The sequence below is a fragment of the Nocardia sp. NPDC051321 genome, from assembly GCF_044455225.1.
Classification (GTDB): domain Bacteria; phylum Actinomycetota; class Actinomycetes; order Mycobacteriales; family Mycobacteriaceae; genus Nocardia.
This window is the reverse complement of the sequence record NZ_JBITEM010000013.1, coordinates 1-92,043: the sequence shown is the minus strand read 5'-3', so window position 1 is coordinate 92,043 and position 92,043 is coordinate 1. Positions and strand designations below refer to the sequence as shown.

The following is a 92,043-nucleotide window of genomic DNA, read 5'->3' as shown; positions in this document are numbered from 1 at the left end:
ACTAAACCAAAATCCTCTAAAACCACACCCCCCCCCCCCCCCCCCCCCCCCCCCCCCGCAAAAAAAAATGGGGGGCGGGCCCCCCCGGTGGCCCCCCCCGCCACCGTCTGTCTATGCGGCCGCGCTCAGAAGTTGATCATGTGCCCGGCGAGGCCGTGGAAGGCCTCCTGCAGGGCTTCGCTGAGCGTCGGGTGGGTGTGCACGTTGCGGGTGAGCTCGTTGATCGTGAGGTCCCACTTCTGGGCCAGGGTGAGCTCGGGCAGCAGCTCCGAGACGTCGGGGCCGATGAGGTGGCCGCCGAGCAGTTCGCCGTACTTGCTGTCGGCGACCAGCTTGACGAAACCGGTCGGATCGCCGAGGCCGTGCGCCTTGCCGTTGGCGGTGAACGGGAAGGTCGCGACCTTCACGTCGTAGCCCTCGTCGCGGGCCTGCTGCTCGGTCAGGCCGAAGCTGGCGACCTGCGGCTGGCAGAAGGTGGCGCGCGGCATCATCCGGTAGTCACCGAGAGTGACGGTGTCCGCGCCCGCGATGGTCTCGGCGGCGACCACACCCTGCGCCTCCGCGACATGGGCGAGCTGCAGCTTCGCGGTCACGTCACCGATGGCGTAGATGTGCGCCACGTTGGTGCGCATGTAGTCGTCGATCGCGATGGCACCGCGGTCGGTGAGCTGGACGCCGGCCGCCTCCAGGCCGTAGCCCTCGACGCGGGGCGCGAAGCCGACGGCCTGCAGCACCTTGTCGACGGTGACCGTCTCCACGTTGCCGGACTTGTTGTCCTTGATCGCGACGGTGACCTTGGCGCCGTCGTCATCGATGGACTGCACGGCGGCACCGGTGGTGATGGTGATGCCGAGCTTCTTGTACTGCTTGGTGATCTCCTTGGAGACGTCCGCGTCCTCGTTCGGCAGCGCACGGTCCAGGAACTCGACGATGCGCACGTCGACGCCGTAGTTCTTGAGGACGTAGCCGAACTCCATGCCGATCGCGCCCGCCCCGACGATCAGGATCGAACCGGGCAGGTCGCGGGTGAGGATCTGCTCCTCGTAGGTCACCACGTTGTCGCTGAGCTGAGTGCCCGGCAACAGCTTGGTGACGGTGCCCGCGGCGATGATCGCGTTGTCGAACGTGATCGTCTCGGTGCCGCCCTTGGACAGCTCGACCGAGAGGGTGTTCGCGTCGGTGAAGGTGCCTTTACCGTCGAACTCGTCGATCTTGTTCTTCTTCATCAGGAAGTGGACGCCCTTGACCCGGCCGTCCGCGACCTTGCGGCTGCGATCGAACGCGACACCGAAGTCGAAGTTCACCTCGCCCGAGATCCCGAAGGTCTTGGCTTCCTTGGTGAAGATGTGCGCCAGTTCAGCGTTACGCAGCAACGCCTTGGAAGGGATGCAGCCGACGTTCAGGCACACACCGCCCCAGTACTTTTGCTCGACGATCGCGGTACGGAGGCCTAACTGTGCCGCACGGATGGCGGCGACGTAACCGCCAGGACCGGCACCGAGAACGACAACGTCGTAATGGGGAGTCACGACACCGAGCCTAACTCTGTCGCTACGAGTTGGCCCACCGGTCCCCCACAACAATGAGCCGCAGGCCACACCGGGCTGCAAGTTCGGTGCTCGCGAGCGGGCCGGAGTGGCGAATCAGACAAATCGGCTCGCTACTGTTGCGTCGTGGTGACAGCTCGATCGGTGGTGGGGGGACGCCGCTCGGGACCGATCCGGTCCGGCTCAGCTGTCATACCCCGGCGCGATACTTGGCCGGTGGTGACAGCTGATGACGTACGTCGGATCGCGATGAGCCTGCCGCGAACAACCGAGGCGCTGGTCCGCGACCGGGTCAAGTATCGGATCGGCCGAATCGTGTATCTGGCGCTGTCTGCGGACGAAACACGCATGGGTTTCGCGTTCCCCAAGGCCGAGCGGGTGGCGCTGGTCGAGGCCGAGCCGGGCAAATTCATCATGCCGCGCCCGTCGGACGAGCGATACAACTGGGTACGAGTGCGGCTGGCCGCCATCGACGAGGCGGAGCTGACCGAACTCATCGTCGAAGCGTGGCGGATGTGCGTGCCCAAACGGGTGGCCGCAGAACACCTCGGCTAGTCGCGCCACACCTGCTGGGCGACCCGGGAAAAGTTCCCGCCGAACACCGCCGCGCGATCCGCTTCGCGGAAACCGCGCCGCGCCAGCACCTCATCGAGGCCGGGCACCCGGCTCGTACCCAGCAAATCCTCCGGCGGAACCCATTGCAGCGGGCCCCATTTGGTGTACGACTCGGGGAACAACTCCGGGTGGTCCGCGAGCATGCCGTTGAAGTCCTCGGCGTCGAACGAATAGTCCGAACCGATTCCGATGTGCTCGATGCCGACCAACTCGGCACCGTGTTCGACATGGTCGGCCATCGCCTCGACGCGTGCGGCAGCGTCATCGATTCCGTTGTGGCCAAGGAAGATACCTACCCCATTGAGGCCGATCACGCCGCCGGTCGCGGCACAGGCCTTCGCCTGCTCATCGGTGATATTGCGCGGGTGTTCCCGCAGCGCGGCGAAATTGGAGTGGCTGTAGATCATCGGCACCCGCGTGTGCGTGGCCAGATCGAGCCCGGTGCGGCGCGAACAGTGCGATCCGTCGACGAACATGCCGACCTCGTTGAGCTTGTGCACGAGATCCACGCCGAAGGCGGTGAGCCCGGTGTCGTCGGTATCGAGGCAGCCGCAACCGGCCTTGTTGGCGCTGTTGTAGGTCGGCAACATCGAGCGGACGCCCAGGTCGTAGAACAGCTCCACGTTGTCGAGGTCGCCGCCGAGCGGGCCGGAGTCCTCCAAATCGAAGGCCAGCGCGATGGTTTCCGGTGCACCGATGTCGGAGTGGCTGTGCACCAATCGGAATCGTCCGTCGGCGAGCGCGTCCGCGCGGTACTGCCGCGCCAGCTTCACCGAATCCTCCGTCGAATGCGGCGAATACCCGACGTTCACCGACAAATACGACCCGAGGGGGTATCGGGCGAGGTCCGCGATCCGTGCCGACGGCACCAACGGTAGACAGCAGTGCTGCTCCCAGAGAAAGGGCGGCAAGGAAACCTCCTGGTCGGATCGGCCTCGAACCCGCGATCCTACTGAGCGGGTCCGCAGCCAGACCGCAGCCGCGCGCGGTGTCGGGCCGATCGACCAAGGTCACCAAACCTTTTCGGGCACGGTACGCGCGGGTTCGGTCGCGGGCTATCGCGTCGGCTACGTCGACAGGGTGACAATGGACGGATCGGGTGCGCCGGTGCCGCTGCGTGGCGGCGCGTTCCTGAATGTCGTCATCCTCGCGCCCGCGCACGACACCGCGGGCAACACCACCTACCGGCCGGGCAACCGGAACGAGCTCGTCGACGTGGCCGGGTACCAGACCTTCCGCCAGGTGGCGTGGGCCGGATCGTTCGAGGGCCAGACCACCGTCGGGCTCGGCGTCCGCGCACGGCTGCCGATGCGGGTATTCACTCTCGGCGGGCCGGGCAGCGGGGCGCGCGTTGTGGTGGACGTAGCGCACTTCTGGTAACCCCCACGCTGCGATTTGCGCTGGTCGGCAACAATGAGGGGATGACCGGCGTTGAGCAGAATGTGACCGACCCTTACCTCTGGCTCGAAGAAGTGACCGATGAGCGGGCCCTCGACTGGGCCAGTGCGCACAACAGTGTGGTCGTCGAGCGATTCGCCTCCGCCGACCGGTTCAGCGAGCTCGAACAGCGCATTCTGGACATGCTCGACACCGACACCAAGATCGCCTACCCGAGTCGGCGCGGCAGCTGGCTGTACAACTTCTGGCGCGATGCCGAGCATCCGCGGGGCCTGTGGCGGCGCACCACGTTCGCCGAGTACGCGAAGGAATCGCCCGACTGGGACGTGCTGATCGACCTGGACGCGCTGGCCGCCGCCGAGGACGAGAACTGGGTGTGGGGCGGCGCGGGGGTGCTGCGGCCGGAACAGTCGCGCGCACTGATCAGCCTGTCGCGCGGCGGCGCGGACGCCAAGGTGGTGCGCGAATTCGACATGACGACAAGGGAATTCATCGCTCCTGCGGACGGCGGCTTCTTTTTGCCCGAGGCGAAGTCGGAGATGCGCTGGATCGACATCGATGCGGTGTACGTCGGCACCGACTTCGGACCCGGCTCGCTGACCGACTCCGGCTATCCGCGCATCGCCAAGCGCTGGCAGCGCGGCACCGAGTTGGCCGAAGCGGTCACCGTTTTCGAGGGCGAAGCCGGTGACGTCGCGGTCTCGGCGGGCTACGACCGGACCCCTGGCTACGAGCGGCATTACATCGGCCGCGCCACCGACTTCTTCAACGAAGACGTGTACCTGCTCGAAAACGACGGCACCCTACGGCATCTGGAGACACCCACCGATGCGAGCGAATCCTGGTACAAGGATTGGCTGCTCGTCCGGCTGAAGTCGCCGTGGGAGGTCGGCGGCAACGCCTACCCGTCCGGTGCGCTGCTGGCCATCGACTTCGACAAGTTCCTTTCCGGCGCAAGAGATTTCGAGGTGATCTTCACCCCGGACGCGCACACCTCGCTGCACGGTTACGGCTGGACCGAGAACCACCTGCTGCTCATCACCCTCGAGGACGTGCAGACCAAGCTCTACGTGCTGACACCGGGCGCGGGCGGCTGGCGCAGCGAGTCATTGTCCGACACCCCGCCGATGGCGACCACCAGCGTGATAAATCTCGACCCGCTCGAGGGCGGCGACGAATTCATGCTCACCACCAGCGGATTCACCACCCCGGCCACGCTGCTCGCCAGCTCGGTCGGCGGCGACACCGAGCAGCTCAAGCAGGAGCCCGGCTTCTTCGACGCCGACGGCATCGAGACCGAGCAGTTCTTCGCGACCTCGGACGACGGAACTCAGGTGCCGTACTTCGTGATTCGCCATCGCGACCGCAAGGGCACCCCGGGCCCGACGGTGATGTCCGGTTACGGCGGCTTCGAGGTCTCGCGTACGCCCGCCTACAGCGGTGCGTCCGGGATGGGCTGGCTGGAACGCGGCGGCACCTGGGTGATGACCAACATCCGCGGCGGCGGCGAGTACGGTCCGCAATGGCACACCTCGGTGCAGAAGGCCAACCGGCACAAGGTGTATGAGGACTTCGCCGCGATCGCGAAAGACCTTGTCGCACGGGGCATCACCACGGCCGATCAGCTCGGCGCGGTGGGTGGCAGCAACGGCGGCCTGCTGATGGGCGTGATGCTGACCCGCTACCCGGAGCTGTTCGGCGCGATCGTCTGCCAGGTGCCGCTGCTGGACATGAAGCGCTACCACCTGCTGCTCGCGGGCGCCTCCTGGATCGCCGAATACGGCGACCCGGACAAGCCCGAGGAGTGGGCATACCTCAGCAAGTACTCGCCGTATCAGAACGCCAAGGCCGACGTGGCCTACCCGCCGATCCTGCTCACCACCTCCACCCGCGACGACCGCGTGCACCCCGGCCACGCCCGCAAGATGGCCGCGCTGCTGGAGGAGCAGGGCCACAAATTCTGGTACCACGAGAACATCGAGGGCGGCCACGGCGGCGCGGCGGACAACAAGCAGTCCGCCTTTCAGGCGGGGCTGATCTACGAGTTCTTCACCCAGATGCTCATCGAGCGGCGCGGGTAACCGCCGGTTCCGGGGCCCTGGGCCTACGGTGTAGATACCATCTACGTCGTAGACCTGGGCCCGGGAGGAGAGCTGTCGTGGATTCCGAGAACCTCGTCGAGGTGACGCGCGCGCGGCGCGCCCGCACCCGGCGGGCGAATCCGGCGCCGTCGACGCGAACCACCTTGAACCGCGACTATATCGCGGCTGTCGCGCTGACCCTCATCGATCGGACGGGTGTCGACGGATTTTCGATGCGCAAACTCGGCACCGCGCTCGGCGCCGATCCGATGGCCGCCTACCGGCACTTCACCGATCAGCAGGAGCTGTTCGACGGCATCGCCGACGCGATGTTCGCCGAGCTGGACATGGAATCCCTACCGTGGCAGGAACCTTGGCGCGACCTGATGCGCGCCTACGCGCACCGGCTGCGGTCCACGCTGCGCAGGCACCCGAACGCGGTGCCGGTCTTCGCGACTCGTCCGGTGCGCAGTGAACTGGCCGTCGAAACCGGTAGCTGGATGGTGGAACATCTACAGGGGCACGGGTTTTCGGCGACGGTCGCGCTGCAGCTGACCCGCTGCCTGCGCGAGTACACGATCGGCCACATCCTCAGCCACGCCATTGCCGCGGTCGCCGCGCAGCGCGGCGACGAGCCGGAGCAGCCTACCGCCACCGACCATTTCGAGGTCGGGCTGGACGCCATGCTCGACGGGTTCAGCCGCCATCTCGACGTGGGGCGCCGGCACATCTAACGATCGCGCAGCCACTTCTCGATCTGATCGATGGTGGTGCTGTATTCGCGGATCCAGCCGTTGTGCCCCAACGGTTCCGGCTGATGCCAGGTCGTCACGTCGGCCTTGGGCAGCTTGCTCAACAGGTGTTCGGCCGAACCCGGCGGGGTGAGGTCGTCCCCGGTGATGGTGATGGACAGAACCGGCAGCTTCAGGCGGGCGATCCGTTCCTCGTAGTCGATGTCCGCACCGACCGGCTGGAACCGGCCGGTGCGGGCCAGCCGCGCCCAATCCGCGACCAGCACCTTGGACTGCCTGCCGAAGCCGCCCGCCGGGATCCGGTCGCCCGGCCAGAGGCCGGCCAGGCCCGCGGTCAGCGCGGCGGCCGCCGTGCCGACCAGCATGCCCGGGCTCGAAAGTCCCGGGTAGCCACGGTAATACGGCGTTCCGGAGGCGATCAGGATCAGCCCGCCGAGCCTGCCGCGAATCCGCGACGCGTACATGACCGCGAACTGACCGCCCATGCTGTGCCCGAGCAGGTACGGCGTGCTCGCCGGGAACCGATCGCGCACCACCTCGAAGATCGCCGGAAAGTCGACCGACACCAGCTCGTGGTAGCCGTAGGTGCTGGCGGCGCTCGGCTTCGGCCTGCTGTCGCCGTTGCCGCGCAGCTCGCCGATCGCCATGTCGAACCCGCGCGCCGCCAGCTTCCCTGCGAACCCCTCGTAATACCCGGCGGGCACCCCGAGACCAGGCACGATCACCAGCACCGGCCGCGGTGCGTCCGGCGTGACCGGATGCCGGTGCGCACCGCTGGCCGGGATCAGCCGCACCGGAACGGTGCTGCCATCCGGCATCTGGATCGGAACCGTCTCCATGCTGGGCACGCTACCGTGCCCGATCGGCGGCTACGCGCCGACCGCGCCCATGATCACCCTGCTCAGCACCCTGATCACGTCATCGAGCGGCGGGCGCGGATCCGCACCGCTCCACGAATCCACCACGTAATTCACCGCGCCGATGATCGCGAGCACCCGCATCTCGTAGTCACCGGTCGGGATCTCGCCGTGCATGGCCGCGTCCTCCGCGGCACCCGCCAGCAGCGAACCCCAGACCCGGCGCAGTTCCAGCCGGAACTTCTCCACCTTCGGTCCCGCACCGACCACCTCGACCAGTGCGACGCGCGCCTTGCGCGGATCCGAGCCGATGGACTCGACGTAGGCGCGAGTGGACGCGTCGATGATCTCGAGCGCGCTCGCGTCGGCCTTGCTTTCCAATGACTTGGCGACCGCGTCACGCGACTCGCGGTCGATCTGTTCGTAGAGCTCTAGTAGTAGGGACTCGCGTCCGGTGAACTCCTCGTAGAACTGCCGTGAGGAGAGTCCGGCGTCCTTACAGATGGCGCCGACCGAACTATTGGCGTAGCCGTCGCGCGCGAAGACCGTCAGGCCCGATTCCAGAAAACGCGCACGCCGCTGACGTTGCCGGTCCTCGACGGGTTGCCCGGCATACATTCGACCCGTATTCGCATCCTGTGACATTGGGCCAGACAATACAGAAGCCCAAGAAGCACTCGACATGGATCGGCGCCTTGGTATCAACCCGCAACTGACTGGCCGTTAGCCGAAAGTTGGCAGAGTTGTTGGGAACGCAACGTACGTTTGCTAAGCACTTTTCACACCGCGTCGACGGCAGGTTCATATGCTCGCCCGATAGCGCGTCATACCGTCGCCGATGAGGGTCGGCATCGGGCAAATCCATTGTCACTGACAGTTTGCCGACACGGACGTTATCGACGGACAGAGAAGGCGGTCCGTGATTTTGACGGGAATTCGTAGAATGAATTCTTACCGAACTGGTCTGCTGGTTATGCCTGATTCGTCCTGTCTCCCAGCGCACTTCGCGCCGTACCGGTAGTTCCGAATGGACTGACGAATAGACGACGAGAGTGACATCCCGCCTCGGCACCCACTACGCACGGCCGACCACCGACCTCGCCTTAGTGCCGTTATTAGGCTGAGCCGCATGCCGATTGCGGCGGGAGATCAAGGGCGCCTTCAGTCGCCGTGATGGGGCGAAAGAGGCCTTCGGTCGGCGAGAAGGAGGAAGGCGGCCACCCGGCAGCGGCAGGCAGTGCGTGGGAGGTGACCAGCACGACACGCGGGCGATGCGGCACCTGGTCTCGCTAAACCATTGGACGGCAACAAGTTCGGCGGATGAGCCAGACTATTTCTTTGGCGCGGAAGGGGTTTCGGGCCGAACGGAGTCGAACAGATCCGCGCAGCGGCCAAGTAGTTCCTGAAGGGTGCCCCGTTCGGCATCGGTGAATCCGGCCGCTACCGCGCGCTCGACCCGGACGGCGCGCGCGTCGGCGTCTTTCATGACGGCGGCGCCCGCTTCGGTGAGCCGGGTTTCCAGGATGTTCTTGTGCCACGCGTGGGGGGTGCGCTCGATGAGGCCGCGGTCCTGCAGGTTGGTCAGCACGGTGTTCATCGTCGGCGGCGTCACGCCGCACAGCCGGGCCAGCGCGGCGGCCGAGATGCCGGGGTTCTCACCGAGGAAGAGCAGGGCGGAGTACTGCGGGACGGTGACGCCCGCGGGCTTCAGCGCGGCATGCTTTGCCGTTTGCAGCGCCTGCTCGGCGCGCTTCACGTAAGAGCCGAGGCGCTCGGAGGAGTGCAGGGACGTCATGACCGCATGGTATCTGCCCGACCTTACGTAAGACTCTTGACTGATGTTAGAACTCTAATCTATGTTCGTATTCGTCCTTAGATGTGAGTACGTCTAAGCGATAGACCTGATGAGAGGCAAGACCATGTCCCACGCAACGCGCCGCCGCATGGCGACCTTCGCCATCGCGGTGGCCTGCACCGCCGTCGCGGCCTGTGGAAGCACCGAAACCGCGGCGCAGCCCGCGCCTGCCGCGCCGTCCACCCGAATCACCACCGCCTACGACCTGCCGGGCGACGGCGTCTACCCCGAGGGCATCGCCGCCGATCCGCGGACCGGCGACACCTACGTCGGCTCGTTCGCCACCGGAGCCGTCTACCGGGCCACGCCGGGGGCCAAGAAGGCCGAGATCTTCCTGCCTGCGGGTGCCGACGGTCGTAAGACCGCCAACGGACTGAAGGTCGATCAGGCGGGACGGCTCTGGGTGACCGACTCCACCGCCGGAGTTGCCGTGTACGACATCGCGACTCGCGCACTGATCGCCCGTTTCGACGTACCGGGCCCGGCGCCGCGCTTCGTCAATGACCTGGCCATCACCCCGGACGGCACCGCGTACCTGACCGATACCACGCGCAGCGTCGTCTATCGCGTCACCGCCGCGCAGGTGGCCGACGCCGCGGCCAACGGCGGACGTGCCGATATGACAACACAATTCGATCTGAGCACGGTCGTCGCGCCGCATGCCCCCGATGTCTTCACCCTGAACGGGATCGTGGCAGACGCGAGCGGGCGCTACCTACTGACCGTCGACATGAACGTCGGCGAGCTGTACCGCATCGCCCTCACCCCAGACGCCGCGGACCCGATCCGCAAGGTCGACCTGCACGGCGGCAACATGATCCACGGCGACGGATTAGAACTGCGCGACAATACCTTGTGGGTGGTGCAGAACACCGACAACACCATCGCCCGCTGGACCGTCACCGAGGACGGCGCCGCGGCGACCATGGACCACCGCATCACCGACGAATCCTTGGGCCTGCCAACCACATTGGTCCGCGTCAACGATCAAACCCTGGTCGTCGCTTCACAATTCGACAAGGGCGGACCCATGGGCCCCGGCACCCCGAAGCCCTTCACCATCCTGTCCGTCGACGGCAGCTGACCCGAACCACACTTGAATATAGGTTAGCCTTACCTGTATAGTTCGGATCGAAGCGCGGACGGGACTCCGCAGACGCCGAAAGCCGGTCCACCCGAGGGTGGACCGGCTTTCGGTTTCTAAAGGTATTGCCGGGTGGCTGGACTCAGAAGTCCATGCCGCCCATGCCACCGGTCGGGTCGCCGGCAGGTGCGGCGGACTTCTCCGGCTTGTCGGCGACGACGGCCTCGGTGGTGAGGAACAGAGCCGCGATGGACGCCGCGTTCTGCAGCGCGGAGCGGGTGACCTTCACCGGGTCGGCGACACCGGCGGCGAGCAGGTCCTCGTACACGCCGGAATCGGCGTTGAGGCCGTGGCCGGCCGGCAGGTTGGAGACCTTCTCGGCGACAACGCCCGGCTCGAGGCCTGCGTTGAAGGCGATCTGCTTCAGCGGCGCGGACAGCGCGACGCGCACGATGTTCGCGCCCGTCGCCTCGTCACCGGTGAGCTTCAGGTCGTCGAGCGCGGGCGCCGACTGCAGCAGCGCAACGCCACCACCGGCGACGATGCCCTCTTCGACGGCAGCCTTCGCGTTACGCACGGCATCTTCGATGCGGTGCTTGCGCTCCTTGAGCTCGACCTCGGTCGCGGCACCGGCCTTGATGACCGCAACACCGCCGGCCAGCTTGGCCAGACGCTCCTGCAGCTTCTCCCGGTCGTAGTCCGAGTCCGAGTTCTCGATCTCGGCACGGATCTGCTGCACGCGGCCCTTGATGGCCTCCGCGTCGCCCGCGCCCTCGACGATGGTGGTCTCGTCCTTGGTGATGACGACCTTGCGCGCCTGGCCGAGCAGCTCGACGCCGGCGGTCTCCAGGGAGAGGCCGACCTCTTCGCTGATGACCTCGCCACCGGTGAGGATGGCGATGTCGGCGAGCTGCGCCTTGCGGCGGTCACCGAAGCCCGGCGCCTTGACGGCAACGGACTTGAAGGTGCCACGGATCTTGTTGACCACCAGGGTCGACAGGGCTTCGCCCTCGACGTCCTCGGCGATGATCAGCAGCGGCTTGCCGGCCTGGATGACCTTCTCCAGCAGCGGCAGCAGGTCCTTGACGGTCGAAATCTTCGAGCCGACCAGCAGGATGTACGGATCCTCGAGGACCGCTTCCTGACGCTCCGGGTCGGTGACGAAGTAACCCGAGATGTAGCCCTTGTCGAAGCGCATGCCCTCGGTCAGCTCCAGCTGGAGCCCGAAGGTGTTGCTCTCCTCGACGGTGATGACGCCTTCCTTGCCGACCTTGTCCATGGCCTCGGCGATGAGCTCACCGATGGACGAGTCGCCTGCGGAGATACCAGCGGTAGCAGCGATCTGCTCCTTGGTGTCGATCTCCTTGGCGGTGTCGAGCAGCTTGGCGGTGACGGCCTCGACGGCCTTCTCGATGCCGCGCTTCAGGCCGAGGGGGTTCGCGCCGGCCGCGACGTTGCGCAGGCCCTCGCGCACGAGCGCCTGGGCGAGCACGGTGGCGGTGGTGGTGCCGTCGCCAGCGACGTCGTCCGTCTTCTTGGCGACTTCCTTGACCAGCTCGGCGCCGATCTTCTCGTACGGGTCCTCCAGCTCGATCTCCTTGGCGATGGAAACACCATCGTTGGTGATCGTGGGGGCGCCCCACTTCTTCTCCAGGACAACGTTGCGACCCTTCGGCCCCAGCGTCACCTTGACCGCATCAGCGAGGGCATTGAGGCCCCGCTCGAGACCGCGACGGGCCTCTTCGTCGTACGCAATTGTCTTGGCCATGGCGTTGTTGAGATCCTCCATGTGTATGGCTGACACACAGGACGATCACAGGTTGGATCGCCCCATTACGCTGGCCAGGTGCGGTGCCCGCGACGGACGACCGAGGGTGTCGATGGAACCCGGTCTCACCGTCCCGACCTGGCACTCATAGGTAGAGAGTGCCAAAGCCATTTTTAGCACTCGGTCGTGCCGAGTGCAAGGTGCTCTGCCCTATGGCGCCGTTCGCGGTCCCTGCGTGGTCACGCTTCGCTACCGCCTCCGGGCCTGGCGCTCACGGCGCGCCCTATCCCTACGCCCGATCGTCGACGCGCAACACCAACGCGACGAACGCGTCGGTCCGGCGTTCCTCCGGGGACCTCGGCTCGCCACCTTCCACGGTGACCAGCTCCGCGTCGTGCAACAACAACTCCGCTTCGACCCGCATGATCGCCCGAATAAATGGGGGCGCCACCTCGGGGGGAAGGTCACCGTTGACGACATAGCCGCCGTCCGGCTGTGACTCTGTGGACACATAAGAAAGCGCACGCAACAGATCGGCGCGTCGTTCCCCCGCGATTAGGTCGGAATCCGTTTCATCCGCCATTGCTATAGCTTAGCGGGCCAGCATCGAGGGTAGGTTCCGGAGGGGAAATCATGATCATCTCCGGCATCCTCGTCGAAGGGGGACGGCAGTGCACGAACTGCCCTTCGCATCGCTCTACCGGCACGACTTCGCACGGGTGGCGGTGGCCGTGCCCCGGGTGCGGGTCGCGGACCCGGCCTACAACGTCGAGCAGACGCTGCTGCTGGCCAGGCAGGCCGCGGCCGACGCGGTGGTGCTGACCGTCTTCCCTGAGCTAGGGCTTTCCTGCTATACCGCCGACGATCTGTTCCACCAGGACGCGCTGGACGAAGCGGTCGAGGCGGCACTGGCGCGCGTGGTCGCGGAGAGCGTCGACATCGATACGGTGCTGGTGGTCGGCACGCCGGTGCGGACCCAGGGACGGCTGTTCAACTGCGCCGTCGCGGTGTGCCGCGGCGTGGTGCTCGGCGCGGTGCCGAAGAGCTACCTGCCGAACTATCGGGAGTTCTACGAGAAGCGCCAGTTCGCGGCGGCTCGGGAGAACCTCGGCACACACGTCACGATCGCCGGGCAGCGGGTGCCGTTCGGCGCAGATCTGCTGTTCACCGCCAGCAATCTCGACGGGTTCGTGTTCCATCTGGAAATCTGTGAGGACGGGTGGGTTCCGTTGCCGCCCAGCGGTTATGCGGCGCTGGCCGGGGCAACGGTGCTGGTCAACCTGTCGGCGAGCAATATCGTCATCGGCAAGGCGGACTATCGCAGGGCGCTGTGCACGTCGCATTCGGCGCGCTATCTCGCCGCCTATCTGTATTCGGCTGCGGGACATGGGGAATCGACGACCGACCTGGCGTGGGACGGGCAGGCGCTGGTGTGCGAGAACGGTGACCTGCTCGCCGAGGGTGCGCGTTTCGCCGATCAGCCCCAGCTGGTCACCGCCGACCTAGATCTGCGCCGACTGGCCGCGGATCGGCTGCGCACCACCAGCTTTGCTGACAATGTGCACGACCACCGGGAGCGGCTCGCCGAACTGCGTCGCATCGAGGTGGAGTTGCCGATCCCGGCGGGCGCGGTTGAACTTCGGCGCGACATCGAGCGCTTCCCTTACGTGCCTGCCGATCCAGCGGTCCGCAACGACCGCTGCGCCGAAGTGCAGCACATTCAAGTGGAGGGACTGAGTACCCGGCTGCGCGCCACCGGAATGCAGCGGGTCGTCATCGGCGTTTCCGGCGGGCTCGACTCCACCCTGGCGCTGATCGTGGCCGCCCAGACGATGGACCGGCTCGGGCTGCCGCGCGCAAATGTCTTGGCCTACACCATGCCTGGCTTCGCGACCAGCACCCGAACCCGCACCGACGCGCACCGGCTGATGGACGCACTCGGTGTCACCACGCAAGAAATCGACATCCGCCCGTCGGCCACCCAGATGCTGCGCGACCTCGGCCATCCCGCCGCCGACGGCGTGCCGCAGTACGACATCACCTACGAGAACGTGCAGGCGGGCGAGCGCACCTCGCACCTGTTCCGGCTGGCGAACCAGCACGGCGCGCTCGTCATCGGCACCGGCGATCTCAGCGAACTCGCCCTCGGCTGGTGCACTTTCGGCGTCGGCGACCACATGGCGCACTACAGCGTGAACGCGTCGGTGCCCAAGACGCTGATCAAATATCTGATCGCCTGGTCGGTGGACACCGCCGAGTTCGGCCCGGCCGCAGGCGAGGTGCTCGGGTCGATCCTGCGGACGGAGATCTCCCCAGAATTGGTGCCCGACACCGACTCCGCCGCGCCGAGCCAGAGCTCCGAGGCCACCGTCGGCCCCTACGAACTGCAGGACTTCCACCTCTACTACCTGCTCCGCTTCGGCTACCGCCCCAGCCGCATCGCCTACCTAGCCAGCCACGCGTGGTCAGATCCGGCCCAAGGCCCATGGCCCGACCTGATCCCCGCCGACCAGCGCAACGCCTACGACCTGCCCACCATCAAACATTGGCTCGCGGAATTCCTGCGCCGCTTCATCCAAACCAGCCAATTCAAACGCTCAACCCTGCCCAACGCCCCCAAGGTCGGCTCCGGCGGCTCCCTGTCCCCCCGCGGCGACTGGCGCGCCCCAAGCGACGCCTACGCCACAGCCTGGCTGGACGAACTCGACCGCAACGTCCCGAACGAATAGCCGACCCCCAACAATTTGCGTCGGTCAAACCCGTTGCCCTGCAGGGTGATACAACAAGTCTGCACACGGCGCGGGAGCGCAGCGACCAAGCCCAATGGACATAGTGGGCTCGTGACCTAGCCGAGCGGAGCTCGGCGTAGTCACGAGCACGCGGCTTATGGTGGGTCAGTGAGTGAAGCACCCGGCTGGAATGCCATCGACGGCGCGCTGCGTCCGTTGTACGGCGATATCGAACCTTTCCATTGGGCCACCGATCACCGCTGGTCGCTCGGTGGACCCGATCCACTCGACGGCATCAGCGCGTACTCACGCACCGAACCGGTACCGCACTGGCACTACATCGGTTACGGCATGACCGAGCTGTACGAGAAGGAGTGGGACAACCCCGAGAAGTCCGGTTGGGGCTTCGAGTTCACCTTCCGGCTGGTGCGCGGGCCGGCCGACACCGAGCCGCCGGTATGGCCCGCGAACTTCCTGCAGAATCTCGCGCGCTATGTCTTCCAGTCCGGCAAGTGGTTCGAGCCGGGGCACACCATCAAGGCGAACGGCCCGATCGCCGCCGACCAGCCGAATTCGGGCATTCACGCGGTGGGCTTCACCGTCGACCCGGAGCTCGGCACCATCGAAACACCGCACGGCAGTGTGCGATTCCTGCAGATCGTCGGGCTGACGATGCCCGAGTACCGGGCCGCGCAGGGCGGCAAGACGCTCGCATTGCTCGAGGAACTGGCACCCCACCTACCGCTGTACGTCACCGATGTCGAGCGCGAGCCGCTGGTGCCCGAGCCGAAACCCCAAGCGCAATGGCCGCGTTGGGGTGGTGGGTTGCGCGGGCGCGCCTAGGTTTCATGCGGCGCGCAGCAGATCGAGCGGTTGCCGCTGCCCCTGCCGCGCCGCACCCCGCGAGCGGATCAGCCGCCGCCTGCGCACCCGCGCGGCGTTGACCGCACGAAATCCGTTGCGCGCTCGGCGGATCCGTCCGCGAACGGCAGGCCAACCGGCCGCGACCAGGATGGACACCGCGAGGACTACCGCACCGATCTTCATGGCGCCCCTCTCTTCGGCGCCCACCCGCGCCTCATGACTTTTCGGTGTAGAACGCGGACAGGAGTTCGACGATGTGGGCTTCGGTCTTCGTCTTGTCCATGCCGAGCCCGGTGAGCAGGCCCGCCCCGTTCTCCTGTTCGAGCAGAGCGAGCAGGATGTGTTCGGTGCCGACGTAGTTGTGGCCGAGGCGAAGTGCTTCACGGAAGGTGAGTTCGAGGGCCTTCTTGGCTTCCGGATCGAAGGGGATGAGCGGGGGAACCTCGCCTGCCCCGGCGGGCAGCGCGGCCGTCGCGGCCTCGCGCACCGCTTCCAGGGTGATGCCGCTGGTGAGGATCTCTTTCGCGCCGATGCCGTCGGGTTCGGCCAGGAGGCCGAGCACCAGGTGCGTGGTGCCGATCTCCGAGTTTCCGGCGGTACGAGCGGCTTCTTGCGCGGCAACGATGATGGTACGGGCCCGGTCGGTGAACCTGGCGAAGCCCGCGTTGGGATCCATCAGGGCGGCCTGGGCCACATCGCTGGGGCCCTTGGCCACGAAACGCTTCTGCGCGGCCTGCTTGGTGACGCCCATGCTGGCGCCGATGTCGGTCCACGACGCGCCGGTGCGGCGGGCCTGGTCGACGAAGTGACCGATCAGGTGATCGGCCAGTTCACCGAGATGATTGCCGGTGACCACAGCGTCGGACAGTTGGTCGAGCACATTGTCGGGGCGGGCTTTCTTGATACCGTCGATCAGGTCGTCGAGGCGGTAAGGAATCGTCATGCGTCAACGATAGGTTGACGATTGACGACCGTCAACCCCTAGTTGACGAAGGCGAGTCCAGTACCGGACGCCGATGCGGGATCAGCGCATCGGCACCGGAAAGCACCTCGGCGACAGCGGAATTCAGGGGCGAGCGGCCCACCCCGCGCCGCGCACGATCAGCTCCTTCACCCACGCCGCCGTTCGGCCGGTCAGCACGGCTCGCCCCGGCGAATCATCGGCGTGCAGGAATTGAATGAGGCCGTCCCGACGGCCGAGGCTCAGGCACTGCAGCGCGTACCGGAACCGCAACCGCCCCGGCTCTGCACCGCGCAACCTGGCGGCGACGGCATCGGCCGCGTACTTGCCGGTGGGCAGCGCGGTCGCGCAGGCCATCCGCAGTTCGCGGCCGCCGGGACCGGCGACCACCGCGCTGTCGCCCGCCGCGTAAACGTCCGGGTGCGAGATGGACCGCAGCGAGTCATCGGTCCGTACGCGACCCGCACTGTCGACCGAAAGGCCCGCTCGCGCAGCCAGATCCGGCACCGCGAAGCCAGCGGTCCACACGGTCGCCGCCGACTCGATCAGCGTGCCGTCGGCCAGCCGCACGCCGTCCTCGGTCACCTCGATCACCTTGGTATCCGAACGGATCTCGACACCGAGCCGCTCGAGCGCGTGGCGAATGTGTGCCTGTGCCCGCGGCGACAGCCACGCACCCGGCTCGTCGGGACTGAGTAGCAGCACGCGCGAATCAGGTTGCGATTCAGCCAGTTCCGCGGCGAGCTCGATGCCGGTGGCCCCGGCGCCGACCACGACGACGGGCCCTTGAACAGCCTCGAAGCGGTCCGCGTCCTCGGGCGTCGACACCGAGTAGGCATGCTCCGCCACCCCGGGGACGCCGTTCGAGTCGCCGATGCTGCCCAGTGCGTACACGAGGGTGTCGTAATCGAGCGCCGTTGCGGTGTCCAGCAATATCCGCTTGCCCTCGGTGTCGATATCCGTCGCACGGGCCCGCACGAAGTGGATCTTTTTGCTTTCCAGCGGTTCCCGCAGATCCCATGCCGAAATCCGTTGCCCGGCCGCCTGTTGGTGCAGCCGAACCCGTTCGACGAAGCGGACGCGCGCGTCCACCACGGTGACCTCAGCCCCGCGTGCCTTGCTGGCGAGGCGGCCCGCTGCCGCCAGACCCGCGTATCCGGCGCCGAGTACAACTATCCGATGCTGTCCGGTCATTATGTGGCTCCTTTTCGATCGGCCGACACCCTTCAGACCGAATAGCGCCACCGTCCATGACAACTACGCGCCGTGAAGCACATCACTATCCCGCCGAACTGGCGAAAAAGGCCAGCTTCTCCGGACTGACGACCAGCCGCAGCGTGGCGATCGCGCCATCGACCAACTCCACCGCGACCACGGCGACGGGCACATCGTTCGACCGGGCCACCGCGGCGGGCGCGCCGTTGACCTCCTCGATGAGGATCTCCATGCCGGGGACCTCCCACCGGAACAGGCCGGACAGGTACCGCGCGACCTTCGCCGCACCGACCACCGGGCGGCGGGCCGCGTTGACCTGACCGCCGCCGTCCGCGATCGAGACGACATCGGCGGTCAGCATCTGCTCCAGCGACTCGATGTCCCCGGTGCGCGCCGCCTTCAGGAAGCGCTTGATGAGCTCGCCCGCGTATTCGTTCGGAATGTCGAAGCGCGCCCGGCCTTCTCGCACCCGCACCCCCGCCCGCCGATAGACCTGCTGCGAGTTGGCCTCGCTGATGGTGAGCATGTCGGCGATCTCACGGTGGGCGTAACCGAACGCCTCGCGCAGCACGAACACCGCCCGCTCGACCGGCGACAGCCGTTCCAGCGCCGACAGCAGCGCGAACGACACCAGTTCGCGCTCTTCCACGGTCTCCAGCGGGCCGAGCTCACCGCGTTCGGTGGACACCGGCTCGGGCAGCCACGGCCCGACGTAGGTCTCCCGGCGCGCCCGCGCCGACACCAGCCAGGTGCGGCACAGATTCACCAGCACGGTGGTCAACCAGGCCTCGGCGGACCGGATCCTGCTGCGGTCGGCGGCATCCCAGCGCAGATAGGTCTCCTGCACGGCGTCCTCGGCCTCACCGGCCGAGCCGAGCATCCGGTAGGCGAGCGCGAACAGCCTTGGACGATGCGCCACGAATACGCCCAACCCGTCCGGCTCCACCGCTACCTTCTTCCGATCCCGCCCGCCGGATATGACCGTACCGCTCGCCCGCGCGGGCAACCGCAGATGTTCGGCCTTCACCGAATCCGCGATATCCCGCAACCGCTTCAGGCCGAATCTCGCGGCACCGAAGCCGCCGATACCCCACCCGCTGAAGCCGAAGCCACCCACTGCCGCCAGAGTGCCCATGCTGCAAGAGCATTCTCGCCCTGGCTTTTCAAGACCTTAAGAAATCCCAGTAGGAAACAGCTTCAGCGGGACAGGTCGTTGGTGTCCCGCTGCCTGCCGCCTGGCCTGCGCAAACGCAACCGGGCGGTGGAGCCGCGGATGGCGGGACGCCGGATCACCGGGCGCCGCTGCGCGCGCCGCTGGGCGCGACGCTCGGCGGGCTTGTGCGTCCAGGTTTCCGGGCGGGCGGCGACCCAGCGCTGCGAGTGCCAGGCGAACGGGATGTGCACCAGGTACAGCGCGACCAGGATCAGCAGCAGCACGGTCGGATAGGTGACCAGCAGCGCCGCGGCCAGCGCGACGAGCACGAGCAACCCCGCGGCCGCCTGCGGTGCCACCGACACCGACTTCATGGCCAGCGTCGGGACCGTGCTGACGGCCAGTGCCGCCGCGAGCACGGTCCACGCCGCCACCGCGTAGAAGCCGACCCACCAGCCGTCACCGAACAGCACGGACAGCGCGACGGGCACCATCGCGATGAGCGCCGCGGCCGGAGCGGGCACCCCGACGAAGTACTCGCGCGACCATTCCGGCCGGGTGTCATCGTCGAGCAGGGTGTTGAACCTGGCCAGCCGCAGCACGATGCTCACCGCGAACAGCAGGGCGATGATCCAGCCCGCGGTCTCGGAGTGCAGCAACGTCACGTAGAGCACGAGCGCGGGCGCGACGCCGAAGGAGATGGCGTCGGAGAGCGAGTCCAGCTCCGCGCCGATCTTGGAGGTGGCGTCCAGCATTCGGGCCAGCCGGCCGTCGAGGGTGTCGAGCACGGCCGCGGCGCCGACCATCGCGAGCGCGAGGTCTAGGCGGTTGTCCAGACCGAACTTCACCGCGGACAGTCCGGAGCACAGCGCCAGGATGGTCACCACGCTCGGCAGCAGCCGGATCGGGCGGCGCCGTTGCTTGGCCGGAGCAGCCGCCTCCATCATGAAGCGGTGGCTGAGGCCGACCCGAGCAACGCCAGGACGGTTTCGCCGCCGATGGTGCGCTGCCCCGGCTCGACGAGCAGCTCGGTGCCCGCCGGGAAGTAGGTGTCCACCCGGGAGCCGAAGCGGATCAGCCCGTAGGTATCACCGATCGTCAGCACGTCGCCGACCTTGGCGTCGCAGACGATGCGGCGGGCGAGCAGGCCCGCGATCTGCACCACGATCACCTGCTGCCCGGCCGGGGTGTCCAGCACCATGGTGTTGCGCTCGTTCACCGAGCTGGCCTCGGGCAGATCAGCCGAACGGAACTGGCCGGGCTGATGCAGCACCGTGCGCACGACGCCGGATACCGGCGTGCGCTGTACGTGCACGTCGAGCACGGAAAGGAAGATGCTCACCCGGGGCACCGGCTGGTCGCCGAGGCCCAATTCCGCGGGCGGCGCGGCGGTGTCGACGAGGGCGATCTCACCATCGGCAGGCGCGACAACGGCGCCGTGGCGGTTCGGCGCCACCCGGTTCGGGTGACGGAAGAACGTCGCGCACGCGGCGGCGGCCAGCAGGCCCGTCCGGCGCACCCACTTGCGCTTGCCGCCGAGGACAGCGACCGCGAGCGGGGCGGCGACGAACGGAAGCCCGGCGGGATGCAGCGGGGGAATCGCGTTGCGAACCAGATCGGCGACGTGGCCGACTCCGGTGCGGTCAGGCGTGCCGGGCGGCGTGGGACGGCGGGCCACAGGCTCCTCTTTCGTGCTAGATGCAGTCGGATCGCGCCGTCAACCAAAGGACCGGCGCAAGCGTTCACACCTTACGGGAAAGGAGCCTGTGGCACGGAGTCGTCAGCTTCGGACTCGACGACCCGTAACCAGACCGACCAGGAACAGCAGGATCACCGCACCGGCGATGCAGGTGAAGAAGCTGAACCACAGGCCGCCGCCCTCGACGTCGACGCCGAGCAGCTTCAGCAGGAAACCGCCGAGCAGGCCGCCGACGATGCCGACGACGATGTTCAGCAGAATGCCCTGCTGAGCGTCCGTCTTCATGATCTTGCTGGCAATCCACCCGGCAAGACCGCCGATGATGATCCACCCGATAATCCCGAGACCGAGCATGGTGTCCTCGCAATCCGCACCTACCGTCCGTCAAGCGGAAAGACGGCAGACACATAGTTGGGGCACGCTGGACTGAGCTTTCAGCATGCTAACCGGCGTATACCCGGGGTTTGTGAGAATACGCACGGCGAAACGCCGATCCTCGGGCTAATATGAGGGGGCCTCATGTCTACGGCTCCGTAGGTGGCGGCTGATGAGGGATCCATTTTCGAGGCTTCGGGGACAACCCGGCGGCGGTGCCGCAGGTACATAGGAGACGCACATGGCTGCTCGAATCGCCCAGACCACCGGGGCAGAGCACACGGCGATCCTCGGGCTCGGCGTATATCGCCCGGTTCGAGTCGTCACCAACGACGAGGTGGCGGGTCCGATCAACTCGAGCGACGAGTGGATCCAGACCAGGTCCGGCATCAAGTCCCGGCGCTTCGCCGGTGCGTCGGAGACCGTCCAGAGCATGAGCGTCGCCGCCGCACAGGGCGCGCTGGAATCATCGGGCATCGCGGTCGACCAGGTCGATTGCGTGATCGTCGCGACATCGACCCACCTGCTGCTCACCCCCGCCGCCGCACCGCGGATCGCGACCGAACTCGGCATGAACGGCTCGGCCGCCTTCGATGTCTCCGCAGGCTGCGCGGGCTTCTGCCACGCGCTCGCGCTGGCATCGGACCTGGTCCGCGGCGGAACCGCCGGGCACGTGCTGGTGATCGGCGTGGAGAAGCTCACCGACACCGTTAATCCGAAGGACCGTTCGACCGCCTTCCTGTTCGCCGACGGCGCGGGCGCGGTGATCGTCGGCCCGGCCGCCGAGCCGGGCATCGGGCCGACGGTGTGGGGCTCGGACGGCACCCAGCATCACGCGATCCGGCAGGACAAGGACTGGGTCGAATTCTTCCGCGAGATCGAGGAGAAGGGCACCGACGCGGTGCGCCCCTACCTGGCGATGGAGGGCACGGCGGTATTCCGTTGGGCCGCGCACTCGCTGGAGAAGGTATGCCGCGACGCCATCGACCGAGCGGGCCTGTCCACCGACGACCTGAACGCGATGATTCCGCACCAGGCCAACGGCCGGATCATCGAGATCATGGCGCGGGTGCTGAAGCTGCCGGAGAACTGCGCGCTGGCCAACGACATCGAAGAGACCGGCAATACGTCGGCCGCGTCGATCCCGCTGGCCATGGAGGCGATGCTGCGCAAGGGCCAGTCCAAGCCGGGTGACACCGCGCTGCTCATCGCGTTCGGCGCGGGGCTTTCGTATGCGGCGCAGGTGGTTACGTTGCCCAAGTTCGCGATCACGGGGTAATCAGTCTTCGCGCCCGCGCGAAATCAGCTACCCGCGTCCGCGCGAAATCAGCGACCCGCGTCCGCGCGAAATCAACCTAGCCCCCAGGTGACCTTCACGGTGAAGGTCACCGTTTGGGTGCCCGGTTCCAGCGGCACCGACTGCGGTGCCGCGTCCCGGGCGGACATCTTCGCACTGTTGTCGTCGCGGCTGTTCGCCTCGGAGATGGTGATGACCTTCGTCAGCTGCACGCCCGCGAGCACCGCGTACTGCTCGGCCCGAGCCTTGGCGTCGGCGAACGCGCGTGCCCGCGCGTCGGCGAGCAGCTGCGAATTGTCGTCGATCGCGAAAGACACCGAGCGCAGCCGGGTTTCGTTGCCGCCCGCCTTGATCGCGCTGTCCAGCACGCCGGACGCCTTGCTCAGATCGCGCACGACGACGCGAACCGAGTTGCTCGCGCGGTAACCGACGACCGTGTTGCCACCCTCGGTGCCGCCCGCGTATTGCGGCTGGATCGAGACGTCGGTGGTGCGCACGTCCTCCTTGGTGGCACCCGCGGTGACGATCGCGTCGGTCATCGCCCTGGCCCGGTCATTGGCGCGGGCGATGGCGGCCGAGACATTGTCTGCGGTCACTTCGACGCCGATATCGGCATTCAGGATGTCCGGAGCGCCGCGCACCTGACCGCTGCCGACCACGGTGACCTCACGCTCGGGTCCCGAATCGGCGGAGCCACAACCCGCCACCAGAGCGGCGGTCACCGTGAGTGCGGCAATTGCCGCGGACCAGCGCGTCATTCGCATACTCGGCAACTTACGCACCGGACCCCGGCCCGCCGAACGTGAACACGCCGAACTAGTTGTGCGTCTCGACCACGGCCTTGATCTTGTCGAGTGTTTCGTTCATGCCGCGAACCAGCGCCTCCTCGAATGGCACCTCACCACCGAGTGCGGCGTCGATCGACTTGCGGGAAAACCAGCTTGTGCCGTTGGGGACGTCGCGGCGCTCGATCAGCCGGGTGCCGGTCTCGGTCGGCTCCAAGGTGTAACTCCAGATCGACCGGTTTTCGTTGATCTTGAAGGCGAACGCCTGGTTCGGCTCGTATCGCACGATGCGCGCGGTGGTCGGCCAGTATTTCTTGCCGTCGGTATTCAGGTTGAGCACCCAGGTGCCTGGCTTGGGTCTGCCGAGCGGCAGCATCCGTACGCACTGCGGGCTGAACTCGGGCATCCGCTTGAGATTCGAGACCACCGCCCACACTCGGTCCGGCGGCGCGGCGATATCAATGGTGGCTTCGAGATTCTTCGGCAACGCTGCCTCCGGGATTCATGCGAACGAACCGAGAGGTGTCCGGCCGAGCGCGTTTGATGAGTTATGCGCATTTTAATCGGGAAGACAGTTGGGTCACATCCCGCATGTTGTCCGGCGATCTTCGTAATAGCCAGCGCACAATGCCGGATAGAAGAAGCAAAGACACTGCCTCCAGAAATCTTTCCGTCAAACGTGAGGTGACCGGCCGTGAACCTGCGCTCCCTCTTACATCGTCGGCACGCCGAACACGTGCCGCTACTGCCCGCCGACGAGTCCGACGGCGGCCCGCCCGCCCGCGGCCCGTCCCCCGAGAAGCTCGAGCGGCTGCTCACCCCCAACGAGCTCGACCTGATCCGGCACCACAAGCTGTGACGCGGTCCTGTCCGCCACGAGTGAAACACCGACGACACGGTTTGCACCGACGATTCATACTCGTGAGGTGACTTCACCCGCTGCCACGAAACCGGCCATCCTGAGCGTCGACGACGATCCCGGGGTTTCCCGAGCCGTCGTGCGCGACCTGCGGCGCCGCTATGGCGCCGAATACCGGATTCTGCGCGCGGAATCGGGCGCCCAGGCACTCGACGCGCTGCGCGAGATGAAATTGCGCGGCCAGCCGGTCGCCGTCTTGATCGCCGACTACCGGATGCCTGGCATGGACGGCATCGAATTCCTCGAGCAGGCAATGGACCTGCACCCGTTCGCCCGCCGCGTGCTGCTGACCGCCTACGCAGACACCAGCGCCGCGATCAACGCGATCAACGTGGTCGACCTGGACCACTACCTGCTCAAGCCGTGGGACCCGCCGGAGGAGAAGCTGTACCCGGTGCTGGACGGCCTGCTCGACGCCTGGCGCAGCAGTGAGCACCGGCCGGTCACCGAGACCAAGGTGGTCGGCAACCGCTGGTCACCGCGCTCCTCGGAGGTGCGCGAGTTCCTGGCCCGCAATCAACTGCCCTACCGCTGGTACCTGGCCGACGAGCCGGAGGGCGCGCGGCTGCTGGAGGCCGCGGGCGCCGATCCCGAGCGCTGCCCGGTGGTGATCACCGCGGCGGGCGACACCCTGGTGCAGCCGTCGGACAACGAACTCGCCCAGAACGTCGGGCTCACCGTCAACGCGACCGGCGACTTCTACGACCTGATCGTGGTCGGCGGTGGACCGGCTGGCCTCGGCGCTGCGGTGTACGGCGCCTCCGAGGGCCTGCGCACGGTGCTGGTCGAGCGCACCGCGACCGGCGGACAGGCCGGGCAGAGCTCGCGCATCGAGAACTACCTCGGCTTCCCGGACGGGGTGTCCGGCGGCCAGCTGGCCGACCGGGCACGGCGACAGGCCGCGAAGTTCGGCGCCGAGGTGATCACCACCCGCGAGGTGACCGCGCTGGAGGTGAACGGCTCCGCGCGCACGGTGCGCTTCGCCGACGGCGGCAAGCTCTGCGCGCACACGGTGATCATCGCGACCGGCGTCGACTATCGCAGGCATCCCGCCCGCGGCGTCGACGACTTCACCGGGCGCGGTGTGTATTACGGCTCGGCGATGACGGAAGCCGCCGAATGCGCTGACCGCGACGTCTATATCGTCGGCGGCGCGAATTCCGCGGGCCAGGCGGCGGTGTTCTTGTCCCGCAACGCGAAGACGGTGCATCTTGTGGTGCGGTCCGGCTCGCTGGACAACTCGATGTCGCACTACCTGGTCCAGCAGATCGCGCAGCTGCCGAATATCAAGGTGCACACCAATACCGAGGTGATCGCCGCCGACGGCGACGATCACCTGCAGCAGATCGTGTTGCGCGACAACGAGTCGGGTACCGAAGAAAAGGCAGAGGCCGAGCGTCTGTTCCTGTTCATCGGCGCCGCACCGCAAACCGACTGGCTCGACGGCATGGTCAAGCGCGATGAGGCCGGTTATGTGCTGGCCGGGCCGGATCTGATGGTCGACGGCGCACGACCGGCGGGCTGGGAATTGCCCAGGCCGCCCCATCATTTGGAAACAAACGTGCCCGGCGTTTTCGTGGCAGGCGACGTGCACGCCGATTCGGCAAAGCGCGTCGCGTCGGCGGTCGGTGAGGGTGCGATGGCGGTCATGCTCGTGCACCGGTACCTAGCCTGAATAGGAAGGCTGGCAAATGAATTCAACGGAAAACGCGGACCGCAGCAGCCGAATGGTCTGTGACCCAGCGGAATTGCGCACCCTGTTCCTGTTCGAGAAGCTCAACGACGAACAGCTGGACTGGCTGTGCCGGGACGGGCGGATCGAGACCATCGAGCCGGAGTTGGTCTTCCGCGAGGGCGAGCCTGCCACCTGCTTCTACGTGCTGATGGAGGGCGAGGTCGTGCTGACCAAGCTGTCCGGCGGCACCGAGATCGAGCTGGTCCGCACCCAGCATCACGGCGCCTACTCCGGCGCCTGGATGGCCTACATCGGTGACAAGGTCGACCAGACCTACAACGGATCGCTGAAGGTGACCGTGCCGTCGCGGTTCTTCGTGCTCGACGCCGCGATCTTCGCCCAGATGGTGCAGGAATGGTTCCCGATGGCGGTGCACCTGCTCGAGGGGGTGTTCTTCGGCAACCGCAACGCCAACGCGCGGGTCGGCCAGCGCGAGCGACTGCTCGCCCTCGGCTCCCTCTCGGCGGGCCTTACCCATGAGCTGAACAACCCGGCGGCCGCCGCGGTGCGAGCCACCTCCGGCCTGCGCGAACGGGTCGCGGGCATGCGGCACAAGCTGGCGATGATGGCGGACGGCAAGTTCGACACCGCCTCTCTCGGCGCGCTGGTGCGGCTGCAGGAGGAAGCCGCCGCTCAGGTGGCGAAGGCACCGGAGCTGACGCCGATGGAGGCCGCCGATCGCGAGGACGTGCTCGGCGATTGGCTGGAGGAACACGGCATGATCGACGGCTGGAACCTCGCGCCGAACTTCGTCCAGGCCGGGTTCGACGTCGACTGGCTGGAGCGGGTGTCCGCCACCCTCGAAGGCTGCACGGATCAGGTGTTCCAGGGCGCGATCCGCTGGTTGAACTACACCATCGAGACCGAGCTGATGATGAACGAGATCGCCGATTCGACCACGCGCATCTCGTCGCTTGTCAATGCGGCCAAACAGTATTCGCAGATGGACCGGGCGCCGTTCCAGGTGGTCGACATCCACGATCTGCTGGACAGCACGCTGGTGATGCTCAGCCGCAAGATCGGCGACGGGGTCGAGGTGGTCAAGGAGTACGACCGCTCACTACCGCAAGTGCCATGTTACGCAGCGGAATTGAACCAAGTGTGGACCAACTTGATCGACAACGCGGTCTACGCGATGGGCGGCCATGGCACCCTGTCCGTCCGCACCAGGCACGAAAACGATTGCGCCGTCATCGAAATCGGCGACACCGGTCCCGGCATTCCGGAGGACGTGCGCAGCCGCATCTTCGAGCCCTTCTTCACCACCAAGCCGATGGGCGAGGGCACCGGACTCGGCCTGGACATCTCGTTCCGGATCGTGGTGAACAAGCACGACGGCGACATCCAGGTCGACTCGGTGCCTGGCAACACCCGATTCACCGTGTGGCTGCCATTGAACCGCACCCCCGATGACCCGGCGGAGCAGAATCAGCCCGAACCGGAAACCACCTCAGGAGGTCAACGATGACGCAGGAGCTCGAGGGTATCGATACCGCGGTGCCGCCAAGCGGTGCGGGCTGTGTGGAATGCGATGCCGCCCAAGGCTGGTGGGTGCATTTGCGCCGCTGCGCGCAGTGCGGCCACATCGGCTGTTGCGATACCTCGCCCGCCCAGCACGCCACCCTGCACGCGAAGGACACCGGCCACCCGTTCATTCAGAGCTTCGAGCCGGGCGAGGATTGGTACTACAACTTCGCCACCGAGGAAATGTACGGCGACGGACCGGAACTCGCGCCGCCGACCAGCCACCCGGCCGACCAGGGTGCCCCTGGCCCGCGCGACAGGGTGCCCGCGGACTGGCAGGCACACATCCACTGAAACCCCGCGCACCCGGTACGCTGCACCCGATGTGCCGGGTGCGCCGGCTCTGCAATCAGACACAGATCCACCGGGGAAAGCACGGTATGAAGCGAACTTCCGCCATCGTCCTGGTCACCGGGACGGTGGCTTTGCTGCTGGCAGGCTGCGGCCAGTCCTCGAACGATGCCGCCGACGCGAACGGACTGCGCAAGGGCGGCTCGACCACGAGCGCCGTCGCGCCTGCCGCGAAGCCGTCGGCCCCGGCCGCGGCGTCGAGCCCCGGCACACCGGCCCCGCCGACCGCCGAGCAGCCGGGGACGCCCGCGTCCACCGATCCGGCGAAGACCACCTGCGGTGAGTTCAAGAAACTGGACTCCGAGGCGGAGAAGGCCGTGATCGAGCAGATCCTGGCGGCCAACCCGGACAGCAAGTTCGCGGGCAGCCCGAATGTCGCGCTCGGCACGGCCAAGCTGGTCTGCCTGTCCGGCAGCATGGCCGATACCACGGTCGCCCACGCCGCCGGGATCGTCGCTAAGAACAATTAGCCCCCGCCATCCCCGCGCCGGCGCGGCAGAATGGCACGGTGGCAGAACTAGCGCTCACCGCTCGACTCAATCCCTCCGCTGCCGACGCCCGCCGTGGTGTGGTGCGGCTGCACCCGGAGGCGCTGACCGCGCTCGGGTTGCGCGAGTGGGACGGCGTCGCGCTGGTCGGTGCGCGCCGCACCGCGGCGGTGGTCGGGGTGGCTCCGGCGGACACCCCGGCCGGGGTCGCGCTGCTCGACGACGTGACGCTGTCCAATGCGGGGCTGCGCGAGGACGCGACGGTGGTCGTCGCGCCGGTGACGGTGTACGGCGCCAAGCAGATCTCGGTGAGCGGCTCGGTGCACGCCACCCGCACCATCCCGGCGGCCACGTTGCGCCAGGCGCTGCTCGGCAAGGTGGTGACGGTCGGCGACACGGTCTCGCTGCTGCCCCGCGATCTCGGCCCGGATATCAGCTCAGCCGCTGCCTCCCAAGCACTTTCGCGCACCTTCGGCATCGCGTGGACCACCGAGCTGCTCACCGTCACCGCGACCGATCTGCGCGGGCCGGTCAGCGTGCAGCCGAATACCGCCGTCATCTGGGGTGCCGGGGTGGTCGCGGCGCGAGACGCCGCCGACCGGGCGCTGGCCGGCGCACCGATTCCCGAGGGCGAGGCCTCGCACGGCGCCACCGAGGCGGCCGCCTTCGACGGCGCGGCGGCCACGCGTGGCGCGCCGGACGGCCGGAGCGCGGCCGTCCGGAATACCGATCCGCTGGTCACCGTCAAGGATCTGGCGGGGGCGCACGGTCAGGCGACGAAGCTGGCGGAGTGGCTCAGCCTCGCCCTGGACGAGCCCGAACTGCTCAAAACCCTCGGCGCCACACCGCGTCTCGGCGTCCTGATCACCGGCCCGGCCGGCGTCGGCAAGGCCACCCTGGCCCGCGCGGTCACCGCCCCGCGCCGCATGGTCGAGCTGGACGGCCCGACGATCGGGGCCGCGGAGGGCGGCACCCGGCTGCGCGAGGTGGCCGAGGCGGTGGCCGACGTCTGTTCGGGGCAGGGCGGCATCCTGCTGATCACCGACATCGACGCGCTGCTGCCCGCGCAGGCCGAGCCGGTCGCCACGCTCATCCTCGATCAGCTGCGGGCCGCGGTCGCCGAGCCGTGCGTCGCCTTCCTGGCCACTACGGCACACCCCGCCGGGATCGATCCACGGCTGCGCGCGCCCGACCTGTGCGACCGCGAGCTCGCCCTCGCGCTGCCCACCGCCGCGGTGCGCAAGTCGTTGCTGGAGCAGTTGCTGCGTCGAGTGCCGACGGCTGAGCTCAAGCTGGACGATATTGCCTCGCGCACACCGGGATTCGTGGTATCCGACCTGGCCGCACTGTGCCGCGAAGCCGCGCTGCGGGCCGCGTCGCGAGCCAGCAAGGAGCACACCGATCCGCAACTGACCCAACCGGACCTGCTCGGCGCGCTGCAAGTGATTCGGCCGCTGTCGCGTTCGGGCATGGACGAGCTGGCCATCGGCAGCCTCACGCTGGACGAGGTCGGCGACATGGTGGAGACCAAGCAGGCGCTGACCGAAACGGTGTTATGGCCACTGCGCCACCCGGATTCGTTCGCCCGCCTCGGCATCGACCCGCCCCGCGGCGTGCTGCTCTACGGCCCGCCCGGCTGCGGCAAGACCTTCCTGGTACGCGCGCTGGCGAGCACCGGCCAGCTCAGCGTGCACACCGTCAAGGGCGCCGAGCTGATGGACAAGTGGGTCGGCTCCTCCGAACGCGCGGTGCGCGAATTGTTCCAGCGCGCACGCGATTCCGCGCCGTCGCTGATCTTCCTCGACGAGGTGGACGCGCTGGCACCTCGGCGCGGCCAGAGCGGCGATGCCGGCGTCGGCGACCGGGTGGTCGCCGCGCTGCTCACCGAGCTGGACGGGGTGGAACCGCTGCGCGACGTGGTGGTGCTCGGCGCGACCAACCGGCCGGAGCTGATCGACCCGGCGCTGCTGCGCCCAGGACGGTTGGAGCGGCTGGTCTTCGTGCCGCCGCCGGACGGCGCGGCCCGGCTGGAGATCCTGCGCACGGCGGGCCGCTCGGTGCCGCTGGCCCGCGACGTCGACCTCGCCGCGCTGGCCCGCAAGCTGGACGGCTACTCCGCGGCAGACTGCGCCGCGCTGCTGCGCGAGGCCGCGCTGACCGCGATGCGCCGCGACCTCGACGCCGCCGACGTCACCGCGGCCGACGTGGCTGCGGCGCGCGCGACGGTCCGGCCCTCGCTGGACGCGCTGCAGGTCGAGTCGTTGCGCCGGTACGCGGAGACGAGGGGCCAGCCGACCGGCAGCGAGGGCCGGTACCTCTGACGCCCGTCGACCGGATGGCGAACTAACGGTAAACCGCAGCTTTCTGACATTTCGCCCATTTCGACATGCGCCCGCTAAGTGATGGCAATCACAGATTCGCCGCTCGCGCGCAGGTATGTTCGGCACGTGCGGCGGATGGGTGATGCGTTCGACGCGGTCACGGCGTTCTTCGGCGCCGCGGTCGCGGGTGTGACGCTGTTCCTGCCGGTCACCTTCTCCTCGATCCGGGAAAGCACTCCGTATCAGATCATCAATCTGTGGGACAGCGTGCCGCGCGGCGCGGCCATCGGCGTGATCGTCGCGGTCGCGGTCGCGGTGCTGGTCGGCACCGCCTTCCGCCCGGCAACGGCATGGGCGGCCGCCCTGCTCGGCACCGTCGCGCAGCTGGTCAATCACGTTGCCGGACGCCATGTCTCGTCCGCCGACATGCTCACCACGCAGAACTACGTCGACGCGGTGTGCGCCGGGATCCTGCTCGGCGGGCTCGGTGTCGCCGCGCTGCGCAAGCCGCTGCTCGCCGGTGGCTTCGCGCTCGGCTGCGCCGGCTTCTTCGTGTTCGGTGACCTCGCCGATTTCCTCGACATCGATGACGACCCGTTCGACGTGCTGGAGACGCCGCCGAGCTGGCTGATCGGGCTGGCGATGGTGCTGCTCGCCCTGAGCACCCTGCGAAATCGGTCCAAAGCGGGCGAGCCCGAGCCCGCGCGACTGTCCATCGAGCTTCCGGTGGCGCCGATCCTCGCGGCCATGGTGCTCGCCCTGGTGATTCTCGCGGTCACCGAATGGCTGCAACGGCAGTACACCAACGCGCCCGCCCTCGACCACGCGGTCGATATCGGGCTCACCGCCGCCGCCACCGTGTTCGCCGCGACCGCGGCGGCCATGCTGCTGCCCGGCCGCGACGGGTACGGCGTCTATCTCGCGGTCAGCTTGACCGCGACCGCCGATGCCTTCGGCTATGCCACCCGGCCCGGCTGGAGCGTCTGGGTATTGCTCGCGCTGACCGCCGTCGGCCTGTTCATCGGCGCCCGGCGCCCCTCGGTGCCGTTGGCCGTCGCACTGCTTGCCTGCATCGCCGTCTTCGCGATCCGCACCCCCTCGGACGCGAACTGGATCCTCTTCGCCGCCGGTAGCGCGGTGCTCGCGCTCACCGCGGGCTACTGCTGCGCCACCGCCCGGCCGCGGTTCGCCCCGAGCGGCGTGCTCGCGCTCGCCGCCCTCTACCTGCCGACGGCCATTTCCGTGCTGCCGGACGACAACAAGAGCTGGCATCTGCCCGACAGCGCGGCGCACGACACGACGCCGGGCCGGGCCGCACTCGCGATCGTGCTCGGCAGCGCGGTCGGCCTCGCGGTGCTGCACCACTTCCGCCCGGCCGGCCGGGCGCAACCGGCCGCCGACGAGGCGTTAGCGGACATATAGCCCCATCGGCGCCATGTACCCGACGCCATACCCGGCGAGCACACGGAAATCCCCAGGCTCCACGTAGGATTGTCCCGCACCACCCCGCCGCCCCTACCCGACGGAGTGCAGTTTGCTCGCAATCCTGCTCGCCCTCGCCGCAGCCGCGCTCGTCGCACCGCTGTGGGTCAGGGCACTGGGACGCAACGCTTTTTACGTGCTTGCCCTGGTCCCGCTCGGCGGCCTGGTCTGGGTCGCCGCGAATTGGGGTAGCACACAGCGGGTTCGGCTCACGTGGGCACCGAGCATCGAGATGAACATCGATCTGCGGTTCGACTCGCTCGCCGCGATCATGTCGACACTTGTCCTCGGCATCGGCGCGCTGATCCTCTGCTATTGCGCCAGATACTTCGAGGACGACGAGCCGCGCCTCGGGGTCTTCGCGGCCGAGATGGTCGGCTTCGCCGGAGCCATGTTCGGCCTGGTGACCAGCGACAACATGCTGTTGCTCTTCGTTTTCTGGGAAGTGACGACGGTGCTGTCGTTCCTGCTCGTCGGCCACAATGCCGAGCAGGCGAACAGTCGGCGCGCGGCCATCCAGGCGCTGCTGGTCACCGCGGCGGGCGGACTGGCGATGCTGGTCGGGCTGATCATCCTCGGCGAGACCAACCACAGCTACCTGCTCTCCGATCTGCTGGCGCGCGCGCAACCGCCGCACGGGCTCGCGGTGAATGTCGCGGTGGTGTTGATCCTGATCGGCGCGCTCAGCAAGTCCGCGGTGGTGCCGCTGCACTTCTGGCTGCCCGGCGCGATGGCGGCACCGACGCCGGTGAGCGCGTATCTGCACGCCGCGGCCATGGTGAAGGCCGGCGTGTATCTGGTGGCGCGGCTGGCGCCGGTGTTCGCGGAGAACCCGGTCTGGCATCCGCTGGTGCTCACCCTCGGGGTGGCGTCGATGCTGCTGGCCGGGTTGCGGTCGCTCGAGGTAGTCGATCTGAAGCTGGTGCTCGCCTTCGGCACGGTGAGCCAGCTCGGCTTCCTGATCGTGCTGGTGGGCATCGGCACGCCGGACGCGGCGCTGGCCGGGGTGGCGATGATCGTGGCGCACGCGCTGTTCAAGGCGTGCCTGTTCATGGTCGTCGGGATCATCGATCACGGGGCGGGCACCCGCGATCTGCGCCGGCTGTCTGGGCTCGGCCGCCGGGCTCCGGTGCTGTGCGGCATCGCGATACTCGCCGCGTTGAGCATGGCCGGGATTCCGCCGCTGGTCGGGTTCGTCGGCAAGGAGAGTGCGCTCGGCGCCATCCTGGACGCGGATACCCTCGCCGGGCCCGCGCGGGCGGCGCTCGCGGTCGGCGTGGTGCTCGGGTCGATGCTGACCGTCGGCTACAGCATTCGCTTCGTCTGGGGCGCTTTCGCGGACAAGAATGGTGTCGCGCGGCCGACCGCACACGGCGCGCACCGGGTACGCAGAGTCTCCGACTACGCCACCGAAAGCACCGGGTCGACAACGGATTCCGGCGATGTACTGCACAGCCTCGACGATGGTGGCTGGCACCCGCCGAGTGCGTTGTTCCTGGCCGCGCCCGCGGTGCTCGCGGTGACCGGCGTGGCCGCGGGACTGGCGGCACCGGGCACGGATCGTCTCCTGAGCCCTTACGCGGAAACGTTTTCCGAGGATCTGCTTTCCTCGCTGTCGCTATGGCACGGCTTCACGGTCCCGTTGGCGCTGACGGTCGCGATCATCGCGGGCGGCGTCGCGCTGTTCCAGCTGCGCGATCGCCTCCGGGATCCCGCCCGGCCGCGACTCGGCAACGCGGACCGGGCCTACGACGCGGCCCTGCGCGGCATGGACCAGCTGTCGCTGCGGATGACCGGTGCGGTGCAGCGCGGGTCGCTGCCGCTGAGTCAGGCGACCATCCTCGGCACGCTGATCATCCTGCCGACCGTGCTGCTCGCCATCGGTACCCGCACCGGAGTCCAACTGCGCCTGTGGGATTCGCCGTTGCAGGCGGTGATCGGCGGCATCCTGATCGCGATGGCGCTCGGCGCGACGGTATTGCGTAACCGGTTGGCCAGCGTGCTCGTCGTCGGGGTCACCGGTTACGGCTGCGGCGTGATCTTCGCGCTGCACGGCGCGCCCGATCTGGCGCTGACCCAATTCCTGGTCGAGACACTGACCCTGGTGATTTTCGTGCTGGTGCTGCGCGCCTTCCCCGCGGAGATCGAGGCGGGCCGGGCCACCCCGTTCAAGGCGCGCAGGGCGGTGCTTGCCGCGCTGGTCGGCGCGGCCGTGACGGTGCTCGGCGCGTTCGCCGTCGCCGCCCGCACCGCCGAACCGATCTGGCACCGAATCCCCGACGCCGCTTACCAATTCGGCGGCGGCAAGAACGCGGTCAACGTGCTTCTGGTCGACGTGCGCGCCTGGGACACCCTCGGCGAGATCTCGGTGCTCGTGGTCGCCGCGACCGGCGTCGCCTCGCTGGTGTTCCGTCACCGCCGCTTCGGCAGCGCCCCACGCGCCGCCGATTCACCGAACTACGACCCGGATCTGGTGAGCTGGCTGCCGGCCGGAAGGCTGGTCGATCGCGCGGACCGCTCGATGGTCATGCAGATCACCACCCGTTTGGTGTTCCCGACCATCATGGTGCTGTCCGTATACTTCTTCTTCTCCGGCCACAACGCGCCGGGCGGCGGCTTCGCGGGCGGGCTCACCGCCGGACTCGCCTTGACGCTGCGCTATCTCGCCGGTGGCCGCTACGAACTCGGCGAGGCGTTGCCGGTCGACGCGGGCCATCTACTTGGTGCCGGGCTGACGCTGGCCGCCGGAACCGCTGTCAGCTCACTGTTTTTCGGCGCGCCCCCGCTGTCCTCGGCGATCTTCGAGGTGACGCTGCCGCTGCTCGGGCACGTCAAGCTGGTGACCGCGCTGATCTTCGATCTCGGTGTCTATCTGATCGTCGTCGGCCTGGTGCTCGACGTGTTGCGCAGCCTCGGCGCGCGGCTCGACAGCGAGCTCGCCGCCAGCGAAAAAACCTCGGCGACAGTAGGTTCCGGCAAATGACCGCCAACCTGACGCTGCTCATCGTCATCGGCGTGCTGGTCGCCTGCGGGGTGTATCTGATCCTGGAGCGCGCGGTGTCGAAGATGCTGCTCGGCATGATCCTGTTCGGCAACGCGGTCAACCTGCTGATCATCACCCTCGCGGGCCCGGACGGCCGGGCGCCGATCCAGGGCCAGACCGACACCACGCACCGGGATACGGCCGACCCGCTCGCGCAGGCGATGGTGCTCACCGCGATCGTGATCACCATGGGTCTCGCGGCGTTCGTGCTGGCGCTCGCCTACCGCTCCTTCACCATGACCACTACCGACGATGTCGAGAACGATCAGGCAGACGTCGATGTCGCCCGCAGGCGCGAGCGAGAGGACCCGGAAGATTGAACCTCTCCCCCGGCCTGCTGCCGATCCTCATGCCGCTGCCTGTGCTGGTGCCGCTGCTCGCGGCCGCGGGCACGCTGGTCTTCGGGCGCAGGCCGCGGACCCAGCGCACCATCATGCTCGGCGCGCTTACCGGCGTGGTCGTCATCTGCGGACTGCTGCTGTATCTGGCCGACCGCGACGGCACCACCGCGCTGCAGGTCGGTAACTGGGAGACCCCGATCGGCGTCACGCTGGTGGTCGACCGGCTGTCCGCGGCGATGTTGCTGGTCTCGTCGATCGTGCTGCTCGCCGTCGCGATCTACGGTTCGGGACAGAACATTCGCGACGGCGACGAGCGGCAGCCGACCTCGATCTACCGGCCCACCTATCTGGTGCTGACCGGCGGTGTTTCGGCCGCGTTCCTGGCCGGTGACCTGTTCAACCTGTTCGTCGGCTTCGAGATCCTGCTCGCCGCGTCGTTCGTGCTGTTGACCGTCGGCGGCACCGAGGAACGGATCCGCGCGGGTGTGTCGTATGTGATGGTCTCGATGCTGGCGTCGCTGATCTTCCTGACCGGCATCGGCATGACCTACGCGGCCACCGGCACATTGAACCTGGCGCAGCTGGCCGAGCGGATCGGTGCGGTGCCGGAGGGCACCCGCACGGCCATCTACGCGGTGCTGCTGGTGGCGTTCGGCATCAAGGCGGCGGTGTTCCCGCTGTCGAACTGGCTACCCGACTCCTACCCCACCGCGCCCGCGCCGGTGACCGCGGTGTTCGCCGGGCTGCTCACCAAAGTCGGTGTGTACGCGATCATCCGGACGCATTCGCTGCTGTTCCCCGGCCGTGAGTTCGACTCGATCCTGCTGGTCTGCGGGTTGCTCACCATGCTGGTCGGCATCTTCGGCGCGATCGCGCAGAGCGACATCCGGCGACTACTGTCGTTCACCCTGGTCAGCCACATCGGGTACATGATTTTCGGGGTCGGGCTGGCCAGTGCGGCCGGGCTGTCCGGCGCGGTTTTCTATGTGGCGCACCACATTCTGGTGCAGACCGCGCTGTTTCTGGTGGTCGGGCTGATCGAGCGGCAGGCGGGCTCGACCTCGCTGCGCAGGCTCGGCGGACTGGCCACGGCGAGTCCCTTGCTTGCCGTGCTGTTCTTGATTCCGGCACTGAATCTCGGTGGTATTCCGCCATTCTCGGGGTTCATCGGCAAGGTCGCGCTGCTGCAGGCGGGCGCCGAGGACGGCAGCGTGCTGGCCTGGACGCTGGTGACAGGCTCGGTGCTCACCAGCCTGCTCACGCTGTATGCCATCGCGCGGGTATGGAGCAAGGCCTTCTGGCGTCCTCGAGTAGAGGCACCCGAGGGGCACCTCACCGCCGCGAAAACGCCGTCGCTGATCGAGGATTCGACGGACGTGCTCTACGACGAGCGCACCCATCCCGGCCGGATGCCGCTGTTGATGGTCGGCTCGACGGCGGCGTTGGTCGCGGTCGGACTGAGCCTGACGGTGCTCGCGGGCCCGATCCTGCGCATCGCCGATCGGGCGGCCGCGGATCTGCGTGATCCTGGCGTGTATATCACTGCGGTACTTGGTGATTCGCCCCCTGCGCCGGGAGCCGGTCGATGAGCGCGCGAATCATGTGCCCACGCGCATCGCGCAGGCCGGAGCCGAGCGCCAGCGAGGTGCGAGGATGAGCGGGGTGAGTCGGGAGACCGTGGTGCGGGTCGGCGTGCTGAGCTGGCTCACCGTTGTCTGGATTGCGCTGTGGGGCGACCTCAGCATCGCCAATCTGCTGGCCGGGCTCGCGGTCGGTGCGCTGATCATGGTCGCGCTGCCGTTGCCGAGGGTGCCGGTGAACGGGCGGCTGCATCCGCTGTCGATGGTCGAATTGATCGTGGTGGCCTCGTATTACGCGATCGAATCCAGCCTGCAGGTGGCCTGGTTCGCGATCCGGCCCGCGCCGCCGCCGGTCTCCGGGGTGCTGCGCGTCTATTTGAGCACCAAGTCCGATCTGGTGCTTGTGCTGTGCACCGACCTGCTGAATCTGATCCCGGGCACCATGGTGCTGGAGATCGATCGGCGGCGCTGCGTCGTCTACGTGCACGTGCTCGATGTGAGCAGCGACGCGGCGGTGGACAAGTTCTACCGGACCACCCGGCGCCTGGAGAAGCTGCTCATCTCGTCGTTCGAGCGCCACTCCGAATGGCGGTCCACCCCGGCCAGACCCCCGGAGGTGACCCCATGACTGTTGTCGCCATTATCGCGGGCGTGCTGCTGACGGCCGCCGCCGTGATCACCAGCTATCGCATTCTGGCCGGGCCGAGCACCCTGGACCGGATCGTCGGCATCGACTCGCTGATGGCGATCGCCGCGTCCGGGTTGGCCGTCTGGGCGGCCTACAGCGAGGACACCACGATCATTCCGGCGATCATCGCGCTGGCCTTGGTCGGCTTTCTCGGCTCGGCCGCCGTCACCCGCTTCCGCGTGAAGGACGAACAGTGAACCCAATGTTGCAGGCACGACCGGCATTCCAGCGCGGAGGCGCCCGATGACCGGGTGGCAGTGGATCTCCGGCGCCCTCATCCTGTTCGGCGCGACCCTGGCGCTGACCGCGTCCATCGCGATCGTGCGCTTCCCCGACACCCTCACCCGCATGCACGCCGCCACCAAACCCCAAGTGATCGGCCTGATCCTGGTCCTGGCCGGCGCCGGCATCGAACTACTCGGCCACGGCAACGTCTGGGCCCTCGTCCTGGTCGGCCTCTTCACCCTGCTCACCGCCCCGGTAGTGGCCCACCTGATCAGCCGCACCGCCTACCGCGAACAAAGCCACCGCGACGGCCTACTCACCGTCAACGAACTCGGCGACACCATCGACTAGCGTGGCTCAACCGATTCTGCCGAAACACCAAGTTCGAGCTCTGTCGTAACGGATCATGCACTGGGAGTCCGATACTCAACGAGTGCGAATGGGGAACCAGCCGTGCGATTCATATCTATAGCTGATGCCTGCGCCGACCTCGTCGCGGTCCTCGACTCGGCGATCGAAGATCTCGAAGAAGTGGTCATCACACGGATAGGACACGAGCCAGCCGTCGTGATCTCACTTCGTGAATATGAGTCCTTGAAGGAAACGCTTTACCTACTCGGCAATCCGGCCAATGCGCAACACCTGGCGCGATCCATCGCGTCCCTTAGAAGGGGCAATAAGGCGTCTGTAACCTCACCGGTCCGGACGAAAAACTCCAGATCATGGTGATCGTTCAGCGCGCGGCGGTCTCGACCTCGCGCTGGGATGCCACTGTTTGGCGCTGGCCGGCGAACCAGGTGGCGTGGAAGGCTGCGGCCAGGGCCGCGAGTAGGGCGAGTATGACGGTGCCTGCGAGGACTGGGTATTCGGCCATCGGGACCGACAGGTAGCGGTAGGACAGCAGCAGGGTTGCCAGCACCGCCGTGCCGCCCGCGACGAGGCGGATGCGGAACCAGCCCCAGCCGCGTTCGGGATCGCGCAGTGCCGACTCGACGGTCAGGCACAGCACCGCGCCCGCGACGAGGTCGACGCCGTAGTGGTAGCCGAAGCCGAGGGTCGCGGTCACCGTCGCGAGCAGCCAGAACGCGCCGCCCCAGCGCACCAGGCTCGGCGCGGGGCCGCCGTCGGTGTCGCGGCGGGTGTGCAGGAAGACCGACAGCGCCCAGGCGGTGTGCATGGACGGCATGCAGTTGCGCGGGGTCGCCGAGTCGAATGCCATCGGCATCGGATTGCGGTCCAGCGGCGGCACCACGCTCGGCCAATAGTTGCCGAGCTGCAGGCCGTGCCCGTCGGCTCCGAACGCGAACATCGGCCCGACCACCGGGAAGATCACATAGACGATCGGACCGACCAGCCCGAGTACCAGAAACGTGCGCACCAGATAGTGGGTCGGCCAACGCCCACTCGACACCACCCGGCGCAGCTGCCACACCGCCACCACGATCGCCGCGACCGGCAACTCGATGTAGACCCAGTGCAGCACCCCGTAGACGACCGGGCCGAGCACGTCGAGCACCCGGCCCATCACCCAGGACGGATCGCCGAGCGCGTGATCGGCGAGCAGCACGTATTCGTCGAGCACCGTCGGCCTGCTCAGCACCGTGACGTGCAACCACACGTCGCCGACCTTGGTGGCGAGGATGAGCAACGCACCGAGCGCGGCGGCATGCAGCGCGTTGCGCCGTTCGATTCCGTCCCAGCGCAGCCAGGCGAACACCGCGAGCCCGGTGAGCACGATCACCGGACCGTTCCCGATCGCGAACGACTCACCGGCCAGCAGCCGAACGCCAAGCCACACGACGTCGATGGCAACGGCCGCGCCCAGCGCGACGATCCGGCGCCGGGTCGAAATACCAACCAGCGCAAGGACCAAACCCGCCCACGGCACCGACATCGACTTGGGGGTGCCGACGTAGTCCTGCCACAGGCTGCCGAGCGGGCCCTGGAACCCTTCGCGCATCGCCACGATTTGCAGCGCGATCAGCAGTACCGGCACCGCGGCGACGCCCGCAGCGACCCACACCCGGGTCGGCGGCACACGCAACCGAGGAGCGGCACTTCCTACTCTGGGTCCCGGGTCTTCGACAAGCACTCGACCATAGTAAACGGGGGGTGAACGCCATCCCACTGAGCGGCTGAACACTCGAGAACGACAGCCGACGGATGGGTGGACACTCGGCAACCTAGCCCACCGGTCGAATTACTGCTCGAGCTCCTTGACCAGCGCGTCTACCACCGCGACCAGATCACCCTGCGCCGCCGCGGCGACTTTTCGCTGCCGCTGGTATGACGCACCTCGCTCCGGAATCTCCGCGACGAACGCCAATTCGTCCGCGCAGCCGAGCCGTTTCGCGGTCGGCTCCAACCGGTTCAGCAGGTCGGTCACGTCGTCGGTGATCAGCCGCTCGTTGCTCTTGTCATCGACGATGATGATCGAGTCGAGCCCGTAGCGGGCGGCCCGCCACTTGTTCTCCTGAACGTGCCACGGCGGCAACGAGGGCAACGTCTCGCCCTCTTCCAGCCTGCGGTCCAGGTCGACGATCAGGCAGTGGATCAGCGCGGCCATGGCGGCCAGCTCGGCGCGGGTCGACACTCCGTCGCACACCCGCACCTCGATCGTCCCCCACTTCGGCGCGGGCCTGATGTCCCAGTGCATGCCGCCGAGCTGTTCGAACACCCCCGTCTTGAACTGGTCGTGCACGAAATGCTCGAAGCCCTGCCAGTTTTCGAATTGGAACGGCAGCCCGGCGGTGGGTAGCTGCTGGAACATCAACGTCCGGTTGCTGGCGTAACCGGTGTCCGCGCCCGCCCACATCGGCGAGGACGCGGACAGCGATAGTAGATGCGGGTACTGCATCAGCAGCGCGTTCAGGATCGGAAAGACCTTGTCCCGGTGCGAAACTCCGACGTGCACGTGCACGCCCCAGATCATCATCTGACGGCCCCACCACTGGGTGCGCTCGATCAGCTCGTCGTAATGCTCCGAGCGGGTGAGCTGCTGGGCCGACCACTGGGCGAACGGATGGGTGCCCGCGCAGAACAGGTCGACGCCGAGCGGGTCGGCGGCGCGCCGGACCGCGTCCATGGTGCCGCGCAGATCGTCGACCGCCTCGCCGACGGTCTCGTGCACACCGGTGACGAGCTCGACCGTATTGCGCAACAGCTCCTTGGTCACCTGTGGGGTGCCGTCGTGCGCGTGCAGATCGCCCAGCGAATCGAACACCGCCGCAGCGGTATTCGAGAGATCGCGGCTCACCTTGTCGACGAGTGCGATCTCCCACTCGATGCCGATGGTGGGCCGGGGCGATCCATGGAAGGGAACGTGTTCTCTGCCTGCCCCGGCCATATCGGCTCCTGCGCTACTGGATCACACCGCAGGCAACGCGGCCGCCCGCGTCGCCTGTCGCTAGCGTCGTATCATCCGGGCCGGCAACGCCGTCGGCTCGGAGGTACCGGTTCGGGATGTTGCCGAAATTGTCGGCGTCGGCGTGGATCATCAACGCCTTGTTCTTCAGGTCGTCGAGCGTCAGCGCGTCGGTGGTGGTGACCAGCTTGGCCGTGCCGTCCGAGCGGACCTCGAGCGAGGTGAGGTCGCCGCTGGCGGGGTGCGTGTTCGCGCTGCCGACCTGCAGATGGCCACCGGCCGAAAGGAAGTCGCCTGCCGGGCCGCCGGTCGGCGCGACTGAGTTGGCCTCGCACTTGCCGATCGAATGCACGTGCAGGCCGTGGAAGCCGGGGCGCAGACCGTGCGCCTCGACGGTGAACTGCAGGTGGTTACCGTCCTTGACGATGTTCGCGGTGGCGACCGAGGCGCCCGCGGCGTCCTTCAGGTCGACCTTCACGCCGGTGTTCGCCTCGGCGGTGCCGGTTTCCTTGCCGAATTCGCTCGCGGGCGGGGCGGCGGAACCGCTCCACACCGGCGGGGTCGTTCCCTTGACGTCACTCGACTCCTGGCTGTTCGAGCAGCCTGCGAGGCCGAGGACCGCGACCGCGAGCACCGGGGTCACAGTCCGCCAGGACGGGCGACGAGTTGTGGACGGGGCCATCGGGGAACTCCTTTATGAGTACCGAGTTTACGAAGTTTATGGGTAAAGCTGGGTGGACACGTTCGTTACCGGACAAGATGATGCCACGTCCGCCGTGTCGCGCCGTGACAGGCCCGTTCAGCGGCACGTCGCCAGTTGGCGTGGCCAGGTCACCAGTTGTCAGTTACCCGTCACGATCACGGTTACACCGGGTGCGGACTCACCCAATCCGCTCGACTTCGATTCCGCGGTGATGCCGAGCTGTTGCGCGATGGCCTGCCCCGCCTCCTTGTCACCCGGCGAATTGCCGTAGTACACGGTGGTTTTCGGGATATTCGCGCCGGGGTAGTTCCCCGTCTCGACGACGTTCCAGCCTTCCGCGGTGAGCTGGCTCGCGGTCTTTCCGGCCAGCCCGACGATCATGCTGTTGTTCAGCACGGTCACCGGAACCGCCTTCGCGGCGGCCGCGCCGGTGCTGGTCGCCGGGACGGTGGTCGACGGTGTTGTGGTCGCCGCGGCCGAGGTAGCGGCGGGCGTCGAGGACGGCGCGGCGTCGGAGGCCTTCGGGGCGGTGGTGCCCGCGGGCACCTGCGGTACCGGCTTCGCGGCGGTCGAGGTGGCCGATTCCGACGGACCGGAACCTGAGCTGTCGGCATCGGAGGTCGACAGCGACATCGCACCCAGGCCGCCGAACACGATGGCCAGCGCGATCAGCACCATCGCCAACGCTCGCAATGGCGGCCCACCGGAGGTGGGATTCGGGTAGCTCACCTAGTCGAGCCTAGCCCGGTCATACCTGGAAACCGAGCCGTCGCGCGGCCCTGGCTTTTTGCCTGCTCGACCGCAGCCTGCGCAGCCGCTTGACGAGCATGGGGTCGGCGGCGAGCGCCTCCTGCCGGTCGACGACGGCATTGAGCACCTGGTAGTACCGGGTGGGCGACATGCCGAACAGCTCTCGAATGGCTTCTTCCTTGGCCCCCGCGTACTTCCACCACTGGCGTTCGAAGGCCAGGATGTCGTGTTCGCGACGGCTCAGGCCGTCGCCGTCGCCGGTCGTTTCCGCTGCCGTGACATCGCCGCTCGCGGAAGGGTCGCCCTGGATCGCGGAAAGATTCCGTGCCGCTGCGCCGTCCATCTTGCTCCCTCGCCGAGTTACCACCAGACGAAAAATGGTGCTTGTACGTCGCGGATCATTCAACCACGAGACCGTGGGATCGCCGGGGCTACGGCGCGGCGTGTTCCCTACCTGCCGGTAGGCGTGTCGCGGGAAGGTTGCCGCCCCCGCACGGTCGGCGAGCAGGCGGCGCGGCAATAATTAGTGTCATGGCTATCCTCCCGATCGTGATCGTCGGCGACCCGGTTCTGCACAACCCGACCGAACGGGTCACCCACTCACCGGAGGAATTGGCCGAGCTCATCGCGGATATGTACGACACGCTCGACGCCGCACACGGTGTCGGCCTCGCCGCCAACCAGGTTGGCGTGCCGCTGCGGCTGTTCGTCTACGACTGCCCCGACGTCGCGCCGGACGGCACCGCGACCCGCCGCCGCGGCGCGGTGATCAACCCGGTGCTGGAGACCTCGGCGATCCCGGAGACCATGCCGGACCCGGACGACGACGAAGAGGGCTGCCTGTCGGTGCCCGGCGAGCAGTACCCGACCGGACGTGCCGAATGGGCCAAGGTGACCGGCACCGACGAGCACGGCGCGCCGGTGGAGATCGAGGGCAAGGACTTCTTCGCCCGCATGCTGCAGCACGAGGTCGGGCACCTGGACGGCTTCCTCTATGTCGACGTGCTGATCGGGCGCAATGCCCGCGCGGCGAAGAAGGCGATCAAGCGCAACGGTTGGGGCACACCGGGACTCAGCTGGATTCCCGGGACCGTCGCGGATCCGTTCGGCCATGACGACTGATCGAGACGCCGCCTTTCCGGATATCCCGCTCGGCCGTCGCGTGGTCCTGCGCTATCGATTGCCCGCCGGTTATCCACAACCACTCACCGATGTGATCGGGGAACTGGTCTCGCTGGATCCGCCGACCGTGCGCGGCGCCGACGGGCAGGTGGTTTCGGTGACGCCGGATCAGGTCGTCGCATTGAAAGCGGTGGGGCCGAGGCCGATTCGCACTCGCGAGATCAGGTCGCTGGAGGCCGCCGCAGCGGATGCCTGGCCCGGTATCGAGCACACCTGGATCGATGGCTGGCTGGTGCGCGCCGGGCACGGCTACACCGGTCGCGCGAATTCCGCTGTGCCGCTGGGTGGTTCAGACGGGCCCGCGGCGGTGACACCGGAGGCGATCCATCGCATCGGCGAGTGGTACACCGAGCACGGGTTGCCGCTGCTGCTCGCGTTGCCCGATCGACTGGCCGCCATCCCGCCGGGCTGGGACAGCTGGCGCGAGACCATCATGCTGGCCATCGACATCGAGAATTTCGTGCTCCCGCAGGGGCCTTCGATGGTGCGCGTGGCAAGCACTCCGGACGACGCCTGGCTGGAATTGAACCGATACGAAGGCGAAGCGCCTACGCCGCAGCGGCTTTCGGCGCGGGAGCCGGATGTCGAGGTGCTGACCGCCGTGCGCGACGGTGAGCTCGGGTTCGCCTCGCTCGGCGTGCCGACACCGATCGCGATCGGTCGCGGCGCGGTAACCACGGCGCCGGACGGGCGCCGGTGGGTCGGCCTCACCTGCGTGGCGGTGGGCGCGGAGCATCGCAGGAAAGGGCTCGGTTCGCTGGTGTGCGCCGAGCTGATCCGGTGGGGTCACGCGCGCGGTGCGACGCACGCGTACCTTCAGGTCGAGGCCGGAAACAGTGGCGGCCTCGCGCTGTATCGCGAGCTGGGTTTCGTCGAGCACCACATGTATCGGTACGCGTCCCCGACGAACCATCCGCACCGGTCCGCCGGCCTCCGGTAAAACGGAGTTATATCCCTACGAAGGAAGGCCGCTGTGCGCCTCGCCACCTGGAACGTCAATTCGATCCGCTCCCGGCTCGACCGGGTGGCGGAGTTTCTGGATCGCCAGGACATCGACGTACTAGCCATCCAAGAGACGAAGTGTCGCGACGACCAGTTCCCGTTCGAGCGTTTCGACGAACTCGGTTACGAGGTCGCCCATCTCGGCATCAACCAGTGGAACGGCGTCGCCATCGCCTCCCGGGTCGGCCTGACGGAGGTAGAACTCGCGTTCCCGAACCAGCCGGGCTTCGACAAGGAGGCCGGTGCGTCGCTGATCAGCGCGCCGGTCGTCGAGTCACGCGCTCTCGGCGCCACCTGCGGCGGCGTCCGGGTCTGGAGCCTGTACGTGCCCAACGGCCGCGCCCTGGCCGACCCGCACTACACCTACAAGCTGGAATGGCTTGCCGCCCTTCGCGACAACGGCGCCCGCTGGCTCGCCGAAGATCCCGAAGCCAAGATCGCGCTGGTGGGCGACTGGAACATCGCGCCAACCGACGACGACGTCTGGGCTCCCGAACTCTTCGTCCACAAAACCCACACATCACAGCCGGAACGAGACGCGTTCCAATCCTTCCTCGACACCGGCTTCGCCGACGTCATGCGCCCCTACGCCCCCGGCCCCGGCGTCTACACCTACTGGGACTACACCCAACTCCGCTTCCCCCGCAAAGAGGGCATGCGCATCGACTTCATCCTCGCCTCCCCCGCCCTGGCCCGCACCGCCACCGACGCCGTAGTCGACCGCGAAGAACGAAAAGGCAAGGGCGCCAGCGACCACGCCCCGGTAATCGCCGACTTCACCGTCTGACGGTCACAGCGGTTAGGCCGCCCACTGCGCGAGCGGCGCGGTATCGAGAGTGATACTGACCGGCTCGGGGAGCAGTACTTCGGCACCGAATGGCATTGTCACGATTCGCTGGTACCGACCTGCGCTGGGACCGCTGTAGACGGCGACCTCGTGGGCCGCTCGGTCTATCAGCAAGTAGACGGGAATGCCTGTTGCGGCGTAGGCTCGTGGCTTTTCTGTACGGTGCCGCCGGTTGGTATCTTCGCCGGGTGAAGCGACCTCGACGGCCATGAGTACCAGATCCGCGTCAGCCCATTTAGCTTGACCTACAAAGGCTTCGGCGTCCGCCAACGTGCCGTCCGGCCGTGCCCGCCCTGTTCGATCGCTGCCGACGAGAAGCCCCTGGGCGGACGACAACCACAACTCCGGCCGGTTCAGCAGGAACAGACGTGTCAGCCACGCGATCACGCAGCTGTGATTCCCATTCGGCGGAGGCTTGGCGCTCAAGGTCCCTCCAATGAACTCCAGGCGCAACCCGTCCCCGATTCGGTAGGCGGCCTGAGCAAGTTCCTCGAACTCCGCTGTGCTCATCAGCGGTCCCCGGACTTCGACCATTGCACAAAGATACTGAGATCGACCGACAACGGCCTGAGCCTTGGTGAGGCTCAGGCCGAAAGGGTCGCTACGGGTTCATTTCGTAGGTGCCCGACAGGGCTCTGGCCTGGGTGAAGACCTGTTCGAAGCGGGCGCGGTCGGCGACGGGGCGGCGGATCAGGTCGAGGGCGCGGGTCTGCTGGGCCTTGGTTGCGGCGGGTTTGGTGTGCAGGGTGAGGGCGTTCTTGGCGAACTCGCGGACGAAGTTGTCGAAGATCTGGTCGAGCACGGCCGGGCTGGTGCCCTCGATCTCGGCTTGTTCGAGGATCAGTTGTGCGTAGGGCAGGGCGGTAAAGAGCTCGCCCAAGGCGAACAAGAAGTCGACGTCGCGCTGCTGCGCCGCGGTCGGGGCCGCGGCGGCGAGCAAGGTTTGGAAGGCAAGGGCCTGTTCCAGGAACACCGCGACATTCGGTACGTGCGTGAACTTTTCGAAGACCCGGCGCCAGTCGCTGAAGCGGATGCGGCCGAGGCCGCTGCTCGGGCCCTGCCGGAAAAGGAATTCGTCGTCGGCGGTGTCGCGGCGCGTCGGCACCGGAGCGTATGCGGCACCGGCGAATTCGGCGCGCAGCTTCGGTACCGCGGCACCGGCGCGCGGCGCGAGCCTGCGACTCGACCAGCTCAGCGCACCGGACACCGCGCGCACCGCGCCCTTCGGCGCGGCACCCGCACCGGGCAGGAACTGCAGCGCGGCCAGGCCGGCGTCGGCGGGGTGGAACATGTAGTTGGCCATGAACTTCAGCGACAGCGCCATATTCACGTGCACGGTGCCTTCGAGCCTTGGCAGCCCGAACAGGCCGAGCATCGCCATCGGGAAGTACATGTCCTTCTCGAAACCGCGCGCGGCGATCACGTCGGCGAGGTCCTCGATGATCCGCTGCCCCTGCCGGGTGACGGTCATCTTCTCGATCGCGTTGAACAGCAGGTAGCGCCGGTCCTCAGGGGAAGCCGAGCGCATGTAGTCGATCGCCCGCTCGCTGTAGAGCTTCATCGCGATCAACCGGGCGTAGGAGTCGGTCATCAGCGCCTGCACCTGCGGGAACTCGGTCACCCTGTGCCCGAACAGGATTCGGTTCTCCGCGTGGGTAATGGCCTCGTAGTAGGCGTGCTCGCAGGCACCGACTGCACCGAAGCCGAGGTTGAACTTGCCGACGTTGACGGTGTTCATCGCCGCGTGGAAGGCCGCCTCGCCGCGGTGCAGGATGTCTTCCTCGGCAACGGGATACCCGTCGAGGTCGAAGGCGGCCACGTACATCTGACTGTCCACGACATTGCCACGCAGATGGTAGTTCTCGTGCTTGCTGTCCGCGACGAAGAACAGGTAACCCTCGTAATCCTCTTGCGTCGGTTTGCTTTCCAGCGCCTTGGAGCTGTCGATGATCGGCTTATCGGAGCGCCTGCCGAACACCGAGACCAGCGCGGCCTGGTTGCCGTTGCCGATGTAGTGCTTGCCGCCGGTGGCCCGGTATCCGCCGCCCGGCTGCGGCTCGACCATCATGTCGGTCGAGTAGACGTCGGCGCCGTGCTCCTTCTCCGACAGCCCGAACGCGAAGATCTCGCCGGAATCCAGCAGCGCGGCCGCCCGCTGCTTGGCCGCCGCGTTGTCGCTCTGCCAGATCGGGCCGAGGCCGAGGATGGTGACCTGCCAGACGTACCAGTACTGCATAGAGTAGAAGCCGAGGATCTTGCTCATCATCGCGATCCGCGCGGTGTCCCAGCGCTTGTTCGGCTCACCGTTGGCCTCGGCGGCCGGCGTGAGAAAGGTCGCGAAGACGCCTTCGCGCTTCACGAAATCGAGGAACTCGGCGTACCAGACCCGATCCCGATCCTCCTGCTTGAGCACCGCCTTGCCGCGTGCCTCGAACCAATCGACGGTCGCGCGCAGCAGCCGCCGGGTTTCCGCGTCGAACTCGGCAAACTCGCAGGTCTTCGGGTTGAACAGGGTTTCGGTCATCGCTGGCTCCTCGGCCGTGGCTTCGCGCTCGCGCCTGCTGGCAGGTCGCTCGACAAGGGCAGCCGGCAGCATCCAGCCGACTTCATGCAGAACTGTAGCATTAACCTTCATCGATGTAGGAAGTTGATCTACAGGCGTCGGACCAGCGCGAACTTGGCAATGTACGCTGCTATGTTGGTGCCCATGGGTAGCGAATCGGCCGTGCGGCCGCGGCAACGGGCGCCGCACCTCGGCCCGGAACGCCGCCGCCCGCAGGTGCTCGACACCGCGCTGGCCATCGCCGTCGAGCACGGCATCGCGGCGGTCACCATGGCCGCCATCGCCGAACGGATGAACGTGACCCGTCCGGTCGTCTACGCCTGCTTCGCCGACCGCGTGGAACTGATCGAGGCCCTCATCCAGCGCGAGGAGAGCTACCTGGTCGACGACCTGCTCGGGGTGATGCGGCGCCGCGACGTCGACGCGGGCGAGACCGTGTTCATCGAGGGCTTCCGCGCGCTGCTGGAAAAGGCGGCCGCCCGGCCCGACGCTTGGCGCCTGCTCTACGGCAATCCCGATCCGGCCGTTGCGGATTCGTTCGGGCGCGGCCGCTCGCTCGCCATCGAACGCTGCGGCACCCTGCTGCGGCCGACGCTGCGCGCCTGGGGCACCGAGGACGCCGAACGCAAGCTGCCGGTGCTGGTAGAGCTGTGGGTGTCGGCAGGCGAGGGCGCGGTGCGCACCCTGCTCGCGGACGAAGGCGACTGGACACCACAGGATCTCGGCGCCTTCGTCGGCGCGGCGGTCTACCGCGCCCTCCGCCACGCTTGAGCTGGCTCCCCCGCCTCTCCGGATATTCAGGCCAGACTCAGGTGGGACGACAGTCGCGTTGGCGGCTGGCGGGATGGAGCAGGGCTGGGTTGGCCCGTGCCCGGTGAGTTACCCATGTGCTTGCGAGATCAGGCGGTCGGCTTGTTGCTGGGCGCTGTGTTTGACAAATGGTCGGGTAGAAACTGAACAGCTAGGCGAAATGCCTCCTGGGTGGCCGATGTTCCGGCAGAATTCGCCCTGTCGGGGGTGGATTCCGCCACTGCGCCCGGCCAGCCATCACTACGATGGTGACCAGTTGAACCAGGCCACAAGCCAGGCAAGGAGGTGCGGTCATGGCGTTCTACCGACAGGTAGGAGCGGTGCCGCCGAAACGGCATACCCAACATCGGGACGAGCAGGGCCAGCTCTATTATGAGGAGCTGATGGGTGAGGAGGGCTTCTCCGGCGACTCGTCACTGCTGTACCACCGTGGGCTGCCGCCCGCGATCGTCGACTCGACGGTGTGGGAGCTGCCCGATCAGTCCACCACCCCGAATCATCCACTGCGGCACCGGCATTTGCGGTTGCACGAGTTGTTCCCCGGCGATGCCCCCGCCCGGACCGACGCGGTGACCGGTCGGCGCCTGCTGCTCGGCAACGCCGATGTGCGCATCTCCTATGTCGTCGCCAAGGGCGCGTCGCCGCTGTACCGCAACGCGATCGGCGACGAGCTGGTCTACCTGGAATCCGGTGCCGCCGTGCTCGAAACGGTCTTCGGCGCGGTGCAAGCACGCCAGGGCGATCAGGTGCTCATCCCGCGCGCGACCACCCACCGCTGGCTCCCGACCGGCCCGGAACCGTTGCGCGCGTACGTGATCGAGGCGAGCAGCCACATCACTCCACCGAAGCGGTACCTGTCGAAGTTCGGTCAGCTGCTCGAGCACGCACCGTACTGCGAGCGCGACCTGCACGGCCCGGCCGAGCCGCTCACCGCGACCGGCACCGACGTGGAGGTGCTGGTCAAGCACCGGCCTGGCGGCCAGGTCGTCGGCACCAAGCTGCGGTACGCGACCCACCCATTCGACGTGGTGGGCTGGGACGGCTGCCTGTACCCGGTCACCTTCAATATCAGCGACTTCGAACCGATCACCGGCCGCATCCACCAGCCGCCGCCCGCCCATCAAGCCTTCGAGGGGATCAACTTCGTGGTGTGCAATTTCGTACCGCGCAAGGTCGACTATCACCCGCTGTCCGTCCCGGTGCCGTACTACCACTCCAACGTGGACTCCGACGAGATCATGTTCTACTGCGGCGGAAACTACGAGGCGCGCAAGGGATCCGGGATCGCGCAGGGCTCGGTGTCGGTGCACCCCGGCGGCTACGCGCACGGCCCGCAGCCCGGCGCCTACGAGCGCAGCATCGGGCTCGACTACTTCGACGAACTCGCCGTCATGGTCGACACCTTCCGGCCGCTCGAGCTCGGCGAGGGCGCCCTCGCCTGCGAAGATCCGGCCTACGCGTGGACCTGGTCGGGCCGGGGGCCCGCGTGAAAACTCGTGTCGAGGTACCCAACGATTCACTGTTCGGCGCGGACAACCTGCCCTACGGCGTGTTCGCTCCCGACGGCCAGAACTACCGTGTCGGAACGCGTTTGGGCGATTCGGTGATCGATCTCGCTACCGCACTCGGCGATCCGGAATTCGCCGAGCCGAGCCTGGCCGCACTGATGGCGCAGGGCCCGCGGCACTGGCGCGAGGTGCGCGAACGCGTCCGCGAGCTGGTCGACAATGAAATCGACAGTGCCGCAGTACATGCGCTGACCGAGGTGCGTCTCGGCCTGCCGGTGCCGATCGGCGACTACGTCGACTTCTACGCCAGCATCGACCACGCGACCAACCTCGGCCGCCTGTTCCGGCCGGACAGCGAACCGCTGCTGCCGAATTGGCGGCACCTGCCGGTCGGCTACCACGGTCGAGCGGGCACCGTGGTGGTGTCCGGCACCGAGGTGATCCGGCCCAACGGTCAGCGCCGCACCGATTCGGGCACACCGGATTTCGGGCCGTCCCGGCGGTTGGACATCGAAGCCGAGCTCGGCTTCCTGGTCGGCGTCGGTTCCGAACTCGGCGATCCCGTCGAGACGGGCGAGTTCGCCGAACGCGTCTTCGGCGTGGTGCTGGTCAACGACTGGTCCGCACGCGACATTCAGGCCTGGGAGTACCAGCCACTCGGCCCGTTCCTCGGCAAGTCCTTCGCGACGTCGATCGCGCCCTGGGTCACGCCGCTGGCCGCGCTGGAACCCGCCAGGGTGCCGACACCGGAACAGTCCCCCGAGCCCCTGCCCTACCTGCAAGAAGAGGAGCCGTGGGGTCTCGACATCGACCTGACGGTTTCCTGGAACGGGGAAGCGGTGTCGCATCCACCCTTCTCCCGCATGTACTGGTCGCCCGCGCAGATGCTGGCCCACCTCACCGCGAACGGTGCCGTCACCCGCACCGGCGACCTGTACGCCTCCGGCACCATCTCCGGCCCGGAGCCGGATCAGCGTGGCTCGTTCATCGAACTCTCTTGGGGGGGAAGCGAACCCGTCTTGGTGAACGGCCAGCAGCGCACCTTCCTGGAGGACGGCGACGAGGTGGTCATCACCGCGTCCGCACCGGGCCCCGACGTCCGACGGATCGGCCTCGGCGAGGTCAGGGGTCGCATCCAGCCCGCACGCCAACGCTGATAGTGCGCCACTGAGCAAGGCCGCGCACCGGATCACACCGAACGAGTCGGGTCGACAACCATCGACCCGACTCGTTTCGCTGCTGAAATCTATTGCCCCGCAGCGGCTCCCCGGCCCGCGTGGACCACGGCGAGGAAACCCTTCAGGTCCTCGATGAGCATGTCCTTGCCGTCCGGAGTTCCGCCGTCGTCATGATGGTGCAGCCAGTCCGCGACGAGCTCGAACATGCCGCCGATAGTCGCCAGTGCCAAGGCGAGCCGCGCCCGCTGCACCCCGGCATCGCTCGCGGGCTCGCCGGACCACTCCCGATCCAGGAAGGCCGCCGACCAGCGCCGGTTGCTGCGGCGGATCCGCTCGACCGTCGGCGAAATACCGCCCGCCTCACCGAAAGTCACCTTCGCCAAGCGCGGATCGTCTGCGATGGCGTGCACGAACGCCTCTAGCACCGGCGCGGCGCGCTGCGGCCAGGCCAGCTCGGCGGCCGCGGCGGCACCCGTGATCACCCGTTGCTGGATCTGCGCGGTGAGCTGTTGGAGCAGCGCGATGTAGCACGCTTCCTTGCTGTCGAAATGGTCGTAGAACCCTTTGGTTCCGACATACGCGCGCTGGCAGATCTGCTCGATCGATGTTCCCGAATAGCTGTGCTCGGCAAACAGTTCGGTGGCCGCGTCGAGCAGTTGATTGCGCCGCTGTGCGCTGCGCTGTTCGGCGTCGAGTCCACGGATCCGGCGGCGAGCCGGACCCTCGGCAGGCCGCGCGGCGGATTTGCTGCGGGTCATCCCTCGACCATAGCTCGGACAACTTCAACAAGGCATCTTGTTAACAACAGGATGCCGTGCTGTAATCGCTGTCACGTTGATGAGGAAGGACACATACGTGTCAGTGATCACTGAGGATCCGCCCCACCGCGCCCGCCGCGCGGTGGCCGTGCTGGTGACGATGGCGTTTGCCATCGCCACCGTGCTGCTCACCGGCATAGTCACTCCCACGCCGGCAGCCGCGATGCCCTTGCCGCACGAAGATTCGTTCTACCAACCTCCCGAGGGATTCGAAGCTCAGGAGCCAGGCACTGTGCTGCGGTCACGCGAGGTACATCTTGCCGCTCTGACCGTGCTGCCGATCAATGTTCGCGCCTGGCAATTGCTCTATCGCACAACCGATCTCGATGAAAAGCCGACCGCAGCCGTCACCACCGTCGTGCTGCCGGCGGGCGCGGACCCGAACCGGTCCCGGCCGCTGGTTTCACTGCAGTTCTACTACGACAGCGCCAGCCTCGACTGCGCGCCGTCGTTCGTGCTTCAGCAAGGTTCCGGCTTAGCCGGACTCGAGGGCATCCACTCGCAGAGCGAGTTGATCGGGATCGCCGCACTGATCAGTCAAGGCTGGGCGATTTCCCTGCCCGACTACGAGGGCGTCAACGGACACCTCACGGTTCCGAAGGAACCCGGCTACCTGACCCTCGACGGCATTCGTGCGGCCGAGAGGTTCCAACCACTCGGCTTGGACGGCGCGAATACGCCGGTCGCGATGTGGGGATACTCGGGCGGCGGCATGGGTTCCGGCTGGGCAGCCGAGATGCAGCCGACCTACGCACCCGAGCTGAATGTGAAGGGGGTTGCGCTCGGTGCACCGACATCGGACGTGGTGTCGCTGCTGCATGTCAACGGATCTATGTTCTCCAGCCTGATCGGCATCGGGATTTCCTCGCTGCGCAAGGCGATCCCGAAGTTCAAGGAGGCCGCGGATCGGTATCTGACCCCGGAGGGTCAGGCGCTGATGGATCGGACCGAGCGAACATGCCTGCCGCGCAACGCCCTCACCCAGATGTTCGTGGACTACGGGCGACTGCTGACCATTCCGATTCCCGACTTCCTCCAGGTTCCCGAGATCAAGGAGGTCTTCGAGTCGACGGTGCTCGGCCGCAACATCCCCACCGCACCGATCTTCCTGTACCAAGGCGTCTTCGACGAGGCGGTGCCGGTGTGGACCAATGACCGGCTGGATCAGCAGTGGTGTGCGGGCGGCGCGTCCGTCATCTACAAGCGCGACCATCTCAGCGAGCATCTGAGCCTGCCGTCGCTCGGCATGGCCGACACGCTCAACTGGCTGAAGTCGCGGCTCGCCCCGAACGCCCCCGACCAGTTCGGCTGCCGCACCGACAACGTGGTGTCCATGCTGGCCGACTTCAACGCCCTGCTCACGCAGATCGAGATCAACCTGAACGCCACGTTCGGCGCACTGGGATTCCCGATCGGCCCACGCGAGCGCTGAGTTCCACGCCTGCCTGGCCCTCGACCGGAACCCTGGTCGAGGGCCAGGCTCATGTTTCTGTGGGCGGGCTCGTCCGATCATGGGGCGATCCCCAGGACATGCAGGTACTGTCGGGCCTGGAAAATTTCACACCGCCAACGGGGGCTCGCACCAGCGGGCTGAGAGGACGGCTAGGGCCGTCGACCGTATGAACCTGACCGGGTAATGCCGGCGTAGGGAGGAACAACCATGGCTACTGCTACGTCCAGCGACGGCTCCGAGATCATCGATACCGTCACCACCGGACCCATCGAAGGCAGTGTCAAGCACTACACCGAGGTAGACGGGCTGCGCATTCCGGTCCGTCGGGTCAATCTGACGAACGGCGAGCATTTCGACGTCTACGACACCTCCGGCCCGTACACCGACGACACAGCCCAGATCGACCTGGAGTCGGGCCTACCGAAATTGCGCGATACCTGGACCAAGCCCGAGGTCGACAGCCCGCCGACCCAGTTGGCCTGGGCCAGGCAGGGCATCATCACACCCGAGATGCGCTTCATCGCCGCCCGCGAGGGTGTGACACCCGAGCTGGTGCGCGACGAGGTCGCCCTCGGTCGCGCGGTGATTCCCGCCAACCACAAGCATCCGGAGCTCGAGCCGACCATTATCGGCAAGAAGTTCCTGGTGAAGATCAACGCGAACATCGGCAACTCGGCGGTCTCGTCCTCGATCGCCGAGGAGGTCGAGAAGATGGTGTGGGCCACCCGTTGGGGCGCCGACACCATCATGGACCTGTCCACCGGCAAGAACATCCACGAAACCCGCGAGTGGATCCTGCGCAACTCGCCCGTGCCGGTCGGCACCGTGCCGATCTACCAGGCGCTGGAGAAGGTGAACGGCGATCCGACCCTGCTCACCTGGGAGATCTACCGCGACACCGTGATCGAGCAGTGCGAGCAGGGTGTGGACTACATGACCGTGCACGCGGGCGTGCTGCTGCGCTATGTGCCGCTGACCGCCAAGCGGGTCACCGGCATCGTCTCGCGCGGCGGATCCATCATGGCCGCTTGGTGTTTGGCGCATCATCAGGAATCGTTCCTGTACACCCACTTCGCGGAGCTGTGCGAGATCCTGGCCAAGTACGACGTGACCTTTTCCCTTGGTGACGGCCTGCGGCCCGGCTCCATCGCCGACGCCAACGACGAGGCGCAGTTCGCCGAGTTGCGCACCCTCGGCGAGCTGACGAAGATCGCGAAATCCCATGGCGTGCAGGTGATGATCGAGGGACCGGGGCACGTGCCGATGCACAAGATCGTGGAGAACGTGCGGCTCGAGGAGGAGCTGTGCGAGGAGGCACCGTTCTACACCCTCGGCCCGCTCGCCACCGATATCGCGCCGGCGTATGACCACATCACCTCGGCCATCGGCGCCGCGATCATCGCGCAGGCGGGCACGGCCATGCTGTGCTACGTCACCCCGAAGGAACATCTCGGGCTGCCCAATCGGGACGACGTCAAGGTCGGTGTGATCACCTACAAGATCGCCGCGCACGCCGCCGACCTGGCCAAGGGACACCCGCACGCGCAGGACCGGGACAACGAATTGTCCAAGGCGCGTTTCGAATTCCGCTGGCGCGATCAGTTCGCGCTGTCGCTGGATCCGGACACGGCAAGGGCGTACCACGACGAAACGCTGCCCGCCGAGCCCGCCAAGACCGCGCACTTCTGCTCCATGTGCGGGCCGAAGTTCTGCTCGATGCGCATCTCCGCGGACGTCCGCGAGTACGCCGCGCGCAACCAGCTCACCGACGTGGAAGCGATCGAGGCCGGGATGGCGGAGAAGTCCGCCGAGTTCGCCGACAGCGGCAACGCGGTCTATCTGCCGATCGTCACGTAGCCCCAGTTCGGCTGTCCAGCAACGAATCCGGTTCCCGCACCCCCATGCGTGCGGGAACCGGTCGTTTCAATCCCCGCGCATGATCTCGAGCAGTGACTCGAGCGGATCGGCGGGGACGACTTCCATCCGATCGCCGCTGCCGCGGATGGTTGCGGCGATATCGACGGTGATGCGGTTGCGCCACCAGTAGATCGAGCGGCTGACCGGCCTCGACTCGGCCTCCCCCGCAACCAGCAGCTGGGCGAGCAGGCTGGTGCCCGCGAAAACGGTCGGCCCGGTGATCGGGTGGACAAGCAGGTGGGTGTGGCCCGGGATGACGAGCAGCGCGCCCCATGGCCCTACCACCGGATAGTCGTCGAGCCAGCGCACGTGCGCGGTGACGAAATCGGAAGCACCGTAGAGCATGTGGATGTCGGCGTCGTCCATGCCATCGATCTCGGTGGCAAGCAGATCGAGCCCGCCGTCCGCCCTGGTGTTGCGCTCGGCGATCTCGAACAGATCGGATTCCGTTGCACCCCAACACTTCGCGTTGGTGTAGGTCACCGGCGTCACGATGTCGCCGAAGTCGATCAGCACCCGCTGCAGCAGCCCGGGCGCGACCAGTCGCCGCACATCGTTGATCAGTCCTTTCGTGCGCGCCGAGCAGAGCCTGGTCCGCAGCAGCGTGCGCACGGACTCCAGCCGAGACATATCGAGATGCCCGGCGGCCAGGTCGGCGATCTGCATATCCAATCGATCGCCGACAAGCGTTGCCCACAGCTGCCGTGGCGCGCGAGCGACCCGCCGCTCCAGCCGAGTACACGGGAGCACGATCCGACCGGCCCCTCGGCCCGAGAGCACGAATTCCCCGTCGGATTCCGCACACCCGTACCCATGCCGCACCGCAACCTCATTGACCAGCAATTTCAACAGACCCGAAGACGACTCGCGCATAACCCCTCGCTCTCGTCCGGCACCTACTCGACTCCAGTGTATCGAACATACGTTCGATAATGCAGGGGCGAACTCGCCGTTGCGGTCCCCGACTCCTAGAGCTATAGTACAAATGTCTAACACATTTGTACTATAGGTCGCATCGGCCTCTGCATCAGAACGAAGGGCCTGCCATGAAGGTCATTACTGTCACCCGCGCTACCACTGCCGCCCCGGAGGCGATCTGGGAATTGTTCGCCGACATCGCAGGCCGCACTCGCTGGGACGGCGCGCTGGAGTCGATAGCGGGCTCATTCAGATTGGGTGGGCGCGGTTCGGTGAAGCTCAAAGGGCAGCCCGAGCGCGCCTGGGAGATCATCGAATGCGTTCGCCCGGAGCGCTATACGGATCGATTCTTCCTCCCGCTTGGCGGGCAGATGGACTGGGTGCACCGCATCGAGGCCACTGGCGACGGATGTGCGGTCACGTTCGACATCAGCGTGGCAGGCCCGACCGCGATCATTTTGCGTCCGATCATGCGCGCGATCCTGTCGAAGGAACTGCCGCCGACCGTCGACAAGCTGGTCGCGTTGGCCGAGCGGCAGATGGCAGCTCGGCATTGACCGCCGAAAGCCCGAGATGCCGGATCAGGCCCTGCTGCCGCAATTCCGCCAAGGCGCCGTTGGTGCGGCACGCGGTGTGGCGACACAGGTGTCAGGTGCGTGTCAGGTCGGTGTCAGGCTGCCCAGCGACAGTGTGTACATCGAACAAACGGCACCGACACAGTGCCACAACAGATTTCGAGGAGTACACGACATGTCCAGCACCATCACCCTCACCGACCAGGACAAGAGCACCCTGCGGACCGCCGCCTACGGCGCCGTTGCGCTGATGGCCGCGGCGGGCGCACCGCACAAGGGCCTCACCCACGGCTCCAACGCCCTGACCTCGGCGACCGGACTGGTCGGGCATGTACTGTCCGCCAGGTCCAAAGATATTCACCTGCCGGGCAGGTCGGTCGCCGAACTTGCCGACACCGTACTGCCGAACCTGACCGCTGCCGTGCATCTGCTCGGTGAGCAGTACCCGGGCGAGGCCGACAACTTCCGCGACACCGTCCTCATCGCTATCGAATCCGCCGTCGCGCCCCGCAAGGGCGAGCCGAGCCCCGCTGTGGCCGCGATGGCTCGCAAGATCACTGCGGCCCTCGACGCATGACGAATGGGCCAGGCGGCCCACGCCGCGCCACAGGCTGAATCCGAATCGACACGCCAGCCCGAGGGCGGGGTGGCTCCGGGCCGCGGCGCTCGGTGCTGGAATGGCTATGCCATCCGGAATCTCCGCGGCAACGAATGCGTGGGTGTGTGGCGTAGCGGCCGGTTGGACCCGACCGCTACCGGACGCACACCCACTTCATCCGACGAGAGGGAAGATCTCTGTGCGCAAATTTGTTGGTACGCTCGCACTTTCGAGTGCTATCGCGTTGATCGTGACACCTATCGCGCACGCCGAATCTTCCGACGGCGACGCGAACGTCGCTGTATTCAAGGTGTCTCATATCGATGGTTCCGTTATCGCCGCCTATGACTGCACCAAGGGCGACACAGCGACCATCGAGGTCAAGGTTGCCTATGCTGGCGGCCCCGAACGCAGCGGGAAAATCGACAACCTGACATGCAGCGGGAAACCGACATTCACCACCATCGAGACCGATCTCGGCCCCGGTACGCATGGCAACAAGGTCAATAGCAAGATCAGCATCAAGGCCACGCCGCCCGAGGATGCCCTGGATTCCGACCTCGTTCTCAATGAATCGTTGGCTACGACTTCGGCCGACGGGACCGCGGGGTAGCCGGGAAGCAGGCCGCTCGGCGGCGATCAGCGACGCAGTCGAACCTCCGTGCGCCACAACCAGATCGATGCGATCAATGAGATCGCGGTGGCGCCGGTGAGCCACCAGAACGCCTGACGGAAACCGGCGTCGACGGGCAGGCCCGCAGCGGCTGATCGGTAGAGGACCACGGCGAGCAGTGCCGCGCCGATCGAACCGCCGACGCGCTGCAGGATGTTCACTGTCGACGCCGCATCGGAGAGTTGATCGCGGTGGACCGCGGCGTAGGCGGCGGCAACGACCGGGATGCCGGTCAACGCCGTGCCGATGCCGCGGGCCAGCAGCAGGATTTGGATTTCCACGATGTTCATCGACGCGTCGCCGAACGCGAACGGCACGGTTACCAGCACAGACAGCACGTTGCCGACCATGGCGACGACCCCGCCGCCGTACCGATCGGTCAACCGGCCCGCGATCGGCAGCGCGATGATGCCGCCGAAACCGAAGGTGGCGAGCGACATTCCGGTCACGATCAGGCTCTGCCCCTGCAGCAGCTGAAAGTACAACGGCAGCAACAGCATCGAGCCGAACAGCGAGGCACCATTGAAGAAGTTGGCCGCGTTGGCGGCGCTGAACACCGGGCTGCGGAACATGCTGACGTCCAACAGTTTCGGCCCGCGTCCGCGCATCGACCGCAGCACATACCCGGCCATCGCGACCGCACCGAGCAGCACCGGCAGACTCACCGTCGGCGCGAACAGCTCACCCCGACTGCCGAATTCGCCGAGGCCGTAGACCAGCAGCGACAGTCCGGCTCCGATCAGGGCGAAGCCGACGAAATCGAAGGTGCCCGCGTCCGATTTCTCGATGCGCGGCAGCACCCGCAGCGCCAGCACCAGCGCGACGAGACCCAACGGGATATTGATCAAAAACAGCCATTCCCACCGAAGTTGGGCCAGCATCACGCCGCCGACGGTCGGTCCGATGGCGGGCGCGGCAACCACCGCGATACCGACCACGCTCATCACCCGGCCCAGCCGATGCGGCCCGGCCACCTGCCCGATAATGGCCTGCCCCGCGGGCACCAGCACCCCGGCGGTCAACCCCTGCGCGATGCGTAATGCGACGAGCCACCCGACATTCGGCGCCAACGCGCACAACCCCGAGGTAATCGTGAAGCCGATGAGCGCCCCGATCCACACCCGATCCAGACCGAACCGCCTGCCGAGCCAGCCGACCAGCGGCAAGGTGACCGCGAGCGCGAGTAGGTAACCGCTGGCGATCCACTGCGCGCTATCGAGGGTGGCACCGAGATCAGTGGCGATGGTGTTGAGCCCGACGTTCACCAGCGAGGTGTCCAACATGCTCATTACCGCGCCGAAGACGAGGACGCCCGCGACCCGCCAGACCCCGGCGGGGATGGCGTCGAGTGCGGGCTCGGCGGCTGGCACCGCCGTTCGAGTATCCGACATGGACCCTCCGAAATTAGTAGAGTATTGAGATTGTGGAGGTTATCAACAATCTTGTTACTCAACAATAGATAAGATGTCGGAATGCCCGATGACCTCCTGCATCCCCGCAGCCTGCTCCGCTTCCCGACCTACGCCCTCGGCAAGCTGCACAAGGCCGTGCACGCCGAACTGGGCACGTCGCTGCGCGACCATTGGGTACTGACCTGCCTAGAGGAATTCGGCGAGCTGTCCCAGCAGCAGGTTTCCGAGACGCTCGGCATCGACCGCAGCGAGATGGTCCGGCTGATCGACGGCCTGGAGCAGGCAGGTCTGGTGATCCGGGTGCGCGATACCGACGACCGCCGCAAGTACCGGCTTACCGTGACGCAGGCAGGCAAGGCCCAGTGCGCGCAGACCAACAAACAGGTAGCACGTGCCACCGAACGAGTGCTCGGCCGTCTCGACGCGCAGGAGCGGCGCACCCTGCATCAGCTCGCGCTCAAGGCGATCGGCGAGGAGCCCGACGCGGCGGGCTGAGTCGACGGCCTTACTCGGGCTGAGCCAAGTCGAGGGCGTAATTCGCGGTGGAGCGCTGGTATCGCGGCAGATGCGAGGCGAGCGCGCTGAGGACCAGGGCGAATGCCTCGCGGTCGCGGCCGAGGGTGGACAGGCACAGCGCCAGGAACGCGCGGACGGCGTCGTCCAATTCGTCGGAGCGGGCGGCGAGTTCCTCGGTCAAGAGCTCGACACCCTCTTCGGCCTTACCGATATTTCGTAGCGAACTCGACAGCTGGATCGTGGCCTGCCGCCGCTGACTACCGTCGAGCCCGCGCGCCAGCGCCTCGCGGTACAGCGGAATCGCCTTGTCCGAGTGGCCCGTCGAATCCCAGGCGCCCGCCTGCTCGAAGGGGCCGAGTGGGTGGTCGCTCGGCAGCTCGGCGACCAGCGCGTCGATCACCGCGCGGAACTCGCCCGCATGGGCCTCGTCGTAGTCGTCGAAGGTGGCCCAGGCCGCGGCTACGCGCTCTTCCCAATCTTGGTTCACGCCGCCCACTTTCGCACAGATCCCCGGTGGTGACGGGACACCGTCAGTAGGACTGCAATTCGATCAGGGTGCCGTCGGGGTCACGCAGGTGGGCGGTACGCAGACCCGGACCCCACTGCTCCCGGTCGGTGGGCGCGGCGACCACGGTCGCGCCGTGCCGGACGCACAAGCCCAAGCCCGTGTCCACGTCTTCGACGCGACAGACGAACATGACCGCGTCCTGGGCCGGGGCGGATTGCGCAGGCAGCGCGGTAGTTCCGGCTACCTCGGCCATGGCGGCGCGGTCGAACAGGACCAGGACGGCTTGCTCGTCGACGTCCCAATTGGCATATGACCCCGCGGCGGTGCCCTTGATCAGCTCAGCGCCGATCAGGTCCGGCAGCACGGCGGCGTAGAAGGTGAAGCAGTCGGCGAAGCGGGTGACGAGCAGTCTGGGGTGCAAAGCGTCCACGATATCCTCCATTTAGTAGGTGCGGACCTATCATAGGTCAGGCCCTACAATGGGCCAATGGACGCTGAACGCGCATTGCCGCCCAGCCTGCTCGGGCTGGATATCTATCTACTGTCGCGGGTCGGCAAGGCGGCACGCGGCCGGTTCGCGGACAGACTGGCGGCGCGCGGACTTCGCCTGTGGCACATGGCGATACTCGCCGCCCTTGCCGACTTCGGGCCGCACGCCCAGCGTGATCTGGCCGAACGTCTCACCATCCACCCCAGCGATGTGGCCAAGATCGTCGACGAACTCGCTACCGCCGGGCAGGTCGAGCGCACGCGCGACGATAGCGATCGACGGCGGATGACCGTGCGCATCACCCGCACCGGCCGCACCGCACTGACCGCACTGAACAAGGAGGCGCACCAGGTCGGCGACGATCTCCTTGCGCCGCTGGACCCGAAGGAACGCGTCCAGCTGTCCGACTTGATGCGCCGCGTCTTCGACCACGCTTACCCACCCGCGTGACCGAGGCGCTAGTGCGAGCCGGTTACCCGGAAGCCTTTGGGGACCAACCACACTGCGACGATGGCGACGGTTGCGACGATGGCTGCGGACACGTACGCGGTAGTCGTGAGAGCTACATCGAAGGCGTGCCGAGCGGCGTCGAGCACTTGCTCGCCAGTCGCATTGTCCAGGCGCCCCGCCACTTCTACGGCACCGCCGATGGATTCCCTTGCCTCGTCCAGATTTTCGCCGCGCAGTGGCAGCCCGACCATGTTCTCGGTGAAAACGCGGCCGTGAATACTGCCCAGCAAGGCGACGCCGAGACCGATGCCCAGTTCATAGTTGGTTTCCGAGACCGCGCCTGCCTGCCCGGCGCGTTCGGGCGGCACCGCGGAGACCAGGACGGCGGCGGCCGCGGTGATCGCCAGGCCGTCGCCGAGGCCGAATGACGCGAGCACCAGTGCGACAACGGGATACGTGGTCGGCTCGGGGCTCAGCGCCAGCCCGAGGAAACCGATGGCCAGCGCACCGAGCCCGATGGCGAGCACGGCGCGAACGCCGATGTGCTGCATCAACCACGGGGTCGCCAGCGACGCGACCAGCAGGGTCAGCGCCGAGGGCAGCATGCGCAATCCCGCCTCGGACGGTGCGTAGCCGTGTACGTACTGCAGCCACAGCGAGATCAGGAACAGCGCGGCACCGATCGCGAGCATGGCGAGCAACGTGGCGAGCGCGGCGGCGGAGAAGGCGCCGTTGCGGAACAACCGCACATCGAGCAGCGGATCGGCGGCGGCGAGCTGGCGGCGGGCGAACCAGCCGAGCAGCAGCACACCGAGCGCCAGGATCACCCAGTCCACCGGATCGGGCGTGCCCTTGGCGACATGCTTGATGCCCCAGGCCAATCCGACGATGCCGGCAATGGACAGCGCGGCGGCCGGCCAATCGAGCGAACCCGATTGTGGCGCACGATATTCCGGCAGCAGCCAGGCGCCGACGGCCACGGTGAGCAGGACCACCGGCACGTTCAACCAGAACGCCGAGGCCCAGCCGAACCGCTCCACCAGCACGCCGCCGACGATCGGGCCGATGGTCGCGCCCGCACCCGCCACCGCGGCCCAGATGCCGATGGCGAGCGTGCGCTCCCGCACATCGGTGAAGATGTTCCTGATCAAGGACAAGGTCGACGGCATCACCATCGCGCCGCCGACGGCGAGCAGCACCCGCCCGGCGATCAGCTGCCACGCGCTATGCGACGTCGCCGCCACCACCGAGGCCACGCCGAAGAGCACGAAACCCATCAGGAACAGCAACTTTCGGCCGACCCGGTCACCGACCGCCCCGGTGGTGATCAGCAGGCCGCCGAGCACCAGTCCGTAGACGTCGATGATCCACAGCTGCTCGAGCTGGCCCACTCGCAGGTCGGCGATCAGCGACGGTAGCGCGACGTTCAGAATGGTGGCGTCCATCGCCACAAGCAGCAGGCTGGCGCACAGCACGGCGAGCATCATCCACCGCACGCCGCCCACCGTCGACGTGCCGCCAGCCGGACCAGGCACGCTCGTAGTCATCCCGCCTCCTCGCTCGCCCCAAGCCAGCATCCACCGCGCTCTAGCAAACACCAAGTAACCGCGCCGGTCGCTACCGACGGCTACTGGAGGGCTTGGTCGATCAGTAGCCGGGCGGCGCGGTCGGTGCGGTCGACCTCGCCGGTGATCAGGCGATCCTGGAGTATGCCGCGCAGGCCCGAAACAAGCAGTGTCGCAACAAGCTCCGGATCCTCGACAGCAGGCAATCCACGCAGCCCGTCGGCGAGCGAGTCGACGAAGGCCGCGATGGCGGTCTTGGCGTACTCGGCGTACGGGCTGTGCGCGGCACAAGACGCGCCGAGGACCTGCAACATCACCCGGACGCTGGTACGGCCTTCGCCGGAGGTGTTGGCTCGCCAGAATTCCCACAGTTGCCCGCGCAGCTCGGCGACATCGGCGACCTCGGAGAACAGCGCCGCGAGGTCGGGGCGCTGCGTGCCGAGCGCCTGGACCAGCAGCTCTTCCTTGGTGGTGAAGTAGTAGATCAGCATGCGCGAGCTGGTGCCGAGCTCGGCGGCGAGCGGCCGCAACGACAGCTCCGCGAGGCCGTGGTCGGCGATGTAGCGCACCACGGCGGCCAGCAGGTCGGCGCGTTTCGCGTGGTCTAGGGGGCGAGCCATGAGTTGACTGTAGCGACTGGTACAGGTATCCATGACATCGTGACTGTAACAATCGCTTCAGAAACTCGGGATTCCGTCGTCGTCACCGGCTACGCGGCCACCACCTCGCTCGCCGAGGACATGGATACGACCTGGTCGGAGCTGCTGCTCGGGCACAGCGGCATCGGCGTGCTCGCCGAGGACTTCGTCGCCGAGTACGACCTGCCGGTCCGCATCGGCGGGAAGCTGAAGTCACATCCCGGCGAGCGGTTGACCAGGATCGAACAGCGACGACTGTCCTATGTCGAGCAGCTGGCGCTGGTGCTCGGCCGCACGGTCTGGCAGCATGCCGGCGCTCCCGAGCTGGACGGCGAGCGGCTCGCGGTTGCCATCGGCACCGGGCTCGGCGGCGGGGACGCGCTGATCAACGCGGTCGACGCGATGCGGGCCGGCGGCTATCGGAAGGTGTCGCCGATGTCGGTGCCGATGGTGATGCCGAACGGCCCCGCCGCCACCGTCGGCCTCGAAATCGGCGCCAAGGCAGGCGTTTTCGCGCCTGTCTCGGCGTGCTCGTCCGGCTCGGAGGCGATCGCGCAGGCCTGGCGGCTGATCAGCACTGACGAGGCCGACGTCGTCGTCACGGGCGGCGTCGAGGGCCACATCCACGCGGTGCCCATCGCTAGCTTCGCCATGATGCGGGCGATGAGCACCCGCAACGACGAACCGGAGCGGGCGTCCCGGCCGTTCGATCGAGACCGGGACGGATTCGTCTTCGGCGAGGCGGGCGCACTGCTGGTGCTCGAATCGGAGCGGCACGCACGAGCCCGCGGCGCCGAGATCCACGGTCGGGTGCTCGGCGCGGGAATCACCTCCGACGCCTATCACATCGTCGCCTCGGAACCGGCGGGTGTCGGCGCGGCGCGGGCCATGCGTAAGGCGATACAGACTGCGGGACTTCAGGTTTCGGACATCCAGCACATCAACGCGCACGCGACGTCGACCTCGATCGGCGATGCGTCGGAGGCCAACGCGATCGCCGCCGTGGCACCACATGCCTCGATCTATGCCCCGAAATCCGCACTTGGCCACTCGATCGGCGCGGTGGGCGCCCTCGAATCGCTGGTCACCATGCTGACGCTGCGCGACCAAATCGTCCCGCCCACCTTAAATCTCGACAATCGCGACCCGGAGATCGACCTGGACATCGTCAGCGGCGTAGCACGCAAGCAGCGGATCGACTACGCGCTGAACAACTCGTTCGGCTTCGGCGGCCACAATGTGGCACTGGCCTTCGGCCGGGTTTAGCTCCGCCGACAGCACCGGCCGGAATCCGGCACCCGAAACCGTCGTCGCGGAATTCGTAGGCCGAACACCTCGCAGAACCCTGCTTCTCGCCTCCCGGGACCAGCGGTCAGGAGCGAGTCGAGATCTGCTGGACGGACCAGCCGTTGCCGTCGGGGTCGGTGAAGAAGAGAAAGCCGACATTGTCCAGCGGGTCGGCAACGTCGGACGGGTTCGCGCCGAGCACCTGGATGTCACCCACGTCGACCCCGCGAGATACCAACTCGGCGTGCGCCTTTCGGATATCGGGCACGACCAGTTGCAGGCCCTGCAGCGAGCCGGGCACCATTTTCGGGACGGCGCCCTCGCCGATCACGATGGAGCAGCCGGAGCCGGGCGGGGTGAGCTGCACGATGCGCATCCCCTCGCCGGGCACCACGTCGTGGTCGACGGCGAATCCCAGTTTTCGCGAGTAGAAATCCTTCGCCCGGTCGATGTCCGACACCGGGACGATCACTACCTCCAACGTCCAGTTCATCGCGAGTCCTTTCCCGACTGGGGTATTTCTACCAGCGCGAACCGCGTGGCGGGCGAATTCGCCTCCTCGGCGCGACGGCTCATTGCCGCCGCTCCCAGCGCCAGGCGAACTCGCCCGCCTTGGGCGGGGGGCCGGGCAGATCACCGTCCGCGGACAGGCCTGCGACCAGCATGGCCAGCACCCGGCGGCGCAACTGCGCCGTGCGGTCCGGGTCGGGCATCGAGATGGCCGCACACGATTCCAGGATGAGGCCGAGGTCCTCGGAGGTGACCCCCGGGCGTAGCCGGCCGGTGGCCTGCGCGCGGCGCACGATCTCGTCGTTCGCCGTGCCCGAGTGCCTGACCTCGGGCAGGATCGAGTCGTCCGGGGTGAAGGTGCCTGCCAGGTGCACCGTCAGCGAGTGCACGTCGGCGTCGACGACCCGCTCCAGGAAGCCGACCAGCCCCCGCCAGCCGTCCGAATCCGCCAGCGCGGCATCGGCTTCCGCGTTGTAGCGGCGCAGCCCGTCGTAACAGAGCGTGCGCAGTAGGACTTCTTTGCTCGGGTAGCGGCGATACAGCGCGCTGATCCCCACTCCCGCCCGCTCGGCGACGGCGGCGATGGGGGCATTGGCGTCGGCCAGGAACACGGCGCGCGCGGCATCGAGGATCAGCCCGTCGTTGCGGGCCGCCTGCGCCTTACGGCCGGGCAAGGCGCGCTGAGCTGGCGCATCGGGTGGTTTCGGCATGACTTCAGGATAACACTTGAAACGGAACGATCCGTTCTGCTACGGTTCGAACAGAACGAAGCATTCCGTTTCACAAGGAGAACGCCGTGAGCAGCATCAAGCCCTTCCAGATCAACATCCCGCAGGCCCAGCTCGACGACCTGTCCGACCGCCTGCGCCGCGCACTGTGGCCGAGCGAGCTGCCGGGCGTCGGCGACTCCTACGGCGTGCCCGGCGATCGGGTGCGCGCCCTCGCGCAGTACTGGCTGGAGAGCTTCGACTGGCGGGCGGTCGAGGCGAAGCTGAACGCCTACCCGCAGTTCACCACCGAGATCGATGGCGAGAACATCTACTTCCTGCACATCCGGTCGGACCGCGCGGACGCGCTGCCGGTGATCCTCACCCACGGCTGGCCCGGCTCGGTGCTCGAGTTCCTCGACCTCATCGAGTCGCTGACCGCGCCGGAGTCGGCCGAGGACGCCGCCTTCCACGTGGTGATTCCGGCCCTGCCCGGGATGGGCTTCTCCGGTCCGACGCACAGCACCGGATGGACCATGCGGCGCGTCGCCAAGGCCTGGATCGAGTTGATGGATCGGCTCGGCTACCAGCGCTTCGGCGCGATCGGCAACGACGGCGGCTCGATGGTCTCCCCGGAGATCGGTCGGATGGTGCCGGACCGCGTGGTGGGTGTCCATGTGACGCAGCTGTTTTCGTTCCCGTCCGGCGATCCGGCCGAGTTCGTCGACCTCTCGCCAGCGGATCTGGCGGCGCTGGCGCACCTGAAGTGGTTCCAGGACAACAAGATGGCCTTCAATATCCTGTGCAGCCAGCAGCCGCAGACGCTGGCCTACGCGCTCACCGACTCGCCGCTCGGCCTGTTGGGTTGGAACGCACAGCTTTTCGGCGAAAGCCTGGACGCCGAGTTCGTCATCGCCAACGTCGCCCTGTACTGGCTGACCGGCACCGCCGCGTCCTCGGTCCGGTTCTACTACGAGGAGGCGCACAGCACCGACCGCCCGGCCGGGCCGACCACGACCCCGACCGCGCTGGCCATGTTCAAGGGTGATTTCCAGTCGATCCGCCGGTTCGCCGAGCGGGATCACGGCAACATCGTCAGCTGGAATTCCTACGACGCGGGCTCGGTGATCGGCGGCCCGAACGACGCCGCGTGCCACTTCGCCGCGCACGAGGCGCCCGAGCTGCTGGTCGGCGACATCCGGCGCTTCTTCGCCAAGATCGGCTGAATTCGCCCACAGGGCCCGCACCCGCACGCCGGGTGCGGGCCATCGACCACTCGAGACAGTCTCTTATGTTATCGAGACTCAGAGCCATGGTTCGTCTCACTCCGCGCTGTTGTACTGGATTCACCACCAGCTCAACGGCTTTCACCAGAGGAGAGGAACACCATGAAGATCGCAGTCTTCGGAGCCACTAGCACGGTCGGTCGCCTGGTTGTCGCGCAGGCCATCGAGGAGGGGCACGAGGTAACCGCCTTCACCCGCGACGCGACGCGCCTCGCGCAGCGGCACGAGCGGCTGTACATCATGGAAGGTGATGTGCTCGATACCAATTCGGTCGGTCGCGCGCTCGTCGGCCAGGATGCCGTGCTCATCTCGCTTGGCGCGGGCCGCAAGGGCGTGATCCGGGCCGAGGGCACCCTCGCGGTGCTGGCGGCGATGGCCAGGACCGGGGTCAAGCGGTTGGTCGTGCAGACCACGCTTGGCGTCGGCGATAGCCGGGGCAACCTGAACTTCGTGTGGAAGTACCTGATGTTCGGGATGCTGCTGCGCCAAGCCTATGCCGATCACGTGCAGCAGGAGGCGTACGTGCTGGCCAGCGACCTGGACTGGACCATCGTGCGGCCGAGCGCGTTCACCGACGGCCCGCGCACCCGGGCCTTCCGGCGCGGTTTCCCCGCCGACGAGCGCGGCCTGTCGCTGAAGATCTCCCGCGCCGATGTCGCCGACTTCATGCTCGAGCAGCTGGACGACAATACCTATCTGTACCAAGCTCCTGGCATCTCCAACTGAGGCCGCGACACGTGCCCGCGTCGATCGGACCGCCGCGACCCACGCCCCGGAATCGCCGGGCATGGGTCGCGGTCGTCACGCGTGCTCGTGCGGCTCACCCCAGACCGGAAACGGGTCGGGGTACCGGGACCATTCGGCGGGGCCCTCGGCGAATTCCGCGTCGGTCAGCAGCGCGTTGTCGAGCAAGGCACGAACCTTGTCCCGATCGAGCTCGATGCCGATGAAGACGATCTCCTGTCCGGCAGGCACTTCCAGCGCCGACCACCACGCGGCGGGCTCGAAGACGAGATTGGGCCCGGCCTGCGACCAGATGGCCGCCAGGGTAGCCCGGCTGGCGATCCAGCAGAAACCCTTGCTGCGCAACAACCCTCGCAGTTCGCCGAGTGCCTCGGACAGGCGCTGCGGATGGAACGGCCGCGCCGCGATGTAGGTGAGGCTGCGGATGCCGTACTCCTCGGTCTCCGGCGTATGCCCGCCCGCCAGTTCCTCTTCCCAGCCCTCGGCCTCGGCGGCGACCACCGGGTTGTACCTACCGGTGCCGAGCACCTCGGCCAGGTCGACGACACCATTGGTCGTGCGCAGCACGTGCGCGCGCGGATTGAGCTTGCGCACAGTCGCTTCCACCGCCCCGGCCGCCGCCGCACCGACCAGGTCGGTCTTGTTCACCAGGAGCACATCGGCGAATTCCACCTGATCCACCAGCAGGTCGGCGATGGTGCGCGCATCCCCTTCGCCCGCTTGCAGATTCCGCTCGGCCAGCGCCTGCCCCTTGGCCACCTCGGCGAGGAAGGTGGACGCGTCGACCACCGTCACCATGGTGTCCAGTCGCGCGATGTCGCCGAGCTTGAACCCGTCTTCGAACTCCCAGTCGAAGGTCGCGGCCACCGGCATCGGCTCGGAGATGCCGGTCGACTCGATGACCAGCTGATCGAATCGGCCCTCGCGCGCCAGCCTGCCCACCGCCTCGATGAGGTCCTCGCGCAGCGTGCAGCAAATGCAGCCGTTGGTCAGCTCGACCAACTTCTCCTCGGTGCGGTCGAGCTGACCCTGGCCGGCGACGAGCGCGGCATCGATGTTGACCTCGCTCATGTCGTTGACGATGACCGCGACCCGGCGGCCCTCCCGGTTGGCGAGGATGTGGTTGAGCAGCGTCGTTTTGCCCGCACCGAGGAAACCGGACAGCACGGTGACGGGGAGCAGGTCGGAGGTCGGTGCGGTGATCATGCCTTAATGATAATGGTTTTCATTTGCTGCTAGCGCGGGGGTACCGGTTGCGCGTGGCAGCGCGGGCGAACGGTCGTAGGGTTTGTCTCGTGAAGCTGCTGCCATTGACCCCCGACGGGCAGACTCCCGTCCGGGTGCTCACCATTGCCGGGACCGACTCCGGTGGAGGCGCCGGAATCCAGGCCGATACGCGCACCATGGCCCTGTGCGGGGTACACGCCTGCGTGGCGGTCGCGGCGGTGACCGTGCAGAACTCGAAGGGAGTCAGCGACTTCCACGAGATTCCGCCGCACATCGTGGCCGGACAGGTGCGCGCCGTGGTGACCGATATCGGCGTCGGCGCGGTCAAGACCGGCATGCTGGCCTCCACCGCCATCATCGAGGCCGTCGTCGACGTCTGCCGGGAGGTGGGAATCGGCCGTGCTGGGCGGATTCCGTTGGTCGTCGATCCGGTCGCGGCCTCCATGCACGGCGACCCGCTGCTGCACGAGGAAGCCCTGGATGCGGTGCGGCACACGCTGTTTCCGCTGGCGACGGTGGTGACGCCGAACCTCGACGAGGTCAGGCTAATCACCGGCATCGACGTCACCGACGACGCGTCGGCCCGCCTGGCCGCACGGGCCCTGCACGCACTCGGCCCGCAGTGGGCAATCGTGAAGGGCGGGCACCTGCGGTCCTCGGAGTACAGCACCGACCTGCTTTTCGACGGCGATGAGTTCCTGGAGTTCACCGCGCCGCGGATCGGCACCACCAACGACCACGGCGGCGGGGACACCCTGGCCGCGGCGACCGCGTGCGCGCTGGCCAACGGCTACTCGGTGCCCGAGGCGGTGGAGTTCGCCAAGGAATGGACCTACCGCTGCCTTGCCGCCTCCTATGATCTCGGCGCGGGCCACGGCCCGGTGTCCCCGCTCTGGCGTTTACACAGCGACTGACCGTCGGAATCCGCCAATCCCCACTTCAAAGAACTTTCAGGGAACCGATTCTTGTCGGTAGGTGCTGAGACAATAGCGGTGTCGCACACGCGGTTGGCCGCAATGACGCAGCCGACTAGAACAGCGCGGTTCGGGTAGCTGCGACGACAACTTCAGTGCGGACCCAGGTCGGCGGATCCAGGCGTTATTCGCCGGAAAAGGCAAGGTGCAGTGGGAGATCAGTGTCGATGACGATGCCGTTGAGCCGGGCATTGGCCGCCGTGAGCGCGGCGATGGTTTCGGCGAGATAGGCGACGAACTTCTCGATCGGCATCGGCTGCGTCTTCAGCCGGTTCGCGCCGAGCCACCAGTCGGTGGCCGAGCCGACCGCGCCGAAGATCGAATAGATGACGAGTTCGACGCTGTCCACGTCGACCACCTTGTCGGCGGCCAGCTCCGCGAACAGGTCGGCGGCCCGCTTCGCCGACTGACGAGCGGATTGCAGCGCGCGTTCGGAATCGTCGGACTGCTGCGCGAAATGGCTGTGCAGCATGAAGCGGAAGACGTTGGGATGCGCCGACACCATCAGCGCGTACTCCGCCGCCCCGCGGCGCACCAGCTCGTGCGCCGAATCGTTGGTCAGGTCGACGCCGGAGATCAGCTGCTCCCACAGCATGTCGCGGACCCGATCGACGATGGCGTTGTATAGGTCGGTCTTGTCCTCGAAATGCCGGTACAGCTTGGGTTTTGCCGCGCCGGCCTCCTTGGCGATATCGCCCATGCTGACCTCGGGCCCGAATTTGTCCAGCGCGCGGAACGCCGCGTCGACGAACTCTTCGCGCACCTTCAGCCGATGCTCACGCCAGCGCTCCGTGCGTGCGTCGACGCGCTTACGTGGCACGTCGTCTGTTTTCCGGCCGCTGCGCATCACAATTCCGGATGCTACCTGCTACCAGCGGTACCGATGACCAGGACGAGGCGTTGACATCGGATGAGGCGTGGGACACACTCGGAAAATACACGGAACCGGTGGTATTGGGTACTTAGCATAGAGAGCCGGTGGGGACGATGACGTCCGCGATCCACACCCGCGTCCTGATCGTCGGCAGCGGGTTCTCCGGCCTCGGCATGGGCATCGCGCTCGATGAAGCGGGCATCGACGACTACCTCATCGTGGAGCAGGCCGACGAGATCGGCGGCACCTGGCGCGACAACACCTATCCCGGCTGCGCCTGCGATGTGCCGACCCACCTGTATTCGTATTCCTTTGAGCCACGCACGAATTGGCGACGGCTGTTCTCCGGTCAGCAGGAGATCTTCGACTATCTGAAGGACGTCGCCGACAAGTACCGGCTGCGCCCGCACATTCGCTTCCATCAGCTGATGGATCACGGGTACTGGGACGAGGGTGAGCGGCGCTGGCACGCGTTCGGCGCCGACGGTCAGGAGTATGTGGCGCAGTTCCTCGTGTCCGCGGTGGGGGCGCTGCACGTTCCGAGCGTTCCGGAGTTTCGCGGTAGCGCCGACTTCACCGGTCCGGCGTTTCACTCGGCGCGGTGGGAGCACGGCGTCGAACTCGCGGGCAAGCGCGTCGCCGTGATCGGAACCGGCGCCAGCGCAATCCAATTCGTGCCGGAGATCGTCGGCGACGTGGCGGAGCTCACGGTATTCCAGCGCACGCCGCCGTGGGTGCTGCCGCGTGCCGATGTGGAGTTCTCGGCGCGGTTCCGGCGTGCGCTCGGCCGGGTGCCTGGCCTGCGACTCGCACTGCGTAATGGGATCTACTGGGGTGCCGAGGTCGGCGGGTATGCGATGAACTGGCGACCCGTGCTGCTGAAGGTGCTCGAACGGGTCGGCAGGCGGCATATCGAGCGGCAGATCGCCGATCCCCTACTGCGGAAACAGGTTACGCCGGACTACCGGGCGGGGTGTAAGCGGCTGCTCGGCTCCGATACCTACTATCCGGCACTCGCCGATCCCAAGACCGAGCTGGTCACCGACCGCATCGATCATTTCAACTCGGACGGCGTCGTCACCGCCGACGGCGTGCAGCGCAAGTTCGATGTGATCATCTACGGCACCGGCTTTCACGTCATCGACTCGTTCAAAAATCTGCCGATGGTAGGTCTGCACGGCATCGACCTGACCGAGCGCTGGGACCGGGAAGGCGCGCAGGCGCACCGCGGGGTCACGGTCGCGGACATGCCCAACGCGTTCTTCCTGGTCGGCCCGAACACCGGCCTCGGCCACAACTCGATGATCTTCATGATCGAGGCGCAGATCCACTACGTGCTGCAGGCGATTCGGCAGGTGCGCGCGCAGGGCGCGGTCGCGCTGGCGCCACGACGCGCGGCGCAAGATCGATTCAATGCCCGGCTGCAAGACGGACTGGCGCGCTCGGTGTGGAACACCGGCGGCTGCCAGAGCTGGTATCTGGACGAGCACGGGAACAACCGCACGCTGTGGTCCGGGTTCACCTGGCGGTACTGGCTGCAGACCCGGCGGCTCGACCCCGCGGAATACGAATTCTTCAGTCCCGCACCGAGTTCGCCGACCCGACCGACTCTGGTCGTGGAAGACCGTCCGGCACAGACGTTTCCCACCGCCCTGACCAACGGCCGACCGATCCCAGCCCATGACCCCGAGGACGTTCAGTGAAGAACTTCAACGACAAAGTCGCCGTGATCACCGGGGCAGGCTCCGGCATCGGCCGGGGACTGGCCTTAGAGCTCGCCCGCCGCGGCGCCAAGCTGGCGCTGTCCGATATCAACACCGAGTCGGTCGCCGATACCGCGGGCCGCTGCGAAAAGCTCGGCGCCACCGCCATTCCGTACGAGTTGGACGTCGCGCACCGGGCGGCGGTGTACGCGCACGCCGCCGACGTACGCGGCGAGTTCGGGCGGGTGAACCTGGTCGTCAACAACGCGGGCGTCGCGCTCGGGGCCGACGTCGAAGACATGGAGTGGGACGACTTCGACTGGCTGATGAACATCAACTTCTGGGGCGTCGCGCACGGCACCAAGGCGTTCCTGCCCGATCTCATCGCGTCCGGCGACGGCCACATCGTCAACGTTTCCTCGGTGTTCGGCTTGGTCGGCGTGCCCTCCCAAAGCGCCTACAACGCGGCCAAATTCGCGGTGCGCGGGTTCACCGAGGCGCTGCGGCAGGAGATGCGGATCGCCCGGCATCCGGTCGGTGTCACCTGCGTGCACCCCGGCGGGGTGAAAACGAATATCGCGGTGAGCGCCCGCGGCATCCCCGACGACGTGGACATCGAGACGCTGCGCCGTGGCTGGGACGCGCTCACGCTGACCAGTCCGGATGCGGCGGCGAAGATCATTCTGCACGGCGTCGAGAAGAACAAGGCGCGCGTGCTGATCGGGCCCGATGCCAGGGTCTTCGACATGATCCCGCGCCTGCTCGGCCCGGCGTACGAGGACCTCGGTGTCCCGTTGTATCGGGCGGGCAAGCGGACGGCCGCGCGGTTCGGCATCGCGCTGTAGGCCTATCGCCGCCGGGCCGCGCGGGGTGGCACCGGCGGTGGCGGGATCAATCGGCCAGCGGTGGTGCGGGAGCCTGCCTGCTTGAGTCGCTCGAGCACCGGCGTGAGCTCGAAGCTGTGCACGCCGTCCAGGGTCGCCATCTTGGTGGTCACGTAGTGGTACAGGTCGTCGGCGGTGTCCGCGGTCAGCACGGCGAAGATGTTGAACGGCCCGGTAACCGCTGCGGCATAGGCTGTTTCGTCGTGCTCGGCAACGGCCCGGCCGACGGCGTCCAGCTGTGCCGGAGCGACGCGGAGCCAGAGAAATGCCGAGAGGCTGGATCCCAGTGCGGCAGGGGCGATGTCGAGATCGAAGTAGAGGATGCCCGCCGCCTGCAGAGCGGCGATCCGGCGCGCCACCCGGCCGATGCTCATGCCGGTGGCGCGGGCCAAGACCGAGAAGCTGGCGCGTCCGTCGCGGGCCAGCAGCTCCAGCAGTGCGCCGTCCTCGTCGCGCAGCCGCATATCCGATTCCGCGTAATCCGTTGCCGCCAAGCCCTTCTCGCCGGTCAGTACCGACTGCCTGCCACGCCAGTCGAGCACATCCGGCCCGACGAAGCGGTGCAGAATCATCGCCGCCGCGATGTCGTGCACCGGCGCGGTGCGCTGCAGCCGCTGCACCAGGAGGTCGTCGCGATCCTGTGGCGTGCGCGGGTGCAGCGAAAAGTTCACCTCGGCACCGGCCGCCGCGATACTGACCCAGGCGGCGTCGTCGCGGCGGGCCAGCGCTTCGGCCACCTGCCGCGCGCCATCCGGACGGCAGTGCACCCGGATGATCCAGTCGTTCTCGCCGACCGCGCGAGAGTCGACCGCACCGATCACCCGGACCACGCCGTCGCGGCGTAACCGCCGGTAGCGACGGGCGACGGTCTGCTCCGCGACGCCGAGTTCGGCGGCGACCCGGTTGAACGAGACGCGCGGGTCGAGCTGCAGTGCTTGCACGATCCGCGTATCAACGCCATCCAATGTGGAGTTTTTGCCCGTTTCAGTGGCGTCCATAAGGAGGAAATCTACGCCCGCCGCGCAGGAGGGCGACCATGCTCGCTCTTTCTCCGGATACTCGACGCCGTCTCACGCTCACGAATCTTCAGAGAGGACAACGGCTTTGCGTAAATGGCTGCCGCTGCTGACGGTGTGTCTCGGCACCTTCATGCTGCTGATCGACGTCACCATCGTGAACGTCGCACTACCTGACATGCGCAACGATCTGGACGCGTCGTTCAGCTCGCTGCAATGGGTGGTCGACGGGTACGCCCTCGCCATGGCGGCGCTCATGCTCGGGGCGGGCTCGATCGCCGACCTGGCCGGGCATCGACGGACCTATCTAGCCGGGTTGGTGCTGTTCGCGGTTTCCTCGCTGATCTGCGGCATCGCACCGAATCCGACCGTGCTCATCGCGGCGCGGGTGCTGCAGGGCATCGGCGCGACCACCATGGCGTGCACCACCTTCGCCCTGTTGAACAACTCGTACACCGGACGGGACCAGGGCACCGCGTACGGCGTCTGGGGTGCCGTCGCGGGCGCGTCCAGCGCCATCGGGCCGATCATCGGCGGCGTGCTCACCGATCTCGCGTCCTGGCGCTGGATCTTCTTCGTCAACCTGCCGGTCAGCGCGGTGGCGGTGGCACTGTGCCTGGTGGTGCTCGCCGATGTCGAGCGAACCCATCGCGGCCGGGTCGACGTAGCGGGCATGGCGTCGTTCACCGTCAGCGCCGCAGCGGCGACCTACGCGTTGATCCGGGCGAACGAACACGGGTGGTCGAATGCGGTCACCTGGTGGCTGCTGCTGGTCGCCGTGGCGGCACTGATCGTCTTCCTGATGGTCGAGCGGGCCTCGGCGCAGCCGATGCTCGATCTGGCGCTGCTGCGGGACCGCTCCTTCGTCGGGGTGCTCGTCGCCGCGGGCGCGTTGTTCTTCGGGGCGTTCGGTGCGCTGATGTACACCCAGATCTGGCTGCAGTCGGTGCTCGGATTGAGTGCGATCCAGGCCGGGGCGGTGGGGCTTCCGTTGTCCGTCATGGCATTTCTGGTGTCCGGCGGCATCGGGCGGTTTCTGCACGGCGAGCACCGCGGCCGGATCATCGCGGGCGGGCTCTTCGCGACCGGGATCGGTGGTGGGCTCGGCGCGCTACTCGTGCACGGCGGCGCAGGCTGGGTGGCGCTGGTTCCCGGCTTCCTGGCCGTCGGCCTCGGGGTCGGCTTGGCCACCGCGACGCTGAGTTCGGCGGCGATGGCGGCGGTGCCGTGGCAGCGGGCCGGGATGGCGACGGGGGCGGTGAATACCGCGCAGCAGTTGAGTTTCGCACTCGGGATAGCGACGCTGGGCAGCGTATTCACCGCGCGGGCCGCCGAGGTGCTCGCCGATCGTGGGGTGCCGGATGCGGACAGCACGGCGCGGGCGATCGGGAGCGGTCAGTCCGGGATGGTCGTGCAGCAGGTTCCGGCGGACGCGCGGGCCGTGCTCGACGAGGCGGTGCGCGCGGCGGCCGCGGCGGGTGTGCAGGGCACGCTCGCGGTCAGCGGCGTCGTCGCGCTACTCGGCAGCGCGCTCGTGCTGCTGTTGATGCGGCGGCGCGGCAGCCGGGTGGCGCACGTTATCGAAGAGGCGGAGATGCTCGCCTGATCTGCTCGGCCGGCCGCCCGCGGAGCAATCCGCTGAGCGAGGCACCATCGCCTCGCTCAGCGGCAAATCAGCGCTTTTTCGGATCGACGATGCTCTGCTCGGGGGCGGACTTCATCTTCTTGTCCGAGCGCTTTTCCTTGAGCGATTTCCCGGACTTCTTCGACATCGAGCTGCGCGGAGACTTGTCGGACAATCGTGGTCCTTTGCTCGGAGGACCTGAACGGTCCCGCTGCCCCGACCGTACGCTACGCCCGCCTGCACCAGTACCGATTCGCGCTGGTCGCCGTGCCCCCAGGAACCTCACAGCTGGGGCCCAGCTCCGTGACAACCGGACCGCCGAGGGTGGTCCTTATGACCGAGACTGTGACCGTCGCGGCGGCGGAATTAGCCGAGACACCGGGTACGCCCGTGCTTGACGTGGTGATACCCGTCTACAACGAAGAGACCGACCTCGGCGTGTGTGTGCGCAGGTTGCACGCATATCTGCGCCAGGGGTTCCCGTTTCCGGCGCGGATCACGGTGGCCGACAATGCCAGCACCGACGCTACGCTTCAGGTCGCCGAGCTGCTCGCGGCGGAGCTGGACGGCGTGCGGGTGCTGCACCTGGATGCCAAGGGCCGAGGGCGGGCGCTACGCGCCGCCTGGGCGGCCTCCGATGCCCAGGTGGTCGCCTATATGGACGTCGACCTGTCCACCGATCTGAACGCGCTGCTGCCGCTGGTGGCACCGCTGATCACCGGGCATTCGGATCTGGCGATCGGCACCAGGCTCAGCGCCTCCTCGCGGGTGGTGCGCGGGCCGAAGCGCGAGATCATCTCCCGCTGCTACAACCTTTTGCTGAAAGCCTCACTGCAAGCACGCTTTTCGGACGCGCAGTGCGGGTTCAAGGCAATGCGCAGCGACGTGGCACGCAAGTTGCTTCCGCTGGTGCGCGACGGGGAGTGGTTCTTCGACACCGAGCTGCTCGTGCTCGCCGAGCGGGCCGGGTTGCGCATCCACGAGGTGCCGGTGGACTGGATCGACGATCCGGACAGCCGCGTCGACATCGTCGACACCGCCCGCAAGGATCTGCGGGGCATCGGGCGGCTGACGCGGGCGCTGGCCACCGGGGCCTTGCCGCTGGAGGAGTTGCGTCGCGCGGTAGGGCGCGAGCCGTTGGTGCCAGGAGTGCCACTCGGGATGGTCGGCCAGTTGGTCAGGTTCGCGATTGTCGGCGTGCTGAGCACGCTGGCGTATCTACTGCTTTACGTTGTGCTGCAATCGTTTACCGATGCGCAGGTGGCCAACTTCCTGGCGCTGCTCGTTACCGCGGTGGCCAATACCGCGGCCAACCGGGCGTTCACCTTCGGCGTGCGCGGGTCGACCGGCGCGGTGTCGCATCAGTTCCAAGGATTGGTGATCTTCGGGATCGGGTTGGCGTTGACCAGTGGGTCACTGTTCACGCTGCACCACTGGGCGCCGGACGCGCCGGTGCACCTGGAGTTGCTCGTACTGGTGCTGGCCAATCTGCTGGCCACCATCCTGCGGTTTGTCGGGTTGCGGTGGGTTTTCCGGAACACCCCGAATCCGGCGCGGCGGACGGCCATCTCCGTGCAGCCCGATGCGGGCGAGTCCGCCACCGCGGTGGCGCTGAGCAGCGAGGGTGGTGCTCGATGACCGCGACACTCGCGCCGCCTACCGCGGCACCGGCGGCACCCCCGCCCGACGCCAAGACCCGGTGGGAATACCCGGCTTTGGCGGTGTTGCTGATCGGCACGGGGATCGCGTACCTGTGCAACCTGAGCTCGAGCGGCTGGGCCAATTCGTTCTATTCCGCAGCGGTGCAGGCGGGTTCGGTGTCGTGGAAGGCATTCTTCTTCGGCTCGTCGGACGCGGCGAACTCGATCACCGTTGACAAGCCGCCCGCCTCGCTGTGGTTGATGGAGCTGTCGGTGCGGGCGTTCGGGCTGAACAGCTGGAGCATCCTGGTGCCGGAGGTACTGCTCGGGGTCGCCAGCGTCGCGCTGCTCTGGGCGACGGTGCGCAGGGCGTACGGGCCCGCGGCCGGGCTGCTCGCCGGGCTGGTGCTCGCGCTGACTCCCGTTGCGGTGCTGATGTTCCGGTTCAACAATCCGGACGCGCTGCTGGTGTTCCTGATGATCGCCGCGACGTGGGCGATGACCCGCGCGGTCGAGGACGGCCGCTGGCGGTGGCTGGTGCTCACCGGAGCGTTCATCGGATTCGGCTTCCTCACCAAGCAATTACAGGTGCTGCTGGTGGTTCCGCCGCTGGCACTGACCTACTTGATCGCGGGACCGCCCAAGCTCGGCAAGCGCGTCCTGCAACTGCTCGCCGCCGGTGCCGCCATGGTGGCCGCCGCGGGCTGGTGGCTGCTCGCGGTGGAACTGTGGCCCGCCTCGTCGCGGCCGTGGATCGGTGGGTCGCAAAACAATTCGATCCTCGAACTCACCCTCGGCTACAACGGACTCGGCCGCCTCACCGGCGAGGAGAGCGGCAGCGTCGGCCCCGGCGGCGCCGATCTGCCTGCCGGTGGCAACGGCATGTGGGGTAGCACCGGCATCACCCGGATGTTCGAGCCCGCGCAGGGCGGTCAGATCGCCTGGCTGATCCCGGCGGCGCTGGTGGCACTTGTCGCCGGAATCCTGTTGCGCGGCAAGGCTGCCCGCACCGATCGACAGCGGGCCGCGCTGATCCTGTTGGGCGGTTGGCTGTTGGTGACCGGATTGACCTTCAGCTTCATGGCGGGAATCTTCCATCAGTACTACACGATCGCGCTGGCTCCGGCGGTCGCCGCACTGGTCGGGATCGGCGCGGTACAGATGTGGCGGGAACGGCAGCGGCTGTGGGTGCGGTCGATGCTCGCGCTCGCGGTCGGCCTCACCACGGCGACCGCGTGGATGTTGTTGTCCCGCAGCGTCCATTGGGTGCCATGGTTACGGTGGACGGTGCTGATCGTCGGCGTACTCGCGACGATCGCCGCGCTCGTCCCCGCGCCGAAGAAGCTTGCCATCGTCGCCGCGCTGGCCATCGCGTTCACCGGACTGGCCGGGCCGACGGCGTACGCCGTCGACACCATCGCCACCTCGCACGCGGGCGCAATCCCTTCGGCGGGACCGAATGTCGGACGATTCGGCATGTTCGGTCAGCGGCCACCGTGGGCCGAGGGCATGAACGGCATGCCCGGTGGTCCGGGCGGCCCGCAAGCCGATGGCCGCAACGGCGGTCGCGCACCCAACGGTGGGCATCCAGGAAACGGCCAGCCGGGACTGCCACCCGGCATGGGTCCGCAAGGCGCCATGCCAGGAGCCGAGGCGATGGGTGGCATGGGCGGGCTGCTCGGGGCTGGCAAGCCGAGCGAGAAGGTGGTTTCGCTGCTCGAGCAGAACGGCACCGACTACACCTGGGTCGCCGCCGCCACCGGTTCGAACAGTGCCGCGGGTTTCCAGCTGGCCACCGAGCTCCCGGTGATGCCCGTCGGCGGCTTCAACGGCAGCGACCCGTCCCCCACCCTCGACCAATTCAAAGAGTATGTGGCCCAAGGAAAGATCCACTACTACATCGGCAGCGGCCGGGAAGGCGGTGGCCGGGGCCACAACTCCGCGACCCCGTCCACCAGCTCCCAGATCTCGCAATGGGTGCAGGAGAACTACACCGCCACCGAGGTAGACGGCGTCACCCTGTACGACCTCACCGCGCACTGACACAAAGATCCGCACCGCCCGCAGATTGTGCGGGCGGTGCGGATCTTTGTGCGTCGTCGGCTACTTCGCGGCGGGGTAGGTGGCCTCGAGCCACGCGGCGAAGGTGGGGCCCGCGAGGGTGGCATGCGGGCTCGGGAGCAGGGTGCCGTCCTCGAATGCTTCGCGGTCCGGGTTGTCGAGATCGCTGGATTCGATGATTCGAGCGGGGCCGCCCACGCGAGCGGCGAAAAGCGTTGCGGCGCCTGCCATGGTTTCCGGCTGGGGTCCCGCGATTTCGGGGAAGGGGGCGCCGGTGGCTCCAGGGGCCGGGTTGACGGCGAGGTCGACGAGGGCCTCGGCGACGGTGCGGGCGGCGACGAGCTGGGTGCGCATGGTGGCGATGTGGGCGACATCGCCCTGGGTGCCCCACTGAGTCATCACCTCGACCAGTTCGTGGAACTGAGCGGCGCGCAGAATCTGTACCGGCAGCGGGCCTTCGAGGAGCCGCTGCTCGTGTGCCAGTTTGGCGGCGTTGTAGCCCGCGGTGGAATTGTCGATGCCGATGATGGAGACGACGACCAGGCGCTCGACCCCGGCCTGACGGCCTGCCTCGTGCAGGTTGCGGGCGGCGGCGGTGAAGAACTCGGTCGCGATGTCCTTGTCGGCGGACGGGGTGCTCGATGCGTCGATGACGACCCGCACACCGTCCAGCGCCTCGACCAAGCCCGCACCGGTCTCGATGTCAACGCCGTTCTTCCTGGAGAACGCCACCACCTCGTGGCCCTGCTCGGTCAGCACATCCACCACGTGCTTGCCCAGCCGTCCGGTCGCCCCGGCCACCGCGATCTTCTTGGTCGTCGTCATGGTCCTGCTCCTCTGTGTCAGTGCGTTGTGCCGCGTTCACAGAGAGGACGACACAGCGACAGCGAGTGTGACATCGCCACGAAAGCCCAGGTAGTGACGGTTCTCAGCGGAGCATGCGCAGCAGGCGCTCGTGCACAACGCCGCGGATGACGGCGCTGAGATCGGGTTTTTCGGCGAGTAATTCGAGCATCCGCAGGATCTGCAGCGATTCGACGCGCTGCGGGAGGTCGGGGTCGGCGGGGTCGAAGCCAGCACCCTCGAGGAAGTCCGGCCAGGCGGGGGTGCCGGAGTCGGCGAAGCTGACCGACCATGCCCACCAGGCGGGGTCGAAGAGCGGGTCGGCGAGCCGGACGGACTCGAAATCGAGCAGGCCGGTGATGATTTCGCCGTCGGTGAGGATGTTGACCGGCGCGAAGTCGCCGTGCGCGAGCACCGTCGGACGGTCCGCGAAGAGGGTGGGCAGGGACTTCAGGGTTCGATCCAGGGTGGCGCGCTGCGCGGCGGCGAGGTCGAGCTGGGCGGCCCAGGCGTTCGCGCTCTCCACCAGGCGGGTGGGGCTGGCCCAGAGGTCGTCGAGTTGCAGGCCCGCGGTGGGCAGGCGCCGGAACGCGGCGAGCAGGGTGCCCATCTCGCGGGCGATGGTCGGGAATCGCGGGCTGGCGATGCCGATTTCGGCGCTGGCGGGGATCGGCACGCCGGGCAGCGCGTCGAAGACGATCCAGGCCGGGTCGGCGTCGAGGTCGAAGCGGCGGATGCGCGGAATGGCGATGCCGCGTTTGGCGGCCGGTTCCAGCAGGGTGTGCATGATGCGCAGGCGACGCTCGGCGTCGTCGGGATTGCGGTAGCGCTGCAGGACCATCCGGTCGCCGTCGGCGAGGGTGAGCAGGTCGGTGCGGTTCTGGAAGCCCCATTCGGCGGGCGCGCTACCGGCAATCGGCTGGCCGAGGGTCTGCTCGAGCCCGCCGTACTCCGCATGGTCCATACGGCAGACCCTAAGGCACGTACGGACCGTTGCGCGCCGATCGGCGCCGCTGCGCGGAACGGGGACCGATTCAGCGCGGCGCGCTCAGCGCGGCATGCAAGGTGGCCGCCCACTGCTGGACGATCTGCTTGCGACGGGCCGAATCGTCGGTGAGCACATCGGCAAGGCCGAGTCCGCGCGCCATATCGAGGGTGGCCTGCACGAGGTGGTGGGTGACCGGATCGGCGTCGTCGACGCCGAGCGCTTCTATCGCGCGCCGATGCGAGATGCGCCCGAACTTGGCTTCCAGCGGGACAATTCGCTCCCGCAGCGCCGGGTCGGCCGCCGCGTGCGTCCACACCTGCAGCGCCGCCTTGAACAGCGGGCTGGTGTATGACTCGACCAGGCCCGCCACCACGGCCTCGGTGCGGCCGAGCCCGTCGGCCGAGGCGGCGACCGTGCTCGCCTCATCCTTGGCCTGCTGGGTTCGGCTGTCGAACATGTACTCCAACGCGGCGGTGATCAGCTCCTCCCTGGTCGGGAAGTGATGCTGCGCCGCGCCCCTGGACACCCCGGCCCGTTCGGCGACGACCGCGACCGTCGCTGCCGCCCAGCCGGTTTCGGCTAGGCAGTCGATGGTCGCAGCCAGCAGACGCTGCCGGGTGGCTCGGCTGCGGTCCTGCTTGGGCTCGTGGGGGGTGGCCATGGGGTTATTCTGCCCAGCTCGGCGGACGACGCTGCAGGAAGGCCGCCATGCCCTCGTGCACCTCGGCGGTGCCGAAGAAACCGGCCGAGCGCTTGGCGAGCTCCTCGGCCGAGAGGTCGAACTCGGCGAGCATGGCCGCGTTGACCAGTCGCTTGCTCTCGGCCAGCCCCTGCGGGGCGCCCTTGCGCAGCTCGGCGCGCAGCCGCGCCACCTCGGCCCTCGGGTCGGCGGCGCTGGTGGTGATCAGCCCGATCCGCTCGGCGACGTCGGCGCCGAACTTCTCGCCCGTCAGGTAGTACCTGCTCGCCGCGCGGGAGGTGAGGCGGGGCAGCAGGGTGAGCGAAATCATGAACGGGGCCAACCCGATTCGCACCTCGGTGAGGGCGAAGCTGCTCGCCGGACCGGCCACCGCGATATCGCAGGCCGCGACGATGCCCATGCCGCCGGCCCGCACGTTGCCGTCGATCTGCGCGATCACCGGCTTCGGGGTGGCGATGAGGCGGCGCAGCACGCCGATCATGGTGCGGGTGCGGTCGTCGGCGGCCACCGCGGGGTCGGCGTTGCTCGCCTCGGTGAGGTCGGCGCCCGCGCAGAAGGTGTTGCCGGTGTGCGCGAGCACGATTCCCCGCACGGTGTCGTCGGCGGCCGCGTCGTCGAGCCCCCGCAGGAGTTCGGCGACGAGCTTGGCCGACAACGCGTTCCGGTTGTGCGGTGAGTCGAGCGTGAGCGTCGCGAAACCGTCCGCGACCTCGTAACGGACGAACGGACCCGTCACCGTTTCGGTCATCGACGGCCTCTCAGTAGGACTTGGGCAGGCCCAGCGAGTACTGGGCAACGAAGTTGAGAATCATTTCGCGGCTGACCGGGGCGATGCGGCCGATGCGCGCGGCGGCCAGCATGGCGGCAAGGCCGTACTCCTTGGTGAGGCCGGCGCCACCGTGGGTCTGGATGGCCTGATCCAGCGCCTTGATACTCGCCTCCGCCGCAGCGTATTTCGCCATGTTCGCGGCCTCGGCGGCACCCATCTCGTCGCCGGTGTCGTAGAGCGTCGCGGCCTTGCGCATCATCAGCTTGGCCAGCTCCAGCTCGATCTTCACCTGGGCCAGCGGATGCGAAATGCCTTGGTGCGCGCCGATCGGCGTCTTCCAGACGGTCCGTTCCTTGGCGTATTCCACCGCACGGTCGATGGCGTAGCGGCCGAGGCCGATGGCCATCGCGGCGCCCATCACGCGCTCCGGGTTGAGGCCGGCGAACAGCTGCATCAGGGCGGCGTCTTCCTTGCCGACCAAGGCGTTGGCGGGCAGGCGGACGTCGTCGAGGAACAGCGTGAACTGGTGGTCCGGCTCGATGATGTCCATCTCCTGGGGCGTCTTGTGGAAGCCATCGGCATCGGTCGGCACGATGAACAAGGCGGGCTTGAGCTTGCCGGTCTTGTGATCCTCGGTCCGCGAGACGATGAGCACGGCCTCGGCCTGGTCGACGCCGGAGATGAAGATCTTGCGGCCGTTGAGGATCCAGTCGTCGCCGTCGCGGCGCGCGGTGGTGGTGATCTGGTGCGAGTTGGAGCCCGCGTCCGGTTCGGTGATGCCGAAGACCATCTTGGCGCTGCCGTCGCCGAGCTTGGGCAGCCACTGCTGCTTCTGCTCGTCGGTGCCGTACTTGGTGATGATGGTGCCGCAGATGGCCGGGGAGACGACCATGAGCAGCAGGCCGGCGCCCTGGGCGGAGAGTTCCTCCATCACCAGCGCCAGCTCGTACAGGCCGGCACCGCCGCCGCCGTACTCCTCGGGCAGATTCACGCCGAGGAAGCCGAGTTTGCCTGCCTCGTCCCACAATTCGGTGAGCGGCTCGTTGGCGCGCGCCTTCGGCAGCACGTAATCGCGGTAGTTGTACTTCGCGGCCAGTGCGGCGACCGCGGACCGCAGCGCGATCTGCTCTTCGGTTTCGACAAAACTCATTTGCTCTCCTGGGTTTCCGTGCCCTCGGCAGGGTCGACGACGGCGAGGACGGCACCGACTTCGACCTGCTGGCCGACGGTGACATTGACGGCGCTGAGCACACCTGCGGCGGGCGCGGCGATGGTGTGCTCCATCTTCATCGCCTCCAACCACAGAATGGGCTGGCCTTGTTCGACATGGCTACCGACCTCGGCGCCGAGCCGGATCACGCTGCCTGGCATGGGCGCGAGCAGCGAGCCGGTGGCGACCTGGTCGGCGGGATCGGTGAAGCGTGCGAGTTTGCGCACGCTGACCGGCCCGAGTGGCGAGTCGACGCACACCAGGTCGGCGTACCGGGCGATGGCGAAATGCCTACGGACCGCGCCCCTTTCGCCGGGAACGGCGAGAACCACCCGGTCCGGCGTCGCCTCGACGAGTTCGAGTCCGTCATGGCCGTCCACCGAGACGACACCGCGGGTGTAGCGGTAGCCGACGTCGTGGATGCCGCTGGTGCGGCTCTCGAACAGCTTGTGCGTCGACTGGGACGGCAGGTTCCGCCAGCCGCTCGGCAGCCCGCCGCCGACCCGGGCGGCGGCACGATTGGCGGCCGCGTCGGCCAGGGCGGCGGCCACGATGGACAGCGCCTCGTCCGACTCGGACACCAAAGGCGCTGCCAGCGTGTCCAATCCGTGGGTGGCGAAGAAGGCGGTGTCGGTGTCGCCCGCCAGGAAGGCGGGGTGCCGCAGCACTCGGACCAGCAGGTCGCGGTTGGTCACCAGGCCGTGAATCCTGGCCCGGTGCAGCGCGTTGGCCAGCAATCGCGCTGCCTCGCCACGGGTTTCGGCGTAGGAGATGACCTTGGCGAGCATCGGGTCATAGTGCACGCCGACGACCGAGCCATCCACTACGCCGGTATCCAACCGCACACCGGGCCGGTCCAGCAGATCGAATTCCGTGACCACCGAGGGGATGTCGATGCGGTGGACGGTGCCGCTCTGTGGCTGCCAGTCGTGCGCGGGGTCTTCGGCGTAGAGCCGGACCTCGATCGAATGCCCGTGCAGCGCAGGCGGTTCGGCGGGCAACGACGCGCCGGCGGCCACCTCGAGTTGCAGGCGAACCAGATCCAGACCGGTGGTGCATTCGGTGACCGGATGTTCCACCTGGAGACGGGTGTTCATCTCCAGGAAGAAGAAGTCGCCGCGCTCGTCGGCGAGAAACTCGACCGTGCCCGCACCGGTGTAGCCGATCGCCCCCGAGGCGAGCCTGGCCGCCTCGAACAGCCGCGCTCGCATCCCTTCGGTGCGCTCGACCAGCGGTGACGGCGCTTCCTCGATGACCTTCTGGTGCCTGCGCTGGATGGAACACTCACGCTCGCCGACCGCCCAGATGGTGCCGTGCGTGTCGGCCATCACCTGCACCTCGATGTGCCTGCCGGTCTCCAGGTACCGCTCGCAGAACACCGTCGGATCGCCGAACGCCGATTCGGCCTCGCGGCGCGCGGCCTCGATCTGCGGCTCGAGCTCGGCGAGGGCGCGCACCACCCGCATGCCCCGGCCACCACCACCGGCGGACGCCTTGATCAGTACCGGCAGGTGCGCCGCGGTGACCTCGGCCGGATCGAGCTCGGCGAGCACCGGGACACCGGCGGCATCCATCATCTTCTTCGAGGCGACCTTGGAGCCCATCTGCTCGATGGCCTCGACCGGCGGCCCGATCCACACCAGCCCGGCGGCGAGCACCGCCTTGGCGAAATCGGCGTTCTCGGAAAGGAATCCGTAGCCGGGGTGGATCGCATCCGCACCGGCGGCAAGTGCGGCCTCGATGATCAGTTCACCGCGCAGGTAGGTCTCCGCCGGCGTATTACCCGGAAGCAGTACTGCCGCATCGGCTTCCGCGACGTGCGGTGCGGCGGCGTCCGCGTCGGAGTAGACCGCGACGGTGCCGATACCCATCCGGCGGCAGGTGGCGAACACGCGCCGCGCGATCTCGCCACGATTGGCGACTAAGACAGTGGTAACGGACCCTCCCGTCGCCCGGCCGCCACCCCGCCCCGAATCGCTACGCGATGCTGTCATTGTGGGCCTCACATTCGGAAGACGCCGAAGCCATCGGCGCCCTTGATCGGGGCATTGTGAATGGCCGACAAGGACATTCCCAACACGGTGCGGGTATCGCGCGGATCGATGACGCCGTCGTCGAACAGGCGCCCGGACATGAACATGGCCAGCGACTCGGCCTCGATCTGCGCCTCGATCATGGCGCGCATCCCGGCGTCGGCCTCCTCGTTGAAGGGCATGCCCTTCGCCTCGGCCGCCGCCCGGCCGACGATCGAGATGACACCGGCCAGCTGCGCGCCGCCCATCACGGCGGATTTCGCACTGGGCCAGGCGTAGACGAAGCGCGGGTCGAAGGCGCGACCGCACATGCCGTAGTGGCCGGCACCGTAGGACGCGCCCATCAGTACCGAAATATGCGGCACCTTCGAATTCGACACCGCGTTGATCATCATCGCGCCGTGCTTGATGATGCCGCGCTGCTCGTACTCCTTGCCGACCATGTATCCGGTGGTGTTGTGCAGGAACAGCAATGGGGTGTCGGTCTTGTTGGCCAGCTGGATGAACTGGGTCGCCTTCTGCGATTCCTCGGAGAACAGCACGCCGCGCGCATTGGCCAGGATGCCGATCGGATACCCGTGCAGCTCAGCCCATCCGGTGACCAGGCTGCCGCCGTAGAGCGGCTTGAACTCGTCGAAGTCGGAGCCGTCGACGATGCGCGCGATCACCTCGCGCGGGTCGAACGGGATCTTCAGGTCGTTGGGGACGATGCCGAGCAGGTCCTCGGGATCGTAGATCGGCTCGATCACTCCGGCGCGCGGCGCGGGGCCCTGCTTGCGCCAGTTGAGCCGCCGGACGATGGAGCGGCCGATGCGGATCGCGTCCTGCTCGTCGAGCGCGTAGTAGTCGGCCAGGCCGGAGACGCGGGCGTGCATGTCGGCGCCGCCGAGGGATTCGTCGTCGGACTCCTCGCCGGTGGCCATCTTGACCAGCGGCGGGCCGCCGAGGAACACCTTGGAGCGCTCCTTGATCATCACCACGTGATCGGACATGCCCGGAATGTAGGCGCCGCCCGCGGTCGAGTTGCCGAAGACGAGCGCGATGGTCGGGATGCCCGCGGCCGAGGCCTGGGTGAGGTCGCGGAACATGCGGCCGCCCGGAACGAAGACTTCCTTCTGCGTCGGCAGATCCGCGCCGCCGGACTCGACGAGGGAGATCACCGGCAACCGGTTCTCCCGGACGATATCGTTGATGCGCAACGTCTTTCGCAGCGTCCACGGGTTCGAGGTGCCGCCGCGCACGGTCGGATCGGGCGCGACGATCATGCATTCGACGCCCTCAACCACCCCGATGCCCGCGATAGTGCTTGCGCCGACGTGGAATTCGCTGCCCCACCCGGCCAGCGGGCACAGCTCCAGGAACGGTGAGTCCTCGTCGATGAGCAACTCGACCCGCTCGCGCGCGGTCAGCTTGCCGCGCTTGCGATGCCGGGCCAGCTTGTCCGGGCCGCCGCCATCGATCGCCTTGGCGAATTCGCCTTCCACCTCGGTGAGCTTGGCCGCCATGGCATCCGCGGCCGCGGCGTACTCCGGTGCGGCGGTGTCCAGCGTGCTGCGAAGTGTCGTCACGACTGATACCCCAATCGTTTGGCGGCGAGGCCGGTGAGGATCTCGGTGGTGCCACCGCCGATGCCGAGGATGCGCATGTCGCGGTATTGGCGCTCGATCTCGGATTCGCGCATATAGCCGAGGCCGCCGAACAGCTGGACGGCCTGGTTGGCCACCCACTCGCCCGCCTCGACGGCGGTGTTCTTGGCGAAGCACACCTCGGCGATCAGGTCGGTCTCGCCGTTCGCGCTGCGCTGCGCCACATCTCGGGTGTAAACGCGGGCTACGTCGATGCGCCGCGCCATCTCGGTGACCGTGTTCTGCACGGCCTGCCTGCTGATCAGCGGACGGCCGAAGGTTTCCCGGCTGCGGACCCAGTCCAGGGTGAGGTCGAGACAGCGCTGCGCGCTCGAATACGCCTGCACCGCAAGGCCGACGCGCTCGCTGACGAACGCGCCCGCGATCTGGAAGAAGCCGGAGTTCTCCGGGCCGACCAGGTTTTCCGCGGGCACCCGCACATCCACGTAAGAGAGTTCGGCGGTGTCGGAGGCGCGCCAGCCCATCTTGTCCAGCTTGCGGCTGACCGTGAAGCCTGGCGTGCCCTTCTCCACCACCAGCAGCGAGATCCCGCCGGAGCCTGGGCCGCCCGTGCGCACCGCGGTGACCACGTAGTCGGCGCGGCAGGCGGAGGTGATGTAGGTCTTGGCGCCGTTGACAATGTAGTGGTCGCCGTCGCGGCGCGCGGTGGTGGCCAGATGGCCGACGTCGGAGCCGCCGCCGGGTTCGGTGATGGCGAGCGAGCCGATCTTCTCCCCCGCCAGCGTCGGTCGCACCCACCGCTCGATCTGGTCGGCATTGCCGGAGGCGATCATGTGCGGCACCGCGATACCGCAGGTGAACAGCGACGCGAACAGGCCGCCGGAGGCACCCGACTGGTGCAATTCCTCGCAAACGATCATCGCGTCGATGCCGTCGCCACCGGATCCGCCGACGGATTCCGGGAATTGGATGCCGAGCAGGCCCAGCGCACCCGCCTTCTTGTGCAGCTCGCGCGGAATCTCGCCATCGCGTTCCCACTCGTCCAGGTAGGGCAGCACCTCCCGCTCGGCGAATCCCCGGACGGTGGCACGCAATTCACGCCGCTCGGCGGAATTCCAGGGACTCACCCGAACACCCGTCGCCCGACCGCCCTCGGCCGAATCGCCGCGCGATATTGAGTTCATAACAGCTCCAATGGGATGTCGAGATGACGGGACCGCAGCCATTCGCCGAGTCCCTTGGCCTGGGGGTCGAATCGAGCCTGATAGGCGACACCCTGACCGAGTAATCCTTCGATGATGAAGTTCACCGCCCGCAGGTTGGGCAGTACGTGTCTGGTGACCGTAAGCGAAGCGGTCTCGGGCAGCAGCTCTTTGACGCGCTCGACGGTGAGCGTGTTGGCGAGCCAACGCCATTGCTCGTCGGTACGCACCCAAACGCCGACATTGGCGTTGCCACCCTTGTCACCGCTGCGTGCCAAAGCGAGGGTGCCGAGCGGGGCGCGGCGAGTTGCACCGGCGGGCAATGGCTCCGGCAGCGCGGGCTCGGCAACCTCGGCCAGCGCCAACGTGTCCGAGGAAGGCGCGATATCGACGCGGGTACCGTCCGGCAGCACCGCGACGTGTGGCACCTCGGTGGCATCGACGAACCCCGGCGTGTACACGCCGTACGGAGAACCGTTGCCGGGCAACGTGGTAAAGCTGCACCCCGGGTAGCTGGCCAGCGCCAGTTCGACGGCCACGCTGGAGAACGCGCGGCCGACCTTGTTCGGATCCGGGTCGCGCACCACGCAGCGCAGCAACGCGCTCGCCTGCTCCTCGGTGTCGGCGTCCGGCCGATCGAGGCGCGCGAGCGTCCAGTCCAGCTCGGCGGGCCGCACGGACAGCCAGGACTCCAGTTGCCGTTGTGCCAGTGCGGCTTTCGCCTCGATGTCGAGACCGGTGAGGATGAACTCCATCTCGTTGCGGAAGCCGCCGAGGGTGTTCAGCGACACCTTCAGCCACGCAGGCGGCGCCTCGCCGACGACACCGCTGATCAGCACCCGGTCGGGGCCGTCGGCGCTGAGCTCGATGGAGTCGAGTCGCGAGGTCACATCGGGCCCAGCGTATCTCGCCCCCTGGATCTCGTACATGAGCTGCGCTTCGATGGTGTCGACCGTGACCGCGCCGCCGGTGCCCGCGTGCTTGGTGATGACACTGCTGCCGTCCCTGCGGATTTCGGCGATCGGGAAGCCCGGCCTGCCGAGGTCGGCCAGCTCGGTGAAGAACGCGTAGTTGCCGCCGGTGGCCTGGGTGCTGCATTCGATGACGTGCCCGGCGACCACCGCGCCCGCGAGCTGGTCGTAATCGGTACGGCCCCAACCGAAGTGGGCCGCCGCCGGGCCGACGATCACCGATGCGTCGGTGACCCGGCCGGTGACCACGATGTCCGCGCCCGCGTTCAGGCATTCGACGATGCCCCAGGCACCGAGGTAGGCGTTCGCGGTCAGCGGCGCGCCGAGGCCGAGTTCGCCTGCGCGGGAGACCAAGTCGTCGCCCTCGACGTGCGCGATCTTCGCGTCGAGCCCCAGCTCGGCGGCCACCTTGCGCAGCCGCTGCGCCAGTCCGGCGGGATTGAGTCCGCCCGCGTTCGTGACGATCTGCACGTTGTGTTCCAGCGCCAGGCCGAGGCAGTCCTCGATCTGCTTCACGAAGGTCTTGGCGTAGCCGAGGCTCGGATCTTTCATCCGGTCGCGGCCGAGGATCAGCATGGTGAGCTCGGCGAGATAGTCGCCGGTGAGTACGTCGAGCTGCCCGCCTTCGAGCATCTCGCGCATGGCGCTCATTCGATCGCCGTAGAAACCGGAACAGTTGCCGATCCGGAGCACGTCCGGGTCGGCGGCCAGCACACTCATCAGCGGGAATGCCTCCTGTAACGGCGAACCGTCAGGGCACAGCCGCGTGCCGCACCCGTGAAGTCCGCGTTCCGAGGACCAGCATCACACCCCCGCCCGAAAAAAGCAATCATGCGTGATTGTTAATTACGAGTGGGTCAGATATCGCCGGTTGAGGCGGGAGATTTAAGCGCTTCTCAACCACCACGCGCGAGTTTTGCGAGCGCCGTGGGGGGGCCCGGGGGGGGGGGGGGGGGGCGGGGCGCCCCCCCCCCCCCCCCCGCGGCCGGGCCGGCCGCCCGCCCCCGCCCGGCGGCCGGGCCCCCGCCCCCCCC

Annotated in this window: 89 protein-coding genes and 1 riboswitch; of the genes, 44 read left to right on the top strand and 45 right to left on the bottom strand. The window is 67.5% G+C overall.

Going from position 1 to position 92,043, the window contains the following annotated elements; genetic code table 11:
* Positions 1 to 125: 125 nt before the first annotated feature.
* Entirely contained in the window at positions 126 to 1,529 is a 1,404-nt protein-coding gene (lpdA, locus tag ACIA8C_RS30045) for a dihydrolipoyl dehydrogenase (protein WP_397140488.1), read from the bottom strand.
* Between the two features lie 234 nt (positions 1,530 to 1,763).
* Here lpdA and ACIA8C_RS30040 point away from each other — a divergent pair, with 234 nt between their 5' ends.
* Positions 1,764 to 2,102: an MmcQ/YjbR family DNA-binding protein gene (locus ACIA8C_RS30040; protein WP_397140486.1), complete on the top strand. Its 339-nt coding sequence runs from the start codon at positions 1,764 to 1,766 to the stop codon at positions 2,100 to 2,102.
* Here ACIA8C_RS30040 and ACIA8C_RS30035 read toward each other — a convergent pair.
* The gene (locus ACIA8C_RS30035) at positions 2,099 to 3,073 is read right to left on the bottom strand and encodes a dipeptidase (RefSeq protein ID WP_397140484.1); all 975 of its coding nucleotides are present in this window, start codon (positions 3,071 to 3,073) and stop codon (positions 2,099 to 2,101) included. The genes ACIA8C_RS30040 and ACIA8C_RS30035 overlap by 4 nt on opposite strands.
* Positions 3,074 to 3,248: 175 nt before the next feature.
* Here ACIA8C_RS30035 and ACIA8C_RS30030 point away from each other — a divergent pair, with 175 nt between their 5' ends.
* The 3 genes from ACIA8C_RS30030 (at position 3,249) to ACIA8C_RS30020 (ending at position 6,375) form a co-directional block, all read left to right on the top strand.
* On the top strand, positions 3,249 to 3,542 hold the full coding sequence (locus ACIA8C_RS30030) for a hypothetical protein (RefSeq protein ID WP_397140482.1): 294 nt from the start codon (positions 3,249 to 3,251) through the stop codon (positions 3,540 to 3,542).
* Between the two features lie 41 nt (positions 3,543 to 3,583).
* A complete protein-coding gene (locus ACIA8C_RS30025) occupies positions 3,584 to 5,641 on the top strand; it encodes a prolyl oligopeptidase family protein (protein ID WP_397140480.1) in 2,058 nt (685 codons plus the stop codon).
* Positions 5,642 to 5,718: 77 nt separating this feature from the next.
* Positions 5,719 to 6,375 carry a TetR/AcrR family transcriptional regulator C-terminal domain-containing protein gene (locus tag ACIA8C_RS30020; RefSeq protein WP_397140478.1) on the top strand — a complete coding sequence of 219 codons (657 nt, stop codon included), beginning with the start codon at positions 5,719 to 5,721 and terminating at the stop codon, positions 6,373 to 6,375.
* Here the strand turns inward: ACIA8C_RS30020 and ACIA8C_RS30015 are convergent.
* From ACIA8C_RS30015 to ACIA8C_RS30005, 3 genes are all read right to left on the bottom strand, one after another.
* A complete protein-coding gene (locus ACIA8C_RS30015; protein ID WP_397140476.1) occupies positions 6,372 to 7,232 on the bottom strand; it encodes an alpha/beta fold hydrolase in 861 nt (286 codons plus the stop codon). The two genes, ACIA8C_RS30020 and ACIA8C_RS30015, sit on opposite strands and share 4 nt — an antisense overlap.
* 30 nt (positions 7,233 to 7,262) lie before the next feature.
* On the bottom strand, positions 7,263 to 7,895 hold the full coding sequence (locus ACIA8C_RS30010; RefSeq protein ID WP_379284343.1) for a TetR/AcrR family transcriptional regulator: 633 nt from the start codon (positions 7,893 to 7,895) through the stop codon (positions 7,263 to 7,265).
* 685 nt (positions 7,896 to 8,580) lie between these two features.
* On the bottom strand, positions 8,581 to 9,045 hold the full coding sequence (locus ACIA8C_RS30005; RefSeq protein WP_397140474.1) for a MarR family winged helix-turn-helix transcriptional regulator: 465 nt from the start codon (positions 9,043 to 9,045) through the stop codon (positions 8,581 to 8,583).
* A gap of 124 nt (positions 9,046 to 9,169) precedes the next feature.
* On the opposite strand from ACIA8C_RS30005, the gene ACIA8C_RS30000 reads away from it, so the two are divergent.
* A complete protein-coding gene (locus tag ACIA8C_RS30000) occupies positions 9,170 to 10,189 on the top strand; it encodes an SMP-30/gluconolactonase/LRE family protein (RefSeq protein ID WP_397140472.1) in 1,020 nt (339 codons plus the stop codon).
* A 142-nt stretch (positions 10,190 to 10,331) separates the two neighbouring features.
* Here ACIA8C_RS30000 and groL read toward each other — a convergent pair whose 3' ends face one another.
* Together groL and ACIA8C_RS29990 are read right to left on the bottom strand one after the other, a co-directional pair.
* Positions 10,332 to 11,957, bottom strand: a complete 1,626-nt coding sequence (gene groL, locus ACIA8C_RS29995) for a chaperonin GroEL (RefSeq protein ID WP_397140470.1) — start codon at positions 11,955 to 11,957, stop codon at positions 10,332 to 10,334.
* Between the two features lie 289 nt (positions 11,958 to 12,246).
* Positions 12,247 to 12,540 carry a hypothetical protein gene (locus ACIA8C_RS29990; protein WP_040739548.1) on the bottom strand — a complete coding sequence of 98 codons (294 nt, stop codon included), beginning with the start codon at positions 12,538 to 12,540 and terminating at the stop codon, positions 12,247 to 12,249.
* Positions 12,541 to 12,628: 88 nt separating this feature from the next.
* On the opposite strand from ACIA8C_RS29990, the gene ACIA8C_RS29985 reads away from it, so the two are divergent.
* Together ACIA8C_RS29985 and ACIA8C_RS29980 are read left to right on the top strand one after the other, a co-directional pair.
* On the top strand, positions 12,629 to 14,686 hold the full coding sequence (locus tag ACIA8C_RS29985) for an NAD(+) synthase (protein ID WP_397140467.1): 2,058 nt from the start codon (positions 12,629 to 12,631) through the stop codon (positions 14,684 to 14,686).
* Positions 14,687 to 14,854: 168 nt separating this feature from the next.
* On the top strand, positions 14,855 to 15,529 hold the full coding sequence (locus ACIA8C_RS29980; RefSeq protein ID WP_397140465.1) for a suppressor of fused domain protein: 675 nt from the start codon (positions 14,855 to 14,857) through the stop codon (positions 15,527 to 15,529).
* Between the two features lie 3 nt (positions 15,530 to 15,532).
* Here the strand turns inward: ACIA8C_RS29980 and ACIA8C_RS29975 are convergent, their stop codons facing one another.
* The 7 genes from ACIA8C_RS29975 to ACIA8C_RS29945 form a co-directional block, all read right to left on the bottom strand.
* Positions 15,533 to 15,733 (bottom strand): hypothetical protein, encoded by a 201-nt coding sequence (locus ACIA8C_RS29975; RefSeq protein ID WP_397140463.1) that lies wholly within the window; start codon positions 15,731 to 15,733, stop codon positions 15,533 to 15,535.
* Between the two features lie 31 nt (positions 15,734 to 15,764).
* Positions 15,765 to 16,493 (bottom strand): Clp protease N-terminal domain-containing protein, encoded by a 729-nt coding sequence (locus tag ACIA8C_RS29970; protein WP_397140461.1) that lies wholly within the window; start codon positions 16,491 to 16,493, stop codon positions 15,765 to 15,767.
* Positions 16,494 to 16,616: 123 nt separating this feature from the next.
* Positions 16,617 to 17,705 carry an NAD(P)/FAD-dependent oxidoreductase gene (locus tag ACIA8C_RS29965; protein ID WP_397140459.1) on the bottom strand — a complete coding sequence of 363 codons (1,089 nt, stop codon included), beginning with the start codon at positions 17,703 to 17,705 and terminating at the stop codon, positions 16,617 to 16,619.
* An 85-nt stretch (positions 17,706 to 17,790) separates the two neighbouring features.
* Positions 17,791 to 18,861, bottom strand: coding sequence for an RNA polymerase sigma-70 factor (locus ACIA8C_RS29960; protein WP_397140457.1), 1,071 nt, complete (start codon positions 18,859 to 18,861; stop codon positions 17,791 to 17,793).
* A gap of 62 nt (positions 18,862 to 18,923) precedes the next feature.
* The gene (locus ACIA8C_RS29955) at positions 18,924 to 19,823 is read right to left on the bottom strand and encodes a CDP-alcohol phosphatidyltransferase family protein (RefSeq protein WP_397140856.1); all 900 of its coding nucleotides are present in this window, start codon (positions 19,821 to 19,823) and stop codon (positions 18,924 to 18,926) included.
* Positions 19,823 to 20,557 carry a phosphatidylserine decarboxylase gene (locus ACIA8C_RS29950; protein ID WP_397140455.1) on the bottom strand — a complete coding sequence of 245 codons (735 nt, stop codon included), beginning with the start codon at positions 20,555 to 20,557 and terminating at the stop codon, positions 19,823 to 19,825. Before ACIA8C_RS29950 ends, ACIA8C_RS29955 begins: the two co-directional genes overlap by 1 nt.
* A gap of 102 nt (positions 20,558 to 20,659) precedes the next feature.
* Entirely contained in the window at positions 20,660 to 20,932 is a 273-nt protein-coding gene (locus ACIA8C_RS29945) for a GlsB/YeaQ/YmgE family stress response membrane protein (RefSeq protein WP_396995370.1), read from the bottom strand.
* 262 nt (positions 20,933 to 21,194) lie between these two features.
* Here ACIA8C_RS29945 and ACIA8C_RS29940 point away from each other — a divergent pair, with 262 nt between their 5' ends.
* Positions 21,195 to 22,232 (top strand): beta-ketoacyl-ACP synthase III, encoded by a 1,038-nt coding sequence (locus tag ACIA8C_RS29940; protein ID WP_397140453.1) that lies wholly within the window; start codon positions 21,195 to 21,197, stop codon positions 22,230 to 22,232.
* 71 nt (positions 22,233 to 22,303) lie between these two features.
* Here the strand turns inward: ACIA8C_RS29940 and ACIA8C_RS29935 are convergent, their stop codons facing one another.
* Entirely contained in the window at positions 22,304 to 23,008 is a 705-nt protein-coding gene (locus ACIA8C_RS29935; RefSeq protein WP_397140854.1) for an SIMPL domain-containing protein, read from the bottom strand.
* A gap of 58 nt (positions 23,009 to 23,066) precedes the next feature.
* The gene (locus ACIA8C_RS29930; protein WP_397140451.1) at positions 23,067 to 23,522 is read right to left on the bottom strand and encodes an SRPBCC family protein; all 456 of its coding nucleotides are present in this window, start codon (positions 23,520 to 23,522) and stop codon (positions 23,067 to 23,069) included.
* A gap of 207 nt (positions 23,523 to 23,729) precedes the next feature.
* Between ACIA8C_RS29930 and ACIA8C_RS29925 the strand changes: the two genes are divergently transcribed.
* The 14 genes from ACIA8C_RS29925 (at position 23,730) to ACIA8C_RS29860 (ending at position 38,461) form a co-directional block, all read left to right on the top strand.
* Positions 23,730 to 23,894, top strand: a complete 165-nt coding sequence (locus tag ACIA8C_RS29925; protein ID WP_397140449.1) for a hypothetical protein — start codon at positions 23,730 to 23,732, stop codon at positions 23,892 to 23,894.
* 67 nt (positions 23,895 to 23,961) lie between these two features.
* Positions 23,962 to 25,629: an FAD-dependent oxidoreductase gene (locus tag ACIA8C_RS29920; protein ID WP_397140447.1), complete on the top strand. Its 1,668-nt coding sequence runs from the start codon at positions 23,962 to 23,964 to the stop codon at positions 25,627 to 25,629.
* Between the two features lie 16 nt (positions 25,630 to 25,645).
* Entirely contained in the window at positions 25,646 to 27,157 is a 1,512-nt protein-coding gene (locus tag ACIA8C_RS29915; RefSeq protein ID WP_397140445.1) for an ATP-binding protein, read from the top strand.
* Complete coding sequence (locus tag ACIA8C_RS29910; RefSeq protein WP_397140443.1) at positions 27,154 to 27,507, top strand: UBP-type zinc finger domain-containing protein; 354 nt, start codon at positions 27,154 to 27,156, stop codon at positions 27,505 to 27,507. Before ACIA8C_RS29915 ends, ACIA8C_RS29910 begins: the two co-directional genes overlap by 4 nt.
* 86 nt (positions 27,508 to 27,593) lie before the next feature.
* Positions 27,594 to 28,034, top strand: a complete 441-nt coding sequence (locus ACIA8C_RS29905) for a hypothetical protein (protein ID WP_397140441.1) — start codon at positions 27,594 to 27,596, stop codon at positions 28,032 to 28,034.
* 38 nt (positions 28,035 to 28,072) lie between these two features.
* Complete coding sequence (locus ACIA8C_RS29900; RefSeq protein WP_397140439.1) at positions 28,073 to 30,373, top strand: AAA family ATPase; 2,301 nt, start codon at positions 28,073 to 28,075, stop codon at positions 30,371 to 30,373.
* A gap of 135 nt (positions 30,374 to 30,508) precedes the next feature.
* Positions 30,509 to 31,795 (top strand): hypothetical protein, encoded by a 1,287-nt coding sequence (locus tag ACIA8C_RS29895; protein WP_397140437.1) that lies wholly within the window; start codon positions 30,509 to 30,511, stop codon positions 31,793 to 31,795.
* A 112-nt stretch (positions 31,796 to 31,907) separates the two neighbouring features.
* On the top strand, positions 31,908 to 34,838 hold the full coding sequence (locus ACIA8C_RS29890) for a Na+/H+ antiporter subunit A (RefSeq protein ID WP_397140435.1): 2,931 nt from the start codon (positions 31,908 to 31,910) through the stop codon (positions 34,836 to 34,838).
* Complete coding sequence (locus tag ACIA8C_RS29885) at positions 34,835 to 35,218, top strand: Na(+)/H(+) antiporter subunit C (RefSeq protein ID WP_397140433.1); 384 nt, start codon at positions 34,835 to 34,837, stop codon at positions 35,216 to 35,218. Before ACIA8C_RS29890 ends, ACIA8C_RS29885 begins: the two co-directional genes overlap by 4 nt.
* A 29-nt stretch (positions 35,219 to 35,247) precedes the next feature.
* A complete protein-coding gene (locus ACIA8C_RS29880; protein WP_397140852.1) occupies positions 35,248 to 36,828 on the top strand; it encodes a Na+/H+ antiporter subunit D in 1,581 nt (526 codons plus the stop codon).
* A gap of 73 nt (positions 36,829 to 36,901) precedes the next feature.
* The gene (locus ACIA8C_RS29875; protein WP_397140850.1) at positions 36,902 to 37,447 is read left to right on the top strand and encodes a Na+/H+ antiporter subunit E; all 546 of its coding nucleotides are present in this window, start codon (positions 36,902 to 36,904) and stop codon (positions 37,445 to 37,447) included.
* Positions 37,444 to 37,704: a monovalent cation/H+ antiporter complex subunit F gene (locus tag ACIA8C_RS29870; RefSeq protein WP_379284312.1), complete on the top strand. Its 261-nt coding sequence runs from the start codon at positions 37,444 to 37,446 to the stop codon at positions 37,702 to 37,704. The genes ACIA8C_RS29875 and ACIA8C_RS29870 overlap by 4 nt, the downstream gene beginning before the upstream one ends.
* A gap of 46 nt (positions 37,705 to 37,750) precedes the next feature.
* Entirely contained in the window at positions 37,751 to 38,083 is a 333-nt protein-coding gene (gene mnhG, locus ACIA8C_RS29865; protein ID WP_397140431.1) for a monovalent cation/H(+) antiporter subunit G, read from the top strand.
* 102 nt (positions 38,084 to 38,185) lie between these two features.
* Complete coding sequence (locus ACIA8C_RS29860; protein ID WP_397140429.1) at positions 38,186 to 38,461, top strand: type II toxin-antitoxin system Phd/YefM family antitoxin; 276 nt, start codon at positions 38,186 to 38,188, stop codon at positions 38,459 to 38,461.
* Between the two features lie 4 nt (positions 38,462 to 38,465).
* Here ACIA8C_RS29860 and ACIA8C_RS29855 read toward each other — a convergent pair whose 3' ends face one another.
* The 5 genes from ACIA8C_RS29855 to ACIA8C_RS29835 all read right to left on the bottom strand — a co-directional run bounded on the left by ACIA8C_RS29855 (position 38,466) and on the right by ACIA8C_RS29835 (position 42,892).
* Positions 38,466 to 39,770 (bottom strand): DUF5933 domain-containing protein, encoded by a 1,305-nt coding sequence (locus tag ACIA8C_RS29855; protein WP_397140848.1) that lies wholly within the window; start codon positions 39,768 to 39,770, stop codon positions 38,466 to 38,468.
* Positions 39,771 to 39,932: 162 nt separating this feature from the next.
* On the bottom strand, positions 39,933 to 41,078 hold the full coding sequence (locus ACIA8C_RS29850) for a glutamate--cysteine ligase (protein ID WP_397140427.1): 1,146 nt from the start codon (positions 41,076 to 41,078) through the stop codon (positions 39,933 to 39,935).
* A 13-nt stretch (positions 41,079 to 41,091) separates the two neighbouring features.
* The gene (gene sodC, locus ACIA8C_RS29845; protein ID WP_397140425.1) at positions 41,092 to 41,778 is read right to left on the bottom strand and encodes a superoxide dismutase[Cu-Zn]; all 687 of its coding nucleotides are present in this window, start codon (positions 41,776 to 41,778) and stop codon (positions 41,092 to 41,094) included.
* Positions 41,779 to 41,937: 159 nt separating this feature from the next.
* Positions 41,938 to 42,528 (bottom strand): LytR C-terminal domain-containing protein, encoded by a 591-nt coding sequence (locus ACIA8C_RS29840; protein WP_397140423.1) that lies wholly within the window; start codon positions 42,526 to 42,528, stop codon positions 41,938 to 41,940.
* A 19-nt stretch (positions 42,529 to 42,547) separates the two neighbouring features.
* Entirely contained in the window at positions 42,548 to 42,892 is a 345-nt protein-coding gene (locus ACIA8C_RS29835; RefSeq protein ID WP_397140421.1) for a DUF3263 domain-containing protein, read from the bottom strand.
* 188 nt (positions 42,893 to 43,080) lie between these two features.
* On the opposite strand from ACIA8C_RS29835, the gene ACIA8C_RS29830 reads away from it, so the two are divergent.
* Genes ACIA8C_RS29830 through ACIA8C_RS29820 form a run of 3 tightly spaced genes read left to right on the top strand, consistent with a single transcriptional unit; the run spans position 43,081 to position 45,520 of the window.
* Positions 43,081 to 43,671, top strand: coding sequence for a peptide deformylase (locus tag ACIA8C_RS29830; protein WP_397140419.1), 591 nt, complete (start codon positions 43,081 to 43,083; stop codon positions 43,669 to 43,671).
* Complete coding sequence (locus ACIA8C_RS29825) at positions 43,661 to 44,671, top strand: GNAT family N-acetyltransferase (RefSeq protein ID WP_397140417.1); 1,011 nt, start codon at positions 43,661 to 43,663, stop codon at positions 44,669 to 44,671. The genes ACIA8C_RS29830 and ACIA8C_RS29825 overlap by 11 nt, the downstream gene beginning before the upstream one ends.
* 33 nt (positions 44,672 to 44,704) lie before the next feature.
* Positions 44,705 to 45,520, top strand: coding sequence for an exodeoxyribonuclease III (locus ACIA8C_RS29820; RefSeq protein WP_397140415.1), 816 nt, complete (start codon positions 44,705 to 44,707; stop codon positions 45,518 to 45,520).
* A 12-nt stretch (positions 45,521 to 45,532) separates the two neighbouring features.
* Here the strand turns inward: ACIA8C_RS29820 and ACIA8C_RS29815 are convergent, their stop codons facing one another.
* Positions 45,533 to 46,114, bottom strand: a complete 582-nt coding sequence (locus ACIA8C_RS29815) for a Uma2 family endonuclease (RefSeq protein WP_397140413.1) — start codon at positions 46,112 to 46,114, stop codon at positions 45,533 to 45,535.
* Between the two features lie 67 nt (positions 46,115 to 46,181).
* A complete protein-coding gene (locus ACIA8C_RS29810) occupies positions 46,182 to 48,104 on the bottom strand; it encodes an acyl-CoA dehydrogenase family protein (protein ID WP_397140411.1) in 1,923 nt (640 codons plus the stop codon).
* 183 nt (positions 48,105 to 48,287) lie between these two features.
* Here ACIA8C_RS29810 and ACIA8C_RS29805 point away from each other — a divergent pair, with 183 nt between their 5' ends.
* The 3 genes from ACIA8C_RS29805 to fahA all read left to right on the top strand — a co-directional run bounded on the left by ACIA8C_RS29805 (position 48,288) and on the right by fahA (position 51,618).
* Positions 48,288 to 48,914: a TetR/AcrR family transcriptional regulator gene (locus ACIA8C_RS29805; protein WP_397140409.1), complete on the top strand. Its 627-nt coding sequence runs from the start codon at positions 48,288 to 48,290 to the stop codon at positions 48,912 to 48,914.
* A gap of 332 nt (positions 48,915 to 49,246) precedes the next feature.
* Entirely contained in the window at positions 49,247 to 50,443 is a 1,197-nt protein-coding gene (locus ACIA8C_RS29800; RefSeq protein ID WP_397140407.1) for a homogentisate 1,2-dioxygenase, read from the top strand.
* Entirely contained in the window at positions 50,440 to 51,618 is a 1,179-nt protein-coding gene (gene fahA, locus ACIA8C_RS29795) for a fumarylacetoacetase (protein WP_397140405.1), read from the top strand. Before ACIA8C_RS29800 ends, fahA begins: the two co-directional genes overlap by 4 nt.
* A gap of 89 nt (positions 51,619 to 51,707) precedes the next feature.
* Here fahA and ACIA8C_RS29790 read toward each other — a convergent pair whose 3' ends face one another.
* Positions 51,708 to 52,397: a TetR/AcrR family transcriptional regulator gene (locus tag ACIA8C_RS29790; RefSeq protein WP_397140403.1), complete on the bottom strand. Its 690-nt coding sequence runs from the start codon at positions 52,395 to 52,397 to the stop codon at positions 51,708 to 51,710.
* A 97-nt stretch (positions 52,398 to 52,494) separates the two neighbouring features.
* On the opposite strand from ACIA8C_RS29790, the gene ACIA8C_RS29785 reads away from it, so the two are divergent.
* Both ACIA8C_RS29785 and thiC read left to right on the top strand, forming a co-directional pair.
* Complete coding sequence (locus ACIA8C_RS29785) at positions 52,495 to 53,889, top strand: lipase family protein (protein WP_397140401.1); 1,395 nt, start codon at positions 52,495 to 52,497, stop codon at positions 53,887 to 53,889.
* Between the two features lie 127 nt (positions 53,890 to 54,016).
* Positions 54,017 to 54,125: riboswitch (TPP riboswitch) on the top strand.
* The gene (gene thiC / locus ACIA8C_RS29780) at positions 54,118 to 55,767 is read left to right on the top strand and encodes a phosphomethylpyrimidine synthase ThiC (protein ID WP_397140399.1); all 1,650 of its coding nucleotides are present in this window, start codon (positions 54,118 to 54,120) and stop codon (positions 55,765 to 55,767) included. It overlaps the preceding riboswitch by 8 nt.
* Positions 55,768 to 55,833: 66 nt before the next feature.
* Here the strand turns inward: thiC and ACIA8C_RS29775 are convergent, their stop codons facing one another.
* Entirely contained in the window at positions 55,834 to 56,700 is an 867-nt protein-coding gene (locus ACIA8C_RS29775) for a hypothetical protein (RefSeq protein ID WP_397140397.1), read from the bottom strand.
* A gap of 173 nt (positions 56,701 to 56,873) precedes the next feature.
* Between ACIA8C_RS29775 and ACIA8C_RS29770 the strand changes: the two genes are divergently transcribed.
* From ACIA8C_RS29770 to ACIA8C_RS29760, 3 genes are all read left to right on the top strand, one after another.
* Complete coding sequence (locus ACIA8C_RS29770) at positions 56,874 to 57,302, top strand: SRPBCC family protein (RefSeq protein WP_397140395.1); 429 nt, start codon at positions 56,874 to 56,876, stop codon at positions 57,300 to 57,302.
* Between the two features lie 193 nt (positions 57,303 to 57,495).
* Complete coding sequence (locus tag ACIA8C_RS29765) at positions 57,496 to 57,897, top strand: hypothetical protein (RefSeq protein WP_397140393.1); 402 nt, start codon at positions 57,496 to 57,498, stop codon at positions 57,895 to 57,897.
* Positions 57,898 to 58,117: 220 nt separating this feature from the next.
* Complete coding sequence (locus ACIA8C_RS29760; RefSeq protein ID WP_397140391.1) at positions 58,118 to 58,531, top strand: hypothetical protein; 414 nt, start codon at positions 58,118 to 58,120, stop codon at positions 58,529 to 58,531.
* 26 nt (positions 58,532 to 58,557) lie between these two features.
* Here ACIA8C_RS29760 and ACIA8C_RS29755 read toward each other — a convergent pair whose 3' ends face one another.
* Entirely contained in the window at positions 58,558 to 59,982 is a 1,425-nt protein-coding gene (locus tag ACIA8C_RS29755; RefSeq protein ID WP_397140389.1) for a DHA2 family efflux MFS transporter permease subunit, read from the bottom strand.
* Between the two features lie 81 nt (positions 59,983 to 60,063).
* Here ACIA8C_RS29755 and ACIA8C_RS29750 point away from each other — a divergent pair, with 81 nt between their 5' ends.
* Entirely contained in the window at positions 60,064 to 60,498 is a 435-nt protein-coding gene (locus ACIA8C_RS29750; protein WP_397140387.1) for a MarR family winged helix-turn-helix transcriptional regulator, read from the top strand.
* A gap of 10 nt (positions 60,499 to 60,508) precedes the next feature.
* Here the strand turns inward: ACIA8C_RS29750 and ACIA8C_RS29745 are convergent, their stop codons facing one another.
* Together ACIA8C_RS29745 and ACIA8C_RS29740 are read right to left on the bottom strand one after the other, a co-directional pair.
* Entirely contained in the window at positions 60,509 to 61,006 is a 498-nt protein-coding gene (locus ACIA8C_RS29745) for a tetratricopeptide repeat protein (RefSeq protein WP_397140385.1), read from the bottom strand.
* 43 nt (positions 61,007 to 61,049) lie between these two features.
* Positions 61,050 to 61,457, bottom strand: a complete 408-nt coding sequence (locus ACIA8C_RS29740; protein WP_397140384.1) for a VOC family protein — start codon at positions 61,455 to 61,457, stop codon at positions 61,050 to 61,052.
* A gap of 57 nt (positions 61,458 to 61,514) precedes the next feature.
* Here ACIA8C_RS29740 and ACIA8C_RS29735 point away from each other — a divergent pair, with 57 nt between their 5' ends.
* On the top strand, positions 61,515 to 61,967 hold the full coding sequence (locus tag ACIA8C_RS29735) for a MarR family winged helix-turn-helix transcriptional regulator (RefSeq protein ID WP_397140381.1): 453 nt from the start codon (positions 61,515 to 61,517) through the stop codon (positions 61,965 to 61,967).
* An 8-nt stretch (positions 61,968 to 61,975) separates the two neighbouring features.
* On the opposite strand, the gene ACIA8C_RS29730 is transcribed toward ACIA8C_RS29735, so the two are convergent.
* Together ACIA8C_RS29730 and ACIA8C_RS29725 are read right to left on the bottom strand one after the other, a co-directional pair.
* Positions 61,976 to 63,514: an MFS transporter gene (locus tag ACIA8C_RS29730; protein ID WP_397140379.1), complete on the bottom strand. Its 1,539-nt coding sequence runs from the start codon at positions 63,512 to 63,514 to the stop codon at positions 61,976 to 61,978.
* 80 nt (positions 63,515 to 63,594) lie between these two features.
* A complete protein-coding gene (locus ACIA8C_RS29725) occupies positions 63,595 to 64,152 on the bottom strand; it encodes a TetR/AcrR family transcriptional regulator (protein ID WP_397140377.1) in 558 nt (185 codons plus the stop codon).
* Between the two features lie 39 nt (positions 64,153 to 64,191).
* On the opposite strand from ACIA8C_RS29725, the gene ACIA8C_RS29720 reads away from it, so the two are divergent.
* Entirely contained in the window at positions 64,192 to 65,436 is a 1,245-nt protein-coding gene (locus tag ACIA8C_RS29720) for a KasA/KasB family beta-ketoacyl-ACP synthase (RefSeq protein WP_397140374.1), read from the top strand.
* A gap of 106 nt (positions 65,437 to 65,542) precedes the next feature.
* Here the strand turns inward: ACIA8C_RS29720 and ACIA8C_RS29715 are convergent, their stop codons facing one another.
* Complete coding sequence (locus ACIA8C_RS29715; protein WP_397140372.1) at positions 65,543 to 65,950, bottom strand: VOC family protein; 408 nt, start codon at positions 65,948 to 65,950, stop codon at positions 65,543 to 65,545.
* A 79-nt stretch (positions 65,951 to 66,029) separates the two neighbouring features.
* On the bottom strand, positions 66,030 to 66,677 hold the full coding sequence (locus tag ACIA8C_RS29710; RefSeq protein WP_397140370.1) for a TetR/AcrR family transcriptional regulator: 648 nt from the start codon (positions 66,675 to 66,677) through the stop codon (positions 66,030 to 66,032).
* An 86-nt stretch (positions 66,678 to 66,763) separates the two neighbouring features.
* On the opposite strand from ACIA8C_RS29710, the gene ACIA8C_RS29705 reads away from it, so the two are divergent.
* Both ACIA8C_RS29705 and ACIA8C_RS29700 read left to right on the top strand, forming a co-directional pair.
* Complete coding sequence (locus ACIA8C_RS29705; protein WP_397140368.1) at positions 66,764 to 67,900, top strand: epoxide hydrolase family protein; 1,137 nt, start codon at positions 66,764 to 66,766, stop codon at positions 67,898 to 67,900.
* A gap of 162 nt (positions 67,901 to 68,062) precedes the next feature.
* A complete protein-coding gene (locus ACIA8C_RS29700; protein ID WP_397140366.1) occupies positions 68,063 to 68,686 on the top strand; it encodes an NAD(P)-dependent oxidoreductase in 624 nt (207 codons plus the stop codon).
* Between the two features lie 75 nt (positions 68,687 to 68,761).
* On the opposite strand, the gene ACIA8C_RS29695 is transcribed toward ACIA8C_RS29700, so the two are convergent.
* On the bottom strand, positions 68,762 to 69,910 hold the full coding sequence (locus ACIA8C_RS29695; protein WP_397140363.1) for a GTP-binding protein: 1,149 nt from the start codon (positions 69,908 to 69,910) through the stop codon (positions 68,762 to 68,764).
* A gap of 89 nt (positions 69,911 to 69,999) precedes the next feature.
* Here ACIA8C_RS29695 and thiD point away from each other — a divergent pair, with 89 nt between their 5' ends.
* Positions 70,000 to 70,845 carry a bifunctional hydroxymethylpyrimidine kinase/phosphomethylpyrimidine kinase gene (gene thiD, locus ACIA8C_RS29690; RefSeq protein ID WP_397140361.1) on the top strand — a complete coding sequence of 282 codons (846 nt, stop codon included), beginning with the start codon at positions 70,000 to 70,002 and terminating at the stop codon, positions 70,843 to 70,845.
* 184 nt (positions 70,846 to 71,029) lie between these two features.
* Here thiD and ACIA8C_RS29685 read toward each other — a convergent pair whose 3' ends face one another.
* A complete protein-coding gene (locus ACIA8C_RS29685; protein ID WP_397140846.1) occupies positions 71,030 to 71,752 on the bottom strand; it encodes a TetR/AcrR family transcriptional regulator in 723 nt (240 codons plus the stop codon).
* Positions 71,753 to 71,892: 140 nt separating this feature from the next.
* Between ACIA8C_RS29685 and ACIA8C_RS29680 the strand changes: the two genes are divergently transcribed.
* Positions 71,893 to 73,482 carry a flavin-containing monooxygenase gene (locus ACIA8C_RS29680; RefSeq protein WP_397140358.1) on the top strand — a complete coding sequence of 530 codons (1,590 nt, stop codon included), beginning with the start codon at positions 71,893 to 71,895 and terminating at the stop codon, positions 73,480 to 73,482.
* Complete coding sequence (locus tag ACIA8C_RS29675) at positions 73,479 to 74,327, top strand: SDR family NAD(P)-dependent oxidoreductase (protein WP_397140356.1); 849 nt, start codon at positions 73,479 to 73,481, stop codon at positions 74,325 to 74,327. The genes ACIA8C_RS29680 and ACIA8C_RS29675 overlap by 4 nt, the downstream gene beginning before the upstream one ends.
* 2 nt (positions 74,328 to 74,329) lie before the next feature.
* Here the strand turns inward: ACIA8C_RS29675 and ACIA8C_RS29670 are convergent, their stop codons facing one another.
* The gene (locus tag ACIA8C_RS29670) at positions 74,330 to 75,364 is read right to left on the bottom strand and encodes an Lrp/AsnC family transcriptional regulator (RefSeq protein ID WP_397140353.1); all 1,035 of its coding nucleotides are present in this window, start codon (positions 75,362 to 75,364) and stop codon (positions 74,330 to 74,332) included.
* A gap of 106 nt (positions 75,365 to 75,470) precedes the next feature.
* Between ACIA8C_RS29670 and ACIA8C_RS29665 the strand changes: the two genes are divergently transcribed.
* Positions 75,471 to 76,988: an MFS transporter gene (locus tag ACIA8C_RS29665; RefSeq protein ID WP_397140351.1), complete on the top strand. Its 1,518-nt coding sequence runs from the start codon at positions 75,471 to 75,473 to the stop codon at positions 76,986 to 76,988.
* A gap of 67 nt (positions 76,989 to 77,055) precedes the next feature.
* On the opposite strand, the gene ACIA8C_RS29660 is transcribed toward ACIA8C_RS29665, so the two are convergent.
* Positions 77,056 to 77,181, bottom strand: coding sequence for a hypothetical protein (locus ACIA8C_RS29660; protein WP_397140348.1), 126 nt, complete (start codon positions 77,179 to 77,181; stop codon positions 77,056 to 77,058).
* 158 nt (positions 77,182 to 77,339) lie between these two features.
* On the opposite strand from ACIA8C_RS29660, the gene ACIA8C_RS29655 reads away from it, so the two are divergent.
* Both ACIA8C_RS29655 and ACIA8C_RS29650 read left to right on the top strand, forming a co-directional pair.
* Positions 77,340 to 78,644: a glycosyltransferase gene (locus ACIA8C_RS29655; RefSeq protein ID WP_397140346.1), complete on the top strand. Its 1,305-nt coding sequence runs from the start codon at positions 77,340 to 77,342 to the stop codon at positions 78,642 to 78,644.
* Positions 78,641 to 80,689 (top strand): glycosyltransferase family 39 protein, encoded by a 2,049-nt coding sequence (locus tag ACIA8C_RS29650; protein WP_397140344.1) that lies wholly within the window; start codon positions 78,641 to 78,643, stop codon positions 80,687 to 80,689. The genes ACIA8C_RS29655 and ACIA8C_RS29650 overlap by 4 nt, the downstream gene beginning before the upstream one ends.
* A 60-nt stretch (positions 80,690 to 80,749) precedes the next feature.
* On the opposite strand, the gene ACIA8C_RS29645 is transcribed toward ACIA8C_RS29650, so the two are convergent.
* The 9 genes from ACIA8C_RS29645 to ACIA8C_RS29605 all read right to left on the bottom strand — a co-directional run bounded on the left by ACIA8C_RS29645 (position 80,750) and on the right by ACIA8C_RS29605 (position 91,729).
* The gene (locus tag ACIA8C_RS29645; protein WP_397140342.1) at positions 80,750 to 81,532 is read right to left on the bottom strand and encodes an SDR family oxidoreductase; all 783 of its coding nucleotides are present in this window, start codon (positions 81,530 to 81,532) and stop codon (positions 80,750 to 80,752) included.
* Positions 81,533 to 81,635: 103 nt separating this feature from the next.
* Positions 81,636 to 82,514, bottom strand: a complete 879-nt coding sequence (locus ACIA8C_RS29640; protein WP_397140340.1) for a phosphotransferase family protein — start codon at positions 82,512 to 82,514, stop codon at positions 81,636 to 81,638.
* 70 nt (positions 82,515 to 82,584) lie between these two features.
* The gene (locus ACIA8C_RS29635) at positions 82,585 to 83,199 is read right to left on the bottom strand and encodes a TetR/AcrR family transcriptional regulator (protein ID WP_397140337.1); all 615 of its coding nucleotides are present in this window, start codon (positions 83,197 to 83,199) and stop codon (positions 82,585 to 82,587) included.
* 4 nt (positions 83,200 to 83,203) lie between these two features.
* Positions 83,204 to 83,986, bottom strand: coding sequence for an enoyl-CoA hydratase family protein (locus tag ACIA8C_RS29630; protein ID WP_397140335.1), 783 nt, complete (start codon positions 83,984 to 83,986; stop codon positions 83,204 to 83,206).
* A gap of 10 nt (positions 83,987 to 83,996) precedes the next feature.
* The gene (locus ACIA8C_RS29625; RefSeq protein ID WP_397140333.1) at positions 83,997 to 85,157 is read right to left on the bottom strand and encodes an acyl-CoA dehydrogenase family protein; all 1,161 of its coding nucleotides are present in this window, start codon (positions 85,155 to 85,157) and stop codon (positions 83,997 to 83,999) included.
* Complete coding sequence (locus ACIA8C_RS29620) at positions 85,154 to 87,211, bottom strand: acetyl/propionyl/methylcrotonyl-CoA carboxylase subunit alpha (RefSeq protein ID WP_397140331.1); 2,058 nt, start codon at positions 87,209 to 87,211, stop codon at positions 85,154 to 85,156. The genes ACIA8C_RS29625 and ACIA8C_RS29620 overlap by 4 nt, the downstream gene beginning before the upstream one ends.
* An 8-nt stretch (positions 87,212 to 87,219) precedes the next feature.
* Positions 87,220 to 88,818, bottom strand: a complete 1,599-nt coding sequence (locus ACIA8C_RS29615) for an acyl-CoA carboxylase subunit beta (RefSeq protein WP_397140329.1) — start codon at positions 88,816 to 88,818, stop codon at positions 87,220 to 87,222.
* Positions 88,815 to 90,020, bottom strand: a complete 1,206-nt coding sequence (locus tag ACIA8C_RS29610) for an acyl-CoA dehydrogenase family protein (RefSeq protein ID WP_397140327.1) — start codon at positions 90,018 to 90,020, stop codon at positions 88,815 to 88,817. The genes ACIA8C_RS29615 and ACIA8C_RS29610 overlap by 4 nt, the downstream gene beginning before the upstream one ends.
* Positions 90,017 to 91,729: an acyclic terpene utilization AtuA family protein gene (locus tag ACIA8C_RS29605; RefSeq protein ID WP_397140325.1), complete on the bottom strand. Its 1,713-nt coding sequence runs from the start codon at positions 91,727 to 91,729 to the stop codon at positions 90,017 to 90,019. Before ACIA8C_RS29605 ends, ACIA8C_RS29610 begins: the two co-directional genes overlap by 4 nt.
* Between the last annotated feature and the right edge of the window lie 314 nt (positions 91,730 to 92,043).

Bases quoted from the DNA above. Each gene is read 5' to 3' on its own strand.
- ACIA8C_RS30030 (WP_397140482.1), top strand. From the start codon at position 3,249: ATGGACGGATCGGGTGCGCCGGTGCCGCTGCGTGGCGGCGCGTTCCTG.
- ACIA8C_RS30025 (WP_397140480.1), top strand. From the start codon at position 3,584: ATGACCGGCGTTGAGCAGAATGTGACCGACCCTTACCTCTGGCTCGAA.
- ACIA8C_RS30015 (WP_397140476.1), bottom strand. From the start codon at position 7,232: ATGGAGACGGTTCCGATCCAGATGCCGGATGGCAGCACCGTTCCGGTG.
- ACIA8C_RS30010 (WP_379284343.1), bottom strand. From the start codon at position 7,895: ATGTCACAGGATGCGAATACGGGTCGAATGTATGCCGGGCAACCCGTC.
- ACIA8C_RS30005 (WP_397140474.1), bottom strand. From the start codon at position 9,045: ATGACGTCCCTGCACTCCTCCGAGCGCCTCGGCTCTTACGTGAAGCGC.
- ACIA8C_RS30000 (WP_397140472.1), top strand. From the start codon at position 9,170: ATGTCCCACGCAACGCGCCGCCGCATGGCGACCTTCGCCATCGCGGTG.
- groL (WP_397140470.1), bottom strand. From the start codon at position 11,957: ATGGCCAAGACAATTGCGTACGACGAAGAGGCCCGTCGCGGTCTCGAG.
- ACIA8C_RS29990 (WP_040739548.1), bottom strand. From the start codon at position 12,540: ATGGCGGATGAAACGGATTCCGACCTAATCGCGGGGGAACGACGCGCC.
- ACIA8C_RS29975 (WP_397140463.1), bottom strand. From the start codon at position 15,733: ATGAAGATCGGTGCGGTAGTCCTCGCGGTGTCCATCCTGGTCGCGGCC.
- ACIA8C_RS29970 (WP_397140461.1), bottom strand. From the start codon at position 16,493: ATGACGATTCCTTACCGCCTCGACGACCTGATCGACGGTATCAAGAAA.
- ACIA8C_RS29965 (WP_397140459.1), bottom strand. From the start codon at position 17,705: ATGACCGGACAGCATCGGATAGTTGTACTCGGCGCCGGATACGCGGGT.
- ACIA8C_RS29960 (WP_397140457.1), bottom strand. From the start codon at position 18,861: ATGGGCACTCTGGCGGCAGTGGGTGGCTTCGGCTTCAGCGGGTGGGGT.
- ACIA8C_RS29955 (WP_397140856.1), bottom strand. From the start codon at position 19,823: ATGGAGGCGGCTGCTCCGGCCAAGCAACGGCGCCGCCCGATCCGGCTG.
- ACIA8C_RS29945 (WP_396995370.1), bottom strand. From the start codon at position 20,932: ATGCTCGGTCTCGGGATTATCGGGTGGATCATCATCGGCGGTCTTGCC.
- ACIA8C_RS29940 (WP_397140453.1), top strand. From the start codon at position 21,195: ATGGCTGCTCGAATCGCCCAGACCACCGGGGCAGAGCACACGGCGATC.
- ACIA8C_RS29935 (WP_397140854.1), bottom strand. From the start codon at position 23,008: ATGACGCGCTGGTCCGCGGCAATTGCCGCACTCACGGTGACCGCCGCT.
- ACIA8C_RS29915 (WP_397140445.1), top strand. From the start codon at position 25,646: ATGAATTCAACGGAAAACGCGGACCGCAGCAGCCGAATGGTCTGTGAC.
- ACIA8C_RS29910 (WP_397140443.1), top strand. From the start codon at position 27,154: ATGACGCAGGAGCTCGAGGGTATCGATACCGCGGTGCCGCCAAGCGGT.
- ACIA8C_RS29905 (WP_397140441.1), top strand. From the start codon at position 27,594: ATGAAGCGAACTTCCGCCATCGTCCTGGTCACCGGGACGGTGGCTTTG.
- ACIA8C_RS29895 (WP_397140437.1), top strand. From the start codon at position 30,509: ATGGGTGATGCGTTCGACGCGGTCACGGCGTTCTTCGGCGCCGCGGTC.
- ACIA8C_RS29885 (WP_397140433.1), top strand. From the start codon at position 34,835: ATGACCGCCAACCTGACGCTGCTCATCGTCATCGGCGTGCTGGTCGCC.
- ACIA8C_RS29880 (WP_397140852.1), top strand. From the start codon at position 35,248: ATGCCGCTGCCTGTGCTGGTGCCGCTGCTCGCGGCCGCGGGCACGCTG.
- ACIA8C_RS29870 (WP_379284312.1), top strand. From the start codon at position 37,444: ATGACTGTTGTCGCCATTATCGCGGGCGTGCTGCTGACGGCCGCCGCC.
- mnhG (WP_397140431.1), top strand. From the start codon at position 37,751: ATGACCGGGTGGCAGTGGATCTCCGGCGCCCTCATCCTGTTCGGCGCG.
- ACIA8C_RS29850 (WP_397140427.1), bottom strand. From the start codon at position 41,078: ATGGCCGGGGCAGGCAGAGAACACGTTCCCTTCCATGGATCGCCCCGG.
- sodC (WP_397140425.1), bottom strand. From the start codon at position 41,778: ATGGCCCCGTCCACAACTCGTCGCCCGTCCTGGCGGACTGTGACCCCG.
- ACIA8C_RS29835 (WP_397140421.1), bottom strand. From the start codon at position 42,892: ATGGACGGCGCAGCGGCACGGAATCTTTCCGCGATCCAGGGCGACCCT.
- ACIA8C_RS29830 (WP_397140419.1), top strand. From the start codon at position 43,081: ATGGCTATCCTCCCGATCGTGATCGTCGGCGACCCGGTTCTGCACAAC.
- ACIA8C_RS29825 (WP_397140417.1), top strand. From the start codon at position 43,661: ATGACGACTGATCGAGACGCCGCCTTTCCGGATATCCCGCTCGGCCGT.
- ACIA8C_RS29815 (WP_397140413.1), bottom strand. From the start codon at position 46,114: ATGGTCGAAGTCCGGGGACCGCTGATGAGCACAGCGGAGTTCGAGGAA.
- ACIA8C_RS29810 (WP_397140411.1), bottom strand. From the start codon at position 48,104: ATGACCGAAACCCTGTTCAACCCGAAGACCTGCGAGTTTGCCGAGTTC.
- ACIA8C_RS29805 (WP_397140409.1), top strand. From the start codon at position 48,288: ATGGGTAGCGAATCGGCCGTGCGGCCGCGGCAACGGGCGCCGCACCTC.
- ACIA8C_RS29800 (WP_397140407.1), top strand. From the start codon at position 49,247: ATGGCGTTCTACCGACAGGTAGGAGCGGTGCCGCCGAAACGGCATACC.
- ACIA8C_RS29790 (WP_397140403.1), bottom strand. From the start codon at position 52,397: ATGACCCGCAGCAAATCCGCCGCGCGGCCTGCCGAGGGTCCGGCTCGC.
- thiC (WP_397140399.1), top strand. From the start codon at position 54,118: ATGGCTACTGCTACGTCCAGCGACGGCTCCGAGATCATCGATACCGTC.
- ACIA8C_RS29775 (WP_397140397.1), bottom strand. From the start codon at position 56,700: ATGCGCGAGTCGTCTTCGGGTCTGTTGAAATTGCTGGTCAATGAGGTT.
- ACIA8C_RS29770 (WP_397140395.1), top strand. From the start codon at position 56,874: ATGAAGGTCATTACTGTCACCCGCGCTACCACTGCCGCCCCGGAGGCG.
- ACIA8C_RS29765 (WP_397140393.1), top strand. From the start codon at position 57,496: ATGTCCAGCACCATCACCCTCACCGACCAGGACAAGAGCACCCTGCGG.
- ACIA8C_RS29755 (WP_397140389.1), bottom strand. From the start codon at position 59,982: ATGTCGGATACTCGAACGGCGGTGCCAGCCGCCGAGCCCGCACTCGAC.
- ACIA8C_RS29750 (WP_397140387.1), top strand. From the start codon at position 60,064: ATGCCCGATGACCTCCTGCATCCCCGCAGCCTGCTCCGCTTCCCGACC.
- ACIA8C_RS29735 (WP_397140381.1), top strand. From the start codon at position 61,515: ATGGACGCTGAACGCGCATTGCCGCCCAGCCTGCTCGGGCTGGATATC.
- ACIA8C_RS29730 (WP_397140379.1), bottom strand. From the start codon at position 63,514: ATGACTACGAGCGTGCCTGGTCCGGCTGGCGGCACGTCGACGGTGGGC.
- ACIA8C_RS29725 (WP_397140377.1), bottom strand. From the start codon at position 64,152: ATGGCTCGCCCCCTAGACCACGCGAAACGCGCCGACCTGCTGGCCGCC.
- ACIA8C_RS29715 (WP_397140372.1), bottom strand. From the start codon at position 65,950: ATGAACTGGACGTTGGAGGTAGTGATCGTCCCGGTGTCGGACATCGAC.
- ACIA8C_RS29710 (WP_397140370.1), bottom strand. From the start codon at position 66,677: ATGCCGAAACCACCCGATGCGCCAGCTCAGCGCGCCTTGCCCGGCCGT.
- ACIA8C_RS29700 (WP_397140366.1), top strand. From the start codon at position 68,063: ATGAAGATCGCAGTCTTCGGAGCCACTAGCACGGTCGGTCGCCTGGTT.
- ACIA8C_RS29695 (WP_397140363.1), bottom strand. From the start codon at position 69,910: ATGATCACCGCACCGACCTCCGACCTGCTCCCCGTCACCGTGCTGTCC.
- ACIA8C_RS29685 (WP_397140846.1), bottom strand. From the start codon at position 71,752: ATGCGCAGCGGCCGGAAAACAGACGACGTGCCACGTAAGCGCGTCGAC.
- ACIA8C_RS29680 (WP_397140358.1), top strand. From the start codon at position 71,893: ATGACGTCCGCGATCCACACCCGCGTCCTGATCGTCGGCAGCGGGTTC.
- ACIA8C_RS29670 (WP_397140353.1), bottom strand. From the start codon at position 75,364: ATGGACGCCACTGAAACGGGCAAAAACTCCACATTGGATGGCGTTGAT.
- ACIA8C_RS29655 (WP_397140346.1), top strand. From the start codon at position 77,340: ATGACCGAGACTGTGACCGTCGCGGCGGCGGAATTAGCCGAGACACCG.
- ACIA8C_RS29650 (WP_397140344.1), top strand. From the start codon at position 78,641: ATGACCGCGACACTCGCGCCGCCTACCGCGGCACCGGCGGCACCCCCG.
- ACIA8C_RS29645 (WP_397140342.1), bottom strand. From the start codon at position 81,532: ATGACGACGACCAAGAAGATCGCGGTGGCCGGGGCGACCGGACGGCTG.
- ACIA8C_RS29640 (WP_397140340.1), bottom strand. From the start codon at position 82,514: ATGGACCATGCGGAGTACGGCGGGCTCGAGCAGACCCTCGGCCAGCCG.
- ACIA8C_RS29635 (WP_397140337.1), bottom strand. From the start codon at position 83,199: ATGGCCACCCCCCACGAGCCCAAGCAGGACCGCAGCCGAGCCACCCGG.
- ACIA8C_RS29630 (WP_397140335.1), bottom strand. From the start codon at position 83,986: ATGACCGAAACGGTGACGGGTCCGTTCGTCCGTTACGAGGTCGCGGAC.
- ACIA8C_RS29625 (WP_397140333.1), bottom strand. From the start codon at position 85,157: ATGAGTTTTGTCGAAACCGAAGAGCAGATCGCGCTGCGGTCCGCGGTC.
- ACIA8C_RS29620 (WP_397140331.1), bottom strand. From the start codon at position 87,211: ATGACAGCATCGCGTAGCGATTCGGGGCGGGGTGGCGGCCGGGCGACG.
- ACIA8C_RS29610 (WP_397140327.1), bottom strand. From the start codon at position 90,020: ATGAACTCAATATCGCGCGGCGATTCGGCCGAGGGCGGTCGGGCGACG.
- ACIA8C_RS29605 (WP_397140325.1), bottom strand. From the start codon at position 91,729: ATGAGTGTGCTGGCCGCCGACCCGGACGTGCTCCGGATCGGCAACTGT.